Origin of the sequence: Nostoc sp. EspVER01 (genome assembly GCF_034530635.1) — a bacterium.
GTDB lineage: Bacteria > Cyanobacteriota > Cyanobacteriia > Cyanobacteriales > Nostocaceae > Nostoc.
In genome coordinates this window covers 57,672-173,014 of sequence record NZ_JAVRCS010000001.1, presented here as the reverse complement: position 1 = coordinate 173,014, position 115,343 = coordinate 57,672, and the positions used below count along the sequence as shown (strand labels likewise).

General features: G+C 40.4%; 90 protein-coding genes, 1 tRNA gene and 1 pseudogene (2 of these 92 cut by a window edge). 29 read left to right on the top strand and 63 right to left on the bottom strand.

Features of this window, described 5'->3' with window-relative positions; translation table 11 throughout:
- Positions 1-899 carry the 3' portion of a DMT family transporter gene (locus RMX69_RS00705; RefSeq protein ID WP_322636134.1) on the top strand. Its footprint begins 25 nt before the window's first position, so the window shows 899 of its 924 coding nt (coding positions 26-924); its start codon lies off the left edge, out of view; the stop codon is at positions 897-899.
- 508 nt (positions 900-1,407) lie between these two features.
- The gene (locus RMX69_RS00700) at positions 1,408-3,111 is read left to right on the top strand and encodes an alpha/beta hydrolase (protein WP_322636133.1); all 1,704 of its coding nucleotides are present in this window, start codon (positions 1,408-1,410) and stop codon (positions 3,109-3,111) included.
- A 133-nt stretch (positions 3,112-3,244) separates the two neighbouring features.
- Here RMX69_RS00700 and RMX69_RS00695 read toward each other — a convergent pair whose 3' ends face one another.
- Both RMX69_RS00695 and RMX69_RS00690 read right to left on the bottom strand, forming a co-directional pair.
- Positions 3,245-3,553, bottom strand: a complete 309-nt coding sequence (locus RMX69_RS00695) for a type II toxin-antitoxin system RelE/ParE family toxin (RefSeq protein ID WP_289794744.1) — start codon at positions 3,551-3,553, stop codon at positions 3,245-3,247.
- Entirely contained in the window at positions 3,550-3,816 is a 267-nt protein-coding gene (locus RMX69_RS00690; protein ID WP_289794745.1) for a type II toxin-antitoxin system ParD family antitoxin, read from the bottom strand. Before RMX69_RS00690 ends, RMX69_RS00695 begins: the two co-directional genes overlap by 4 nt.
- 215 nt (positions 3,817-4,031) lie before the next feature.
- On the opposite strand from RMX69_RS00690, the gene RMX69_RS00685 reads away from it, so the two are divergent.
- From RMX69_RS00685 to RMX69_RS00675, 3 genes are all read left to right on the top strand, one after another.
- Entirely contained in the window at positions 4,032-6,383 is a 2,352-nt protein-coding gene (locus RMX69_RS00685; protein WP_322636131.1) for an ATP-binding protein, read from the top strand.
- 52 nt (positions 6,384-6,435) lie between these two features.
- Positions 6,436-6,909 carry a response regulator gene (locus RMX69_RS00680; RefSeq protein WP_289794747.1) on the top strand — a complete coding sequence of 158 codons (474 nt, stop codon included), beginning with the start codon at positions 6,436-6,438 and terminating at the stop codon, positions 6,907-6,909.
- A gap of 279 nt (positions 6,910-7,188) precedes the next feature.
- Positions 7,189-9,009: an ATP-binding protein gene (locus tag RMX69_RS00675; RefSeq protein ID WP_322636130.1), complete on the top strand. Its 1,821-nt coding sequence runs from the start codon at positions 7,189-7,191 to the stop codon at positions 9,007-9,009.
- Between the two features lie 29 nt (positions 9,010-9,038).
- Here RMX69_RS00675 and RMX69_RS00670 read toward each other — a convergent pair whose 3' ends face one another.
- On the bottom strand, positions 9,039-9,545 hold the full coding sequence (locus RMX69_RS00670) for a hypothetical protein (protein ID WP_322636129.1): 507 nt from the start codon (positions 9,543-9,545) through the stop codon (positions 9,039-9,041).
- A gap of 440 nt (positions 9,546-9,985) precedes the next feature.
- Between RMX69_RS00670 and truB the strand changes: the two genes are divergently transcribed.
- On the top strand, positions 9,986-10,870 hold the full coding sequence (truB, locus tag RMX69_RS00665) for a tRNA pseudouridine(55) synthase TruB (RefSeq protein ID WP_289794750.1): 885 nt from the start codon (positions 9,986-9,988) through the stop codon (positions 10,868-10,870).
- Between the two features lie 126 nt (positions 10,871-10,996).
- Here the strand turns inward: truB and RMX69_RS00660 are convergent, their stop codons facing one another.
- From RMX69_RS00660 to RMX69_RS00640, 5 genes are all read right to left on the bottom strand, one after another.
- A complete protein-coding gene (locus tag RMX69_RS00660) occupies positions 10,997-11,128 on the bottom strand; it encodes a hypothetical protein (RefSeq protein WP_289794751.1) in 132 nt (43 codons plus the stop codon).
- A gap of 45 nt (positions 11,129-11,173) precedes the next feature.
- Positions 11,174-11,953 (bottom strand): hypothetical protein, encoded by a 780-nt coding sequence (locus tag RMX69_RS00655; protein ID WP_289794752.1) that lies wholly within the window; start codon positions 11,951-11,953, stop codon positions 11,174-11,176.
- Between the two features lie 201 nt (positions 11,954-12,154).
- Complete coding sequence (locus RMX69_RS00650; protein WP_289799862.1) at positions 12,155-12,991, bottom strand: CheR family methyltransferase; 837 nt, start codon at positions 12,989-12,991, stop codon at positions 12,155-12,157.
- A 40-nt stretch (positions 12,992-13,031) separates the two neighbouring features.
- Positions 13,032-13,562 (bottom strand): hypothetical protein, encoded by a 531-nt coding sequence (locus tag RMX69_RS00645; RefSeq protein ID WP_289794753.1) that lies wholly within the window; start codon positions 13,560-13,562, stop codon positions 13,032-13,034.
- Between the two features lie 184 nt (positions 13,563-13,746).
- Positions 13,747-14,313, bottom strand: a complete 567-nt coding sequence (locus tag RMX69_RS00640) for an HD domain-containing protein (protein WP_289794754.1) — start codon at positions 14,311-14,313, stop codon at positions 13,747-13,749.
- Positions 14,314-14,764: 451 nt separating this feature from the next.
- Here RMX69_RS00640 and RMX69_RS00635 point away from each other — a divergent pair, with 451 nt between their 5' ends.
- Positions 14,765-15,316, top strand: a complete 552-nt coding sequence (locus RMX69_RS00635) for a DUF2231 domain-containing protein (RefSeq protein ID WP_289794755.1) — start codon at positions 14,765-14,767, stop codon at positions 15,314-15,316.
- A 480-nt stretch (positions 15,317-15,796) separates the two neighbouring features.
- On the top strand, positions 15,797-16,210 hold the full coding sequence (locus RMX69_RS00630) for a hypothetical protein (RefSeq protein ID WP_322636128.1): 414 nt from the start codon (positions 15,797-15,799) through the stop codon (positions 16,208-16,210).
- Between the two features lie 963 nt (positions 16,211-17,173).
- Here the strand turns inward: RMX69_RS00630 and RMX69_RS00625 are convergent.
- Both RMX69_RS00625 and RMX69_RS00620 read right to left on the bottom strand, forming a co-directional pair.
- Positions 17,174-17,470, bottom strand: coding sequence for a hypothetical protein (locus tag RMX69_RS00625; protein ID WP_289794757.1), 297 nt, complete (start codon positions 17,468-17,470; stop codon positions 17,174-17,176).
- 301 nt (positions 17,471-17,771) lie between these two features.
- Positions 17,772-19,412 (bottom strand): hypothetical protein, encoded by a 1,641-nt coding sequence (locus RMX69_RS00620; RefSeq protein WP_322636127.1) that lies wholly within the window; start codon positions 19,410-19,412, stop codon positions 17,772-17,774.
- An 87-nt stretch (positions 19,413-19,499) separates the two neighbouring features.
- On the opposite strand from RMX69_RS00620, the gene RMX69_RS00615 reads away from it, so the two are divergent.
- Positions 19,500-22,784 (top strand): alpha-mannosidase, encoded by a 3,285-nt coding sequence (locus RMX69_RS00615; protein WP_322636126.1) that lies wholly within the window; start codon positions 19,500-19,502, stop codon positions 22,782-22,784.
- A gap of 358 nt (positions 22,785-23,142) precedes the next feature.
- Positions 23,143-24,063, top strand: a complete 921-nt coding sequence (locus tag RMX69_RS00610; RefSeq protein ID WP_289794760.1) for an alpha/beta hydrolase — start codon at positions 23,143-23,145, stop codon at positions 24,061-24,063.
- A gap of 18 nt (positions 24,064-24,081) precedes the next feature.
- Here the strand turns inward: RMX69_RS00610 and RMX69_RS00605 are convergent, their stop codons facing one another.
- The 8 genes from RMX69_RS00605 to RMX69_RS00570 form a co-directional block, all read right to left on the bottom strand.
- Positions 24,082-24,852, bottom strand: a complete 771-nt coding sequence (locus tag RMX69_RS00605; RefSeq protein WP_289794761.1) for an SDR family NAD(P)-dependent oxidoreductase — start codon at positions 24,850-24,852, stop codon at positions 24,082-24,084.
- On the bottom strand, positions 24,852-25,859 hold the full coding sequence (gene arsS / locus RMX69_RS00600; protein ID WP_322636125.1) for an arsenosugar biosynthesis radical SAM (seleno)protein ArsS: 1,008 nt from the start codon (positions 25,857-25,859) through the stop codon (positions 24,852-24,854). Before arsS ends, RMX69_RS00605 begins: the two co-directional genes overlap by 1 nt.
- 43 nt (positions 25,860-25,902) lie before the next feature.
- Entirely contained in the window at positions 25,903-26,868 is a 966-nt protein-coding gene (locus RMX69_RS00595; RefSeq protein WP_322636124.1) for an inorganic phosphate transporter, read from the bottom strand.
- 268 nt (positions 26,869-27,136) lie between these two features.
- A complete protein-coding gene (gene arsM / locus RMX69_RS00590; protein ID WP_289794764.1) occupies positions 27,137-28,105 on the bottom strand; it encodes an arsenosugar biosynthesis arsenite methyltransferase ArsM in 969 nt (322 codons plus the stop codon).
- A gap of 203 nt (positions 28,106-28,308) precedes the next feature.
- A complete protein-coding gene (locus tag RMX69_RS00585; RefSeq protein ID WP_289794765.1) occupies positions 28,309-28,983 on the bottom strand; it encodes a response regulator transcription factor in 675 nt (224 codons plus the stop codon).
- 169 nt (positions 28,984-29,152) lie between these two features.
- Entirely contained in the window at positions 29,153-29,440 is a 288-nt protein-coding gene (locus RMX69_RS00580) for a Mo-dependent nitrogenase C-terminal domain-containing protein (protein WP_289794766.1), read from the bottom strand.
- A gap of 386 nt (positions 29,441-29,826) precedes the next feature.
- A complete protein-coding gene (locus RMX69_RS00575) occupies positions 29,827-30,330 on the bottom strand; it encodes an N-acetyltransferase family protein (protein WP_322636122.1) in 504 nt (167 codons plus the stop codon).
- Positions 30,331-30,513: 183 nt separating this feature from the next.
- Positions 30,514-32,184, bottom strand: coding sequence for an ABC transporter ATP-binding protein (locus RMX69_RS00570; RefSeq protein WP_322636121.1), 1,671 nt, complete (start codon positions 32,182-32,184; stop codon positions 30,514-30,516).
- Positions 32,185-32,364: 180 nt separating this feature from the next.
- Between RMX69_RS00570 and RMX69_RS00565 the strand changes: the two genes are divergently transcribed.
- Positions 32,365-32,733, top strand: coding sequence for a hypothetical protein (locus RMX69_RS00565; protein ID WP_322636120.1), 369 nt, complete (start codon positions 32,365-32,367; stop codon positions 32,731-32,733).
- Positions 32,734-32,747: 14 nt separating this feature from the next.
- On the opposite strand, the gene RMX69_RS00560 is transcribed toward RMX69_RS00565, so the two are convergent.
- Together RMX69_RS00560 and RMX69_RS00555 are read right to left on the bottom strand one after the other, a co-directional pair.
- Positions 32,748-33,530 carry an RNA methyltransferase gene (locus RMX69_RS00560; RefSeq protein WP_322636119.1) on the bottom strand — a complete coding sequence of 261 codons (783 nt, stop codon included), beginning with the start codon at positions 33,528-33,530 and terminating at the stop codon, positions 32,748-32,750.
- A gap of 86 nt (positions 33,531-33,616) precedes the next feature.
- Positions 33,617-33,697 (bottom strand) — tRNA-Leu (locus tag RMX69_RS00555).
- A 407-nt stretch (positions 33,698-34,104) separates the two neighbouring features.
- Between RMX69_RS00555 and murA the strand changes: the two genes are divergently transcribed.
- The gene (gene murA / locus RMX69_RS00550; protein ID WP_289799864.1) at positions 34,105-35,472 is read left to right on the top strand and encodes a UDP-N-acetylglucosamine 1-carboxyvinyltransferase; all 1,368 of its coding nucleotides are present in this window, start codon (positions 34,105-34,107) and stop codon (positions 35,470-35,472) included.
- Between the two features lie 427 nt (positions 35,473-35,899).
- Here the strand turns inward: murA and RMX69_RS00545 are convergent, their stop codons facing one another.
- The 6 genes from RMX69_RS00545 to RMX69_RS00520 form a co-directional block, all read right to left on the bottom strand.
- The gene (locus RMX69_RS00545; RefSeq protein ID WP_322636118.1) at positions 35,900-36,058 is read right to left on the bottom strand and encodes a hypothetical protein; all 159 of its coding nucleotides are present in this window, start codon (positions 36,056-36,058) and stop codon (positions 35,900-35,902) included.
- A 155-nt stretch (positions 36,059-36,213) separates the two neighbouring features.
- A complete protein-coding gene (locus RMX69_RS00540) occupies positions 36,214-36,411 on the bottom strand; it encodes a hypothetical protein (protein WP_289794772.1) in 198 nt (65 codons plus the stop codon).
- 252 nt (positions 36,412-36,663) lie between these two features.
- Positions 36,664-37,113 carry a hypothetical protein gene (locus RMX69_RS00535; RefSeq protein WP_322636117.1) on the bottom strand — a complete coding sequence of 150 codons (450 nt, stop codon included), beginning with the start codon at positions 37,111-37,113 and terminating at the stop codon, positions 36,664-36,666.
- Between the two features lie 176 nt (positions 37,114-37,289).
- A complete protein-coding gene (locus tag RMX69_RS00530; RefSeq protein WP_322636115.1) occupies positions 37,290-37,625 on the bottom strand; it encodes a XisI protein in 336 nt (111 codons plus the stop codon).
- The gene (locus tag RMX69_RS00525; RefSeq protein ID WP_322636114.1) at positions 37,613-38,032 is read right to left on the bottom strand and encodes a XisH family protein; all 420 of its coding nucleotides are present in this window, start codon (positions 38,030-38,032) and stop codon (positions 37,613-37,615) included. The genes RMX69_RS00530 and RMX69_RS00525 overlap by 13 nt, the downstream gene beginning before the upstream one ends.
- Positions 38,033-38,146: 114 nt before the next feature.
- Entirely contained in the window at positions 38,147-42,133 is a 3,987-nt protein-coding gene (locus RMX69_RS00520; protein ID WP_322636113.1) for a magnesium chelatase subunit H, read from the bottom strand.
- Between the two features lie 647 nt (positions 42,134-42,780).
- Between RMX69_RS00520 and RMX69_RS00515 the strand changes: the two genes are divergently transcribed.
- Positions 42,781-42,978 carry a DUF2283 domain-containing protein gene (locus RMX69_RS00515; RefSeq protein ID WP_322636112.1) on the top strand — a complete coding sequence of 66 codons (198 nt, stop codon included), beginning with the start codon at positions 42,781-42,783 and terminating at the stop codon, positions 42,976-42,978.
- A 91-nt stretch (positions 42,979-43,069) separates the two neighbouring features.
- Here RMX69_RS00515 and RMX69_RS00510 read toward each other — a convergent pair whose 3' ends face one another.
- The 3 genes from RMX69_RS00510 to RMX69_RS00500 all read right to left on the bottom strand — a co-directional run bounded on the left by RMX69_RS00510 (position 43,070) and on the right by RMX69_RS00500 (position 47,100).
- The gene (locus RMX69_RS00510) at positions 43,070-43,195 is read right to left on the bottom strand and encodes a hypothetical protein (protein WP_322636348.1); all 126 of its coding nucleotides are present in this window, start codon (positions 43,193-43,195) and stop codon (positions 43,070-43,072) included.
- Between the two features lie 66 nt (positions 43,196-43,261).
- The gene (locus tag RMX69_RS00505) at positions 43,262-44,563 is read right to left on the bottom strand and encodes a sensor histidine kinase (protein WP_322636111.1); all 1,302 of its coding nucleotides are present in this window, start codon (positions 44,561-44,563) and stop codon (positions 43,262-43,264) included.
- Between the two features lie 110 nt (positions 44,564-44,673).
- The gene (locus RMX69_RS00500; protein ID WP_322636109.1) at positions 44,674-47,100 is read right to left on the bottom strand and encodes a hybrid sensor histidine kinase/response regulator; all 2,427 of its coding nucleotides are present in this window, start codon (positions 47,098-47,100) and stop codon (positions 44,674-44,676) included.
- A 511-nt stretch (positions 47,101-47,611) separates the two neighbouring features.
- Here RMX69_RS00500 and RMX69_RS00495 point away from each other — a divergent pair.
- Positions 47,612-48,907 carry a lipid-A-disaccharide synthase gene (locus RMX69_RS00495; RefSeq protein WP_322636108.1) on the top strand — a complete coding sequence of 432 codons (1,296 nt, stop codon included), beginning with the start codon at positions 47,612-47,614 and terminating at the stop codon, positions 48,905-48,907.
- 34 nt (positions 48,908-48,941) lie between these two features.
- Here the strand turns inward: RMX69_RS00495 and RMX69_RS00490 are convergent, their stop codons facing one another.
- Positions 48,942-49,328: a hypothetical protein gene (locus tag RMX69_RS00490; protein ID WP_289794783.1), complete on the bottom strand. Its 387-nt coding sequence runs from the start codon at positions 49,326-49,328 to the stop codon at positions 48,942-48,944.
- A 402-nt stretch (positions 49,329-49,730) separates the two neighbouring features.
- Between RMX69_RS00490 and RMX69_RS00485 the strand changes: the two genes are divergently transcribed.
- On the top strand, positions 49,731-50,000 hold the full coding sequence (locus RMX69_RS00485; protein WP_322636106.1) for a transposase: 270 nt from the start codon (positions 49,731-49,733) through the stop codon (positions 49,998-50,000).
- A gap of 753 nt (positions 50,001-50,753) precedes the next feature.
- On the opposite strand, the gene nifJ is transcribed toward RMX69_RS00485, so the two are convergent.
- From nifJ to RMX69_RS00450, 7 genes are all read right to left on the bottom strand, one after another.
- Positions 50,754-54,365 carry a pyruvate:ferredoxin (flavodoxin) oxidoreductase gene (gene nifJ / locus RMX69_RS00480; protein WP_322636105.1) on the bottom strand — a complete coding sequence of 1,204 codons (3,612 nt, stop codon included), beginning with the start codon at positions 54,363-54,365 and terminating at the stop codon, positions 50,754-50,756.
- 316 nt (positions 54,366-54,681) lie between these two features.
- Positions 54,682-55,539, bottom strand: coding sequence for a nucleotidyltransferase domain-containing protein (locus RMX69_RS00475; protein ID WP_322636104.1), 858 nt, complete (start codon positions 55,537-55,539; stop codon positions 54,682-54,684).
- Positions 55,540-55,565: 26 nt separating this feature from the next.
- Complete coding sequence (locus tag RMX69_RS00470) at positions 55,566-56,318, bottom strand: DevA family ABC transporter ATP-binding protein (protein ID WP_289794787.1); 753 nt, start codon at positions 56,316-56,318, stop codon at positions 55,566-55,568.
- A gap of 62 nt (positions 56,319-56,380) precedes the next feature.
- Positions 56,381-57,547 carry an ABC transporter permease DevC gene (gene devC / locus RMX69_RS00465; protein ID WP_289794788.1) on the bottom strand — a complete coding sequence of 389 codons (1,167 nt, stop codon included), beginning with the start codon at positions 57,545-57,547 and terminating at the stop codon, positions 56,381-56,383.
- A 14-nt stretch (positions 57,548-57,561) separates the two neighbouring features.
- On the bottom strand, positions 57,562-57,897 hold the full coding sequence (locus tag RMX69_RS00460; protein ID WP_289794789.1) for a DUF2834 domain-containing protein: 336 nt from the start codon (positions 57,895-57,897) through the stop codon (positions 57,562-57,564).
- A gap of 47 nt (positions 57,898-57,944) precedes the next feature.
- Positions 57,945-59,234, bottom strand: a complete 1,290-nt coding sequence (locus tag RMX69_RS00455) for an ABC exporter membrane fusion protein (protein WP_289794790.1) — start codon at positions 59,232-59,234, stop codon at positions 57,945-57,947.
- Positions 59,235-59,388: 154 nt separating this feature from the next.
- Positions 59,389-59,970 carry a TetR/AcrR family transcriptional regulator gene (locus RMX69_RS00450; RefSeq protein ID WP_322636102.1) on the bottom strand — a complete coding sequence of 194 codons (582 nt, stop codon included), beginning with the start codon at positions 59,968-59,970 and terminating at the stop codon, positions 59,389-59,391.
- Positions 59,971-60,257: 287 nt separating this feature from the next.
- Between RMX69_RS00450 and RMX69_RS00445 the strand changes: the two genes are divergently transcribed.
- Complete coding sequence (locus RMX69_RS00445) at positions 60,258-61,409, top strand: endo-1,4-beta-xylanase (protein WP_322636101.1); 1,152 nt, start codon at positions 60,258-60,260, stop codon at positions 61,407-61,409.
- Between the two features lie 264 nt (positions 61,410-61,673).
- On the opposite strand, the gene RMX69_RS00440 is transcribed toward RMX69_RS00445, so the two are convergent.
- From RMX69_RS00440 to RMX69_RS00395, 10 genes are all read right to left on the bottom strand, one after another.
- The gene (locus RMX69_RS00440) at positions 61,674-62,498 is read right to left on the bottom strand and encodes a WecB/TagA/CpsF family glycosyltransferase (RefSeq protein WP_289794793.1); all 825 of its coding nucleotides are present in this window, start codon (positions 62,496-62,498) and stop codon (positions 61,674-61,676) included.
- A 144-nt stretch (positions 62,499-62,642) separates the two neighbouring features.
- Positions 62,643-63,794: a glycosyltransferase family 4 protein gene (locus tag RMX69_RS00435; RefSeq protein WP_322636099.1), complete on the bottom strand. Its 1,152-nt coding sequence runs from the start codon at positions 63,792-63,794 to the stop codon at positions 62,643-62,645.
- 109 nt (positions 63,795-63,903) lie between these two features.
- Positions 63,904-64,797: a glycosyltransferase family 2 protein gene (locus RMX69_RS00430; protein WP_289794795.1), complete on the bottom strand. Its 894-nt coding sequence runs from the start codon at positions 64,795-64,797 to the stop codon at positions 63,904-63,906.
- A gap of 57 nt (positions 64,798-64,854) precedes the next feature.
- Positions 64,855-65,871, bottom strand: coding sequence for a hypothetical protein (locus tag RMX69_RS00425; protein WP_289794796.1), 1,017 nt, complete (start codon positions 65,869-65,871; stop codon positions 64,855-64,857).
- Between the two features lie 24 nt (positions 65,872-65,895).
- Complete coding sequence (locus tag RMX69_RS00420) at positions 65,896-67,167, bottom strand: glycosyltransferase family 4 protein (protein ID WP_289794797.1); 1,272 nt, start codon at positions 67,165-67,167, stop codon at positions 65,896-65,898.
- Between the two features lie 48 nt (positions 67,168-67,215).
- The gene (locus RMX69_RS00415; RefSeq protein ID WP_289794798.1) at positions 67,216-68,445 is read right to left on the bottom strand and encodes an O-antigen ligase family protein; all 1,230 of its coding nucleotides are present in this window, start codon (positions 68,443-68,445) and stop codon (positions 67,216-67,218) included.
- An 18-nt stretch (positions 68,446-68,463) separates the two neighbouring features.
- Positions 68,464-69,390, bottom strand: coding sequence for a glycosyltransferase family 2 protein (locus RMX69_RS00410; RefSeq protein ID WP_289799865.1), 927 nt, complete (start codon positions 69,388-69,390; stop codon positions 68,464-68,466).
- A 24-nt stretch (positions 69,391-69,414) separates the two neighbouring features.
- Positions 69,415-70,737, bottom strand: a complete 1,323-nt coding sequence (locus tag RMX69_RS00405; protein ID WP_322636098.1) for a flippase — start codon at positions 70,735-70,737, stop codon at positions 69,415-69,417.
- A gap of 120 nt (positions 70,738-70,857) precedes the next feature.
- The gene (locus tag RMX69_RS00400; RefSeq protein ID WP_322636097.1) at positions 70,858-71,811 is read right to left on the bottom strand and encodes a glycosyltransferase family 2 protein; all 954 of its coding nucleotides are present in this window, start codon (positions 71,809-71,811) and stop codon (positions 70,858-70,860) included.
- 61 nt (positions 71,812-71,872) lie between these two features.
- Positions 71,873-74,080 carry a polysaccharide biosynthesis tyrosine autokinase gene (locus tag RMX69_RS00395; RefSeq protein WP_322636096.1) on the bottom strand — a complete coding sequence of 736 codons (2,208 nt, stop codon included), beginning with the start codon at positions 74,078-74,080 and terminating at the stop codon, positions 71,873-71,875.
- 1,118 nt (positions 74,081-75,198) lie between these two features.
- On the opposite strand from RMX69_RS00395, the gene RMX69_RS00390 reads away from it, so the two are divergent.
- The 5 genes from RMX69_RS00390 to RMX69_RS00370 all read left to right on the top strand — a co-directional run bounded on the left by RMX69_RS00390 (position 75,199) and on the right by RMX69_RS00370 (position 79,428).
- A complete protein-coding gene (locus RMX69_RS00390) occupies positions 75,199-75,582 on the top strand; it encodes a hypothetical protein (protein WP_289794802.1) in 384 nt (127 codons plus the stop codon).
- Positions 75,583-76,974: 1,392 nt separating this feature from the next.
- Positions 76,975-77,994, top strand: a complete 1,020-nt coding sequence (locus tag RMX69_RS00385) for an RpoD/SigA family RNA polymerase sigma factor (protein ID WP_289794804.1) — start codon at positions 76,975-76,977, stop codon at positions 77,992-77,994.
- Between the two features lie 115 nt (positions 77,995-78,109).
- Positions 78,110-78,604, top strand: coding sequence for an ureidoglycolate lyase (locus RMX69_RS00380; protein WP_289794805.1), 495 nt, complete (start codon positions 78,110-78,112; stop codon positions 78,602-78,604).
- 176 nt (positions 78,605-78,780) lie between these two features.
- Positions 78,781-79,128, top strand: a complete 348-nt coding sequence (locus RMX69_RS00375) for a translation initiation factor (protein WP_289794806.1) — start codon at positions 78,781-78,783, stop codon at positions 79,126-79,128.
- 141 nt (positions 79,129-79,269) lie between these two features.
- Positions 79,270-79,428 carry a YqaE/Pmp3 family membrane protein gene (locus RMX69_RS00370; protein ID WP_289794807.1) on the top strand — a complete coding sequence of 53 codons (159 nt, stop codon included), beginning with the start codon at positions 79,270-79,272 and terminating at the stop codon, positions 79,426-79,428.
- 275 nt (positions 79,429-79,703) lie between these two features.
- Here RMX69_RS00370 and RMX69_RS00365 read toward each other — a convergent pair whose 3' ends face one another.
- The 4 genes from RMX69_RS00365 to lpdA all read right to left on the bottom strand — a co-directional run bounded on the left by RMX69_RS00365 (position 79,704) and on the right by lpdA (position 83,394).
- Positions 79,704-80,366: a carbonic anhydrase gene (locus RMX69_RS00365; RefSeq protein ID WP_289794808.1), complete on the bottom strand. Its 663-nt coding sequence runs from the start codon at positions 80,364-80,366 to the stop codon at positions 79,704-79,706.
- A 117-nt stretch (positions 80,367-80,483) separates the two neighbouring features.
- Positions 80,484-80,735 carry a DUF5340 domain-containing protein gene (locus RMX69_RS00360; RefSeq protein ID WP_094349807.1) on the bottom strand — a complete coding sequence of 84 codons (252 nt, stop codon included), beginning with the start codon at positions 80,733-80,735 and terminating at the stop codon, positions 80,484-80,486.
- Positions 80,736-80,975: 240 nt separating this feature from the next.
- On the bottom strand, positions 80,976-81,866 hold the full coding sequence (gene trpC, locus RMX69_RS00355) for an indole-3-glycerol phosphate synthase TrpC (RefSeq protein ID WP_322636094.1): 891 nt from the start codon (positions 81,864-81,866) through the stop codon (positions 80,976-80,978).
- Positions 81,867-81,963: 97 nt separating this feature from the next.
- Positions 81,964-83,394 (bottom strand): dihydrolipoyl dehydrogenase, encoded by a 1,431-nt coding sequence (lpdA, locus tag RMX69_RS00350; RefSeq protein ID WP_289794810.1) that lies wholly within the window; start codon positions 83,392-83,394, stop codon positions 81,964-81,966.
- A 428-nt stretch (positions 83,395-83,822) separates the two neighbouring features.
- Here lpdA and RMX69_RS00345 point away from each other — a divergent pair, with 428 nt between their 5' ends.
- Together RMX69_RS00345 and RMX69_RS00340 are read left to right on the top strand one after the other, a co-directional pair.
- Entirely contained in the window at positions 83,823-85,598 is a 1,776-nt protein-coding gene (locus tag RMX69_RS00345) for an SWIM zinc finger family protein (protein ID WP_322636342.1), read from the top strand.
- Positions 85,599-86,184: 586 nt separating this feature from the next.
- On the top strand, positions 86,185-87,930 hold the full coding sequence (locus RMX69_RS00340) for a ShlB/FhaC/HecB family hemolysin secretion/activation protein (RefSeq protein WP_416211615.1): 1,746 nt from the start codon (positions 86,185-86,187) through the stop codon (positions 87,928-87,930).
- A gap of 434 nt (positions 87,931-88,364) precedes the next feature.
- On the opposite strand, the gene RMX69_RS00335 is transcribed toward RMX69_RS00340, so the two are convergent.
- Complete coding sequence (locus RMX69_RS00335) at positions 88,365-89,489, bottom strand: hybrid sensor histidine kinase/response regulator (RefSeq protein WP_289794812.1); 1,125 nt, start codon at positions 89,487-89,489, stop codon at positions 88,365-88,367.
- 16 nt (positions 89,490-89,505) lie between these two features.
- On the bottom strand, positions 89,506-90,861 hold the full coding sequence (locus tag RMX69_RS00330; protein ID WP_289794813.1) for a hybrid sensor histidine kinase/response regulator: 1,356 nt from the start codon (positions 90,859-90,861) through the stop codon (positions 89,506-89,508).
- 1,269 nt (positions 90,862-92,130) lie between these two features.
- Between RMX69_RS00330 and RMX69_RS00325 the strand changes: the two genes are divergently transcribed.
- Positions 92,131-92,853: a response regulator transcription factor gene (locus RMX69_RS00325; RefSeq protein WP_289794814.1), complete on the top strand. Its 723-nt coding sequence runs from the start codon at positions 92,131-92,133 to the stop codon at positions 92,851-92,853.
- A gap of 79 nt (positions 92,854-92,932) precedes the next feature.
- Here the strand turns inward: RMX69_RS00325 and RMX69_RS00320 are convergent, their stop codons facing one another.
- Positions 92,933-94,297, bottom strand: a complete 1,365-nt coding sequence (locus tag RMX69_RS00320) for a lipid-A-disaccharide synthase-related protein (protein WP_322636093.1) — start codon at positions 94,295-94,297, stop codon at positions 92,933-92,935.
- A gap of 139 nt (positions 94,298-94,436) precedes the next feature.
- Here RMX69_RS00320 and RMX69_RS00315 point away from each other — a divergent pair, with 139 nt between their 5' ends.
- From RMX69_RS00315 to RMX69_RS00305, 3 genes are all read left to right on the top strand, one after another.
- A complete protein-coding gene (locus RMX69_RS00315; protein ID WP_322636092.1) occupies positions 94,437-96,512 on the top strand; it encodes an outer membrane protein assembly factor in 2,076 nt (691 codons plus the stop codon).
- Positions 96,513-97,038: 526 nt separating this feature from the next.
- Positions 97,039-99,273: a hypothetical protein gene (locus RMX69_RS00310; RefSeq protein WP_322636091.1), complete on the top strand. Its 2,235-nt coding sequence runs from the start codon at positions 97,039-97,041 to the stop codon at positions 99,271-99,273.
- 13 nt (positions 99,274-99,286) lie between these two features.
- The gene (locus RMX69_RS00305) at positions 99,287-101,593 is read left to right on the top strand and encodes a hypothetical protein (RefSeq protein ID WP_322636090.1); all 2,307 of its coding nucleotides are present in this window, start codon (positions 99,287-99,289) and stop codon (positions 101,591-101,593) included.
- 43 nt (positions 101,594-101,636) lie between these two features.
- Here RMX69_RS00305 and RMX69_RS00300 read toward each other — a convergent pair whose 3' ends face one another.
- The 5 genes from RMX69_RS00300 to RMX69_RS00280 all read right to left on the bottom strand — a co-directional run bounded on the left by RMX69_RS00300 (position 101,637) and on the right by RMX69_RS00280 (position 106,888).
- A complete protein-coding gene (locus RMX69_RS00300; RefSeq protein ID WP_289794818.1) occupies positions 101,637-102,839 on the bottom strand; it encodes an FtsW/RodA/SpoVE family cell cycle protein in 1,203 nt (400 codons plus the stop codon).
- 241 nt (positions 102,840-103,080) lie between these two features.
- Positions 103,081-104,529, bottom strand: a complete 1,449-nt coding sequence (locus tag RMX69_RS00295) for a sensor histidine kinase (RefSeq protein WP_289794819.1) — start codon at positions 104,527-104,529, stop codon at positions 103,081-103,083.
- Between the two features lie 10 nt (positions 104,530-104,539).
- Positions 104,540-105,091: a heme NO-binding domain-containing protein gene (locus RMX69_RS00290; RefSeq protein WP_289799867.1), complete on the bottom strand. Its 552-nt coding sequence runs from the start codon at positions 105,089-105,091 to the stop codon at positions 104,540-104,542.
- 295 nt (positions 105,092-105,386) lie between these two features.
- On the bottom strand, positions 105,387-106,121 hold the full coding sequence (locus tag RMX69_RS00285) for a TenA family transcriptional regulator (protein WP_289794820.1): 735 nt from the start codon (positions 106,119-106,121) through the stop codon (positions 105,387-105,389).
- Positions 106,118-106,888: a class I SAM-dependent methyltransferase gene (locus RMX69_RS00280; RefSeq protein WP_322636089.1), complete on the bottom strand. Its 771-nt coding sequence runs from the start codon at positions 106,886-106,888 to the stop codon at positions 106,118-106,120. The genes RMX69_RS00285 and RMX69_RS00280 overlap by 4 nt, the downstream gene beginning before the upstream one ends.
- A 489-nt stretch (positions 106,889-107,377) precedes the next feature.
- On the opposite strand from RMX69_RS00280, the gene RMX69_RS00275 reads away from it, so the two are divergent.
- Complete coding sequence (locus RMX69_RS00275) at positions 107,378-108,382, top strand: hypothetical protein (protein WP_322636088.1); 1,005 nt, start codon at positions 107,378-107,380, stop codon at positions 108,380-108,382.
- Positions 108,383-108,462: 80 nt separating this feature from the next.
- On the opposite strand, the gene RMX69_RS00270 is transcribed toward RMX69_RS00275, so the two are convergent.
- The 4 genes and pseudogenes from RMX69_RS00270 to RMX69_RS00255 all read right to left on the bottom strand — a co-directional run.
- Positions 108,463-108,669, bottom strand: a complete 207-nt coding sequence (locus RMX69_RS00270; RefSeq protein ID WP_094349821.1) for a phycobilisome linker polypeptide — start codon at positions 108,667-108,669, stop codon at positions 108,463-108,465.
- Between the two features lie 222 nt (positions 108,670-108,891).
- Positions 108,892-109,380 (bottom strand): allophycocyanin subunit beta, encoded by a 489-nt coding sequence (apcB, locus tag RMX69_RS00265; protein WP_069068902.1) that lies wholly within the window; start codon positions 109,378-109,380, stop codon positions 108,892-108,894.
- A gap of 65 nt (positions 109,381-109,445) precedes the next feature.
- The gene (gene apcA, locus RMX69_RS00260; protein WP_099100538.1) at positions 109,446-109,934 is read right to left on the bottom strand and encodes an allophycocyanin subunit alpha; all 489 of its coding nucleotides are present in this window, start codon (positions 109,932-109,934) and stop codon (positions 109,446-109,448) included.
- A gap of 398 nt (positions 109,935-110,332) precedes the next feature.
- Positions 110,333-113,629 (bottom strand): annotated as a pseudogene (locus RMX69_RS00255) (phycobilisome rod-core linker polypeptide); the annotation flags it as partial.
- A gap of 1,103 nt (positions 113,630-114,732) precedes the next feature.
- On the opposite strand from RMX69_RS00255, the gene RMX69_RS00250 reads away from it, so the two are divergent.
- A protein-coding gene (locus tag RMX69_RS00250) for a glycoside hydrolase family 2 TIM barrel-domain containing protein (protein WP_322636086.1) crosses the window boundary here: on the top strand, positions 114,733-115,343 show its 5' portion. It continues 517 nt past the right edge of the window; only the first 611 of its 1,128 coding nucleotides appear in the window; its start codon is at positions 114,733-114,735; its stop codon lies off the right edge, out of view.

Below are 115,343 nucleotides of genomic sequence, written 5' to 3'. Positions count from 1 at the left end.
GGTGGCGCTTAGGGCTAACATTATCACTATTGACAGTCTTGTTATGGGGAATTTTACCTATTGCCCTTGCAGTAATTCTACAAGTACTTGATGTCTATACCGTTATTTGGTTTCGTTTTTTAGTATCATTTGTATTGCTTGCTGTGTATTTAGGGATACGCGGCAAATTACCAAAACTAGAACAATTGCGCTCTGCTTCTGGAAAATTATTAGCGATCGCAACAATATTTTTAGGGATTAATTACTTTTCATTTACCCAAGGTTTAGCATTAACATCGCCTGCTAACGCTGAAGTTCTCATTCAATTATCTAGCCTTTTATTAGGTTTTGGCGGGTTAGTAATTTTTAAAGAACGTTATCGGCTATCTCAATGGATTGGCGTTAGTGTGATGATTTGTGGTTATCTTTTATTTTTTCGCGAACAACTAACGAATTTAATTACAGCACATGGCACATATATACTAGGTAGTGTTTTAATTGCGCTAGGAGCAATGGCTTGGGCTATTTATGCTTTGGCACAAAAGCAGTTATTACAATCTTTATCTTCCAGCAGCATCATGTTGATTATTTATGGAGGCTGTGCTTTATTATTCACTCCTCTAGCTAAAGTTAAATCACTTTTTATACTTAATAGTTTCCATTTGGGAATGTTGGTTTTTTGTGCCTTGAATACTTTAATCGCTTACGGTGCTTTTTCTGAATCATTACAACATTGGGAAGCATCACGAGTAAGTGCAGTAATAGCTTTAGCTCCCATTGTGACATTAATAGCAGTCACGGTTGTATCAGTGATTGCACCTGATTGGATACCACCAGAACACTTCACCCTCATAGCAATATTTGGAGCGGGTTTAGTAGTTACAGGTTCAGTAGCGATCGCTTTGGGAAAAGCTAATTAATTGCAATGTTTTTCAGGATTTTTACTGGCTTTTTCAGCTAGTGATTTTGTGCAATATTCAAAGCTACAACATAAATACTGAGGCAGACTATTTTTTATTTGTTATGATTTAATAGTGAAGGCAAACTACTGAAGTCAGATGGATACTGTAGCAATCTGCGTGACTTTGTAGGATTTGATTGTTGACTTTATAGCCGAAATATCATTGGAAAAGAATTCAAAAATCAGAATTCAGGAGTCAGAATAAATTACTAGGTAATTGGGAATCACTACTTTATTTGACTACTAAATCTCAGATTTGGTGGAAATTTTAAACCCATTTATACCCATTATTTTGAGCAAGCTACATTTGCAAGTCATACATTAATTCATCGTGAATTATAACTACTGACTCCTAAATTCTGTTTTGATAAAATTGAGGCTAGTAACTTTAAGTAAACCAAGCAGGGCGCCCGAATAACTACCAAAGCCAACACCTGATAAAACCAGACCACCGAAATAGTTGAGCGATGAATAGTTTGTTTGGTAATTGGGCCAGCACCCTCAGAAAAAATTCTTTATTGCTGGTTCTTTCAATGGTGCTGCCAACATTTGGAATTAGTAATTCTGTCTTGGCAGCAGAGCGGATTTATGCATCTTATTCAGCTTTGGAGCTTTCCATTTCAGTCAAAACTTTAGAGAACTACGCCAAAACAGGTGTAATTAACGAAGACTTAGCAGCCTATCAGCAATATCTGCCTCTAGAACAGCTTCAAGAATTGCGGCGGATTTTGCTTAATCGTGTGAAAGTTAGTCCAGTAGTAGTTTCGCAACTTCTCTACACACCACAAGGAGAATTTTTACTGCGTCGGTTGGCACAAGTCATTAAAAGCAGTCAACCAGGATTTGGTAATTTGCGTTCGGCGCTAATTTTAGCCTCTGCTGAATCGGGAGGCTTGACACTTTTGAATGTGTTGCGTAAATATCCCAAAAGTAGCATTCACCTTGATGTCGCAGAGACTTTGGAAATAGCTACGGAATTGGAGAAACTTGTTAATCAAACCCATAGTGCGATCGCAGCTGTTTCCGAAAAGTCTAAAATAGAAGCTGAGAGCATTTCTCAACCAAATTTCTCGCAATTGCCCGATTTAAAGGTTCCGGGAAAATTTAACTCGCAAAAATACATCCTGAAGTTTTTCGACTCAACCCGCAATCGGCTTTTATTGACTGATGTTTACATTCCCAATGTCCAGAAGACTGCACCGATAATTGTCATTTCTCACGGCTTGGGTTTAGACAGCAGTAACTTTCAATATTTAGCCACTCATCTAGCTTCTTACGGATTTGCTGTCGTTGTTCCCAATCACCCTGGTAGTGATGCGAAACAATTGCGTTCTCTGCTAAATGGACGCGCTATTGAAGTAGCAGAACCAAGTGAATTTCAAGACCGACCAATGGACATAACATATATACTGAATCAATTGCAAAAAGGTAATCAATCTGATTCACGATTTAAAGGTCGCTTAAATCTGCAACAAGTCGGAGTATTTGGCCAATCTTTGGGAGGCTACACAGCTTTGGCCCTAGCAGGCGCTAAAATCAACTTTGAGCAGCTAAAACAAGACTGTCAACCAGCAGCACTACAAAATACCTGGAATATGTCTTTACTGCTCCAGTGTCGCGCTTTAGAATTGAGCATTAGTAAGTCTGGCAAAGATTATAACCTGCGGGATGAGAGAGTAAAAGCTGCGATCGCAGTTAATCCCATTACTAGTTCGATTTTCGGCAAAGCTGGCTTAAGTCAAATTAAAACTCCAGTGATGATTGTCAGCAGTAGTGATGATACAGTTGCACCAGCTTTATCCGAGCAAATTTTACCTTTCTCCTGGTTGGCAAATTCCCAAAAGTATCTCGTCATGCTTGTTGGTGGCACACACTTCTCCACCATTGGCAATGCAAACCCTGCAAATCAACAAGTAGCATTACCTGCTGATATGATTGGCGATGCTTCTCAAGCACGTCGTTACATGAATGTTTTAAGTTTACCTTTTTTCCAAACATACATTGCAGGCAAGCCGCAATACACACCATATCTGAACGCTGCTTACACTCAAAGCATTTCTAGTAAGTCTCTTGGTTTGAGTCTCGTCAAGTCATTGAATACAACCGAATTAGCACAATTATTGGATATAAAAGGAGGCAAACTCGTAAAAAAAAAGTTCCCAACACCATAGTCAGCTTCGGATTTTGGATGTTGGATATTGGTGTTGCATTGCTGCATGTAATGATTTTTATTTGATTTGTACAGACGTATTTGAGTGGGAACCGCTATAAGGCTTCCATAACGTACCGAAAACCATCTTCTAATTATTCTCCGGCCAGTTCCCGCGCAATATCCATGTTTGCTGCCAGTACACGCACGATTTCAACGGGGTTTTCACCTCTGTATATCAGGAAATATCGGGGCTGCACCAACCAGAAACGGACGGGAAGCGGAGTCAAGTCGTAACGGTACTGTCCGATTCTGGGGTTGTCTGTCAGTAATTCACAGGCACAAAGTAGCTTATCCAGCACCTGTTCGGCAGCATCAGAATTATCTCGCGCAATATAGGCATAAATTCTCGCGAGGTCGTTTTCTGCTTGCGGGGAGAGAATATAAAGTTTTGGGTTCGTCACAAAGATTTTTTGATCAATTGTTGTGCCTTGTTGCGGATGCGGTCTCGCGCACCTTCTTTGGGAAGACCTTGTGCATTATCAAGCTCCGAAAGACCGATAGCAATTTGCTCATTGAGCCACAATTTATATTCCTCGGAATGGTCGTTAAAGCGTTTCAAAAGACGCAACCCCTCCCGAATCACCTCGCTTTGAGAATGGTACAAGCCGGACTCAACCTGCATTTGGACGAAGGCTTCCAACTCAGGAGTAAGGGAAATATTCATATATTTATCTCTTTATAACAAGAATAGACATTATAATAACAGTTTTTGTTATTGCTTGCTAGTGAAAACTTTCACAAAGAGCTGCGCCTATTACTGTAAAACCGTAATAGGCGCAGATGATATGCGATCGCACTCACAACTTCTCAGCATATAATTTAAAGAAATATGACATTTAATTACGCTATTGTAAAAACCAGCTTTACATAAGTTCAGTTATGAGCCAGCCGGAATATACTACAGCCCAAGCTACTGCCCTGACTAACCACGATCGCAAACCTATTCACATACCTGGCTCTATTCAACCTCATGGCATTCTCCTGGCACTCAGTAATCAGCTAGAGATACTGCAAGTTAGCAATAATACCCAAGTGTATTTGTGCAAAGCTCCAGAAGATTTGCTCGGTAAACCTTTGAGCTATTTACTTGAACCTCAGACAGTGGAAATTGTCAAGCAGTGCTTAGTAAAAAAGGTTGGCAGCGCTAATGCGTTTAAAGTATTAATAAATACTTTATATGGAGAAATATACTTTGATGCGATCGCTCATCGTACAGAAGAAGCTGTGATTCTGGAGCTAGAACCAACTGACTCGGAATTTGAGGTGAGTTTCTTAAACTTTCATAGTTTTGCGAGTGAAGCGATCGCTAAAATGCAAAGCATATCGAATCTGGTAGAATTTTTGCATTTAGTGGCTGAAGAAGTCCAAAAAATCATCGGTTTCGATCGGGTGATGGTCTATCAATTTGACGAATCAGAAGCGGGTTCTGTTGTTGCAGAAGTTAAACGAGAAGATTTATCACCTTATTTAGGACTCCACTATCCAGCTACAGATATTCCAGCACAGGCTAGGGAGTTATACACGCGTTGCTTTCTGAGATTTCTCCCCGATTTGACTGCCGAACCTGTCAAACTAGTTCCAACGGAAAATCCGACAACACATCAGCATCTTGACTTAAGCTACTGTCTGCTACGGAGTTTTGATTGGTGTTGTACTGAGTATCATCAAAATATGGGAGTGAAGGCTCTTTTGGTGATTTCAATTATTCAAGAACAAAAGCTTTGGGGATTAATATCCTGCCACCATCAAACACCAAAGTATATTTCTTACGAAGTCCGCAAGATGTGCGAATTTTTGGCACAGATTGCGTCTTCAGAGTTAGCACGCAAAATCAGTTACTCGGAATGGGATTATAAAGTAAAACTCAAATCGTTACAGTCTGAGTTTCTAGAATCTATTTCCCAAGCAGACAATTTTATCGATGCCCTAATTAAACCGGAAATCCGCTTGCTCGATCTTGTTAGTGCTTCAGGAGCAGCGGTTTGTCTGGATAATGAAATTACCCTTGTGGGAGCAACACCGAATATTAATGAAGTTCAGGCACTCATTGAATGGGCAGATACCCAAGTTAGTGATAACCTATTTTCTACTGATTCCCTGCCGAAGGTTTACCAAGAGGCGCTGATATTTAAAGATACTGCTAGTGGCTTGTTGCTACTGCGGATTTCTAAAATTCGGCGCTATTACATCCTTTGGTTTCGCCCGGAAGTTATCCAAACGGTACACTGGGCAGGAAATCCACAGGAATCCATGCAAGCACAGCCAGATGGTAGCTATACCCTGTCTCCCCGAAAATCCTTTGAACAATGGCAAGAAACGGTTAGATTAACTTCTCTACCTTGGAAACCTTGCGAACTTGACAGTGCGATCGCTCTGAATAATGCGATCGTTGGTATTGTACTCTCGAAGGCGGATGAATTAGCTAAAATCAACCTGGAGTTAGAGCGCAGCAACCAAGAACTAGCATCCTTTGCCTACGCCGCTTCCCACGACCTCAAGGAACCTTTGCGAGGCATTTATAACTTCTCAACAGTGCTGTTAGAAGACTATGCCCAAGTATTAGATGATGAGGGAATTGAGTGCTTGCAAACAGTAGTATCCTTGTCTGTACGCATGGAAACTCTGATTAATGCTCTGCTGCGGTTATCGCAGTTAGGACAAGCACAACTGCGTTTGCAAGCAACTGACCTCAACGAATTGCTCAATCAAGTAATTGACGTTTTTCGTGCTAGTCGCCAAGACTCTGGGCTTGTGGATATCCGCATTCCTCGGCCTTTACCAACAGTTTTGTGCGATCGAGTGCTGGTTAATGAAGTCTTCAGTAATCTGCTTGGTAATGCGTTCAAATATAACGATAAAGCAGAGCAATGGGTTGAGATTGGCTACTTTTCTCAAGAAGAGGTAGAGGGGCAGGGGAGCAGAGGGGCAGGGGAGCAGAGGGGCAGGGGAGCAGGGGAGCAGGGGAGCAGGGGAGTAACTCATACCCAATGCCCCATGCCCCATGTCCCATGCCCAATATTTTATATCCGAGATAACGGTATTGGAATTCCACAGCATCATCTAGAAACTATCTTTAGATTATTTAAGCGGCTCCATTCTCAGGAAAAGTACGGTGGAGGAGCAGGTGCGGGACTAGCTATTGTTAAGAAGATTGTTGAGCTTCATAACGGTCAAATTTGGGTTGAATCTACCGTAGGTGTTGGCTCGATGTTCTATTTTACGTTGGAATAGTTTAAGATAATGACTAAATATGTATTTTTGTTAAGCTCTTTTAAGACCACGAATGACAAAAAAACTTCATGAACCGCTGCTCGTTGTTGAGGACAGCAATGAAGATTTTCGGATGCTGCAACGTCTGATGCGGCGTATGTCCGTCCAGAATCCCATACACCGTTGTACTAATGGAGATGAGGTTTTAGAGTTTCTCTATCAACTGGGGAACGATGCCTACACTAAAGGCGAAGACCTACCTAACCCAAAAGTAGTATTACGACCCTCTGTAATCTTGCTCGATCTCAATTTGCCAGGTATTGATGGGCGTGACATTTTAGATCGGCTCAAGCAAGACAAGACTTTCAAGGGAATCCCCATCGTTGTTTTTACCACATCATCTAACCCCAAGGATATTGAATTGTGCTACCAGAAGGGCGCCAATGGATATCTGGTAAAACCGATGGATGCTCTGGAACTAAAAAAGACGATTCAGGCATTTGTAGACTACTGGCTTGAAGCCAATACACCGCCTGTGTTGGATTAAGTTGTTTATTTTTTGTTGATGTAGCAGTCGGGGAAAAACGATCATAAAAGAGACGGCTCAGAGGACACAAAGACATTTTCCTCTTTGAGTCACTGTGTCTGTTTGTCTCTGTTAGATTTCTTTTCCCCATTTTCCTGTTTTTGACTATTTGGTGTTTCTTTAGGATTACTAAAGAATTTAGATTTTATTTACACTTATTTTATATTATTTTTAGAATTATGCAAGAAAACACAATCTGGATAAAAGGGATCTATATGGCTCCCTGATCGTCATAACCTTATGTTGGACATACGGACGCTACTTATCATCGATGATTGTGCCGCAGATCGGAAAATCTATCGTCGATATCTTTTGAAAGATCCGCACCAGTCCTACCAGATTTTGGAGGCAGATTGCGCAGAAGAAGGACTTGCTTTGTGCCAAAAAGTACGCTGCGATGTCATTTTGCTGGATTTTTGCCTACCTGATATGAGTGGGTTAGAACTTTTCGATCGCATCCAGCAGGAGATATTTAAGACTTCTGTCCCCGTGATTATGTTAACAGGGCGCGGTGATGAAGAAATCGCTGTACAGGTAATGAAGCGGGGTGCTTTGGATTATTTAGTCAAGCACCATCTAACACAGGATGTGCTGCAACTAGCAGTCCGCAACGCCATCAAGCAGTCGTGCTTGCAAGCCCAACTGCTCAAAACTCAAGAGAGACAACGCCTAATTGCCACAACTGCTTTACGAATTCGCCAGTCTCTTAATCTAGAGCAAATTTTGAATACGGCTGTAGCTGAGGTACAGCAACTTTTGAAGTGCGATCGCGTGATGGTGTATCAGTTTTACCCAGATACAGATGGTAAGATAGTCGCCTCATCAGTTGAGTCATACCGCACTGTAGCATTGTGCGATCGCGTTGGCGCTGGGACTGGGGAGCAGGGGAGCAGCACTTCTCTACGAGAGGCTGCGCCAACGACTACGCCCTTCGACGCCGCTCAGGCTAAACTCAGTGACAGAGGAGCAGAGGAGCAGAGGAGCAGGGAAGAAGTTGCAGTAGGTTTTTCTCCTCTGCCCCTCCGCCCCTGTGCCTCTCTGCCTCTTGTGCCCAATTCCGAATCCGCAATCCCTTATATCTATGAGCTTGGCTTGTGTAATTGTGTCAGTCTAAAAGAGCAATTTAATACTAAGGCAAATCTGGTAGTTCCGATTAATCTAAGCAACAATGGGAACCCAACCCCCAAGCTTTGGGGTTTATTGATTGCTCACCATAATTCCGGGGAGCGACACTGGCAAACTGATGATGCAGAAATGCTCAATGAAGTATCAGTACAATTAGCCATCGCTATTCAACAGGCGGAATTGTTAGCCCAAACTCAAGCAGCCCTTGCCAAAGAAAAGCAACTCAATGTATTTAAATCCCAAATAATTACAACGGTTTCCCATGAGTATCGAACGCCGCTAACTTCAATTCTGGCTGCGGCATCAACTTTGGTAAAACATAGCCAGCAACTAGATGAGTCTAAACAAGAGCGATTCTTGGGAATCATTGAACAGAAAGCCAGGTATATGTCCAAACTTGTGGATAATATGCTTCTGGTTAACCAACTCGAACTGGAAAAACCCAAGTTTCAACCAATCTCAGTCGATTTACTACAATTTTTTTCTGATCTTTTAGAACAAGAGCGAGAAACAGTAGGCGATCGCCACGAATTGATTTTTAAAATTACTGGTAATCATCATGGATTTTGGGGCGATCGCGGACTTTTGCAACAAATTTTTATTAACTTAATGTCTAATGCAATTAAGTACTCTCCAGAAGGAGGTAGTGTAGAATTCCATCTGATCGGCAAAGAATCAGAAGCAATTTTTTACATCAAAGATTGGGGAATTGGCATCCCGATGGCAGATCAAGAAAATTTGTTTCAATCCTTCAGTCGTGGAAGTAACGTTGACACAATTCCTGGTACAGGCTTAGGGCTAGCGATCGCTAAAGCTTGTGTCGAGTTACATAGTGGCAATATTACTTTGTCAAGTGAAGTGGGGCAAGGAACTAAAGTTACAGTTAGCTTACCGAAGATATGCCCAACTGGTCAACTATCCCCATCATCCACTTGATTTAGATAATTTTAAAAAGCATATTGTAATTATTGCTTTTGAATTTCTATCTTACTAATTAACCATTCTTTGATTGTTTTCCCGCAAGGCTCAGAACTTTGGCAATCACTGACGTTCTCTAGAGAATAAGACATTTTTACTTTTTTGTTGACGTATTTCTCTGGTTCGCAAACCTCAAAGACTGCACCGACACCTTCATATACTTTGCCCTTTTCATCGACAATAGTAACGTAGCATTTTAAGTCTCCGTTTTGCATATCTTTGATAATACCAGAAGTTGGATTATTGTTTTTAATTTCCTTGGATTGATTGTTTTTAGGAGATGTTTTTTCAGATGATGCTGACTTAATAGTTTTTTTGCTGTTATCTAGTTTTACTTGATTTGCAGAAATAGATTCAGAATTAACTTGCGTAGCTTTTGCAGTATTTGCTGGATTAACTTTATTCTGTTGAGAAGCACTATTGCCTGAGTCGCTACAACTCACAATCAACATAGAGCAAAAAAACAATGTAGTAGTGAAGATTGATTTTTTCATTTGATTTATGTTAGTAAAAACTATTGATAGTTGTTTGGCTAAAAGCACTACAAGTAAAATCTTTGATTGACAATAAAAACTTTCATGAAGTTTTCTATAAGATTTCTTGATTATTACAATTTTATGTATCGGAAGTTATAAATGACATCGTGATATTTGCGGAGAATACTCGGCGTTATCCGCACTTTTTGGATATTATTCGGTAAAGTTCTTAGAGAATGTCTTGATACTGATAAATAATGCTTAATTGAAGAAGAATTCAAAATTCAGAATCAAGACGCTCTCTACGACTTATTATCCGCTTTTTCAGTCAGAATTAATTCTGACTCCTGAATTCTGACTCCTGAATTCTGTTTCGATAAACTTTGATTGCTAAATATTAATGTTTTGAGCATTAAATAAGTATTTAATAGAGTTTAAAAGCTGTAAGTATTGATTTTGTGTTATTTCAAGGTTTTCTCAACTTAAACAAACCATTTGACTGGACTTCCCACGACTGCGTAGCGCGGGTGCGAAAATTGTTGCGCCTCAAACGTGTAGGACACGCGGGAACCTTAGATCCAGCAGCAACAGGGGTTTTACCGATCGCACTTGGTAAAGCCACAAGATTATTGCAATATCTGCCAGAAAACAAAGCTTATAAGGCTACGATTCGTCTGGGTGTGCGGACTACAACCGATGATTTACAAGGTGAAATCATTAGTTCTCAAGCTTGTGCTGGATTGAGTTTAGCAGAGGTGAAAACTGCACTAACACAATTTGAAGGCAAGATTGAGCAAATCCCACCGAATTATAGTGCAATTCAAGTGGATGGGAAACGTCTCTACGACTTAGCCCGCCAAGGAAAAATGGTGGAAGTCCCAGTGCGGACAGTGGAAATTTTTCAGATAGATATTTTGGATTGGAGAGAAGGAGATTTTCCCGAATTGGATGTGGCGATCGCCTGTGGATCTGGTACATATATTAGAGCGATCGCTCGTGACTTAGGTGCAATCTTAGAAACTGGTGGTACTTTGGCGGCTTTGATCCGTACCCAAAGCAGTGGTTTCGATTTAACAGATAGTCTCACTTTTACCGACTTAGAAGCTAAATTGCAAGGCGGGACATTTCAACCTCTCGCCCCTGATGCAGCCTTACAACATTTGTTGTCTGTGACTTTACCAGCAACATCTGCTCAAAAATGGTGCCAAGGTCAGCGAGTTTCTCTAAACTCTGATATTACTGGGATAGTGCGAGTTTATGAAGAAGAGACTCGCTTTTTAGGTGTTGGACAATTACAAGATGAAGTGTTGATTCCGCAAATGGTTTTTGAACCGATTTCTTGAAGGAGAATTCAGGAGTGGAGGCGGAGTGTCTGCGGCTCCGGTAAGAATCAAGATGTTCACTACAAGACGCTCTGTATAGCTTGCTTTATTCGCTGCAAGGGTACGCTGACTTGCATTGGTGTCAACTTAAGCTGAAAGCCTTTGCAAATCTCGTTTCCAGCCTCTGGGCTGGAAATGCTGCTCTTGGCGCTCTGCCGCCAGCAAGGGAGGCGGAGCCTCTAGAACGGCATTCCCAGTCTCCGACTGGGAACGAGACACAATTCAATTCTGAATTCTGGCTCCTGACTCCTGAATTCTTTCTTGTTAAACCAAATAACTCGTATTAGGTACGATCGCAAAAAAGGCATACTCATACCAAGCAGTCCAGATGAAACTGCGAATCCATCGCTGACGCTTGTCGGGACTCAATTCATATTCAAACGCCCCACGAGATACATCAATGGAAGATAGATGAGAGTTGCAACCACAGCCATGCTGATAAGTAAAACCATATTTAGAAGCAATACTTTGCACCTTCATTTGAATAGCAAATACCTTACCTGCATGGAGTATGGCATCCCAAGCACGTTTGTGTTCGATATCGCGCTGATCGAATCGCAAAGCACGTTCTTCAAAAACATGATCGCGGTAAATTGGTGCTAAATGCACGTGATAAAAGCTAGCAGGTAGTTCATAACCAAATTCATTGAACAAATCTATGCCAATACGAGCCACTTTTATTTCATCAGCGTAATCGATTCCTTTGGACTCCACATCGCGGAGAATTTCTGCAAAGTTCGGATAGTTGTGTTTGAGAAAGTCTTGTCCAAAAAACTCTAAGGTTTCCCATGCCAGTTGTGCAAATAACTGAGAAAATGATGGTATTAGGTGAGCTAGTTGGGGGCGATCGCTAAATAAGTCAACATCACCACGTTCTAATTTATACAGGAACAATTGCGCCATCTCAACATAGCTTTGGGGTTGGGAAAGTCCGACACTCGTGGCTCCTCTAGCAATGTCTTGCCATATAGAAGGTAGTTGAGAAACATGAACCGCATTTTCTCCAGCAATGACTGCAACAGGAGGACATTCGAGAAGTTGCATCGACAATCTCCTTTAATACTTTAATGTGTAATTTACCTTAAACGCTCGCTAAATCTATCTTCTGAACACAATAAAAAATGTTTGACAGACTGTCTTTTGACAAGGAGCGCAATTTTCTTCATAATTTTCGAGGTATTGGCTATTAGTTATTTTAGGATAATTCATAATTCATAATTTAATTACCCATTCAAAGCATTCTCTTCAGGCACCTGCTATTTTTCTATATATTTTCTCACCCTTGATTAACTCTTCATAGTACGGCTCGTAAGAGGTAAATCTGATAGATTCTTGTTTTCCTAAACCCAAAATGCCAAAGGTGCAAAGGCTATTATAAAAAAGTTCGTGTACTCGCTTCTGAAGTACCTGATTAAAATATATGAGGACATTACGACAAAGAATCACATTAAACTCATTAAAAGAACTATCAGTTGCTAAATTATGCTGGGCAAAAACAATATTTTCTCTTAGAGATGAGCGGAAAATAGCATTGTCATAAGCTGCTGTATAATATTCTGAGAAAGATTTCTTGCCACCTGCTTTCAGATAAAGGTGAGTATATTCCTGCATCATTTTTAGCGAGAAAATCCCACTTTTGGCATTTTGTAATACCTTCTCGTTCGTATCAGTGGCATATATGCGACAACGGTGATAAAGTCCTTCTTCTTGCAATAAAATTGCCATTGAATATACTTCTTCACCAGTTGAACATCCAGCGTGCCAGATGCGAATAAATGGATAGGTTTGTAAGAAAGGAATAACCTGATTTCTGAAGGTGTTATAAAAGCTGGGATCGCGAAACATTGATGTTACATTCACCGTCAGAGCCAGCAAAAATCTTTCTAAATAGGCGCGGTTGTGGAGTAAACGCTCTTGCAATGCAGAAACATTTGCTACACCTTCTAATTGCATAAAGCCCTGAATACGGCGCTTGAGCGAGGAAAGAGCATAATTGCGAAAGTCATAACCGTAGTATTGATACACACCTTCCAAGAGCAAGTGTATTTCTATGTCCTCCAATATTGGTTTGGGTAGAGGCATAATATTCATCATTCATAATTCATCATTCATCAGTTTCAGTTTACCAAGTGGCCCTTACTACTAAAACAGCGATCGCAATTATTGAAATTCCAGCTAGCCATCTTACCTGAGAGCGCAGATTTTTAATCTCTTGGCTCAGACTTTCTCTTTGTGGTATGGAATATGGTTCCAGTTGTACAACTTCAATAGCTACTTGTTCGGGTGTCTTTTGGGGATTTTCAAAAGAGACTTGCGTGTGTAGCCAATTAGTAATCAGTTGGGGACAGTTCTTTTTAAACCAATTTAAAGCTAAGGTTCTAAAAACTGGTTTAGACATTCGGGCAATTAATTTCATCACCCTGTTTAAGGGTTTCAGGCGAAGCTTTTGATTAATCAAATTAACTGAACCAACATCATAAAGACAATCCAAAATTAATTTTACAGTGGCTTCTTCACTGTTAATCAAGTTTTGCAGTAAAAGCAGAACATCACGCATACGCTCTGCTTCCATATACTTTTCTGCCAAGTTTTCTGGAGGACTTACTGAAGGATTTACAGTTGGATTTAGAGTGTTTTGTCTTACTATCGTCATATTGGTAACATAGCAGCCATAATAATGTCAGTACACCTATCTATCGAGAGAAAGATTTTTTATCTAGAGAGAGAACCTAAAAGCCAAAATTTATTCCTGAGAAACATGACTATATCGTGTTTATAAAAAATCTATTTGTCTAGGTTTGATAAATTTTTTATCTGCTTCTGGATCAATAAAATTTTTATTTAGATGCTAACACCTCAATTTGCAAAATTACCCGTTCTAATTCCTCAATGATTACAGTGCTTTCAATCTTTTTAAAAGCCTCTAAAAGCGCCCGATAATACCAAAGAGTACCTTCTTTACGCCCATGAAAACGTTCCCAAAGTGATTCGCCCAAAATGCGATAATCTTTGAGAATAGACTGGGCGTTGTAAAGTTTATCCGCTGATGACACAAGCAGAACTGATGGGGAAGCAGTAGCAATATGAGCAATGTATGCCTCCTTACGCTGTCGCCAAGGGGGTTTTGGAGTTGTATCAGCGTCAGTACAACCATCTACAATTGCCGTTACATTGTCACCAAAGCGACGACGAATTTCTTCTCGTGTTGCAGCGCCACCTTGGTCTTCGATCGCATCGTGTAAGAGAGCTGCGATCGCTTCATCCTCATTTGCCCCGTATTCTAAAGCAATACTGGTGACACCTAATAAATGGGCAACATAAGGGATGCCTGAACCTTTACGAACTTGGTTAGCGTGTAGTTGGGTGGCGTAGGTAAGGGCTGCCGTAAAACGTTCTGAGAGCATTGTATAAAAAAATTCCAGCAGTCAGAAGAACTTAACCGAAATATTGGGTTTGTGTCAATTTTATAACAAATCGCTCCAAGTGCAGAGGTAATAAAGGATAAAAAGAGTACTAAGGGAAAATTGAAGTTTGAAATTAGATAGATAACATTTAAATCTATATTCCATCGCCAGATAGATAAAAGTCTGCTGTTAGTTTATTAGATTTACTCAAAGATGCGCTTTTCAAACTAAGACTAAAAGTTAACTTACATAATGTTCAGACAATCCTGGATTAGAAAAACAGATTTTCGATGATCAGGTGATGGAAAAGTAGCGCTAAATTCCAGCAGAAAATTAGTCAAGTCAACCCACTAAAACTAGAAGTAGGCAAACTATCCTACAAGCTGAAGCTAATGTTAAAAAAATTTCTTCAGCCGAAAAATGTAAAGTTCATAAATTCAGGATACTAATAATGGAAACTACAGAAACAACACAAACAGGTTCAACACCTTTTCCAAATATTCCACCAGTTATTGAAAGTAACGATAGTGAGTATCGTGATACTGGTGTACCCAGTACAGTTGCGATCGCCGGACATCCCCTACACCCCTTGAGTGTGATCTTTCCCATAGCATTTTTAGCTGCTGCTTTGGGAAGTGACATTGGTTATTGGTTAACTGGCGATTTCTTTTGGGCTAGGGCTTCGCTATGGTTAATCGGACTTGGATTAGGTGGAGGCATCCTTGCATCTGCGATCGGTCTTAGCGACTTTGTGAAAATTGAACGCGTCCGCAAGCGCACCGCCGGTTGGACACATCTAATACTTAACGTTTCTATACTAGTTTTATCACTCGTCAACTTTCTCCTACGTTTGGGTGACGCTGAATCCCGAATCTTACCTTGGGGACTGTTAATCTCGCTTGTTGTCGGTACGCTAACCAGTGCTTCTGGTTGGTTTGGTGCTGAACTCTCCTATCGCCACAAAATTGGTGTAGTGGGTGGAGGTAGCAGAAGATACCCTTAAAGGAGGCAGAAGATAGAAAAAACGCAGCAATTAACAAGATAGTTACTTGGAGCTAGAAACCCAGTGACAGATTATTATTTACAGCTTCCGCTAAGAATATTTAGCAGTTATCGTTTGTATTTGATACAGTTTTGATACATCTTGTGGGGTGGATATAAGTCCGAGCTAAGGTTTTAAAAAATCCAAATCCGGGAAGATATTTCCCTTACCCAGCAAGGCTTTTAAACCCATCTCACAAGAAAAAATATTGCTTATTTAATTAATAACTGTATACTTTATCTATGTAGTAAAAAGAATACATCCTGTTAAATACCAACTATTTATATACACAAACTTTTAAAAATTGCAATTATACAAAAGGGTGAAATTGCAATTTTAAATTTCATACTAAATTAAGTTTAGAAAAGTGCGCGATCGCTAATTTTCAGACTTTAAAGTGTTTTAATAAAGTTATTACCGAAAGTCTAGAGAAGCAAAAACATGGAAGGTTTCAGGAAACTATCCTCAATAGCAGTTTTGCTATTTGCCTTTGTGTCTCCGCCCTCATTAGCTGAAGCGAAAGATATTTCTCTAAGTAATACTCTGAATGAACAGAGCGTTGCGCCAGATACTAACCTGGTTGGAAATAAAACCGGAGAGCTTTTGATTGCTCAACGGCGGTCAGGACGATACCAGAGAATCCGACGACGGCAGATAATCCGACGACGGCAGCCCTACGGACGATACCAGAGAATCCAACGACGGCAGCCTTATAGACGATACCAGATTATCGAACGACGGCAGCCTTATGGACGATACCAGATTATCGAACGACGGCAGCCTTATGGACAACGCCAGATTATCGAACGACGGCAGCCTTATGGACAACGCCAGATTATCCGCCGACGCTATTAGAGATAGGAGTGAAAACTACGTAGTCATAATACCCTTCTATTAATGGAAAGGCTGCGTGTAGCTTGCTTCCAGAAAGTGCTAGGGGAAGCCTCCAGCTACATAAATTTTGCATACTAAGGATTTTGGATAAGGCAGATAATTAGTTTCTAGAGATGTCTATTGAGGAATGGTGATACAAATAAGCCAATTGTTAATAGGAATCTGATGAAAAAGAATGTAGAGATGCAGCACTATTAAATTTCTACAAGGGTTTTGAATAACACATATTTAATTTCACCAGATGTCTAATGGTTAGTGCTTGTTCTATTAATCACTAACCATTACCCCTCTTCTGTCAGTTTCCGGGATAGAGTAGGATTTTTTATTATTTCTTGGAGTAATCTAAACTTAGATACTGTTTGATTTTTTCCAAATTTAGATAAACTAAAATTGTTTATTGTTCGTGCCATAACAGAATTTGCAGGTGGCATGTAAAATTTTATCTCACAGCCTAGTTCTTCATAAGATTTTTTACTCAAACGTAGCAGATGGTGCGGTGGGTGATTTAATATATCAAACCAGTCTGATTCAACAGACAACTTCTAACCGTGGGTTGTTTAATAATATTGACCTCAAGAATTATGATCGGTTCATGAATTCAAAGAGGGTGTTATCAAAAGTTCTTCTAGCGAATCTGTTCAGCAAGACCTAGCTGATGGGGTAACTTCCGAAGTTCATACCGACTCGAAATCTAGCCATCAGCAGGAAAGTAAAACACAATCAGAAACTTTAGTACCCTTGAGTCCCGCAGCAATCAAGCGGGTAAAAGAGGGTGTAACTGCGGCTGGCGATGTCTACGATGGTCACTGAGCGCAGCCGTTCGCGCAGCGTCTCGTAGAGAAGTGCGGGCTATGCCTACGCGCTGTTCGCCAAATTCTCGAAAAAACTCTCAATCGACTGGAAACTATAAGTCAAGGAAAGAGATTATTGTTCTAAAAAGTTTGTAACTTTGAAATTTGATGTTCCCTCCCAACAGTGGTTTAAAAATGCGTTTACCTGGGCATCTGCTGCATCAACCGATTCCCTAGATGCATTAAATTGCACTGCTGTCACAATGTATTCAAAGATAATCACAAATTGCTTTTGGGGTGAAATTCTTTCGACTACAATTGTTTCACCTATCTTCGGAATTTGAGGCAGATTTACCACAAACGTCTCAATTTTCGGTTTATCTAATGGATTTTTGAAATTGAAGTATTTACAGTAAACAATAATTTTCACTTAGGCAACTACCAATAACATTATAGATAATCAAAATTATCCTTAAATTCAAAAATTGTCAGCCCCGATGAAATCTGATGAGTGTTAATTACAAATTACGTTAGCGTAGCGGTAGCGAGTATTCGTACTCTTACAGAGAAGCAAGCTACGCTTTTAGCGTCTCGTAGAGAGCGTCATTACGAATTACGAACTTGTACTGAGTTTCGACTGCGCTCAACTACCGCGTAGCCGTTGGCGTGGTAACAGAGCGTAGTCGAAGTGCAGCCTCTCGTAGAGAAGTATTACGAATTACGAATTAGTATTATTTCCCCTGCCATAGCTGCCGCAATGACTGAAAAATTCTTACAAATCTCTCTTCTAGCCAGACCATAACATAATCAAGCCATTCCAGAAGTTGCTCTAAGGGGTGCTTTTCATAGCCAGCTGAAGTTGCTGTGGTTTCTATCCAGTCTGGCTGCGCCTCAACTTGACTGCTTTGGTGAAACTGATGTTGCAAAATTTCCCCTTTACGACTCTCACTTTTAGTTTGGGAAATGCGGGTTTGAGTTTGTTTTACAGAGGCGACTTTTCCAGATGTTTTTCGACTTGAGGTAAGATTACGACTTGGTTGTTTTCTTTGTACCAAACCAGATCCGACTTTAGGTTGTTTTACACTCAAATTCTTTTGTGGAAAATGCCCTATTGATAAACTTGGGGCTAAAGCAGGATTTATCCCCCCAGAAAGTGTAACTGGCTTTTCAGCAACGGTTTCGCTGTCACCAAATAAATCATTCCACGTTAGCCAAGGATCGTTTGTTAAATCCTGATTCTCTATCAGAGAGCTTTTGGACAAAGCTTTTCTAAGGCGTGATGGAAATAGTTTACCTGGCAATCTCACATTACTGGTTGTTGTCTCAAGTGTTTTTCTATTACCAACACCAAAAAAGTAATTAAGCGCCGCCTCAATCAAAGCCTGAAAATCCTGTGAATGAGTTTCTAAACCATCAGCATTAGGCGCAATTTCTCCTTTGGCAGCTAATTGCTCTTTGCCATAAAGAAATATGTTTAACTGAGTTTGGGCAACTTGGATAACTTCCTGGCTACGTTCTTGCACTGGGAGTAAAGCATTCGATTCCAACTTAGCAATGGCTATATCTAGAAATGCTAATAATCTATCTGTATTAAGTAAATCTTTTGGTATACCCTCCGCTAAAACTGGAATTTTAGCTGGATTTACCTCAGTGAGTTTTGCTAATAAGCGGTCAATTTGTGGTAGTAGCTGCGTTTCTTTTTTAGCTACAATCAAACGCCAATACTGCCAGTAATTAGCAACTTCGTTAATAATTCGGTCTTCTAATTTTGCCTGTTGTTCAGGTGTTAAAATATCTAGAATTTCATTGTCGGCAGTAACAAGTACTAAATTTCGATTCATCAAATTTGTGGCAATTCCTCGCACTATTGGAAAACGCTGTTGAAGGGCATTGTCTAATTGTGAAGGGTTGAGACTGATAACTTGATTAGCCGTAATATTTGATGATTGAGTAATATTAGAGTTCTTTTCAAGCAATTTCAGCCGAAAAACTCCCAATAAAGCCAAGGGATTGAAATGTTTAGATGCTTTCGTAGAAGTGGAAGCGGGTTCATCTGATGACAGATACTTGACTGCCTCTAGTACATTTTGAATCGGACTATCAGCATTGGGTAGAGTTTCAGGCTGGAAATCGGTATCATTTGGTTGTAACTTTAATCTAGTTTGTGGTTCTTTAGTATGTAGCGTTTTCCCAGATGATTCAGATGACTGAAACAGTAGATACACTGGGTAAAGTAGTACCTCGACACCCCACTTAGTGGCGACTTGCAAATGCCGAAAGGTATGTTCCCACTGTTGTGTCACCCGCCGAGATTGCTGGTGGACAAAGTTAAATAGTCTGCTTTGATAACGACCAGAGGAACCAGAAGACATAGTAGTAATTTTTTAGTTCAAGTCTTGTTAAGTTGTGAGACTCGCGCCAAACAATAAAAACGACCAACACCCCATCTTAGCGAATATATGACCCCGACTGTCTCTCAATCCCAGACCAAATTTATCTCACAAGCAATTGAGCAACTGCGCTCTTTTTGTCAAGTTAATATCCAGTCTACATGGCTGTATCAGGAATCTGACCTAGTTATTACTGATGTTGTAGCTGCTGATTTGTCTCATTGGCAACTTGCCCAGTTGAATGCTAAAGAACATATTGCTTGGACGGGCGGGAAAAAAGTGCTATGGCTAGTGCAAAGATTGGTGGTTCCCCAAGATTTACACGGTTATCCCTTGGCGGGGTTGTCTTTGCGGCTGGCGCTGCTTTGGTGGGCGGATTCTGCTGAGATTTATGTAAATGGCGAGTTAGTGCTGGAGGGTGATTTATTTGATTGTTCGCCGAGAGTGCTTCTGTGTCAGGGGGTGACGCCAGGCGAAGAGTTCACTGTGGCTTTGCGGTTAGTGAGTCCGGGACATTGTGATGGTGCTTTAGTGCGATCGCTCCTAGTTTATGAGTCTTATGTTGATAATAATCCCGATCCGGGTTTTGTGGCTGATGAGTTAGCTGTGGTGCAACTTTATTTGGAAAAATTTGCGCCGGAGAGGTTGGATGTTTTGGCGGCGATGGTGGGGGAGGTTACGAACCGCAGAGGCGCAGAGGACACGGAGGAAGACAATGGAGGGTTGGTAAAGTCGTTTTTGTCTCTACGCCAAAACCTAATTCAATCCGACATCTTAGCCCCCCTTTTGAAGGGGGGTTGGGGGGATCAAAAATCTAAAATTTTCCTGTTGGGTCATGCTCACTTAGATTTAGCATGGTTATGGCCTGTAAGTGAAACTTGGAATGCGGCGCAAAATACTTTTGAGTCGGTTTTGAAGTTGCAAGCAGATTTTCCTGAGTTAATTTTCTGTCATTCAAGTCCCGCACTTTATGCTTGGATTGAAGAACATCGCCCGGATTTATTCAGGACAATTCAAGCACAGGTAGCCGCCGGACGTTGGGAAGTTGTCGGCGGAATGTGGGTGGAACCAGAACTCAACATAATTGCTGGTGAATCAATAGTCCGTCAGCTACTGTATGGTCAGCGCTACATCCAAGAGAAATTTGGCAAGTTCTCAACTGTAGAATGGGTTCCAGATTCTTTTGGTTTTTGTGCCACTTTACCGCAGTTTTTCGCTAATGCTGGAATTGAGTATTTTGTGACGCAGAAGTTGCGGTGGAATGATACTACTAAATTTGATTATGGGGCTTTTTGGTGGCGATCGCCTGACGGTAGCGAAGTCTTTAGTTTGATGTCTGCACCCATCGGTGAAGCTATAGACCCAGTTAAAATGGCAACTTATGCTCTTGAGTGGCAAACTCAAACTGGTTTATCAGAATCCCTCTGGCTTCCCGGTGTCGGCGACCACGGCGGCGGCCCCACCCGTGATATGTTAGAAACCGCCCAACGCTGGCAAAAGTCGCCTTTCTTCCCAGACTTAGAATTCACGACGGCTGAAAAGTATTTACAGCAAGTTGTAGAGACGCGATTCATCGCGTCTGTTAATAATTATGATTCTTCCCCTGCCTCCCCATCCTCCTCATTCCCTACTTGGAATGACGAACTATACTTAGAATTTCATCGCGGTTGCTACACTACCCACGCAGATCAAAAACGTTGGAATCGTCGTTGTGAAAATTTATTATATCAAGCTGAACTATTTGCTACTTTGGCAACCGTAAGCTGTGGTTTGACATATCCTAAAGCAGAAATCGAAGCAGCTTGGAAATTAGTTTTATTTCAACAGTTTCACGATATTTTACCTGGTTCTTCAATTACCCAAGTTTACACAGATGCGTTGCCTCAATGGCAGCAAGTGGAACAAGTAGGAACGAAAATATTACAGGAATCACTTTTAGCGATCGCATCTCACATTACCCTATCAGAACCACCAAAACCCGATAGTCTACCTATTTTTGTTTTCAATTCTCTCAATTGGCAACGTTCTGAAGTAATCTCTGTAGCCTTACCTACACCACCAACAACTACTCCAACAACTACTCAAGGATGGCAGATTTACGATGCTTCTGGAAACCAGCTTGTATCCCAATTATCTGAATCCTCAACCCTACTATTTCTCGCCACCAAAATTCCACCCGTAGGCTACCGCATATTTTGGCTTTCCCCTTCACTCCCCACTACAGACGAGATTAATCGCGTCTCTCCCTCATTTCCCCCACTCCTCCCAGACTGGATTTTAGAAAATGAATTCTTGCGAGTTGTTATAGATCCTGATACCGGAGATTTATCAAGTGTTTTTGACAAAACTTATCAGAGAGAAGTTTTAAGTGGCGCGGGGAATCAACTACAAGCTTTTAAAGACAGTGGGCAATATTGGGATGCTTGGAATATAGACCCCAATTATGCTCAACATCCCTTACCCTCAACAAATCTTCAATCTATTCAGTGGTTAGAACAAGGCCCAGTGCAAAGTCGTGTACGCGTGGTGCGTCAGTTGGGCGAATCGGAATTTTGCCAAGACTATATTCTGCAAGCTGGTTTACCTCTGCTGAACATCGCTACAACTGTCAATTGGCAAGAAAATCATGTATTAGTGAAAGCTGCTTTTCCTCTAAATATTGAAGCCGACTTTGCTACTTATGAAATTCCCTGTGGCGCGATTCGCCGCCCAACTAAACCGCAAACCCCCGCAGAGAAAGCAAAATGGGAAGTTCCTGCTTTGCGTTGGGCTGATTTAACAGCAGAAAACACACAGACAAATACCACAATCCCAAATCGTTATGGTGTCAGTTTGCTCAATGATTGTAAATACGGTTATGACAGCAAACCAAATCAACTCCGCCTAACACTGCTACGCAGTTCTAATTGGCCAGACTCAGAGGCTGACCGAGGTTTTCATGAGTTCAAATATACCTTGTATCCTCATGCAGGTAGTTGGCAATCAGCCCATACAGTACGGCGTGGTTATGAATTGAATATACCGTTGCAAGTGATATTCAATTGGCCACTGGCTCAACCCTCCGCTACCACTACCGACACTATTGAAGGAGTAAGTTTCCTAGATTTATCAGCTGAAAATTTAATCTTGATGGCCTTAAAGCCATCTGAAGACGATCAACAGCAGTTAATTCTGCGATGTTATGAATCTCACGGAGAAACAGCCGAGTTATCTTTGCAAAGTGATTTAGGATTGAATCTCGGAAATCCAGTAGATTTATTAGAGCGCTCTGACAGTACTGAATTTTCATCTCAGCAACAAATCTTGATGATACAACCTTGGAAAATCGCCAATTTCAAGATGATAAGTAGGTAGGCATAATTAAACATTAGGACTTACGCACACTATACGAATTCTCAGCGCTCTTCTCTACGAGAGGCTTCGCCAACGCGAAGGCGTCTTGGCGGTTCGATAAATTAAGCTTTTGAACAATTTTTGCGTAAGTCCTAAATTCAAAATATGGGTTCTTGGCAACTTTTGGTGATCTTGGTTGGGACTGCCCTCTGCCTTAAAGTGCGTAACCTTTCATCATCACCAAAATCTGACAAGAACCTATAAACTGGATACTCATTTCTGAAGCATATCATGAGTTAAAATCTCATTTTTTGTTTCAAATCACACTATCCTCAAAAATAGTATAGAAATTATTTAAATTACATAAAAAATTAACCCTATGATTGACCATAGCGATCGCATACTCTCTCATAAACAAGGTAGATTCCCAGGTGTTGGAGGACTTGAACTGTATTATCAAAGCTGGCATCCAGAGGGTAAAGTCCGGGTAATATTAGCCATTGTGCATGGACTCGGAGCACACAGCGATCGCTACAGTAATATAATTGAGCAGTTGATACCCAAGCAATATGCTGTCTACGCCTTAGACTTGCGTGGTCATGGACGCTCACCGGGTCAGCAAGGCTATATCAACGCTTGGAGTGAGTTTCGTGAAGACTTGGGAGCTTTTTTACAGTTAATTCAGACTCAGAATCCTGGATGTCCAGTTTTTCTCTTGGGTCACAGTTTAGGCGCGGTGATTGTCTTAGATTACATTCTCCGATATCCCCAACAAGCATCATTATTGCAGGGTGCGATCGCTCTTGCGCCAACTTTGGGTAAAGTAGGGGTTTCACCGATTCGGGTGCTTTTAGGAAAAATGCTCTCACGAGTGTGGCCGCGTTTCACCCTGAATACAGGCATTGACATCAGTGCTGGTTCACGAGAACCCCAGGTTTTAGCTGCCATTGCTCAGGATACAATGCAACATACCCGTGCTGCTGCCCGTCTGGCTACAGAATTCTTTGCAACAGTTGATTGGATTAATGCTCATGCAGGTGATTGGCAATTACCATTATTGATTCTCCACGGTGGCGCAGACCGAGTAGCTTTGCCAGGGGGAAGCGATATTTTTTACCAAAGGCTAAACTGCACAGATAAGCTGAGAATCGAGTATCCAGGAGCCTATCACGAACTTCAGAGTGACATAAATTACCGCGAGGTACTAGCTGATTTGGAAGACTGGTTGGAGCGACACCTACCATCTGAGGTAGTGCAGTTAGCACGGGAAAGCGCTGAGTTAGAGTTTCCTAGTTCTTAGAACCTAAATTTTAAAAAGTTACCAAGGCAATCTGCTACCATCCCATGAGAAAAAATGTCCACTATCGCCTTCTTGAAGCTGTTCGATAACAGCCAATAATTGGGTAACAGTACGTTCCACTGAAAATAATTTTTCCGCAGGGACATTTCTTTGGAAAGGACGAGAAAGGCTGGTATCAGTTGTACCAGGATGTAATGTTACTATTAATGCTTTCGGACAACTTCTTTTATACTCAATTGCCGCAGTTCGCATCAACATATTGAGTGCTGCTTTAGAAGCCCGATAGCCATACCATCCACCAAGTTGGTTATCGCCAATACTGCCCAATTTAGCAGAAATAGTGGCGAAGACGCTGCGATCGCCATGACGAAACAGAGGCAATAAATGTTTAGCCAGTAAGACAGCACCAATACTATTTATCTGAAAGTAGCGCAGCAAATTTTCTGAATTGATCTGTCTTAAGCTTTTTTCAGGTTGCAAAGTATCTTCATGTAACAGTCCTACACAGTTGACTACCAAATGCAGTTTGTCAACTTGAGTATGTATTTTTTGAACAGCTTCAATAATCTGTAACTCGTCAGTAATATCCATCTCCAAACAAATTAATCGCTCAGGACATTCGTCTGCAAGAGCTATTAACTCTAAGGCTGATTTCGGTTGACGAGAAGTTGCATAAATTTTAGCTATTCTGCGATCTTGTAGCAATTTTTTCACACAACCCAAACCAATACCTTGGCTGGCTCCCACAATCAAAGCATTGACAGGATTAATTTCATCGATAAAAGACATTAGAGCAAAGCGCCACCACAACTAGAACCACACCCAGCAGTACAACCATAGCAATAAGCAGCAGTTTGTACATCACTAATCAGGTCTAAATTGCCAGCTTCTAACAATTTGCCAACTGTCAAAGTTTCACCATTGCGAGTTTTTGCAGGCAAATTCATCATTTGGTTAAAGTCACAATCATATACATTGCCCAGATAGTCAATTGAAAGTTCATCGCGACACATTAAATGTTCAACTGTGCTGGTATTAAAATGCGACTCTAAAAACTGCAAATAGCTAGCGTATAGTTTTTTCCGCTCTAAATACATTTTGGTTCTACCAACTGGTAGGTTGGTAAAGGTGAAGAGGTTGTTAAACACAATATTAAAATGTTCTTGCAAGAACATTTTGTAATCTCGTTCTAGGTTACTCTGTTCGGGAGCTAAAGAAAATTTTTCATCGGTGGGCAACTGAGGATTAAAAACCAAGTCTAAAATTAAGTTTTGGTCTTTACCATAGCCGAGTTCGTTAAGCCACTGCAAAGCTTTGACTGAACTATCAAAAACACCAGTACCGCGCATTTTATCAACATTATCTGCTAGGTAACAGGGTAGAGAAGCCACAACTCTTACTTGGTGTTTAGCAAAGTATTCTGGTAAATCACCAAATCCATCTTCAAAATAAATGGCCAAATTAGAGCGGACAATCACTTGTTTACCAGTTGCTTTTGCTGCTTCTACCAGTGGCTTAAATCCATAATTCATTTCAGGCGCGCCACCAGTCAAATCCACAACTTTAATTTCAGGAAATTTATGGATTAGTGAAATCAATTGTTCGCAAATTTCAGGAGAAAGTTCTTCTGTACGTTTTGGGCCGGCTTCGACATGACAGTGTGTACAGGCCAGATTACAACGCTTACCTAGATTAATTTGTAAAACAGTGATTCCTTTTTTTGTCAAAGGTGAACTGAGTTTATTTTTAAAGGCTGTGACTGCTGTATCTCGTAGAATTTTTGCTTGAGTTTGCATTAGTTACTACTCCTAAAAAATTGCACAACAATATTCAACTTTTCTAACCTTGCAATAATCTGTAGGTTATTGCACTAATAATTGCAGCAGTTGGTAAAGTTAAAATCCACGATAGTAGAATCTGATAAAAAACACGCGTATTAGATTTAGATTTTTTGCTAATTAATCCTACACCAAAAATCGAACCAACTGAAACGTAAGTGGTAGAAACTGGAAGCCCAAACCGAGTAGCTGCAATCACCAGAATCCCAGTGACTATATTTGCTGATAAGCCTTGAGTATGATTCATTGAGGTAATCTTTTCACTCATGGTTATTGCAACTTTTTGGGAGTTGAGTAAACCGCCAAGTGCCATTGCGATCGCTATTGTGATCATTCCTCCCTGAATCGAGAAATACTCAATAATGAGGATGAGTGAAACAATCTTAGGAGTATCATTTAAGCCTCTAGCAAAACTGACAATTGCAGTACTGAAAAAATGACACCCATCAATCATTTTTTGGTTGACTGGTAGATGCCATTTTGAATTAATATAGCCAGATAAGCTGTAAATTCCTGCTCCCAAGGGAATAGCAATAATTGGACTGAGTAATAAAGGCAAAACAAAGGAAGTTCCTAAAGCTGCAAAATTAACTTGTAATCCGATTGCAACTAATCCAGCGCCAACCAGCGCACCTGTTAAACTGTGAGTTGTGGAAATAGGAAACCCCATAAGGGTAGCAATGAGTACAGTCAATCCAGTAGCGATCGCGACTGCGAGATGAAACTCTGGAGAATTAGCGATCGCATCAGGTAATAGTCCTTTTCCAGAGAAGTTTTTAATTAATACTCCTGCTAAAAAAGTCGCAGTTATTGCACCAGCAAAAGTTGTAAAAGTTGCCCACAAAATTGCTGTTTGATAACTGCTAGTTCGGCTACCAAACAGCGTCGCTACACCTTTAAAATTATCATTTGCTCCATTTGAATATGCTAAAAAAAGCGTAGCTAAAAATAGACTAATTAACAACATTTTGGAGTTTATAAAGAAGAAAGAATTCAGAATTCAGAATGTAATTAGTGAAATATTCAAATTGCGCATTCATTACCCAGCGATGCACTGACTTGTACTGAGCGCAGTCGAAGTAGCTTGTCGTACTCCTCCGGGGAAGCAAGCTACGCGAAGCGTCTGTCTGCAACACGCTGCGCGAACGTAGAGAAGGAAGTGTCGCACAGAACCATTCTGTTAGCGGATAGCTAAGGTTTAGCCCATTCTGACACCTGAATTCTTTCTGAATAAATCAACAGCAGCCACCACCGCTATAGTGCCAGGTTGAATCGGTAACAATTATTTCTGCTGGCTTACTAGCAGCAAGTTTAGCAGCAGTTTTATCACACACCGCAGCCGGAATACCTAACTGAAGTATATGACCTGCCAAATCGTCAAAGAAGGGTTCAGAACCAGCATAAATTGCTGTTTTTCCAGTGAATATGCAAGCACCATCTTCTGGAATGATAACTTTAAATGAGACAGAATCCAGACTTTCTAAAAGTAAGTTTTCTTCTAAATTATAAGTCTGGGAATCTAGTAGGCGATAAGGACGACGGGCACGAATTTCAACTTGACCAAAACCAGCATTTATAATCCTTTCAGTATACTCTTGATATGTGAGTGCGCCTGATAAACACATGGCTCTCAGTCGCTCATCTTCTTGAAGATGTGCTGGAATTGGACGAGTAGCAATTGGATCGCTCATCTGCAAGCGTCCACCTGGTTTTAATACCCGATATGCTTCTTTTAAAGCACGAGTTAAATCTTGTGGTTCAAAGATGTTGAAAAGGCAATTTTGTGCCACGATATCGACGCTAGCATCAGCAACAGGTAAGTTAAAAGCATCACCTTCGCAGATTTCTACAAAGCTGGTGTTAAACCAGGGGTTTTCTTGAGCAGCAATTTCCAGATTACGTGCAGCTGCTTCCCGCATGGCCCCAACCGGTTCAACGGCAATTACAGCACTTGCATAACGGGAAAAATAAGCGAATTGCAACGCTTCTAAGCCGCCACCAACACCGACGTACAGCACTGTAGGTTGGTTTCCTAGTTCGGTGGGGTGAACAGTGGTGCCACAACCATAATTCATTTCCTGCATTAACAAAGGAATTTTCAATCCTGGTAATTGCAGGGGCGTACTTTGTACACAACAAAGTCCAACTTGCGGGGTTTGGGCAACTTCGCGGTAGAACTGCGCTGCTGTTTCTAGATAGGTCATGCCACTTTGAGTTTTGGATTTTGGATGATGATAGCTTTGTGCATCCTAATATAATTAACTCTAAGTTGGATGAGTTTTTGTAGAGATTGCCAAAAACGCCAAAGTTTGCTAAACTTAAAACCTTTGCTTTTGGGCAATAGGCACTGAGGGAATAAGGAAGAATTATTGGAAAGTCTTTTGCTTGTCTTGCCCCAATCCCCAATTCAATCATGCAATGTGTAGCCAACACCAATCACAGTTTGAATGAGACATTTTTCATTATTGGCTTCAAGTTTCAGGCGCAGGTAGTTAATGTAAGGTTCAATGATGTTAGCATCGCCCATGAAGTCATAACCCCAGACTTCCTCTAAAATGCGATCGCAGCTAATTATCTGTCGCGGATGGGCCAGTAAATATTCTAGTAAATGAAATTCTTTAGCAGTTAACTCAATTAACCGCCGATCTCGATACACTTCGCGTGTGCGACGATTTAAACTCAGGTCTTCAAATTCTAAAACATCTGCGTACTCTACTTGATTGCTTCTTCGTAGGCGAGCGCCGACTCTGGCTAATAATTCATCAACGCTGAAGGGTTTAACAAGGTAATCATCAGCACCAGCGTCTAAACCTGCAATGCGATCGCTTACTTCATCTTTGACGGTTAATAAGATTATCGGCACTTTCTCAGATATGCTCCGCAAGCGGCTGCAAATTTCCCACCCCGACAACCCAGGCAACATCCAGTCTAAAATTACTAAATCCAGATGCAACTCCCTTGCTGCGGTAAGTGCAGTTAATCCATCGTAGGCAATACTGACTTGATAGCCTTCATAATTCAATTCCAATTCGACAAATCGTGCCAGTTTGACCTCATCTTCAATCAGTAAGATGTGCGTCATGATGATCTTAATAATTTCAGCAGGATACGGGAAGCAACAATAGTGCCAGCTACTTAATAGCCAAACATCTAATTAGGTGTACGTTAGCTTAGTATAAACCTGAGTAAGTAACAACCGTAAATCTGCAATTACCGATCGCTGCTCGATCTAAGAACAATCCAACTGGCTATCAGCAATAAGCTGTGATATCTTCACCACATTCATCGGCAAGATAACAGAGCGCTCTAAAACGCAAACCAACCACTTCCTCGTATAGAGGATTTAATTTACACATAGGTGGAATATGCAATAGCTTCCGACCAAACAGGGTGATGTCTCGCTCAAAGGGACACTGAGCAGGAATAGCTTTGCATAGAAAATGAGCCAATTTGGAGTTATGAATTTCTATAGTTTCCAACCACTCGCGGACTGAGTGCAGTAGGTCGTTGTGTGAGTGAACTTGCATAAAGCTTGTCATAATTTTTCACCTTGATAATTTCAAACTAGATTAAGTTTTTTGTATTTGAACCTCTATAAATAAATACAGTTCGCTTTTGTAGTTTTATGCACTTATTACTTTTTCTTTGGTTCTCTACAGAGATAAAATGAGTATTATTAACTACACATTCAAGTACTACAGTTCCCGATAATTTGTCCTGACTTTTCACCTTAATATTGAAAAATCCATCAAAACCTAACCCTCTAATCTTTCCCTAGTAAAGAAGCTCGATTTTCAGGGCAAAAATAGACCTTTTACAAAAATATATTTTTGCTAGAGAGGGAAAAGGGTGCAACTTAATATATTGCACCAGCTTTGCTCAAGCTACGATGTGAAATAAGAAGAGCGAGAAAATAGCGATCGCTTTAAACAAAAGGTTTACTAATTCGCAGTCCCATGATCACTAAGTCCCGTTCAACACTATCAAGTTCGGCAATGTTAGGTAAATGTCCCCAGCGTTCAAAACCAAACGTTTCAAAGAGTTTTAAACTGGGCTGATTGTGGGCAAATATGAAGCATACTAGGCTCTTTATACCTAAACTAGGACTTTCGTTAATTGCTTGTGCTAAGAGTTGCCGTCCCAAGCCGCACCGATGAAAGTTAGGGGCTATGTAAATACTAATTTCGGCAGTCTTACTATAGGCGGGTCGCCCATAAAAAGATTGGAAACTAAGCCATCCAGCGATTATTCCATCTATTTCAATTACCCAAAGTGGGCGTTGTGAAGGCGATCGCCCTTTAAACCAAGCAAGGCGACTTTCCACGGATACTGGTTCTAAGTCAGCCGTTGCCATGCGGCTGGGAACTGCGGCATTGTAAATTGCCACAATTACAGGTAAGTCAGTTTCAGCCGCATGGCGAATAGTCATTGCTACCGTCTCGGAAAAAATTTTCAGAAAATATTCAAAAATAATACAGTGTTAACAGTAGCAATTCTACGGCTTCTATAGCGATTCTCTATTTGAATAAGTTAGGCGGGTATAGGCACATATCTGTTCCCCTACTGAATTCTGACTCCTGAATCCTGAATTCTCTTTCGATAACTCCTAATTTTATGCACGTGCTAGTAAGGGAGCAGCAGCTAGTAAGGTTTTGGTATAAGGATGCTGAGGATTGGCGAAAATCTGTTTTGTCAGACCGAGTTCGACAATTTTACCGCCATTCATCACGGCAATACGATCGCACAAAAATCGAGCTAACCAAAGATCGTGAGTGATGAATAGATAAGTTAACTCAAACTCTTCCTTTAATTGCAACATCAAATCAAGCACCTGTGACTGCACGCTGGCGTCTAGCATACTTACTGGTTCATCGCAGATTAAAAGTTTAGGGTGAGTAATCAAAGCACGAGCGATCGCTACTCTTTGCTGTTGTCCACCAGACAAATCTGACGGATAACGCTCATAATACACTTCTGGCGGTGTTAACCCAACTTTATTTAGCATCCACAAAACCTGTTCTTTTGCCTTGGCAGGATTGGCTAAATTGTGGATAAATAAAGGATCTGCAATACTTTGTCCCACTGTCATCGCTGGATTGAGACAAGCATGAGGGTCTTGGAAAACCATTTGTATTTGTCGCCGCGAGGAACGAATTTCTTGACGCGATAGTTTAGTTAAATCCTGTCCTAAAAACTCAACTTTGCCACTAGTGGGACGAATTAGTTGCAATATTGTTCGTGATAGTGTGCTTTTACCACAACCTGATTCTCCGACTAAGCCAAGAATTTCTCCTGAATAAAGATCCAGGTTGATTCCATCTACTGCTTTAATTGTCTGCGCTTGTGTGTTAAGCAGTCGTTCGATAAAGTTAGGTTCTATAGTGTAGTGTTGCTTGAGTTCTGTAACGCTCAAAATTGGAGATTGCTGATTAATAATTGGTAATTGCTTTTCTTCGTCATTAGCAATTATCAATTCTCCACTATCAGTTACTGCTTGAATATGTAAAGCTGCTTTTAAGAGCGATCGCGTATATTCATGTTGAGGTTGCCTAAATACGGTTTCTGTAGAACCCATTTCGACCATTTTGCCGTTGTACATCACGCCAATGCGATCGCAATATTCAGCCACCATTGCTAAATCGTGAGATATCAACAACAATCCCATGTTTTCTTCACCGCACAGGCGAGTTAATTCTTGCAATATCTGCGCGGATACGGTGACATCTAAACTGGTGGTGGGTTCATCGGCAACAATAAACTTGGGGTTGAGGAGTAAAGCTAAAGCGATCGCTACCCGTTGGCGCATTCCGCCGCTAAACTCATGAGGAAACTGATTCCAACGACTAGCGGGAATATTCACCTTAGCTAAAGTAGCAAGTGCTTTTTCTTTCGCTTCCCGCGTTGATAATTCTGGTGAGTGCGCCTGAAGGGTTTCGATACAATGCTTACCAATGGTCATCAACGGATCGAGGCGTGTCATGGGATCTTGAAAAATTAAGGCGATCGCCTCTCCCCGAAATTTCCGCAACTGGTTAGGTGTCAAGTCAAACACTGATTGTCCTTGAAATGTCACCCGTCCCTCAATCCGACTAGAGGCTGGTAGTAAACGCATTACTGCCCGTCCTATAGTTGATTTACCACAACCTGACTCTCCCACCAATCCCATTCTTTCACCTGGTTTCAAGGTGAAAGATACATCATCAACCGCCCAGGTTGCTTCTTCTCCACTCCGAGCAGGATAGGCAACTCGCAAATTTTCGATACAGAATAAGGCTTCACTCATAGTTAGTAATCAGCCCTGAGCTACCAGTTTTTATAATTTCAAATTTAGGATAGTCTATCAAATTAAGTATTAGAACTGTTTTATAAAACTTACCTAAACTTAGCCAAACTTGATTTAGTGTACCCGTAGTGATCGCAATAAATCTCCCGTCTTAGCAATTGGAGACAGCTATCGATATTCTTGATAACCATTGCTAAAGTTGATACAGCACACAACTATGATGTTATAAGTGCAAAATTTAAATCTGTAGGAACTAGAATCAAAATTAAGTCAGTAAATCAGGATTTTCAAGCTAATATTATGGAGCAAAGTCAGCCAGAACAGCGCCGCGCTGCCGATCAAGTATTTCAACAATCCCTCGAACAGTTGGAGGATATCTTACAAGAAATTTCAACTGAGGAAGAAGAGATCCCTCAACTGCATACTAGTACTTTCACGGAAGTAGAACTCGACGAAGACTTGATAGATATTGATTTAGCAGCTCTTGAGGACGCAGTTGCTGATATTGAACAATATCTCGAAGAAAAAACAAAAACCCAATTGGGGTAAAAAGTTAAAATTCACTACTGACAAATCAATTGCCGTTGAGCTTCGTACAACATTAAAGCGGCTGCGATCGCCACATTCAAAGATTCCACCCCAGGACTCAAAGGAATTCTGACTTGCCGATCTGCGATCGCTGCTAAATCTGCTGACAATCCAGCACCTTCATTTCCCAGTAAAATCATACTGGGTTTTCGCCAGTCCACTTCCCAATAAGTTAAAGTCGCATTGGGTAAGGTTGCCACTACCTGCATTCCTGCTTGCTGACTTTGTTGGACTGTCGCTTTTAAATCTTCGGTTACGGCTGTTGTTAGGCGAAACCATTGCCCTGCGGAAGCACGCAGAACTTTAGGGCTATCTAAATCTACACTATCTTCACTTACCCACAAACCTGATGCTCCGGCAGCAGCAGCGGTGCGAATCATTGTACCCAGGTTGCCGGGATCTTGTACCGTTTCTAAAGCTAGCACTAAACCAGTAAATGGTAGTTGAGTTTGGCGTTGGCTTCGTTTTGCCGTTGCCACCACACCATCCGGTTGGACTGTGGTAGCGATCGCATCCAAGACTTCTTGACTGACAATTTCGGCGCGATCGCATCGGCTACAAGCTTCTTCCCATAGCGAAGGATGGGCTAATTGCCAATCTGGGGTACAACACACTGTTTCTAGTGGGTAATTGACCGCACAAGCTTCTTCTAACAAGTGCGTCCCTTCTAGTAGAAATAACTGTTGCTTGTGCCTCTCCTTAGTGGAGTGCAGCTTGCGAATTTGTTTGACTAGGGAATTCTGTAAACTGGTCAACATTAAAAAGTTAGGAGTTAGGAATTAAGAGTTAGGAGTTAATTTAGTTTTCTTAAACTCATAACTCATAACTCCTAACTTAGATAGTATGCGGAACCCGGGACTTGAACCCGGAAGCCTTGCGGCACTAGAACCTGAATCTAGCGCGTCTGCCATTCCGCCAGTTCCGCTGGCATTTGTGCTTATCGACAATTTCTTATTATTGCGTTATGTTTTACCTTTGTCAAGTAAAAGCAATAATGCCTCGTTAAAAGTCTCTAACTGGAAACGAGTTTTTCAGGCACAACGTCGAATCAAAATATTAACTGAACAGTACAGCATTGATTTTTAGAGAATACTTAAGTTATTTTACTGAGTATTTAATTTTGCTTAAAACTACTGCTTATTGATTCTTTTTTTAAATTTTTTAAAAATCTCAAAAAGCTTGCTATTGCTTGTTTACAGCCTGCATTTTCACTCAAAAAGCAATTTTTTTATACAAAACCCTGCTTTAAAACGTGGACATTTTGAATCTTTACTGTAGAATCAAAACCAACTTCAAACATATAAAATACGTATTACTTTTGGAGGTAGGCTTATTAATCCTTCTACCAGCTTACCAGATGCCAAAATTGCTCCAGAAGCAGACTCCTCAGTCTTGCAAATTTGGGGCGGGCATCCTTTGCGGGGTCATGTGAAAATTAGCGGGGCAAAAAATTCAGCACTGGTAATCATGGCTGGAGCCTTGCTGTGTCCGGGCGATTGTCGTATCCGTAATGTCCCTTTGTTAGCGGACGTAGAACGGATGGGTCAGGTGTTATCAGCTTTGGGTGTGCAATTAACCCGACAAGGTGACATTTTAGATATCAATGCCAGCGAAATTAAAACATCAAAAGCTCCCTACGAATTAGTTACCCAATTGAGAGCGAGTTTTTTCGCCATTGGAGCCATTTTGGCAAGACTGGGAGTAGCACAGATGCCCTTACCAGGCGGTTGTGCGATTGGGGCAAGACCGGTTGACTTGCATGTTCGAGGACTGCAAGCAATGGGAGCGGAAGTACAAATTGAGCATGGCATTTGTAATGCCTACGTCCCTGGCAGCAGCCGGAGATTAAAAGGTGCGAAGATTTACTTAGACATTGCCAGCGTTGGAGCGACGGAAAACTTGATGATGGCGGCTACCCTAGCAGAGGGTGAAACGATCATCGAAAATGCTGCCAGAGAACCGGAAGTAGTCGATCTAGCTAACTTCTGTAACGCGATGGGAGCGAAGATTAAGGGCGCGGGGACTAGCAGGATTATTATCGAAGGAGTCCCCAAGTTGCATTCTGTTGACTACAGCATTATTCCCGATCGCATTGAGGCTGGGACGTTTTTGCTGGCAGCAGCAATTACCCGCTCAGAACTTCTTCTCTCGCCAGTGGCTCCAGAACATCTCATTCCAGTAATTGCCAAGCTGCGAGATATTGGAGTGACAATAATTGATGAAAAGCCTGACCACTTGCACATTCTGCCAGCGGAAAGCCTTAAGGCAACGGATATTGAAACTCAATACCATCCAGGTTTCCCCACAGATATGCAAGCGCCATTCATGGCTTTGCTGGCAGTGGCAGAAGGCGACAGCGTAATTAACGAATCCGTCTTTGAAAATCGCTTGCGTCATGCCTCAGAGTTGAATCGTTTGGGGGCAGATATTCGTGTCAAAGGCAATGCTGCTTTCGTTCGGGGAGTACCAAAATTATCTGGCGCACCAGTATTAGGTACAGACTTACGAGCATCGGCAGCGTTAGTCATCGCCGGACTAGCAGCAGAAGGACAAACCACAATTCAAGGTTTACAGCACCTTGATCGCGGCTACGATCGACTTGATATGAAGTTGCAGCAATTGGGGGCTAAAATTCTCCGCGTAGGCGAAACAGCAACAGATGCAGAAATCGCTCCCAGCATTAGTAGCCTGTCAAGTTGAAATTTCTCGGTTGAGACTGACGCGAGGATAAGAAGAATAAAGCAGACAAGGTAAAATTTTCTCCCTTGTCTGCCTTTATCTCTCCCATCTATACCTTGCGATCTGCTGAATTCTCCTGATAGATAGAGGCTTTTAAGCTTTGCCCATATCTTTTTTTGATGAATATTCTGGAAAAATCTGTGTTGGCTGTTACAATATTGTTAAGAAAAGTTGCCCGTTGCATTTTGGGAACGCGTAATTGGGTTTTAACTCTCTTGAGAAGACAACGCAAAAAAAATTTTTTAGACCAGCTGTGGGAGGCTGGTCTTTTTGTTTTTAAAGTTATCACAAATTATACTTATTTCTTTAAGTATAATACTCATGCTGTTTTATTAATTACTTTGATTTCCTCCCAAGTCAGCACATTGTCTGACAAGATTTTGTCCATTCACAACCCTAACCAATACCGCAAAGATTGCTCTAACAGTTCAGCATCAGTATCAGCTAACTTGCCGATCGCTTTTACAACTAAGCTTTTATGCACTGTGTATAAACCTCTCTTGACTGCTGTAGCCACGTTTAGCCCTGCTGCTGACCATTCAGACAAGACAAACTCACCTTTCTAGCAATGCTCCAGTTTTGCTCGTCAAGGGTGTAATTAGGATATCTTGAGAAACGTGTGGCGCACTTACAACAACAGCAGGTCTAACTTTTGAACTGGACAAATCTGAAAAGGGATACTTAACCAAAATGATGTCATTTTTAGAGTAGTTGGGCATAGACATCATCCTCTGTGTTATCCCAAACTGATGAGAGTGATGTTTGACTGGTTTGAAGCCAAAATTCAGTTTCATCATCAGGAAGCAGCGTCACTAACACTCTTGTCCCTTCCGGTAATTCCTCTGACTCCAGCAATTCGATTTTTCCTTCCCGAACAGTAGCCCAAAGCGTTTTTAGCATATCTGTTTATGAATAGTCATGCTTTAATTTTATGCTTCGATAGTTGATGAGGTGCGATCGCCTTACAGAAAATCTCAAAAACTAAGCGTAGACACGTTCGCGTAGCGTCTCGTAGAGAAGCGGCTTGTCGTTAGACATCGTTTGTTGTTGAAGGGTGAGCGATCGCTCTTTTACGAAGTCTAGCTTGTACATTTCAGTGCAGGATTTGGTAGTCTAATGCTAAAAGTGCAGTATCATTGTTACGTTTATCTATCACGATCTCAAAATGAAAATTGTAAGAATAGTACCAGCTACGGCAATTGATATGTGAAGCGCCACCCAAAGATGATTGGGATGAAATTTTGTCATTAACGGGTGACGTTTTTCATGAAATTCTTTTGCTTGAATTCTGCGTTCTTCAATCTGTGCGTCAGGGTATAATTCATTCAACCTGTCACGATAAAGTTTTAAAATAGAAAGACTATAATGAACACGCTCTCGATATTTTCGAGAGCCTATAGCCCCATAAATGCCTAAAAAAATAAGAAGTAAAGATAAAGGTAAATTATTTCTGTCAAGTCCTTTTTGAGTGAAAATTCCTACTATAGCCGAGGCTATCAGAAGAATTATGTTACTAAGTGCTGATCTCTGATCCTCTGCTTGTTTGACCTCAGCCCATCTTTGCTCACAAAGTTTTAGCAAGACATCCGTTGAATCTGCCATTTTGTTTTATGCTTTGAACGACAGCTATACTCTTGAAGGTTTACATAAATTTAGTACTTATTACTTAATAATTTGATTAACCTTATTTAGCATTATCTAGCCCATCAATATCATATTAACACAGCAGTTGGGGTTAACATTCATGAAGTAGTACTTGGAGATTCTCAAAACATCTCCTAACTCACTGCATATTCTGTAAACTGTCTCATAAAAGGAGACTGAAAACCTAACACAATATCTTCCTTGGGAACTCCCGCAGCTACCAAATTAGCTGCAATATCATCTTCTGTACCATTCCACTGAAGCCAAATTTTTCCATTTTTAATGTCAATATGGATAATACAACTATGTACCCAATCTTGACCTTCCCACCCTACATGAACTATTTGATAATGATCGCGTTCTGTATCGAAAATTGTTTCAACTTCTACATTTCCGTAAGCTGGTTTTTGCTCACTATATACCTGTAATATCTGTTGTACAAGCTGGCGATATCGAGTTAATTTATCCATTGGAAAATCACCTCTTGCTCTACATCATAGATAAGCATTTTTACTTGATTTTCTGTTATCATCTCTTTAGGGAAATCAAGTTGAAAAAATGTTTTGTAAGTTGTTAAAGGTACTGCTAAATATAAAACACGCTCTGGTTGTCGCCGTCGTAATGCACCTCTATAATTAATAAATTGTCCTAATGCTGTATGAAATTCTGAAATAGCAGACGACCTCTCTAAAAAACTTTTGACTTCGACTGCAATTTTTTGTCCTTCACGTTCTGCTGCGATCAGCTTTTGGGCGGCTAAATCAATCGAAAGGTTAACTCCTCCCACACTTATTGTGAGTGGATCGTGAGTAATTTGCCAACCATCTTTGTATAAAGCTGTTTTTACAACTTCGTGAAAGACATCTTTAGCAGACATACATATCTATAATTATATATTTGATTTTCATTTAGCCGGATTCTATACAATTTGTCAAAACCGTTTTTTATGTAGGGACGTTTTATAAAACGTCCCTACATTTATGATTAGGGATTATTCTATCCCTTCAATCCGGTCTTCAACTTCTTGGTACAACTCGCGCAGACGATCTAAATTATCCTCGCTAGTCTCCCAATAACCGCGTCCATTCACTTCCAACAAAGTTGATACAATCTTGCGGAAAGAATGGGGGTTGAGGTTCAGCAACCGCTTCTGCATTTCTTCATCTTTGATGAAGGTTTCGTTTGTATCCTCATAAATCCAGTTATCCACAGCGCCGGCTGTCGCACTCCAACCTGTTGTATTCACCAACCGCTTGGAGAGTTCGCGCACACCTTCGTAACCGTGAGACAGCATCCCCTCGTACCATTTGGGATTTAACAATTTGGTACGCGCATCCAAACGCACGGTTTCTGATAATGTCCGCACTTGGGCGTTAGCTGTGGTTGTATCTGCAATATAAGATGCTGGTTTTTTACCATCACCGCGCAGACTTGCCACTAGCTTTGTGGGATCTGAATCAAAGTAATGGGAAACGTCCGTTAAGCTAATCTCGGAAGAATCCAAATTTTGGAAAGTTGCATCAGCAGTTTTCAATGTGCTTTCAAAAATCTGCCGGGATTCGTCCATAATTCCGGGGTTATCGGAATTGAAGGAGAAGGATTTCCGGTTGAGATACATTTCCTGTAACTCGGCTTCGCTATCCCAAGTGCTGTTTTCTACTGCCAAGTTGATATTTGACGAGTAGGAACCAGAAGCGTTGGAGAAAACCCGCGTCGCTGCTTGACGCAGATTAATCCCCATGTCCTCGGCTTGTTGCAAAGCATGTTTGCGAACAAAGTTCATTTCTAAGGGTTCATCCGCCTCGGCCGCCATCTTCACCCCTTGGTCTAGCAGGTTCATTTGGTTGATGAACAAGTCGCGGAATACGCCAGAACAGTTGATTACCACATCAATTCTGGGGCGTCCCAACTCTTCTAAAGATATCAATTCCAACTTGTTCACCCGTCCCAAGGCATCGGGAACTGGACGCACGCCCACCATCCACATAATTTGCGCTAGGGATTCACCGTAAGTTTTGATGTTATCGGTTCCCCAAAGGACACAGGCAATGGTTTCTGGCCATTTTCCATCGTTTTCGGCTTTGTTACGTGCTAAGAGCCGATCTACAACGATTTTGGCTGATTGAACTGCTGCTGTTGTTGGGATGGATTGCGGATCGAGTGCGTGGATATTCTTACCCGTGGGCAATACATCCGGATTGCGGATGGGATCACCACCTGGGCCAGGTAAGACGTACTCGCCTTCTAAGCCTTTGAGTAATGCTCCAAGTTCGTTGTCGGCACAAACTTGTTGCAGGCAGAATTCCAAATACTCAAATAAGGGTTTGAGTGTGGCTGTGTCAACTTTGGGATAGCCGAGTTTATGTAATGCTTCTACCCAAGGTTCCTTTTTGCCCATGTTGAAGAAATTCAACCGGGAAACCAGAGAAACTCGTCCTTCCGCGTCGATTTGCTCTTGGACAAGGGCGGTAACTGCTGCACGGGTTGCTAAAGTGATATCTTGCAATAACTGGACATCTTCTAAAATGCCTCTGTCATTATTTTGGTAAATATCGTCAATGTTACGCCCAATGCTGTTAGCGATAATTCCCGGTAAGCCTTGAAGTCCTTCTTCTTGACGATCTAGACTAGCAATATTTACCAGAGTTGCGATCGCTTCTTCTGCACTTGGAGGTTTACCAATGACGTGCAAACCACAAGGCAACAACCGCGACTCAATTTCCATCAACTTGCGGTAGACGTTGCCAACAATATTATCCCGCTCATCGGCACTCATGTCTCTGGCATCGGTTTCTGGCAGGTGAATATCCTTATCCAGATTCACGATCCGGCATTTATCCATGATGCTGTTGACAATGGAAACACCGCGTCCACTATCTTTTAAGGTTTGGTAGGAAGCAATTAACTCGCTGAGTTCCTTCAAACCTTTATACAAACCAGCATTTTCTGCCGGTGGTGTCAAGTAAGAAATTGTTTCGGCATAACTCCGGCGTTTGGCAATTGTCGCCTCACTCGGATTATTGGCTGCGTAGTAATACAGGTTGGGAATTGAACCAATTAAGTTATCTGGGTAACAATCACCAGACATTCCCATCTGTTTACCTGGCATGAATTCTAAGGAACCGTGTGTACCAAAATGCAGTACAGCATCAGCTTTCCAAACTTGCTCTAGGTAAGTGTAGTAAGCAGCAAAACCGTGGTGAGGACTAGCTGAACGGGAGAATAACAGCCGCATCGGGTCGCCTTCGTAACCAAATGTAGGTTGTACGCCGATGAAGACGTTACCGAATTGCTTACCATAAATTAGCAAGTTTTGCCCGTCACTGTTAAGATGTCCGGGAGGTGGGCCCCAGTTTTCTTCTAAGCGCTGAGAATATGGGGTTAGCGCCTCATACTCAGGAACCGACATTTTGTAAGCAACGTTCAGTTCTGGGCTGTTGTACTGCGCCTGTGCGTCATGGATGACTTCTTGCATCAACGCTTCGGCGGATTCTGGCAATTCTGGTAAGTCGTAGCCGTTATTTTTAAGGGCTTTCATCACCTCGTAGATGGAACCGAATACATCCAAGTAAGCGGCGGTTCCGACGTTGCCTTTATCTGGCGGGAAGCTGAAAACGGTGATGGCGACTTTTTTATCCAGTTTTGGCTTGCGGCGCAGATTTGCCCATTTTAAGGCGCGTTCCGCGACAGCTTCAACCCGATCGCGCAGTGCGATCGCTTTCCCTGTAGTCCCATCTCTACCAGATAAGATAATCGGCTCAATTGCTCCATCCAATTCAGGAATTGCAATTTGCAAAGCTACTTGAATTGGATGTAACCCTAAATCGCTATCCATCCACTCTTCTGTGGTTTGGAATACTAAGGGTAACGCCACCATATAAGGACGGTTTAAGCGTTTGAGTGATTCAATTGCTTTGGGATGATCTTGTCTAGCTGGGCCACCCACTAAAGCAAAACCAGTCAGCGATATCACTGCATCTACTAACTGTATTTTGGTAATTGGTTCGTAGAAGTAAGCATCCACAGGCTTGGAGAAATCCAAACCACCAGCAAACACAGGTAATACTCGTGCGCCTAGTGCTTCCAACTCCTGCACCATTGCTACATAATGGGCATCATCACCTGTAACTAGGTGAGTGCGTTGCAATACTAACCCGACACAAGGAGCTAGGGGATCTTTTAGATCACTAGAAATATCCTTACGAGCTGTGTACCAATTCAGGTATTCTCTGACATCTTCAAACATACTGGGAGCCAAAGGATGCCAAATCCCTAAATCGGGATAAACCACCGGCTGTTCGTATGTAGAAGGTTCAAAATTTTGTTTCTCTAAACCTTTAAATACATATTTATCAGCTAGCATCAGCAAGAAGTTTTCCAGATTTTCTGGAGAACCACCTAGCCAATACTGAAAACTGAGCATGAAATTTCGGGCATCCTGTGCCTTATCCATTGGTAAGAACTTCAGCACTTGCGGCAGGGTTCGCAAAAGCTTCAGCATCCCATCTTGGAATCCCGCACCGGATTTTTCTTTGCGTTTCCGCATGAATTGGGCGATCGCACTTTTTGACTGACCCAACTGTGCCAAGGAAAAGCTGCCCATTTTACTCAGGCGCATTACCTCTGGCATAGAGGGAAAGACAACGGAAACGTCCAAGCGATCGCGGTGCGGTTCTACTGCTGCTACTACTTTCTGTGCTAAGTCTTCGATGAATATGAGGGAAGCGATGAAGATATTCGCATTCTCAACTTCTCGTTTGAACTCTTCGTAGTTCTCTGGGTCGCGGAGTTCCTCAATCAAGTACCCGCTGATTTCAATCGCCAAGTTGGGATTGTTCGCGTTAATGGTGCGAACCGCTTGCGACAATGCGCTCTGGTACTGGGACTCAAGCACGACATAGACCACCTTGATTAAACTACGTCCGCGTAAGTTATCAGGCGCAATGTGTCTAATGGTGGACTTGACGTGTGTGAACATGCTTCTTCGGCTCCTTTGATGCGTGTTCTCTGAATGAAGTTCCTAGCGGCATCATTAGCCACAGGTAACTTGTGATCTTTTAGGCAATATCTGTTTTTTATCAGAAAACGCTTGCCCAGTAGGCATTTTATCGCCTATATGACACAAATCGATATAAAAAACGAAATATTTCTTCGTAATTGTTGACTTTGTATAAAAGTAATTGCTCACAAATTTGTAAATTTATTGTTACATCTTTTAATAACTAAATAGCTATTAAAAAATTATAGATCAGTTACAAAACAAAACTTGCCTATACTTACTAAAAAATATTTTTTAGTCAGCATAGGCAGCCTTCAATTATATAATTGCGGATTATACCAAACAAAAAACAACAGAAACTTGGTATCTGCTGACGAACAAGCAACTTTTATTTAGCCAAAATTGGCTTGCTATTTAAAGTATCTATAATTCCATCATGGAATTTATTCACTGAAGACAAAATTCCATTTTCATTATCATTCAGTAATGAGTCTTTTACCTCATTCAAATAATTGTTGAGGTTTTATCTTAGAATTGGTCTTTCTACTTTAACTGGATGATGTTGATCCCGCAGTTGTAATCACCGTATATAAAACTAGTAAAATCGAAAAATACTGGAGAGAACTATGAAAATTACCTATGACCCAGAAGTAGATATATTAAGAATTATATTGAGTGATGTACCCATAGAAGATAGTGATGAAGAAAAGCCAGGGGTAATTTTAGATTATGACGAACATGGAAATATTATCGCCCTAGAAATATTAGACGCTTCCAAAAGAATCGATAATCCACGTTCCCTAGAGTATTCGATTTCTACATAATAGAGGTTTGAGAGGGTTAGCGTACAGCTTTTCGTATCTTTGAAGCGATGCTGTTTTAAGCACAGACATTAATACACAAAGATCAAAATATCTAACTTTCCCGCACCATCCAAACCAACATTCCCAAAAGTATTTCCACTGGCGGAACAGTATAATCATTCAAATCAATACTCAATGTTTGCCCTTCTAATTTCAAAAATCCTGCTGACGCTACCATAAATTGTCTTAATCGGTATATTGAGTTCAGGGAAATGCGATCGCAATTAGGATTTAAGATTCTAATTTATCGGATAGGTAATTCAATCACAAACTCTGTACCCTCACCTTGTGTTGAATGGCAACTTAGCTTACCGCGATGATTACTAACTATAATTTGGTAAGCAATAGATAAACCTAGTCCTGTTCCTTGACCGATGACTTTTGTAGTGTAGAAAGCATCGAATATCTTTGTCCGGTTGGCTTCGCTGATTCCTGAACCATTGTCTGCAATTCTGATAATAACTCGCTCTCCAATTGCTTCAGTTTTAATCCAAATCATACCAATATGTTTAAAGTTTTCACCAAAATGCTGATTTTTTTGTATTTCTTCAATTGCCTCTATTGCATTACTAATCAAATTCATAAAAACTTGATTTAGTTCGCCTGGATAGCACTCAACAAGCGGCAATTCTCCATATTCTTTACTTAGTTGGATTACCGGACGATGAGCATTTGCTTTGAGTCGATGTCCAAGAATGAGTAGCGTAGTTTCTAACCCCTCATGCAGGTTAGCACGTTTCTTTCCTGCTTCTCCGTGTCGAGAGAATTTGTTCAATGATGACACAATTTCTGTAACGCGATCTGTACCCAGTTGCATGGATTGAATAACTTTGGAAAAATCATTTAACAAATAGCTGATATCTTTTGTTTTAATAGCATTTTGAATTTCAAGAGGTGGATCGGGTAGATATTTTTGATATAGTTCAAGCAAATTAACAACCTCTTGAAAATATTGTTCAATAAAATTCAAATTACCAGCAATAAAATTGATAGGGTTATTTACTTCATGGGCAATTCCTGCTGTCATTTGACCCAAGGTTGCTACCTTTTCTGCTTGAACCAGTTGGGTTTGCGCCTGTTGTAATTCGGCGTTTTTGTCCATCAAGGTTTTCGTCAAATTTCTCAGCTTAAGTTGATGCTCTACTCGCACCAAGACCTCTTCATACTGAAAAGGTTTAGTAATATAATCTACGGCTCCCAGTCTCAATCCTTTAACCTTGTCAGCAGTATCTGAGAGAGCAGTCATAAAAATGATCGGAATATCCCGAACACGAGGATTGCTTTCACTTTTTAGGTATTTACAAGTTTCAAACCCATCGATACCCGGCATCATGATATCAAGCAAGATTAAATCAGGTAAATTATCATTTTCTAATCTCTGAATGGCTTTTTCACCACTACGAGCTGCCCAAACTTCAAAGCTAGACTGATCCAAAAAGCTTGATAAAACTTGTAAGTTGGCAGGGTTATCATCAACGACTAAAATAATTCCTCTAGCAGGATCGCGATTTAGTAAATTTTTTTGATTGCCTATCGTTGCTGTCATAATGTTTCTATCCTATATTGATTCACGTTACTTTTTTGCAATACGCTAAAGTAGAACACTCTAAATTTAAAATTCACTCACTACAATCCCCATAAATAAATTTAATAAAATTAATACTTTTCTTTTTCGATCAAAAAATTAAGGATTAAATCTTCGTCAAACTGCCTTGCTAGTTGCCGCAATTGGTTAGCAAAGGGAGTAAATTTTGTGTCTGCTTCCTCTAGTTTATCTGCCCATTTTAGAATGTCATTGAAGTTACCTTTACTCGCTAAATTCATCAGTTCCCGCAATACATCAAGGGAAGGTGGAGTCAATTTATCTGATGAGCTATCAAGTGTTGTAGTGGAAGAGTTGATTTTTTGTTCTTCAGATTGATACTGCTGGTAAATCCATACCAAATTTAAGTGACACTCTAATTGATGTAGTAATTCATCTGCCTGTATGGGTTTACTCAAAAAGGTGTCACCTCCTGCTTGCAGACTGCGATGTTGGTCGGCTTCAAAGACACTAGCAGAAGAGACGATAATCTTGACATCTTGGATCTTTGGGGTATGACGCAGGTGTTTAATCAATTCAAACCCATCCATTTCTGGCATCAGCAAATCTGTAATCACCAGGTCTGGTTTCAGAGCGATCGCTTTTTCTAAACCATCTTTACCATTGATGGCTTCAACCACTTTGAAACCCAATGGTTGCAATAAGTTTGTAATTACTGTGCGATTCTCCCAGCGATCGTCCACCATCAGGATAGTGCGGGGACTACCTTCAAAGCCAATGATTTGTCCCTTGGATGCAGTCATCGCAGACTGTACCCATTCGCTGGCTTGGGCGATCGCAATTTCAAACCAGAAAGTACTACCCTGACCGATCTCACTTTTAACCTGGATCTCGCTACCCATCATCTGCACTAACTGCCGAGTAATAGCTAAACCCAGCCCTGTCCCTTCTATCTGATGCTTTTTCTCACCTACTTGTTCAAATGGCAAAAAAATGTTGTCTAATTGGGTTGGAGTTATGCCAATTCCTGTGTCTTTTACACTAAAGTGAATGCAATATTTCTCTGTCTGTCCATCAGCAGGAAGTCGCTCGATTACCTCAACCTTGAAGCTAACCTTACCCTCATCGGTAAATTTAATGGCATTTCCCAGCAGATTCAAGAGAACCTGACGTAACCTTTTGACATCGACATGAACCGCTGTGGGTAAGTTGCTTGCGGGTTCATAGACAAACAAAATGCCTTTTTGTTCTGCCCGAATCTGACAAATTTCTACAATACCCTGTAAAAAAGAGGGAAAATGAACATCTTGAGGATGCAGTTCTAGTTTTCGCGCTTCAATTTTGGAAAGATCCAAAATGTCATTAATTAAAGTCAGCAGATGAGAGCCACACTGTTCAATAATGTTTACATGATATTGCTCTGGCTCCGGCAAACCTTTAGAACGCAGCAAAATTTGAGCACAACCCAAAATACCATTCAAGGGTGTTCGCAGTTCATGGCTCATGTTGGCTAAAAATTCGCTCTTAGCACGGTTTGCGGTATCAGCCGCTACTTTAGATTTTTTCAGTTGAGCTTGTTCAAACGCTTGCACCTGCCACAAGACAGCAATCATCGTCACTGTTAATCCACCCACAATTAGGGCTATCAGATCGAGGAATTGTAGCCGAGATTCAATGTTTTGGCGCGGAATTACCAAAGCTACAGACCAATTAGCTTCTTGTAACGGCACATAAGCAACATACTTTTTAGTGCCGTCAATTTCCATCAACTGAATTCCCTGTTGTTTTTTTACCATCTGCTGCGCGATCGCATTTAAATTGCGATCTGGAATTTTCAGCAGGCTAGGTGCAGGTTTTTCTAACGTTGACATTAACATTGAGTTGGGATGGACGATCGCTTCTCCTTGGGAATTGAGGGCGAACGCATAGCTGTTATTGCCGTAGTGCAACGAGTTGACCACCTCAGCAATATGATCGACCTTAACATTGCCTTGGAAGACGCCAATCGGTGAACGACTGGTAGGAAAATTTGACCAGATTGGGGTGGCGATCGCAATTAATGGAATGCCTGTAGAACGGCTGATAAAGGGATCAGAAATATTGCTTTTTCCGGCTAGTGCTTTTTGAAAGTAGTCTCGATCCTTAATATTCTTATTTGCTCGACCAACCTTAGTATTAGAAAATGAACCATCTGGGGTAACTATTTGGAAAAAGAAAAATTCATCGATCCGCTCAACTTCTGACTTTAAATAGGGTTCTGCCACAGACCAGTCTAAGGAGCGTACAGTTGAGGTATGAGCAAGGGTTTGCACCTCTACTTTACGAATATGTAACCACTCCTCAATTTCATCAACCCCTCTCTGTACCTCTAAGAAAGCCTTTACTCTCAAGTCTTCTAGCGTTATTTTTCGAGCAGCCTGATAGCTAAAATAAGCAGAAATACTCACAATAAGAGTAGTACCGCCAAGAATAAATCGAATCAACAAATTCCGCGAGGAATACATTTTGGTGTCAGATGGGCTGGAGTTGTTTTTTATCACAGGGTTCACCCTCTAAACAATGGGTTTGGTAAGCAAAAAAAAGGGCTATATTTAGATTGCCCAAAAAATTATTAATAATCGCAGCTATGATTGTTCATAGCTGCGATTGTCAATACCCTAAACTTTGCTAACCATCCTCTAAAGACCTGTATTGTGAAGTATGTATAGGCTTATCATCAGGTAAGTTCAAAAAATACATTTTATAATAATAAAATTTATCGCTATATTTTTCTTGAGAAATTAAATAATATTACTGACATTTAAGTTTCATAAAATGGTAAAATTTTATCTAGTTAAACAGGCATTTAAAATTAAAAAATTATGGATTATTTGGCAATATCAAATAAATATAGCTGAATGCTAGTAGTCGCATTCTAGGTGATAGTGGTAGCGATTAAATAATTGCCAACTCTATACAAAATTAATGTGAAAGAGGTTATCAATCTCATTAACAAGCTACAGTATATACCTAAGTATAAGAACGAATTAGGTAATATTTGCCTTTTGACTAATGACTCAAATAGATATTCTGATCCTTTCAAATGGCCCAGGTGAAGTAGCAACCTGGGTGCGTCCAGTAGTAAAGGCGTTGCGGCAAGAACTAGGGGATGACCGTTCTTTAGCGAGGATTTCTGTGGTATTGTCGCCTTGCTCAAATGCTAGTGGTAAAGAAGCTGCGATCGCTCTTTCTTTCCCAGAAGTAGATAGAGTTCAGGGAGCAGAACATTTTTGGCAATTTTTGCTTTGGGGCAAAACATTTGAAAGTTGGGATTGGAGAAGTCGCGGTGTAGTCGTTTTTCTGGGCGGCGATCAAATTTTCCCCGTAATCATCGGCAAAAAGCTGGGATATCGCACAGTTGTTTACGCCGAATGGGAAGCTAGATGGCATAACTGGATAGATCGCTTTGGAATCATGAAACCCGAAGTTGCAGCCCGTGTTCCCCAGAAATATGCTCACAAATTCACTGTTGTCGGTGATTTGATGCTAGAAGCAGCAGAGGAAAGCCTAGATTCAAATTCTCCTTTGCCTATTACTCCATCAAAAACTGAATTGATTGGTTTACTCCCTGGTTCAAAAGCAGCAAAATTAGCCCAAGGAGTACCATTATGTTTAGCTATTGCCGAATACGTTCGTACAAAAAGACCGCAAACCAGATTTGTAATTCCTGTAGCCCCAACTTTGGATTTACAAACTTTAGCTAGTTTTGCCGATCCCCAAAAGAACTCTATTGCTGAAAGTTTTAGCTTTGGTGGTGCTTCCTTAATTATCCCAGAGGATGCTAAAGGCAAGGCATTGCTCAAAACTGCAACGAGCTTAACTGTGGAACTGTGGCAAGAAAACCCTGCATATCACTTATTATCCCAGTGCTGCATCTGCTTAACTACGGTGGGGGCAAACACTGCCGAACTTGGTGCTTTAGGAGTGCCAATGATTGTTTTACTACCAACCCAGCAACTTGATGCCATGCGTTCTTGGGACGGTTTACCCGGATTGCTAGCAAATCTGCCAGTCGTCGGTACGCTATGCGCTAAGGTGATTAATTGGTCATTTCTGAGATTTGTGAGACGCAAAGGTTTATTAGCATGGCCAAATATCTGGGCACAGGAAGAGATAGTCCCAGAACTTATGGGTAAACTTAAATCGCAAGAAGTTGGGGAAATGGTTTTAGACTTTTTGGCGAATCCAGAAAAATTGGATGATATGCGCGCTAAACTCCGTAATACTCGCGGCGAAAGCGGTGCAGCCCAGAAAATAGCACAGATTGTTGCTGAGGAAATTGGGAAGTCGCGAGAGATGAGGGAGTAATGGAAGCAACATCTCCCTCATTTTTCACTCTGGCTTAATCTGAAGATTCTCCATCCCTGCGCCCAAGTTCAAAAATGCCAGCACCCATACAGGCTAATATACCTGTACTAATTCCCCAACTCTCACCTAAACTAATTTCCAGACCCCAGTTACATAAAGCGCCGACTACCAAAAAAGGCACAATGCTAAATAGTGAGGCGTAGAAAGCATTTTGGGATTCTCTGGCTTTACGAGTCTTTTCAAACTCTGTCTGGCTGGTGTAGAGCGATCGCTCGGCAAAGTTAAACCAGCGATTGAGTTGTTCGATTACCCATTCATTAACTCTGGAAAAACCTAGATATAGTGCCAATGACCACAAACTCGCTCCGGCGATCGCGATCGTGTCTAACTCAAAACGGAAAGGTAAAATTTCAGTCAGCATTGCTTGGGATAGTCCTGCAAAGGGTCAACTTTAGCTGTGAGTAGATGCTAAATAAACCTCTTGTGCAATTTTAAGCATAAAGGCTAACAAGATTTCAACTACTTAGTAAATATCCAGCTTCTTAGCTTGTTTACACCCGCTTTACACCCATTCTCTATCTAAAGGTATCAAAAAATACTTCACATTTTAGTCTAAGGGCGTGTTTATAAATAAAAAATAAAGAGCACCATAGTAATTCCCCCAGGACAGGTATTTTAAAAGAGACAGTCATAGTATTTGAATGGGGTAAAATGGCTCGAAAAGCTTATCCTACAGACGTTTCTGATGTCGAATGGGATTTGATAAAATCAATGATTCCAGCAGAACGTCAGCCTTCATCGTGGAAAAAAGCGTGAAGTAGATATGCGGGAGGTAGTAAATGCAATCTTTTACATATTGCGTGCAGGTTGCTCGTGGCGAATGATGCCTCACGATTTACCTGCATGGCAAACGGTATATTCATATTTCCGACGCTGGGAGCGTAAAGGAGTATGGCACAAAGGACTCGAAATTATCAAACTTTGCGATCGCACCTGCTCTCTTCTAAAATTGAGCTATCTATTAATATTTCCCCGCTTACCCTCTTTGATGCCTCTCTGCTGCCACATCCCACCGATCGCAGTAATTGAATAATTTGTAATTCGTAATTCTAATTCGTAATTATAAAATTTAATCACGAATTACAAGATTACAAGAGACTTATCCGAAAATGGTAAATGTATACGGTAAAGGAATTTCAGGGATTATAAGGGAATGTGCGATGCCTGCGGCGGGCTGCGCCTACGCTGGATTAGGTATACGAAAGAATAGGAGTTTGAGCATAAACTACGGTCAAATTATCAGTTTAGAGGCAAAAATATTGGTAAAATAAATTTTATTATTTACCAAAATATTTAAATATTAATATCTAGTAAAAGTAAACAATTAAGCCGTAGCCTGACTAACCCACAAACGGTCATAATTATCTGGCTATACTTGTGCCTTGCTAGTTTGTTGACTAAAGTTTGGGTTCAACACACCTTAAACCATAGCGTTAGTAACGAAAATAACGATTTGAGTAGCTAAAATGGTGCTTTTGTAACGAAAACTCTGATGTTTGTCACGAAAATAATGAATTTAGTAACCAAAATGGTTTTTTATAACGAAAATTCTAATGTTTGTAACAAAAAAAATGGGTTTTTATAATGAAAATTGCGACTTGATATCATGTCCGCCAAATTACCCATAATAAAATAACCCCACCCCCAACACCCTCCCCGCCTGCGGGGAGGGGAGACAAAGCACAGCTTTGGCGGGGTGGGGTTCTTCGGGTTTAATAAGCAATCAAGCGGACATGATATGAGTTAGTTAAGTCGCAATTTTTATAACTAAAATTAGGGTTAATATTCAGAGAATATCGCGTTTTGCCAGATATTGGTACATCTGCCAACGTGCATCTACTTCAGCTTGGGCTTGTTCTAACAAGTGCTTGGCAACGTCGGGTTTACTCTTGGTGAGCATCTTGAAGCGATTTTCTTGATACATCGAATGTTCTACAGATTGCGTAGGCGATCGCATATCCAATTGCAATGGATTTTTACCCTGGTTAAGCAACTCTGGATTATGCCGATACAGTAACCAACGACCTGATTCTACCAGAGTTTTCTGATGATTCATCCCGGTAGTCATGTTTATGCCGTGGGCGATGCAATGGCTGTAAGCAATAATCACTGATGGGCCATCATAAGCCTCTGCTTCTAAAAATGCTTTGAGAGTATGTTCATCTCTAGCGCCAAGGGCTACACTCGCTACGTAGACATTTCCGTAGGTCATGGCAATCATCCCTAAGTCTTTTTTAGGTGCTGGCTTACCACTAGCAGCATATTTTGCAACTGCGGCTCGTGGTGTAGCTTTGGAAGACTGACCGCCTGTATTAGAATACACTTCTGTATCCATTACCAAGATGTTGACATTCCGACCACTAGCAATTACGTGATCGATGCCGCCAAAATCGATATCATAAGCCCAACCGTCACCGCCAACAATCCAGACGCTTTTTCTCACCAAGTAATTAGCGAGAGATTTGAGATTTTGGATTTGAGATTTGAGACTGGGGTCGAGAGTTACAATTTCATCTAACCTCTGCTGCAACAGTGCTATCCTTTCGCGCTGTTCCCAAATGTCAGCCTCAGATTTTTGTTCAGCTTTCAGGATTGACTGGGCAAGGTTTTCATCGATTTCACTTCCCAATCGTTGCAACAATTCCGCCGCAAACTCAGCTTGTTTGTCGAGGGAAAGGCGGAAGCCAAAACCAAATTCGGCATTATCTTCAAATAGATTATTAGACCACGCGGGGCCGCGTCCTTCGGCGTTGGTTGTCCAAGGAGTGGTGGGGAGATTACCACCATAAATTGAGGAACAACCTGTTGCATTGGCAATGACGGCGCGATCGCCAAACAATTGTGTTAATAATTTTAGATAAGGTGTTTCACCACAACCTGCACAAGCACCGGAGAATTCAAACAAAGGTTCTTGCAGTTGTTGTTGGCGAATCTGGTTTAATTTTAGCGATCGCCTGTCAGGATTAGGTAAACTCAAAAAGAAATTCCAGTTTTTCCGTTCTTGCTTTTGTAAAGGCAACTGCTGTGCCATATTAATTGCTTTCAGTGATGGCTCAGATTTATTTTTAGCAGGGCAAATGTTTACACAAATAGTGCATCCCGTGCAATCTTCTGGGGCAACTTGAATGGTAAATTTTTGATTGGCAAAGTCTTTATCTTTTGCACCAGTTGACTTGAAAGTTGGTGGTGCATTAACTAACTCATCGGCTTGATAAGCCTTAGCACGGATGGCACTGTGGGGACAAACCATGACGCACTTACCGCATTGTATGCATACATCCGGTTCCCACACAGGTATCTCTTCAGCAACGTTACGTTTTTCCCACTTAGCAGTACCTACGGGAAAGGTGCCATCAACTGGTAGTCTGCTAACAGGTAAGTCATCACCTTCCCATACCATGATTTTGCCCAGAACTTCTCGCACAAATTCGGGAGCGGAGTCCAGCAATTTTGGATTTTGGACTTCGGCTTCGCTCAGTCGAACGATTTTAGATTTTAGATTATTGATTGTCTGTGGTACATCTACTTTATGCAAGTTGTCTAAGGTGTTGTCTACAGCTTGCAAGTTCATGCGGACAACTTCTGCACCTTTTTTACCGTAGGTTTTTTCAATCGCTTGTTTGATTTTAGCGATCGCTTCTTCTTGCGGCAAGACACCCGCTAAGGCAAAGAAGCATACTTGCATAATGGTGTTAATTCTGCCACCCATGCCACTTTCACGGGCAACCTGGCTGGCATTTATCACATATAACTTCAAATGCTTGTCGATAATTTGCTGCTGCACCTTCAACGGCAGATGTTCCCAGACGGTATCTGCATTGTATGGACTGTTAAGCAGCAAAGTCGCTCCAGGAATCGCAGCCTTTAAAATATCTATGCGTTCCAGAAATCCCCAGTGATGACAACCAATAAAGTTGGCTTGGTCAATTAAATAGGTAGAGCGAATTGGCTTTTTACCGAAGCGGAGGTGAGAAACGGTTATTGAGCCAGATTTTTTGGAGTCAAAGACAAAGTAGCCTTGGGCGTAATTGTCGGTTTCTTCACCAATGATCTTGATGGAGTTTTTGTTAGCGCCAACAGTGCCATCAGCACCCAACCCATAGAACATTGCCCTGACAACATTATCCGATTCTGTAGAGAAATTAGGGTCAAAGCTGAGAGAAGTATAAGTAACGTCGTCATTAATCCCGATAGTAAAATGCTTCTTCGGCTGGCTTTGCACGAGATTATCAAAGATGCCCTTCACCATCGCCGGGGTAAATTCTTTAGAAGAAAGACCATAACGACCACCAATAATTTTAGGGTATGAGAAAGTATTTTCTCCGCCTGCCCTCTTATCTCCCCACGCTTCATGGATAGCAGCCACAACATCCAAATACAAAGGCTCACCAGCGCTACCAGCTTCTTTGGTGCGGTCGAGAACTGCGATCGCTTTTACACTAGTTGGTAATACTGCAACAAACTTTTGGACATCAAAGGGGCGGTAAAGTCGCACTTTGACTACACCAAGTTTTTCACCACGGGCGTTAAGGTAATCTACTGTTTCATGGACGGTTTCACAGCCTGAACCCATCAGAACAATAACGCGATCGGCATCCTTAGCGCCGTAATATTCATAGATTTTATAATGCCTTCCCGTGCGTTCTCCAAATTCATCCATGATGCGCTGGACAATTTCTGGACAAGTGTTGTAGTAAGGGTTAGCGCCTTCACGCCCTTGAAAGTAAACATCGGGGTTTTGGGCAGTCCCGCGCAATACTGGACGATCTGGGGTGAGGGCACGGCTGCGGTGGGCGAGTATTAGGTTATCGTGGATTAGCGATCGCAAATCATCATCTGACAGCAATTTGACTTTCTGCACTTCATGTGATGTGCGGAAGCCATCAAAGAAATGCATAAACGAGACTCGCGTCTCTAAAGTAGCAGCATGAGCAATGAGAGCAAAATCTTGACTTTCCTGCACCGAAGCGGAACACAGTAGAGCAAAACCAGTTGCACGAGCTGCCATCACATCGCTATGATCACCAAAAATTGATAACGCATGAGTAGCCAAAGAACGGGCGGCAACGTGAACCACAGCGCTAGTCAACTCACCAGCAATTTTGTAGAAGTTGGGTATCATCAACAATAATCCCTGAGATGCCGTGAAGGTGGTACTCAAGGAACCTGTTTGCAATGCTCCATGTACAGCACCAGCCGCTCCCCCTTCGCTCTGCATCTGCACGACGCTGGGAATAGTACCCCAGAGGTTAGGACGACCTTCTGCTGACCAAGCATCAGCCCATTCACCCATTGCTGAAGAGGGGGTGATGGGATAAATGGCAATCACTTCATTTAATTTGTAAGCAACACGGGCAACAGCTTCATTCCCGTCGATGGTTGCAAAGGTTTTGTTCATAATATGATTTTTGTCCCCGCCTCTAAGCTGCATTATCAGAACATGTGGATATAAGAATCAGAAATAGCCAGTACTGGAAAGTAAGTATATTATCTGCATTAAAAATTTCACGGTAGGATTTACTCCGTGTTTAAAGGATATGTTGATACTTTTAGGCTCTTAAATTAACTTTCAATCAATACTGCATCTATTAATATCTCATCCGCAATACTGCATCTATTAATATGTATTAATAATGTACTCAATGACCAAAGTCTTTGTTTTAAAAGACTTTTAGATAATATATTCTTTTTTGTGGGGTACAGGGACGGGAATATTACATTGTTAATCGCCGATTTCCATACCATTGACTCAAATCATCCTCAATCGCCTCAATAATCGCGATCGCCTCAGTTATTGATTTTGCATCGGCAGCTAAAAGTGCAAACGCTTGCTCAACCCGTTGTTGATAGTCCTGCGGGCAAATAGCAAACCTATTAGCAAGTGCGAGTGCCCCTTTTTCATTCAACAGGTAATCTTCATTGAGCGCGAATAAAACTTGATTCATACACGCGACACTGCGGAAACAACAACCTGCTGCGTAAACAACATCATTGCGTGCAATCGCCTTTTTTGCGACCAACAGCGAGAAACTTATTTCCCAGGCGAAAGTATCAATAGTTGCCTGTTTCAGCCCAACTGGATACGGTTTTGTTTTGAGCTTCAAAGCTTCTAAAACACCATTAGGGTCATAAAGTGCGTGACAAAAAGCAATTTCTCCCATATAAATCGAAGATACAAAACCATGAGGATGTCCTGGTTGATAATCAATAGTAATACGTCCGTTATGGCAATCATCAATCACACGATTTACCTTCACCAAATCGCGATAGAGAAAATCTACACCTACACCTTGAACCTTTAGCCAACCACCACCATTAATCCACTTTCCCCATTCCCCGATCGCAGTAATCAAATTTACACGATGGTTATCATCAAGCTCACAAGCAAGGCGATTTAGAGCAATTAAATCGGGCGGATTTTCTGGATTATAATATATTCCCAAATCCACATCTGACTTTAGGGTATGGTAGCCCCGTGCCCGTGAACCACCTAATGAGACGGCTGTAATTCCCTCAATTGACCGCAAACTTGAAACAATATGGTTAATGAATTGAGGCAATTCTTTATTCATAGATTTTTGCAAATTACAAATTAGTATTACTTGCTTGTTGTGATAGAATCTACACCATCTGTCTTCAACTGACCATCTTCCATATAAATGATGCGATCGGCAATATCAAGGATGCGGTTATCGTGGGTAACTAGCAAAATCGTACATCCTTGTTCTTTAGCTAGCTTCTGCATTATTTCTACGACATCACGCCCAGATTTTTTGTCGAGTGCAGCAGTGGGTTCATCTGCTAAAACAATCTTAGGATGACTAACTAAAGCACGAGCGATCGCAACCCGTTGCTTTTGCCCTCCAGATAGTTTCTCTGGGTAATAATCTATACGATCTCCTAAACCGACAGTTTCCAAAATAGCGATCGCTTTGGCATCAATATCCTGATTCAGAAAATCGTCATGCAACTCTAAGGACATCCGCACATTTTCTCTTGCTGTTAAAAAAGTCATCAAGTTATGAGCCTGGAAAATATAGCCAATTTGGCGGCGAAGTTTAGTTAATTGCAGCTTTTTAGCGCCACGAATTTCCTCTCCTAAAATTTTGAGACTACCTTCTTGAGCAGAACGCAATCCACCCATTAAGGTTAACAAGGTGGTTTTCCCCGATCCAGAGGGGCCAGTCATAATAACGATTTCCCCAGCCTTAATCTCCAAATTAATATCAAATAAGACTTGTTTTAGAAGCGCACCTTCACCAAAGTAGTGGTTGAGGTTACTAATAGAAATTACAGATTCTAAAACAGAAAGTGTTGAGTTGGAATTTTCTGGTAAAGATTTTTGCAACATTATGATTTTATAAAGTATTGGGTATAGAGAAATAATTCTTGTAGAGACACGATTCATCGCATCTAAAAAACATCGGCAGGATCAGCAGATCGTAACTTCCGCATTGCGATCGCCCCAGAAACACTACACATAATCACGGTTAAAATCCAAACCTGGATCGCCCGTTCTATTTTCATAAAAATAGGAAGCATTGTCGCAGCGTAGGTAACTTGATACAACCCAAAAGAAAGGAAGAATCCAGGCAGAAAACCTAAGATAGCCAATAACAATGCTTCTTGAATTAGAACTCCTAAAAGATAGTTATCGGTGTATCCCATTGCTTTGAGGGTGGCATATTCTGGCAAGTGGTCAGAAACATCCGAGTAAAGGATTTGGTAGACAATCACGATGCCAACAATAAACCCAACTCCTGTACCTAAACCGAAGATAAAACCAATGCCAGTACCGGCTTCCCAGTAAGTTCTCTCGACTTTGGCAAACTCTTCTGGAGTGAGGACTCTGACATCTTTAGGTAGTCCATTGACAAGTTGCGATCGCACTTTTTCTGTATCGGCATCAGATTTAAGCGTAATCAATCCAACTTCGATGCGATCGGGTTTACGTTCTGGGAATAGCTGGAGAAAAGTAGAGTCACTGGTGATCACATTCCCATCGGCAGCAAAGGAAGCACCATCAGTAAACAAGCCCTTAACAAAGACGGCTTTACTATTCAGTTCCGTGTCAAATTTGCCTGTTTTCTTAAAGATATCGCCAACTGCCCCGTATTCTGGACGACCTGCCTGGTCAAATATAACTTGATACAACTGTTTAAGGTGATCTTGATTTTGCTTAATTTCGGACGATTTGAATGGTGATTGTGCCGGATCGACACCCCAAACTAAAATGGCGCGTTCAAGACGTGTTTCAGGATTTCGCCACTGTCCGGTACTGATGTAGACAGAATTAACTGACTGAACACCTTCATAAGCTAATGTTTGATAAAGTCGCTCTCTAGAAAAGTTTTTTACAGAAAACAAAGTTTGAAATTGGGGACTAATTAAAACCAAATCTGCCTGTAAATTGCGATGAGGTTTCACAGCAGCATCAAAAAGTGCACTTTCAAATCCCAACTGGATAAACATCAGCATATCCGCAAAGGTAATACCTGCGACTGCAACAGCCAGACGGGTTTTTTCTTTCATTAACTGCCGCCATGCTAGCGGCGTTTTGCGAAATAGTTTAGAAAACATATTTAAAAAACCCTTTAATAACCCAGTGTTTCAGCTTGCTGTTCAAGCTGGCGCTCTCGCATGAAAAGAAATAAGGGAAGACCTAAAGAAACACCAACTAAAAGATTGCAGACAACGTAAACCCAGAGATTTTGCATTTTCAGACGTGTTCCTTCCCAAAATATGAATGTCCACAAAACTAGGGATGAAACAATAAGATCCATGCCAAAAAAACCAGAAATTTTGTTGGCAAAGAGTTGTTCAAAAAACAGCTTTATATCAAGACCATGCTCTAAGATGAATGGAACAAACTGGGAGTAAGGTAGAACAAAGCCAAGTATACAAAGCAGAAGATATATGACTTTAACCATGATTAAATTCACTTGATAAAGATGCTGGAATACAAGAGACAACAACTCTATATTTCAATCGCTGTCTGTATCTGTAAGTTAGTGAAACCTGCAACTCGTTTGCTGTCTTCAGGATTAAGGCGAATTTTTACCTCAACTACTCGGCTATCGAGGTTCTCCCCTGGCTGGTTGCTGAAAACGTTTTGTCTATTCACCTGCAAACCAATTTGGGCAACGGTTCCTCGCAGTTCACCGATAAATGCCTGACTGCTAATTACTGCCTGTTGTCCTAGTTTCACTTTACCGATGTCGGTTTGATAAACTTCTGCTACTGCCATCATCTGGTTTGTTTGCGCTAAGTCTGCAATGCCAGAATCACTAATTTTTTCTCCGACTCGCGTATGAATTTTGATGATTTGTCCCGCCATCGGTGCTTTGATGTAAGCAGCCGCCAACTCGGTTTGGGCATGTTTGAGTGTGGCGATCGCATTTTCAACTTCTGTCTTGGCTGCGGCGACATCTACAGGTCGGACTTCTGCAATACTGGTCAGCGTAGCTTTGGCTTCACTGACTTGCTTGCTACCAGTGGCGTTAGTGCGAGCGAGTGCTGCTTTGGCTTCGGCAAGTTGTTTGCTAGCAGTGGTGTTAATCCGGTTGAGAACTGCTTTGGCTTCGTCTACTTGCTGTTTGGCAGTTTCTACAGTCAAACCTTTGCTATCGTACAAAGAATTAGAAACTGCGCCTTGAGAATAGAGCTGCTGATAACGTTGATATTCGGCTTCGGCATTTTTGAGTTCTGCCTCTAGCTTCTTAATGGTTGCCTCTTGCGCTATTCTGTCGCCTTCCCACTGTGCCTCTATGCGGAATATGGCTTCCTGTTGCGCTGTTTTGTCTCCTTGAGATTGGGCCTGGAGACGTTCAACGCTTGCCTGCTGGGCCTGAATTTCTCCTGCTTTTGCTCCTGCTTGCACTTGAGCGAGTTTAGCTTGAGCAACTCTGACTTGTTGTTGGGCTTGTAGTACAGCAGTTTGCAAGCGATCGCGGGCGTCTAAAATTGCTACCACCTGTCCGGCTTTAACACGATCGCCTTCTTTGACTAGAATTTTGGCAATGCGATCGCCATCCAATGCTAAGGGCGCAAACAAGCTAATTACCTCTGCTTCCGGTTCTAGCCGTCCTAATGCAGCTACTTTTTGAATGTTGGGTGTGGTTTCAACTGGCTCAGATTTCTTAGCTTGACCAACTAATCCAAACTGAGAAATTCCATAAACAACAATTCCACCTGTAATAGCAGTAGCTGCAATTACTAATGTAATTAGCCCTTTTTTAGAAGTTTTTTCTGACAGCTTTTGAACCATGTATTTTACTCTCCTAAAAATTTATTTTATTTATATTAAATAAGTTAGTTTTTTCAAAAATAATCCAGGCTAATTTATTATACATATAGCAGTTTACAACAAGCATGAAATATATACCCTAACTCTAAAAACGTTATACAGTCTCCGTTTCAATTTACATTTTGGCTGTATGTTGCGGTAAATATGCTGTCAGCATTGTGCCTAACAATGCACATTGTTCAATAAAATCAATTGTTTCATTCCCCCATAACTTCTCCAGAATTAAACCATCTACAAAGCTCAAAATAAAGGAAGCCAATACCGAATCTTGAATCCCAAATAAATCGCAAATCGCCTCCTGGTAACGCTGATTATTCCGCTTAAAAATACTATTTTTTAACATTTCTTGAGAGTCTTTGTGTTGGCAAAAATCAATCCAAATGTAAGTCCATTTAATGAAGTAATCTTCATTTTTCACTAGATATCTTCCTAGTGCTTCCATTGATTCTTGTAGCGTTTGTGCTCCTTGTAATTCAGCTAATGCTGTACTTAAGTCTTGCTCACAAATCTCCTGGGCCAATTGCTCAAATAGAGCTTGCTTGCTAGGAAAATAGTGGTACAACGTACCAGTAGAAACCCCTAATCCCTCAGCAATTTGGCGCATAGTGATGGAACCATAGCCTTTTTGGGCAAATAAATCAAAGCACTTGTCGAGCAGTTCTTTACGGTATTGCTCATGGTCAACAATCTTTGGCATGACTTAAGTTATTTATATCGAACGATTGTTATATATAATTTTAGCATCTTTATTACTGAGATGTAAAAACGTAGTTGATGAATTTAAATCGAACATCCGTTATAGTTTAATCCAATTTTGCGCTAGATGTAATACTTATAAATTTTTATGTTTGCTACTTAGTATAAACCTATGATTCTTTTTGGGAAAAACACCGTATATTATAGGACAATAACTGTAAAATAATAACCAGTATCTTTTTTATACGGTAAAATAATAATTAATGTGTTTTTTCTTAAGTGTAATTTATGCCTTATCGGAGAAAATTTTTAACAAGAGCAGGATATACTACCCTTTCTGCCTTATTGACTATGGGGTTTTTACAAAAAGATAAGCAAAAAGAAAACCATAGTACGGCTTCTATTGCAGCAAATTATACAACTAACAATTCTTCTCTTCGGCAATTAGCTGCCGCCAAAGGAAAGCGTTATGGCGCAGCAATTGCTAGTGATATTTTGCTAAAAGAGAAGGATTACGCTAGCCTGATTGCTCGTGAATGTTCGATTGTGACACCGAATGGTGAATTAAAATGGGACGCCACTGAACCACAGCCAGGATTATTTACCTTTGAATCAGCAGATGCGATCGCCAATTTCTGCCAAAAGCATAATATAGACTTGCACGGGCATACCCTTTTCTGGCACATGGGAAGACCGGACTGGGCAACATACCCCCCTACACTTAAGATGATCGAACGCCATGTTAAAGGAGTTATGGGGCATTATCGCAATAGTCCCGTTTTAAAGTCTTGGGATATTGCCAATGAAATTATCGTTGATAATGAAAATGAAACTGACAACGCAACAACCGGTTTGCGTAAAGGGGTAAAACCAGAATTAATTCGAGATTTGTTTTTAATTGCCGCTTCAGTTGATAGCAGCAAGAAATTTTACCTAAACGATTTTGGCATCGAAGGCACCACATGGAAATCAGACCGTTTCTTAAAAATGGTCGAATATCTGAAGAATAGTGGCGTTAAAATTGACGGGGCAGGTATCCAATCGCATCTATGGTTTTCTACTGCCTATGGTTTTGACGAGAAAGGATTTAATTCCGTCTTAAAACGGCTTAACGATCTTGAAGTTAAACCAATAATCACAGAATTAGATATTATTATTGATACGCCATTGCCCGATAGTATTAAAAAGCTAGACCAGATGGTAGCCGACAGTTACAAGCGATATCTTGATCTGTGCTTTGCGGCTAAAGTCGATACTGTCATTACATGGGGGCTTACTGACCGTCATACCTGGATACGTCATCCCGACTGGATGCCAAGAAAAGTCTTTAGAGACAATCCAAATCTTTGGAAATTTCTGCGTCCACTTCCCTTCGATGAGAACCTGCAACCTAAACCTGCCCGCAATGCTATCGCCCAGGCTTTTCAGGAATCAACTTAATATTCCAACTAGATGTAAATATAGCGTTTCCTCACCAACTGAGGTACACCCAAATCTTCTTTACCAAGGTTCAGTAGATTTGAAAATGTACCTCACTATGCCGGAAACTACTATGGCATTTTTAAGTATTATTCTAAGTAAAATAAATTAAAATATTTTTTGTTATTCACGATTATGAAAGTTGAATAAGAATTACTGACTAATCAATCATTAAATCTTAGTACAACATTTCATAAATTCGTGACGAATTGAGCAACCTACTGGTCAAGCTACGAACTTTTGAAATTTCGTACTTAGAAATACCAGCAGGTTATTTTTTTTTCGTTTACTTGAGATACTCCAAATTTCTCGCAAAAATAATGTGCCAACAAACCAAGGCTCAACTAAGTAACGTCTCCAAAGTCTTTTTGGTTCAGATAACAAGCGATATAACCATTCCAATCCCACCTTTCCCATCCAGCGAGGAGGAGTAGGTATTGCTCCTGCTATATAGTCCATACAGGCTCCACTAGTCAAAATAGTGTTGGCATGAATATGTTCAAGATTTTCGTAAATCCAATACTCTTGGCGTGGCATACCCATCCCTACCATTAATATATGGGGTTTGTAAGCATTAATTGCAGCCACAGTGGCAAGATTTTCTTGACTATCTTTATCTATATCAATATAGCCATGAGCGCAAGCAATCTGTAAACCAGGAAATTTCTGGCATAAAATATTTGCTGCATTTTCAGCAACTCCTGGCTTTGAACCTAAATAGAATACACGCCAGCCTTTACTAGCAGCTTCTGCCATCAGAGGCCATACCCAATCAGCATAGGTTACTCTTTGTTCCCGTTTAATTGGAAAACCCAACAGCTTTCCAAGAAACACTAGAGGCATACTATCAATATGGGTATATTCTGCCTTCGCATAAAAAGCTTGCATTTTTGGATCGTTATGGAAGAGATAAAGACTATGTAAGTTGTGATTAGCAATAATCCATTTTTCATCTCGATCAATAGATTCTTCAATCAATAAATTTAAGTCAAGGATAGAGAGTGCATCCACTTGAGCACCAATAAGTTTATAAGAAAATCGCTTTTTCATATCTTATTTTTATTTTGATAAATATGAGATTTTATCTCAAGGTCAAGGTGAAGATTGTAAAATTAATTAGCAACATTTCAATACTGAAGTACCTAAATATTTAAATGCCTAATTTTTTAGCTAAAAATTATTATCTAACTATAACTAAAAAGTACTTGTTTTTATGAGGATGTCTGCGATATTTTGCGCTCTTGCATTCCAGGAATATTTTTCTGTAATTAAAGTATATGCTGTATCTACAATTGACTGATATTTATCAATATTTGAAGCAGCATCTAGTATTGTCTTAGCGATTTCTTCGCTAGAGTATCCTGTTACTAACAAGTGTTCTAAATTGCGAAATTCTTCTAAACCTCGCAAGCCTTCTGGTGTTGATACAACTAATTTTCTACTAGCAAAATAATCTAATGCTTTATTGCGAGCACCACCTGCTACTGCTTGTTTTGAAAATGGCAACAAAGCAATATCTGCATATTTCAGATGGGCTACAAAATCTTCTCTTTTAGGTAAAAAGCCTAAAAAAGAAATATTAGAGGGTATTGGTTCTGAAATATCACTACTATCTCTGCCAATAACAACAAAATGTACTTTCTCTTGATGGCTTTCAAGGGATTTCGCGACCTCGATAGCCATTGATACAGACATATCATTAGTTGGAAATTGAAATGTTTTGGGAGCAATAATAACCACTATTTTAGCTGGTCTAAATGCTTGATAGGGGTCTTTATCTGGAAAAACTTCAGTATTGAGTAAGTCTTGAGTCACTCCATTCCCGATAGAATAAATTTGCTGTGGAGTTTTTCCATACCATTGGGAAATTAGTTTAGGAATTGATTCACCTGCTGCAATAATTGGACTACCAGAGAATATTAAAATTCCCTGAGCAATATATGTCTTAATACATTGTGCAAACTCTTTGAAGGGATTGGCAACTGAAAACAAGCGCATCCAGTATTCATAAGGCGAAAATGTATGAAAATCTAAGACAAGAGAGGAACTACTGTGTTTTCTCAGCTTTAGTGAAACTAAAGCAGCCAATCCAGGTAGTGTTTCTTGAGCATACACAATGTCTGGACAAAACTCGTCGATGCACTTTTCTATAGATTGAATATATGACCTCAAGCTTCTTGAACCAATAGAAAAAGAAGGTGCATAATTAACAGATGAACAATCTAAACCTAGCTGAAAAACATCAAAATGTTTAGTAAGATATTGTCCTAAATAAAAAGGTCTAGTAAATGCACCAAATGGCTGACTAGAATCGAGGGTTGAGACAATTAGTAAGCGTTTACCCATAAAATGATTGCTGATTATTATTTTATAATTTGAAACTAGATTTGTCAAATCCTCAAGATAGTTATAATTTTATCCAAATATCATCCAATTAATGACTATCATGCAAGTCTTAAACTCCTGAGCTAGTTTGATTAATATCCTCAGAAAATGTGGGAGAGGTGCCCAAATCTTTGTAGCCAATAATTGCTCTGATATAGGGTAAGAACCAGTACAATATCCAGAATGGCCCAGAGTGTCTGCTACAAAATATAGTCCATGATTTCAATGGAAATCCTTTAATTTCTAGTACTTTTTTCAAGCGCTCTAATAGATTTAAATTGGTATCGGCCCAACTATTGCGGATAGAGTTTTTAGTACAAGTCCCAATATACCCAGGAGCTACCCATATTTTACAACCCAATTTACGCGCTCTCAGGGCATAATCTAAATCTCCTAAACTATGAACAAAAGCTGTATCAATATTGCCAACTTTGGCGGCAACACTTTTATGAATTAGCACGCAGTTACCATACATAGCATCGCATTGTTGGATAACGAAACTTGGTTCTAAAAATTCAAATTTATTAGAATACCACTTTTTAGATTTTACCGCTCCTCCATAGGTTGCTTTTCCTGTAATTAAGTCTTTAGTTGAACCAACTACAATTGAGTCTGCATAACCAAGTTCCGTCAAATTTTGATGAACCTGCAACAGTTTAGTCACAGCATTGGCTTCCAGAAATGTGTCATCATTCAACCACAGATAATAATCATATTGATATTTGATTGCCTCACCAAAAGCGAGATGCATTCCTCCCACCCAAAATAAATTGCCATTACCTTGAAGAATTTGTACTTCTGGATATTCTGCTTTAACAGCCTCTGTAGTCCCATCAGAACTCCCATCATCAGTTAAATAAACATCACAATGTTTTTTTTGCTGATATAAAGCATTTAGACAGGCAAGAGTTGTATTCCGCCTGTTATGGCAGGTCATAATTACGGCTAGATTTGCTTGCTTCATATTATTATCCTCATATAATATCTACAAAAAAATTAATCCAGATCATAAACTTACGGGTTAAAACTTAACCATTTTTTCTATCCAGCCACTGAAATTAATATCTAAATTGAAGTTCTTTAGTTTTTGTTCCATTTTTCTGGCTACCAAAATATATCGATGCCAAACTGATACACGAGGCATATTAAGTCTGATAACCTCTTGACATAACCATAGATATTTTTCTGAATTGATATTGAATCTTTTCAATCTTTTTATTTGTGCATTCCAATCATTATAAAAAAATAAGTTGAAATAATGAATGGATATCATATCATCGAAATGTTTAATTTGTAGTTCTTTTGATAAACGGTTATGTAAAGGTAATGGATAACTATAATTAGTAGGAAGGTGTTCGACGTTTTCTTCCAAGGCACATAAAGTTACAGACAAAACAGACTGCTCAACAAAATAAATACCCTGGGGAGGGGTAATATCCAAGCGCATTACTTTTTCAAAGTTCTCTTTCCAAGTTGTAAATATACCTGCACTCCTTCTTACAGCAATCAAACCAGAATTCCAGTAAGCTCTGATTCTCTTATTACCAATTGGTGTGTCAACAAATACCTCACGCTTTACTCCCAGTACTTCATATAGTTTTTGCCAATACCATTCTTGAGGATCTTGGAGGCCTGTAGAACCAATTCCTTGACCATACTCAGGACGCATCCGTACATTACAATCTACAGGCAATAAAAATTCTTTTGGCTCAGAAAAAAAGCATTTGTCACTGTCTAAAAAAACCAATATTTCTGCATCAACATTTTGTTCTGCATAGGCACAAACCAAGGGTTTATTAGCTAAATAATATTCATGAAATTCTCGATTTATCGGGATTTGTTGATGAGTCACCTGCAATGCTTCAAAGGCTTGTTGGGTTTGCTTTAAAATCGGTTCACCTACTCTAGGATGAAAACTATATATAGGTGTATTTTTCAATTCGCCGCAGAACTTACGAATACTTTCCGCAAGCATCAAAGATTGACCTTCTAAACGACCAGGTTCTGTACAAATTATAAAAGCTATAGGTATTGACATATTGTGAAGTATTGATTTACTAAGTTAATTACTCAATGAAGATTTCTTGGCTATCATCAATATTTCCTGAAACAAGGCCGAATAACGACGTGCTTGAAGTTCTAGAGTGAATTCTTGCTCGGCTTTATCACGAGCATAAAATGATAGTTTTTGCAACCTCTGTTCATTTTCAAGTACCCAGGTGATTCCTTTGGCAAAATCTTCAACTTCATAAGGTTTAGCCAAATAGCCATTCTGCTGATGATCAACAATATCTTTTAAGCCAGTAGCATTAAACGCCACAACTGGAGTACCACAAGCGAATGATTCTGAAGCTGTCTGTCCAAAAGATTCTTGAAGAGATGGTACAAGCATCACATCAGCTGCTGAGTAAACAGTTGCTAAAGATATAGCATCGTGTAAGTGTCCCAAATAGTGGGTTTTGAAACCTAAATCAGGTGGATTTTCGGGTTGAGATGCTCCAAAAATCACAACTTCCAAGTCATCCTTCCAGCCAGATTTACTCAATTCTTGTAAAGCTGGTTGCAATAAATGAAATCCTTTATTTCTATCGCTTGTTGCTTCTATCGCTCCAAAAAGTATCAACTTTTTATCTTGAGGTAGATTGAGTGCTTCTCGTGCAAAACGTTGATTAATCGGTCGATATTTTTGAGTATCTAATCCGTGGGGAATTACCTCAATTCGCAAATTCTGGAACAAAGAACTGGAACGAGCGCACTGCGCTAGCCAAGAACTTGGTGAAACCAGAGTTAAATTTAAATTTTTCCAGGCTTTTACTTTGCGCTGCCATACCCAACGGGATAGATCCCATTCATTACCACTGCTGAGTTGAGGGCAAGCCCCGCAAGATACTTTGTAGCGATCGCATTCTCCAGTAACGTGACACCCTCCAGTAAACCCCCACATATCATGGAGAGTCCAAACTAGAGGACGCTTCAGTTTAGCAAATGTTTCTATTTGCATAAAACCTCCGCTAATCCAATGTAGATTGATTATATCTGGATTAATCTGAGCAACTTTCGGAATAACTCTATCTGGCAACCATTGAGTAAAAAATGGAGTATTTTTCTTTTGGCGATAAAGCTTTAATGGTAAACTTTCAACTGTCAACTTTGCCTTAGCGATACCTTGAAATAGTCTAATTTTAGGTGCAATTACTGTTTTATCATTACTATATTTTTCCTGAACTAACATTTGTGACTGTAGTCCTATATCCTGTAAACCTGTATGTAAACGATATGCAGCCCTCGCTGCACCGCCATTAATATCATGGGTACTAATATGTAAAATTTTCATTTTTATTAACTTAATAATCACTAAAACTATTTATGACTGCCATAAAAACTAATTGACTAAAATATTTTTATGATTTCGTTGATATTCAAGAGTTAAAGATAATGACGTGGTGACATACATTAACCAGTTCCAGCTAGGAGTTAATAATCTGGCTTCTGAAAAATTAACTATAAGAATGATAATTAGTATCTGCATTGGCCAATAATCTTCCGGTTTTTTCGCGACAGAAATAATTCGAGTCAATGCCATGACAAAAAACCGGACAAACCCTGCTGCGAAAGTCAAAAAACCTAAAAAACCTAATTCTAAAAATATTTCTAAAAAACCATTGTGAGCATTACTTGCCCAATCATAAGTAGCTCTTAATTTAGATGCAGCATTACTAGTCCAAAATCCCGAAAATCCATAACCTAGCCAAGGTCTTTCCAAAATCTTAGAAATTACTAGCTCCCAGAGGTCAGAGCGCCCATTGAAGGTAAGGTCTTTACCAGATGTGCCAACTACAGTTTCGATATTGTTGAGAAGTAATATTGAAAAAATTATCATTAACATCAAAGTTGAAGTAATCATAATAACTTGTAATTTATAATTAGTTCTCTTCAGCGATCTGTAGAAAGGTAAAAGTAATACCATTGCCAATAATATCGTTAAAGATGTTGTTGAACGTGAGAGGATAATTAGACATACAGATATCCCACATAGTGCCCACATCAACCAGCGATATCGATGGCCACTAAGAGCAAGGTGTAAAAAAACTCCTGCACTCCAAGCCATCATGTAACCTAATTCATTTTTATGACCATAAATTCCACTCCACATACCTAGTAATTCAGGTGATTCGTGAATATAACCTGGTACGAATGCAGAAAATAGCATAGATAATGATGCAGCTATGCCAAATGCCCAAGCTATCAGCTTAATTTGTTCCTTAAGGGGATAACGCATTGCTAAATAGATTGCAAGAAAATATATGCGGATTAGACCTCTTAGATAAGTAAGACTAGAACTTAGGTCTTCTGACCATAAAAGAGAAAATATAACTATTGCTAGTAGAAAAAACTGTAATGGACTTCTAGTAATTACATAAAAAAAACCTTTCCAGTATAAAATTAGGAAATAAAATAGGATTAGATATGAAACTATATTGAACAAAGTATCTAGCTTATCGCCTCCAAGCGTAGACATAGAAACTTCTTGTGCGGGGTGTATTGTTAATGCCCCCACAGCAATGAGTAATAGCAAGATAGTTAATATTTTTTCTGTTAATTTTACTTTCATTTGTGATATTTAATTAATCTATTTTTTTATCAATGAGTAATTCAATCTTTTCTTCACTTCCTCTTTAAAAATGTCCAATGCAGTTGCTTTATAGACTGTTTTCTGTGTAAAATTATCTGCTTCTACATTCCTGACAATAAATGGTGGATGCTTTAATGGTAATTCCATTGCTCGCATCGGCATATTGATGAAATAAAATTCTTGATTTGAAGTAAAATGAGTTGCGTCTACACCAACACCAACATTAGAGATTAAATTGACATTGGGAATAATACTTAAGCTTCCCTGCATCCAACAAGCAAATGTCCATTGGTAATCCCAGGTTATACCTGTAGGATTGTCATAAACAGATTGAAATATTCGTTGCCAATAATTTACCGCTTTTTGGTCTACAAGAATGTCATGTAAAAGGTTTTCTGCTTGCACCTCTTTCCAGAGTTTGATAGTCAAATCATAATGTTGCCAAGCACGCCTCCAACTTGCCCAACCCCAGCAGTGGTTGTAGCGAGAAAAATAGTAACTGTAATTTGTACGTTTTTGTCCAAGTTGAACATTTTGAGCAGAGATTGTGGCGATTCTGGTATCATTTCTATATTTTTCCAGCAGTTCTTGACTAAACCTGAAAAAAGTTGGGTGAGGAATACAATCATCTTCTAAAATAATTGTCTCTTCAACATTATTAAAGACCCAATCTAAACCACTTGATACCCGTTTTGCACAACCTAAGTTGATATCAGAATAATTTTTTATTACTTCACAATCCCAATCAACTCTCTCAACAATTGCCCTAGTAGCTTCGCATTTTTCTACCTCACCTTCGCGGTCAGTGCGAGGTCCATCTGCAATTACAAAAAGTTTTGTTGGCTTGGCTTGGCGAATTGCTTCAAAAACTTTCTCTGTTGTTTGGGGGCGTTTAAAAATAATAAAAGTTACTGGTGTTTTGATCATATAAACTTTAAATAATAACGATTAGTATTTGTAAAAATGAATAAGCGATCGCACCTGAATCTGAAAGAGTTTTTGTGTTCTTGAATCAAATGCGTTGCATATAAAAGCAGCAGCAGCTTGAGATATGATTGTTGCGATCGCAGCCCCCAGTCCTGCATATTTAGGAATAAGTAATAAATTGAGAATAATGTTTAGTATGGCTCCAAATAAGGTCTTACCTAAAGAAACATGGTTCAAACCTTCAGCAATAAACCAAGGTGATGTTGCAAGACCCATAAATACAAACAAAGAAGTCCAAATATGAACTGCTAATATTGGTCCTGCTTCTGCATATCCACTTCCAAACATCACCATAATTATCTTGTCAGATAAAAAGGACATTGGAAGAGCAATTGCTAAAGATATACAAGTCATGAGACTGAGTAATTGTCCTATTCGCTGATAGTAAAGACTTTCTGATTTTTCCTTGGCGGCATAAATTGCTGGAGCAACAGAAGAAACAATAGCCCCCGGAATAAAATACCAAATTTCAGAAACACGCACAGCAGCAGAATAAATTCCAACCTCACTATCTCCGATCATTTGACCTAACATCACCTGATCTATTCTCATAAAAATCATGATGGCGAACCCCGAAAACATTAGAGGTAAACTCTCTTTCAAAAGAGTTTTAGCAGTTGCAACACTCCAACGCCATAACCATAATGAAGACCCTTTGACTTGGTAAACAACCAGTAAGCCAATAGCACTCATTGCAAATTCTGCTAATGTTACCAAAGCAAAAGCTAGCAACGGTGCTTTTGTTAAAATTAGTGCGATTTTTATGAGAGTATTTAGCAAAAATGCCGTGTTTTTAGCAATTACAGTATATTTTGACTGCACCTGTGATTGAAACCACAGTTCAATAGTATCAGATGCCCTAAAAACTCCTGCTATTCCTAAAATTGCAACTAGCCATATCTTTAGTGTTTCATGCTCACCTAAGAAAAACATCGTGCTAACTGCCAATAAAACAGAAGCAATTCCACCCAAAAATTTTAGCCAAAAAGTAGTTCCTAAAATTTCTTCTTTGTTTGATGATTGACGAACAAGATGGCGAACTACTACGTCGTCTAGTCCGAGAGTAAAAATTGGGCTGAATAAGGCAACAAAAGCTAAAGCATAATTAAATAGACCATACTGTTTTACTCCTAAATAACGTGCTACCCATACTCCTACAACCAAGCTTGCACCCATACGTAGAATGCGATCGGCAAATAACCAACCTGTATTAGCAATAATTGCACGCAGTCCAGAACGAGATTTAAATTTCGATAAGTTTTTAATTTTTAATTTGCTTAACATTATTTTTATGAATTAATCATATGCAATTATTTATATTTATCAATTTTGCTCATGCAACTTTTTCATTTTTTCAAATACAAAATAAAGTGTATTTATTCAGTAGCTTACATTTTTGAGCGCTTACAAGGTTTTTAATTTACCACTAATCAAAATTTTCAAAAAATAGCTAAGTAAGAAAATAATGCCCTTTATTTTCCAATACAAACTATGCTCAAATAAAAATATTATTTTCAAATAAGTAACAAAATCCTGATATTTTGGGCATGGTATTGTTTGTAACTCCCTGATAGATGTAAAAGCTAAGAATAATGGGCAGCTAAAATTGTTTTTTTGCAGAATGTAATTAAACAGTGAATTACGTTTCCAGAATCTTTTGTATTCATAGTTTTTGTCTACATCTAAAAAGTTCTTATTATGATACTGATTATTCTCATGTATTCTATACATCACCAAAGGTTTAGACATATAAAACTTTTTAGCCCCCACCAAAGAAGCTCCCCATACTAAACAGTCATCAGCCCTTACACGCCAATCTTCTAAATTGGGAATAGGTAAAAATTTTCGGACTATTTCTCTACGTATTGATAATGTTGAAGTTATGGAACCAATCCATTCACCATTATATAAAGTTCTAATTACTGAATAACCCAAATCTAAATCAACTTCATCGTCTTGAAATGTGCCTTCTACTGCTCCAAATTTTTTATACGCACAAAATACAAAATCACATTCACCGCGCCTATTGTAACAGTTTAGGGCGTTTTCTAAATACTGAGGTTCATAAATATCATCAGCATCTAAAAAAAATATAATGTCACCAGTAGCAGCTAAAAAACCTTCATTAAAAGATGATAATTGTCCTTGGTTTTTTTCTTTCAAGATAGATTTAACATTAGCTAATTGAGTAAATCTGTTGATAATTTCCGTGGAATTATCTGTGGATGCGTCATCAACAATGATAATTTCATCAAATTTCACTGTCTGATTTAAAGCGCTATCAATTGCTTCAGAGAGAAATTGAGCATAATTGTAATTATTAATTAAACAAGAAGTTTTGATTTTAGTTTGATCCATTATTACTACAGTCACAAAATTGGGTTTAGATGGTTGTAGCTTTCACAATTTTTAAGAGAACTTAACGCTCTTTGCGAAATTTAGTTAAGCTGCTGGAAGATACTAAATCTTGTTCAATTTGTCGTTTTTTATTGTCATAAAAATAATTATTAGGTTCATTTTTAGTATTCACACCATTGATGACTATCCCTAATACCTTCTGACCTGACTGGGTTAAAAACTCTTTAGCTGCATTTGCACTGTTCAAGTCAACCACTCCAGGACGAACGACTAATAAGATACCGTCAGTCAAGGTGCTTAAAACAGCAGCATCTGCTATTCCTGATAATGGAGGAGTATCGAAAATGACAAGATCGTAATCTCTGCTAAAGTTACTAATTAATGTTGCCATGCGTTGAGAATCTAGCATTGCCACTGGATTTGGAGGCAAAACTCCAGAAGTGAGAACTTCCAGATTAGGCATTACTTCCTGAACAACTGTATCTAAAGAAGCTTGATTAATTATGATATTACTTAGCCCAATTGTATTTGTTAGCCCCCAGATATGATGCTGTATGGGATGACGCATATCTGCATCTACCAACAACACCCTACGACCCGCTTGAGCCATAGTCACAGCTAAATTTGCAGATACGTCAGACTTTCCTTCTTTGGCAACGGAACTTGTAACTACAATGCTTTTGAGCGGTTTATCAGAACAGAGGAACTTCAAGTTTACTTGTAGTATTTGATATGCATTACCAACAGGGAAGTAAGGAATATCTCTGCCAATAATTTTGGGAATAGCTCTATCCAGTCCTGGTATCGAAGAATTATCTTTACCATTTCTACCTTGTGTAGGAATTACTCCCAAAACACTGTATCTCAAGACTTCTTTGGCTTCTTTGACGGTCTTCACCGAGCGGTCTATCAAGTCTAAAGTAAAGGCGACAATGATACCTAAGAAAAAACCAACTCCTGCTCCACCAACAATAAACAGCATTTTCCGAGGACCTTCTGCTTTATCAGGGATTAAAGCATAGGAAATAACACGAGCATTTGCAATTTTTTGGTTCTGTGCAATATCAATCTCTTGGCGTTTCTTTAAGAGTGTTTCGTAAGTCGTTTGAGCTGCTTGCAGTTTCCGTTCTAGCTCTCGTTGACTTTGTTCTAGCCTTGGCAAATTATTTGCTCGTTTGATATAGGCATTTTGCTGTTGTTTGAGTGTGGCAATTTGTCTCTCTAGACCAACCCGTTCTGCCTGGGCACGAGTAATATCTGCAATTAGGCTTTGCCGCAGTTGTCCAACCTGTAAACTTCCCTGTGTTATCTGCGCTCCACCAGCTACTTGTCCTGTCCGCTCTTTTAGCAAGTTTTTAAGAGCTACGACTTTTTCTTCTAAGTTGGTAATTGTAGGGTGTTCAGGTGCAAAACGAGTCCGCTCTACTGCTAGTTTGCTTTCTGTGTCTTGGAGTTCAGCAAGCACTTTCTGAACTCCAGGTGCTTGACTCAATTCAGATTCGATTACACCTTGCCGTGAATTTACCTGAACTTCACTGCTTAACTGTTCTAGACGACCCTTGACATCATTTAGTTGAGCTAAAGCTTGAGAAATTTGGTTTCCTAACTTAGAAATTGTATCGACTGCTGCGGCTGCTTCTTGTTCTAGGACAACAACTTTATTCGTTTCTTTAAATACCCGCAGTTTTGATTCGGCTCTTCTGACAACTTCCTCAGCTTTAGGTACTTCCGTTACAAGAACCTGTTTGGCTGTCCGCGCTTCATTCTGATTAGCCTTGATATTTAGATCGATATAACTGTCAATAACTTCATTAACGATTTTAGCAGCTAGTTTTGGATCGCCGCCTTTATAAGAAAGTTGTACAACATCAGTGCCTTTAATTCCTTCTATTTTTAGTTGTTTTGCCAAGTCAGGAATCGTGAGCAGTTTGCCTTTATTATCTTTGAGGTTGAGGGAGTTAATTGTTTTCTCCATTACTGGATTTGATCCAATAACTCTCACCTGAGTTTCCAAGGGATTGTCGTTCACATTCAAAGCTTCTAGGCGTCCTATGTCATCCGGTAAGCCCGTGAGTGAAGAAGAGCGATTTGTTTTAATCATCAAACTTCCTTCTGCTTTGTATGAAGGTTTTAGTGAAAATGCATACAAGCATCCAAGGCTAACTGATATGGCGAAAATTCCAACTAGAGGTAGCCAACGCCGTTGAAAAACTTCTAAGTATTTCTGAATATTTACTTCTTCAAAATTTGGTAAAGATTCCATCGTCATAATATGTGTAAACTTTTATAAAACAAGACTATTTACTTACAGCAGATTGTTCTCACGATTACGAATACAGTAACAATGTAGTCTACCTTGTGATATTAATATTTGGGTTGATTTTTAGCTAATACCTTATTGCTGAGGTTCTTCAATATCGGATGACAGCAAAGCCAGGATAACTCACAATTTTATCCCTGATTAAGTTGCTTTCCATTTTTGGGGCTTAATTTTTGTTAACTTAGTTTTATGTTACTACTAACGCAAGTATTGATTAGTAACCTAACAATCACTATCATATTATGTAAGAACACTGAATTTAATAACTTTACAAAAAATTTATACAAAATACTAATGTATTCACTCTCGGTTTACTGATTTTGAAAAGACAAGAGGGGTTAATTCCTTCAGGTAAGGAATAGTTCAATTGTGCCAGTCTATAAGCAATGTAAGCATTTTACAGACAGGCTTTGGACACTGAGAAGAGATACTTGTAAAGACTAAATGGATATTTACGTAAGATACTTCAAAACTTTAACTAACAATGAATTCTTGCTCTGAATAATAGTCAATGGGAATAATACAGGACTGGCAATCATAAAATTACATGATTTGAGTACCGAACCTATAAAGACTGACAATCAGTTTAATCTTTACTGCTCCCTCCTGTCTGATCGCTCGCTACCTACGACAAATTTTTGTGCTGACCGACTTAGTACAGGTAATTAAGTCGGTACAAATGATTAGAAGACAAGTAGTAAGACAAAATTAATTTACACAAAATTTAATCTTTAACCCTATCCAGCTTGAATTTAACGTAGCCTAACAAAGGAGTATCAAATGACAGCGTAGTTAAAGCAATAAATTAGTTTACATCAAACTAGTGCAAGACAGCGGAAATCCAGCTACTATCTCAATTAACTAGACAAATAGCTCAAGCAAGTTGTTCAAGGTAGGCAAACTTCAGTCATATTTTACTAGATTTCACTATATTTTTCATGAAGTTTTGCTATATTTATGATCACCTGTGTTAATCTGAAGTACTCAACCTAGCCTCCTATTTCTTTGTTTTTGGATCTAGGCAATTGTAATTATTAAACTGACATTAAATGTTGAGAGATTGAATTATGAAATCCTCTTCTATTATTTTAGCCGTTGTGATTAGCGCACTCACTCTCAGTCAGAGAGCCTATGCTAACCAAGAGAATGTTTCTATAACAATAGGCGATCGCGATCAGGCTGGAGTTTTATTGACAGAACCAGCTACGATTAACGCTACATGGAGCAATTTTATTGGACAGACTAATAACCCAAAACAAACTGCTGAATCAATTTCGCTGATGCAGGAGCGAGGATGCCAAAAAATGAACCCGCTTGAGTTCATCAATAACCCAAGCGCTTTTTTTAAGCAATGTCAAGAGCCAACCAAGACTCAAAGTACTGAACCAATTGAGTATCTCAAGGTTCCTAAACTGGATTCTGGTATTCGTGTGACAGTTACTAAATTTTGATATAGGAACTTTGTTAACATAATGAGGTGAATGTTTTCCTTAACCGATATCTACTAAAGTGATGGTTGAAGAGTTAGATTAAAACTTCAATATAGTACTATTTTCCCAAAAATCTTTGCAATAAGCCAACCATCTATGTAAATACATAACTGTGCTTTTGTGCAACTAGAAGTTGAAACTAGTAAGCGAGAAAGCTGTGAGATGTTCCTTCATTAGGAATTTTAGACTATTTCCGACTTCTCCAAAAAGTGGGATTGTTCTTGTTTAAGCTATGGTGCACAACAATTAACTAGATACCTTTACACAAAAATCTTTTCGCTTCAAGAGGATATTAGGGCGATCGTGGGTGTTGCTGTCTTGCCAAGTATCATCCTTGATGCTAGTGTTACCACTGTTAGTACTTTTAGTCCATTAAATTTCTCTAGGAGTAATCAAGTTGACAATACCGCATCCAGTGCAGATATCTGCGTTCAATTATGACACAAGTGCAATTGTCACAGATATCTGCGTCTTCTTGATCATCCTAAATCCCAGGAAAGAGATATGAGTAAGAATGAATATACAGATGTAGCAGTGCTACGTCTGTGCAAGTGTTCTGGATACCGCATAATTAATTTCACCAGATGCCTAATTACTAAGTATTTGCTCAGATTCTTCAATAAAGCTGTTATTTAATAAAGAAGGGTAGAAGGAGAAGTTCTTTCTTTCATCTTTAACGATCGCTCACTATGTAACTGGCTTGATATGCTTAGATTGTATTAAAAAAAGTAGGTTTAAAATGGATATTTTCTATTTGATGAGTTTTTATTTAATGAGATTACACCTATTGATAAGCGGACTATGAACACTTTAATAAAAGAACTTGTTGTGATATTTTAAGAGTTGCTATTAGTAATTTATTTCTTAAATAATGGAATCGTTACCCGATTTTTTTTACTTTCTCCAGAAACCGTATTGGATAACTACACTAAATTTAATTGTTAATTGTATTTTAGAATATACAAAAATAAATGATGAAAGAATGTAATTACTTCAAAGGATATGCTAATGATACTTGAGATAATTGATTTGTGACTGATGATGATGTTATTATTAAGGGGTGGGTTGATTTTGGGTTTATTATCTCCAACAATTAACTTGTAATGTATCATAGACCAGAATTCATCAGTGTTGCAAATTGATTAGACCTCTTGCATAAATTACAAATTAAGAACCCCACCCCGCCAAAGCTACGCTTTGTCTACCCTCCCCGAAAGCGGGAAGTAAATTAAGGGATGGGGTGTTAAGTACTTTTGCAAGATATCTATTGATTAGCAGTGTGAAATGGCTGTGGGTCTGAATATCTAGACTTGATACCAATAAATTGATGAGGTTACAGAGGAGCAAATAACCATGAGCAACTTAACATCTTTACATACCGAAGTTCAAAAAACGAAGAAAAAAAGTTTAGCCGCAGATAAAAAGCCTCGAGCTACAGATGATATTGTGCGTAGTTATCTGCAAGAGATCGGGCGTGTAGATTTGTTGACTCGCGAACAAGAGGTTATTTTTGCCCAACAAGTGCAGCAGATGATGAATTTATTAGCTGCTAAGGAAGAATTGGCTGTGAAATTAAACCATGAACCCACGCTGCAAGAATGGGCAGATCGGGTGGAGTTAAGTGTGGAGGTGCTAGAGCAACAGCTAAATTTAGGACAACAGTCCAAGCAGAAAATGATTCAGGCTAATCTCCGGTTAGTGGTAGCTGTGGCAAAGAAATACCAGCACCGGAACCTAGAATTTATGGATTTAATTCAAGAAGGTACTTTAGGTTTAGAACGGGGGGTAGATAAATTTGATCCCGCTCTTGGTTATAAGTTTTCTACTTATGCTTACTGGTGGATTCGTCAAGGAATCACACGGGCGATCGCTCAACAAGGACGTACAATTCGTTTACCTATCCACGTGTTTGAGAAACTGAACAAAATTAAACGGGTGCAGCGAGAATTATCTCAACAGTTAGGTCGCGTTCCCACTACGGCTGAAATTGCCACTGCCTTATCTTTGACAGCTAGCCAAGTTCGAGAGTGTTTGTACTTAGCCCGTCAACCCTTCTCTCTAGAGGCAAGAGTTGGCGAACAACAAGATACAGAATTGCAAGACATACTGGAGGATGATGGCCCTTCTCCCGAAGATTATGCTGTTGAAGAATCTCTCCACCAGGACTTACAAGACTTATTGGCAAAGCTGTCTCCCCAGCAGCGAGAAATATTAACCCTGCGCTTTGGCCTAACTGATGGGTATGAACTTTCTTTAGCACAGATTGGCGATCGCATGGGCATTAGTCGAGAACGGGTGCGTCAGATAGAACAAAAAGCTCTCAGTCTCCTCCGACGCCAAAAGGAACAAGTACGTAGTTATCTAGCGAGCTAAAGTTATTTTTTCATAATTTCAGGCATTGAAACTCAGGAAGTCACCATAATAGCTGTATAAAATTCAGTCATTCTGGGGGAAAATAAATCTAAATAATCTCTCTTAAAGATTTGATATGAGTACACCAAAGACAGTGCAACAATTGCAGGTACAATGGGTGACTTCTGAAAACTTTCGGCGTTATGGACAGGTGATTTTTGCAAGTCTTGATGGCAAAACTTACGATGAGGAAGATGCCCAGTTAAACCTGCAAAATGGGATTCCACGATTCTATATTATGCGGTTGGAGAATATAGGGCGAAAGTTCTACAAAATTACTCGCCATGTGCAATGCACTCAATGTCTGGGTTCTTTGGAAGGGAAGGATTGGTTAATTGCAGTTTGTCCTCCTTATAATGATGTGAATGAACCAGCATTAGAAGAGATTGCTGCTTTCCGCATTCCGGGGAATTGTTTTATCAAGCTACATGAGGGTACTTGGCACGCTGGCCCTCATTTTGACCATGAAGCCGTGGATTTTTATAATTTGGAACTAGCTGATACCAATATGGTGGATCATTTCACCCATGATTTTCTCAAGAGTCATCAATTAGAGTTTGAGATGGTTTAGGTAAGATTAGGTTTAATTATAGATATAGACAAGCCATTTTCCTGAATCAGTTCAAGTATTATGTCAGTTTGGTTATGATGTATGGATGTGTAATGTTAGCCTAGAAATTGTATCCCAGCAGAATGGTTGCGTAGAAGTTTCCACTGCCTTTGAAATTTTTCTTAAACATTCATTTTATGTCTTCTTCCAAGTCTCAATCTTCTGATAAAGGCTTTGTCTACCGCGAATTTGGCAATGACAACTCCGCCGCCACAGAAAGACCAATTCCAGAACTACCCCCACAACAACAAAATCTGAAAGTACAAGCTTCCCGCAAAGGACGCAAAGGCAAAACCGTCACAGTCGTTAGCGGTTTTCAAGCAAAACCAGAAACCTTAGCAGATTTGGTGAAGCAGTTGAAAACCCAGTGTGGCACAGGTGGAACACTTAAAGACAATGAAATTGAAATTCAGGGCGAACACAAACAGAAAATTGTCGAGATTTTGACCAAGCTAGGTTACAAAGCCAAAATTAGCGGTGGCTAATCTTGAGTGCGGTTTACCGTATCTTAACCGCAATCTAGATTTAGAGAGGAGATGTTATCTTTGAAAGGTACAAATATGCTTGAACAGTGGTAAATTAGTTTGCCAACAAGCTGTCTTTTCTGAGATTAATAGGAGGTTTAAATGGATTTAGTTCGGATTCTGTGTGCCATTTTCCTACCGCCTTTGGGAGTTTTTTTACAAGTAGGTTTTGGTGTAGACTTTTGGATTAATATACTTTTGACGCTGTTTGGTTACATTCCGGGAATTATTCATGCAATATGGATAATTGCTAAGAAATAATTTTTTGTAGAAGTAGGTTAAGTGTACCAATATCTGTGTTACTGATTCTTGTAGAGGCAATTTATGAATTGCCTCTATAAAAAATTTTTCATGAAATTAACTACTTTGTATTCGTAACTTTAATTAAACAAAAATCTCTAAGAATACTGCTTTAATTTTGGAAATATACATAAATACTACCCAAGAAAACCCGATATCTAAATAAAAGTTGTAAAAACAATATTTATCAAGTCTTAAATGTCAGCTTTTGTGTGGCGGTAAATACCGAATTAAGTCTAATTTTTTAACATGGCATAGAGTCTAAATTCTAGAAGCAAGGGGCAGATGTGCAATTGCCATTGCACAGTTGAAACGTTTAAATCTTTGATTAGTCCAGTGCGTATATCTAGTACCCAGCCATGAACCATAGGCGCTTTTCGCTCATGGAGTGCTTGACGCATGATGGAAGTTTGGTAAAGATTTTTCACTTGCGCCACAACATTGATTTCTGCCAAGCGATTCAGACGTTCTTCTCTTGTTGGCAAGGTATCAATTTCTTCTTGTTTCTCTAAATACAGTTCCCGAATCGGATTTACCCAGTTATCAAGAATTCCGATAGTTCTCCCTTCTAAAGCTGCCTTAATTCCTCCGCAATCGTAGTGACCACAAACGATAATGTGTTCCACTTTCAGGTGTAAAATTGCGTATTCTAAAACGGCTAAAAAGTTTATATCCGTTAGAGAAACTTGATTGGCAATATTACGATGTACAAATAACTCTCCTGGTTCTGTACGGGTAAACCTTGTTAATGCCAGACGACTATCAGAACACCCAATGTATAGAAAGGGTGGTGTTTGTCCACTAGATAATTCTTGAAAGTAAGTTGGATCTAGGGCTAGCTTTTCGGCAACCCAAGCCTGATTATTTCTGAGGAGTTCATCAATGCTGTTATATTTCATCTTTCGTCAAATTCGAGAGAGAATCTCATCAATATTTTATTTTAACTGATCTACAGTTTTATCTAAATCAAGATGAACTTTCTCAAAACTAAAATCTTATAAAGATGACAATTTTTTTCAATCGGGGGCAACAACTTTGTTATCGTTATGATGGTTGATTGACCAACGGTGATCGATAGTTACAGAGGAAAACTCGCAAATTTCTTCTAGTCGCTTTTGCTGTACAGCAGCTTTACGGAGAGTAATAATTAACTGATTCACCTGATGCCGTAAATCTGGGTTATCATTTACTGCTAACATAGTTTGTCTTTCTAAGAGTTGAAGTATAAGTTCGTAGTGAATAGGCGAAGGTAGAGGAATTTGCTCCATGAAGTTAAATTTTGATTTCATATTTGGGATTTTGTATTAGTCACAGTTTGTTTCTTGTTAATAAATTGTTACATAATGAATAACTAGTTGCTTATGGCTTTGATTTGATTAGCAATGAAGATTTGGCAAAGATATTAATGATATTTGATAGCAAATTGCTGCGTGTATACGCATAGTATGCCCAATTTCTCAACTATTATGTGCAGCCCTGCGCCTTTTAGGGCAGGTGGGGTGTTTCTTTCAAAAATTCCTTGGTAATATATGAGCGATCGCAGCACCGGGATCTGGTTGTTTTACCAAAGATTCTCCAATGAGTACAGCAGATGCACCTGCTGTCAGCACTAAACTCAAATCTTCTGTGTTGTGTAGTCCTGACTCGCTGACAACAAGGATATCTTTTTCTTGCAATTGTCTACCCCTTGCAGCCAAAAGTTGGCAAGTAGTTTGCAGATCGACAGAGAAATCTTCCAAATTGCGATTATTGATTCCTACCAAGGAGACTCCATCTAAGGCTAGCACACGGTCAAGTTCTGCCAAACTATGAACTTCAACCAAGGTTGCCATTTTCAGGTTGTTAGCAATTTTGAGGAAGTATTTCAAATCTTGATCGCTCAGGATAGCGGCAATCAATAAAATAGCATCTGCACCGTGAATCCGCGCCAAGTACATCTGGTAAGGATAGACAATAAATTCTTTGCATAATAGGGGCAAATCTACGGCAGCCCGAACCTTGGCTAAGTTTTCAAAACTACCTTGAAAAAACTTGACATCTGTCAGCACAGAAAGACAACTAGCACCACCTTGCTGATAAGACAGCGCGATCGCTACTGGGTCAAAATCTTCTCGTAAAACACCTTTACTAGGTGAAGCTTTTTTAACTTCGGCAATTAATGCTGGCTTAGTCTTACCTTGGCGCAAGGCGGCGACAAAATCACGGGTTGGCGGTGCAGTCAGTACCTGCTTTCGCAATTCTTGCAAAGGAACCTTTTCCCGCATTTGGTCATATTCTACTTCTTTCTGCCAGACAATTTCTTCCAAGATGTTGTTTGGCGCTGCATCAGGCACGACAGCCTGATAACGCAATATCGATACATCAATAGCTGGGTTAGGTGAACGACGACGGATTTGCATAATTAGTTATTGGTCATTGGTCATTGGTTATTGGTCATTTGTCAGTGGTCATTTGTCCTTGTTTATTAGCAAAGGACAAATGACAAAGAACAAATGACTAAATTGCGATCGCTCGTTTATAAGCTTCGTCCAGAACTTCCGAGAGTGTCGGGTGGGCGTGAACTAGATGTGCAAGATTGTGGACAGATTGACGGTTGGCGATCGCAGCTGACGCTTCATGAATTAAGTCTGAGGCGTGCAGTCCGAAAATGTGGACTCCTAAGACTTCTCCGGTGTCTTTGCGATATATCACCTTGGCAATACCGTCGGCTTCATTTTCTGCCAACGCTTTGGAATTTCCTTTGAAGTAACTCCTACTTGTGGCGATTTCAAATCCTTCGGCTTGTCCCAACTCCTTAGCTGCTGTTTCAGTTAAGCCTACATAGCTGACCTCTGGGTGGGTAAATGCCGCTGCGGGGATGCTGCGATAGTCTACTATTTTTTCCCTCCCAACTATATTTTCTACCGCGATGACGCCTTGAGCAGAAGCCGCATGGGCTAACATCATCTTCCCATTCGCGTCGCCAATTGCCCACAAATGCGGTACGACTTCACCTGCTGATAGTACTGCCATGCGATCATCTACTGGAATAAAATTCCGCCGATCGAGTTCCACACCCACAGACTCTAAACCGAGATTTTTGGTCGCCGGGATGCGTCCTGTAGCTACCAAGCAAGCATCTACCTCGATGACATCTACATCTTCTTTGGTTTTGAAATCTGCTAACTCAATGACTACAGGTGAACCGGGAATGACTTTTTTGGCGTATATCCCGACTTTCGTTTCAATATCGCGGGGAGTAATTAGCACCCGTTCGGCAAGTTTGGCAATATCGCGGTCAAATCCTGGCATTAACTGATCTAGGGCTTCAATCAAGGTGATTTCACAACCCAAAGCTGAGTAAATATCAGAAAATTCTAAGCCGATGTAACCACTACCAATAATTGCCACCCAGTCTGGTAATGACTCTAATTTGACACCTTGATCGCTGGTAAAGACAGTTTTGCCGTCTACTTCAATCCCTGGAGGCACAAAAGGAATTGAACCAGGTGAAAGGATAATGTCTTTGGCTGTGATGGTTTTTTCACCGCCGTCTCCGACGACAGAAACTTTTTGCGCCCCAGCGATTTTTCCCCAACCCCTGATGATATCGACCCCTAGACGTTTGAGGCTGTTGGTTAAGTCGCCTTGAATTTTCGAGACGAGATTACTAGCATGATTAGCGATCGCTTGGCGATCGAATTCTACGCTACCAATTTGAATTCCCAGTGACTTGAGGTGGTGGGCATTGCGTAACTCCCGCACACGTCCAGATGCTGCCAACAGCGCTTTAGAAGGAATACAGCCCCGATTAACACAGGTTCCTCCCATATCAGCAGCTTCAATAATTGCTGTTTTCAAACCACAACTTACGGCGTGTAAGGCTGCGCCATGTCCGCCTACACCAGCGCCGATAATTACTAAATCGTAATCATATCCTTGACTCACGTTAGTTTCCCCGTGTGCTTCGCCTATTTATTCTCAACTTGACCGACAATCAGCGCAACCCTTTTAACAGTTATCAGTTATCAGTTTTATCGCTGAACTCTAAATCCCTTACCTTACATTACCCTGACTGTTTACTGTTGACTGTTCACTGATTTCAGGTTCGGGTATTGCTAACTCAAATTATGATTCACTCACTTCTGGCGAAAATATGGATATTTTCATTATATGGGTTGGTTTTCCCAGAAAAGCGACAAGAAATTAAGTGAGTATTTGCAGGGTAATGAAGCTGATTCCCAGTTCTGAGCTAGTTAATGAATAGAAATTGCAGTTTCACTCAGAATCTCCACACCTTTCTCTTTACAGCGCGTTAGCGTAACACTAAGCTGGATTTAGGATTGATCCAGAAGATTTACGCAGGCGATCGCTCGATGTCTATTCCCCAAATTAGTGAATTTACTATCCGCCGTCATGCCAACGCCAAATCTTTCCAGCGGGGCGAGGCATATTACAACGCTGGTGCTGTTAATGCAGTTATCCAACGTGGTCATCAGCTTCAGGCAGATGTTGTAGGCACCGAAGCTAGACCTTATCATGTCAACCTAAGTTTCGATAGCAGTGGGTTAACCTCAGTAAAATGCACCTGTGCTTACAACTATGAAGGTTGGTGCAAGCACATTGTGGCGACGATGCTCGTTTGTGCGCGTAACTCAGAAAATATTGAGCAGCGCCCCACCCTTGAAGAACTACTAAATCGCCTGGATAGTATCGAAACTCAAAGGCTGCTGCAAGAGTTGGTAGCAGAATACCCCCCCCTAATTGAGGCGATTGACCGTCATGTAAGTTGGATGACGAATCCTGCTGACAACCAAACAGCCATAAAATTCGTGCGCCGCAATACTCTCGATCCGGCTCCCTTTCGGCGGCAAGTACGGCAGATTCTCAAGGATACTGTGCGCTACTTTGAGGAGGGATATGAAGAAGACCCGATTGGCGAAGATTTGTTGAGTGTAGTGCAAACTGCGGTAGATTTTAGCGAACGGGGAGAAGGTGAAAATGCGATCGCTATTTTGTCAGCGATTACCTCTACCTGTGCGGAAAATTGGGATGATGTTGCCGAATATGGCGCTGAAAATGATGAAGTTGTCGCGGAATTAAATAATGCTTGGTGTGAAGCAGTTCTAATCGCCGAACTTACTCCAGAAGAAAAAGTTGATATTCAAATAAATTTGGAAGCTTGGCAAGATGAGTGGAATGCTGATTTTGGTCTAGTCATGGAGGCTTTACGCCAAGGTTGGGATTATCTGCCGCTGGTACAAGTTCTCCAAGGTAACATTACTGAAAGGGGAGCATGGGAAGAAGACGTACCAGATTATGCAGACGATTTGGCATTAATTCGCCTAAAAATTCTCGAACGTCAAGAACGTTATCAAGAATACCTGTATTTAGCAGAAGCGGAAGGGCAAACCCAGCAATATCTGACAATGTTGGGGCGTTTAGGCAGGGTGGAAGAAGCAATTGATGCTGCTCAAACCCAGATGAACTCAATGGAAGAAGCCTTTGCCCTAGCGAAAACACTCAGTCTTCAGGGAGCGTTACAGCAAGCACTAGATATAGCCCAGAGTGGATTAAATTTACCGGGTAATTGTCAGTATGAATTGGGAATTTGGACAAGTGATTTAGCTAGTGAGTTGGGTAATAGTGAAGCTGCTTTATTAGCAATCAAGGCAGCTTTTCAAATGAAGCCGTCTTTTGTGGATTACCAAAGGATGGCAGAATTAGCTGGGGAAAACTGGGAAAGTGTCAAAACAGACCTGCTGAGAATTGTCCGTACTTGTAGTGGTTGGGGAACAGAATCAGCCAAGGTAGATATATTCTTGCATGAGGGGCTAATTGATGATGCAATTGCGATCGCTAGTGAACTAAGTTCCGATCGTTCAGAGTTAATTCACCGAGTTATGGATGCTGCTATCCCTCATAATCCTGGTTGGGTGATTGCGAATGCTCGTCGCCGTGCTGAAAAGATTATGGATGCAGGTAAAGCCGAATACTATTATTACGCAGTTGAATGGTTGAAAAAGGCGCGTAATGCCTACCTGGAATCTGGGAAGAAAGCTGACTGGTTAAGCTATCGGGACAACTTGATGCAAACTCATGCTCGTAAACGTAAATTGATGGGAATGTTTCAGCAAAGCGGTATGCAGTGAAGAAGGTAGCAGGTAGGAGGTTGCAATGAGCGGTGTAGGCTTGTCTTTCAGAGACGCACAAGAGAAAGACCTACACTAGACTTCTTGCAAAAGTAGGGAAAAGGGTAAGGGGGAAAGGGGAAAGGAACAATAAAAAACCTTTTCCCTTTAACCTTTTCCCTTTTCCCACAAGAGTGCAAAAATTACTTTTGCAAGAGGTCTACTGATTGCAGCACACTCTCATCAGAAATTTGGTATTAGATTTAACTGTAAAAAAAGCACGGAGATACTAGGCGTAGCTTGCTTCCACGTAGTGGTACGGGAAGCCTTTGACTACATAAATTTTGCCTACTAAGGATTTCGGGCAACGCATAATTAATTTAATTTCACCAGATATCTCATTAATACTTTTAAATCTGCAATCACCAGATGATTTAGCTTTTAAAGTGAGATTTGCTCAAGATATCAACTTTAGCGACAAAAGATGAAGTAAGATTCACATCTGAAGCAGTCCCCGTATAATCCCATAGTTACTGACAAAAAATAGTCCAGTGCGATGATTGATAAATACCCTCAGAATCTTATAGTGTCCTGCTTACCGCTGAGTATGCTTCTATTACTTAGCAGTACATCTTTAAGTCCACTGAAAGCTCAGGCTGTTGATACTACACAATTACCAACGAGTGATTTCACCCTATCACAACAAATTCCACCACCACAGGATATCCAACCACCCACACCCTCACCACTTCCCTCACCTGAAGTGCCACAGCCACTCCCTCCACCAGCAGAACTACTTCCACCCTCTGCCCCAACTCCCACACCTGATGCACCACTCCCTGGTAACTTTCCTCAAACTATTGTTGTTGAACGCTTTGAAGTTGTTGGTAGCACAGTTTTCAGTGCCCAAGAATTAGCCAAAGTCACTGCTGAATTTACCAAACGACCGATCTCACTGACCCAAGTGTATCAAGCACGTTCTAAAATCACTGAGTTATATGTCAAAAATGGTTACATTACTTCTGGTGCCTATATTCCACCTCAAACAATCCAATCTGGTGTTCTCAAAATTCAGGTGGTCGAAGGTAAATTAGAAGATATTCAGGTAACTGGGACTCGGCGGTTGAACCCGAATTATGTCCGTAGCCGACTAGCAATCGCGACATCACCGCCTCTGAATCGCCAGCGTTTATTAGAAGCCCTGCAACTGCTGCAACTTAATCCTTTGATTCAAAACGTGACTGCTGAACTCTCAGCAGGGTCGCGGACGGGTACGAGTCTTTTGGAAGTTAAAATCAGTGAGGCAAAAACCTTTAGTGGGCAAATAGTTCTTGATAATGGGCGATCGCCTAGTGTTGGCAGTTTTCGCCGCGGGTTAAGATTGAATGAAGCCAACTTACTTGGATTGGGGGATAGTCTGAGTGTAGGCTACACCAATACTGATGGTAGCAATTCCTTTGACGCTAGTTACACGTTGCCTCTTAATCCCCGCAACGGAACGCTTACCTTGAACTATGGCACTACGTCGAGCAATGTCATTGAGCCTCCTTTCGACTTCCTAGATATCGAATCAGCTTCTCGCTACTACGAACTGACATTCCGCCAGCCAATAATCCAAACTCCTACACAAGAATTCGCTCTGGGGTTAACAGCTTCCCGACGCGAAAGTGATATCTCGTCCTTGTTACAGAGAGAAGGGGTTCCCGCCTCTGAACTTTCGCCTGGTGCTGATGATGAGGGACGCACTAGGGTATCGGCGTTGCGATTTTTTCAAGAATGGACGAGTCGTAACAGTCGTGAAGTCATCGCCCTACGCTCTCAATTCAGTTTGGGCATAGATGTGTTGAATGCCACAGTTAATCAAGATGCTCCCGATAGCCGTTTTTTTGCTTGGCAAGGGCAAGCGCAGTGGGCGCGCCTTTTAGCTCCTGAAACTTTATTGTTATTACGTTTAAATACGCAACTAGCATCTACAAAACTTCTGCCGATAGAGCAATTTGGCATCGGTGGACAGGATAGCATTCGCGGCTACCGTCAAGATTACCTGCTGACAGATAATGGCACTTTTGTGTCTGCGGAAGTTCAAGTACCAATTCTGCGCTTACCGCAGATAAATAGCATCTTACAGGTTATCCCCTTTGTAGATTTTGGTGTTGGCTGGAATACTTCTGGTAAAGATAATCCTGATCGCAATACTTTAGCTGCTGTTGGTCTGGGGTTGCGTTTGGCACAGGGCGATCGCTTCACCGTTCGTCTTGATTGGGGTATTCCTTTGGTATCTATTAACTCAAATAATGAGAGAACATTACAAGAAAACGGTCTGTATTTTAGTTTACTCTATAATCCTTTTTAAGCCCTGTCCATGTCCACCCTATTAAGAGTTGAGGGTGGACATGGACAGTAGTCAATGATGAAAAAATGATGATTATCTAAGTTTTTATAAAAAAGACCCTGGGTTATGATTCCAGGGTGCATACACGTTTTTCAGGCATTAATAGGTTGAATAATAACTTTGTCAAATAGTTATTTCTACTATCTATAGAATGATACAAAAGTAGATTTAGTTATTTTAGTCGATCAATACATCTGCCATTGGGAGTATACAAATATTGGAAGAGACAAGTTATCTGGCAGTATTCTAGATTGGATTAACCTTCAAATGCTGCTGTAATTAATCCATATAATTTAAGCTAATTTAAGTTTTGTTAGGGACATAAAAACACATCAAAAATTAATGTAATTTATTGGGAGATATCCGCATAATAATCTGTGGTAAAGGAGAATAGCTTAAGTGTTTTTAGGTAGTTGAACAGTAAACAAACTACCTTTACCTAGTTCAGAAGCGACCTTGATAGTTCCTGCGTGCCCTTCTATAATGCGATGGGATAGATGTAGTCCTAAGCCACTACCTGAGCGTTTATTTCTGCCTTGGCGAAATCGCTCGAAAATTGTTCCTTGATCTTCTGGCGCAATCCCATATCCTGTATCTTGTACCTCAATTATGACCGAATCTGGATCTCCTAGATTAGATGATGTTTCATAAATACGGATTGTTATGCCTCCCGTATCTGTAAATTTGATGGCATTTGCAATCAGGTTGTTTAACACTCGCCGTAACTCTAAGCGATCGCCCATGATAATAGCAGCGTTTTGACTCAGTGGATCTAATTCACGGGTATCTATTTCCAGAGTCAAGCCTTTTTCATTAGTTAGAGGACTTAGTTCGCTGACTACTTCTTGAGATATCTCAGATAAATCGCATTCCTCCCAATTCAACGTTTTTTTACCTGCCTCGAAGCGATAGACTTCTAAGAGCGTGTTGACCATTTCCATCAAATTTTGGTTACTGCGAATCATAACTGCGATCGCCTGTTTCATTTCCGGCGAAATTTTACAGAATGTTTCCATTTCAAACAAATTCAACATCCGATCGGCGGCTACTAGGGGAGTTCGCAAGTCATGAGTCAGACGGGAAACAAAATCTTCCCGTTGGCGGGCCATTTTTTGTTGTTCGTCCAGACTGTGCTTGAGACGTAATAGCGATCGCACTCTTGCCAGTAGTTCATCAGTATCAAATGGTTTACGAATAAAATCATCAGCACCAGCATCCAAACCTTCGACAACGCTGGATTGGTGAAAGGCAGTAATTAACAGAATTGGAATATAAGAGATTGCAGGGTTATTCCGAATCCGACGTGTGACTTCATAGCCATCTATCCCTGGCATCATTACATCTAACAGAATCAGATCGGGTGGAGATTGCTCAATTTTGCGTAAAGCCTTGATTCCATCTGAAGCCAAATCAATTTTATACCCCTCACTTTCTAAAATTGCTTGAACCAAAATGAGATTATCTTGAGTGTCGTCAACTGCTAAGATCCGATAAATTTTATTATTTTCAACTACAGACATGATTTATAAATTTTTATCAGTTTTTTGGGAAGTAATTTTTAAATTTAGGATATTCTATTGGTGCTTTCCTGGCTTGAGAAGATGACTGGTGAGGATTTTTAGCAGGGCAAAAAAAATCGTCGCTATCGTTATCTAACTGTGAAGCTGGAGCATGGGGTGCTACAGTCGGTAATGTAATTTGACGTGGCAATTCAATTTTAAACATTGAACCCACCCCCAATTTACTCTCAAGAAATATTTTACCGCCCATCATTCGCACTAGCGAATCTATAATTGCCAAACCCAGACCTGTACCTGGATATTTGCGAGTGATAGTTTGATCGACTTGCCGAAATGCTTCAAAAATATGCTTAAAATCTCTGGGGGCTATGCCTATACCTGTATCTTGAACGATAATTACCACTCGATTTGCAGGGAGTTCCTTGACCTCAACCCAAATTTCACCAGATTCTGTGAATTTAATGGCGTTGGAAAGCAGGTTAATTAAAATCTGTTTGACACGAACCGGATCGTTAAATACCAAAGGATTTTGCAAATCGGTTTGTACTAATAATGAAAGATTTTTAGCATCAGCTAGGGAACGCATTTCACTGACAACAAGATTGATTACCTTTGATATATCAAATCTTTCTGCCTTTAAATCTAATCCTCCTCCCTCCAGTTTGGAAAAGTCGAGAACTTCATTGAGTAGCATTAGTAAATGCTTCCCATTATTCAAAATGCGCTCAACCATATCTGCTTGCTGGCGCGTTAGCTGACCGAATTTAGGACGCAGCAGTATTTGCGAAAAACCAATAATCGCATTCATCGGCGTTCTAAGTTCGTGAGATATAGTTGCCAAAAAAAGTGATTTTAGACGTGATGCCTCCAATAGCTTGAAGTTTTGTATTTGAATCTGTTGTTGTTGTCTCTCCAATTCTTGGTTCTGACAAATGAGTTGTTCATAAGTTTCTCTAAGTTGCTGATTTGCCAAATCCACCTGCATTTCCGCCCGATAAATCCGAATTACATTCCGCAAAACCTGCGACAAAGTTTCTGGAGATATTCTAGACTTAGAGAGATAGTCTGTAGCACCAGCTTTCAATAATTGGAGAGTAATTTGTTCATCTCCTTGACCAGTTAGGACTACTAAAGGAACTTTAATTTCTGAAGAACGTAGCTGTTGAATCAAAGTTAGTGCATCCCTATCTGGTAAGGAATAGTTTAGGAAAACACAATCGTAAGCAGTAATGCTTAAAACAGAGAACGCATCATTACCATTGCTTACTTCAGACAGTTGCATCTGAACACCTGCTGTAGTCAGAGCAGAACAGATTGCTATCCGGTCTACTTCGTCATCGTCTACAACCAAAATTTTCAGCGTCTCTTCCATCGGTTTTTATTTTCGCCGCCAAACATAGGTTGATGTATAACATTTCTCTTTTTCAGTTTATCCAACTAAAGAATATAAGATTTTCGGATATCTAAAACCTGTAATTTGATTGATTAAGATATTTTGCATAAGATCCACTTTAATAGCTGCTTGACACTCATCACATCAACTTCGTTATCCTCCATTAGTAGTATGTTGATCGCTCTTTCGGGACTTTCCTTGGGTTGAATTGAGTCTGTTGTATCTTCAATCTGGTTAATTTACAAGACTCTGGTAACTAAACTCCTAGCAAATGACCAATGCCCTGCAAAAAATTAGTAATTAACAAGCAGACACCGCTGATATAAAGTAAAATAAAATACTTTACCAACTTAAAACAATTGTAGATGAGTAAGCAAGCCATCGTCGTCAGTCATTGGTGAGAGTTGCATCCCATTATCGTGTACCATAAGCTTGAACAGTTTTATCTATCAGGTTAGTTAGACCAGGTAAATAAAAAAGTAATATCTATAACTCTTTGTGAATCTGAAGTAATCCTAGCTCCTGAAATTTCAACTAATTTTTTTCGCGATCGCCACATCTGTATTAGTATTTTCCCGGTTATATCAAACTTATAGATGTTCGCAAAATTACCAAACCTTAATGCCGAAAAAAGGTTCTCGACAAAAGTTAGGCAAAAATTCAAAACCTAAAAGGGGAGAGGTTTGTACATTAGCACAGAGGGTTGCTATTATCTCCTGTGAAAAGTCAGATGAACAAGTTAGTCACCAAAAATTAGGAATTACTTTGCTGTTGGTGATTCCGCCAAATTTTAACGCTGCTGATTCGCTTCCATAAGGATCTCTATTGCCTCTATCAATCGGATGAATCCAAAGGTTTGATTAAAAATCGCTCGCATCCATCGTTCACTTTCTCGCAAAGCAACTTTCACCCGCTGTAATTTTTTCATTTTCGTAAGCTTTTTTTAAAGTTTGATCCCAAATAATACTAATTAACCAATGGAACATGGCAACTCAAAGCTGAATTGTCAGCTAAGAAGGAGCAATTTGGCATTCGTTTTAATATTTCATACTTTTTATGTAAGTATCTATATATCTCCAGCTAGATTTGTCCTCTATCTAAATATAAAATTTTTGAGTATTTGTTATTTCTATCGGTGGATGCAGACAGGTTAAAATATCATCTATCTTGAGTTTGGGAAAATAATAGATAGTAGTTACAAAAGGCAAGACTTTGAAAGATGCAAACAGCGCAAGAGTGAGTGTAGCGATGAATGAAATTAGTATTATTTTAATTGAAGATCATGACTTAACGCGCATGGGGCTACGAGCAGCGTTACAGTCTCATAGTGCATTGAAAGTAATTGGGGAAGCGGCAAATGCTACCCAAGGGTTAAAACTTTTAGAAACGGCCAAGCCAGATGTAGCGGTAGTAGATATCGGCTTGCCTGACATGGATGGCATCGAACTCACTCGCAAATTTAAACGCTCCCAGGCTGAAAATGGGCAATCTACTACAAAGATTCTCATCTTGACAATGGATCATACAGAGGACGCTGTACTTGCAGCCTTTGCAGCTGGCGCTGATTCTTATTATATGAAAGAAACCAGCATCAGTAAATTAACTGAGGCAATTCAAGCAACTCACGGCGGTAACTCTTGGATCGATCCGGCAATTGCCAACGTGGTATTGCGGAAGATGCGCCAAGGTATTCCTGGAGAAAGTCAAGGTTCTGACAAGCCGAAGACTGTAAAAATTGAAGCGTTGGCATCAGAATACGAGCAAGTTTTGGAAACATACCCTCTGACTCAACGGGAACTGGAAATCCTAGAGTTGATTGTAGCCGGATGTAGCAATGGGCAAATTGCCGAGAAACTCTACATTACAGTTGGTACTGTCAAAACCCATGTTCGTAATATTCTAAATAAACTATGTGCTGATGACCGTACCCAAGCTGCTGTGAGGGCCTTACGTTCGGGCTTGGTGGCGTAAGGTATTAGGGACAAGGGAGATGAGGGGACAAGGGGACAAGGAGAATAACCTGCCACAATGCCCCATACCCACTGCCCCATTATCCCAATTTTTCCCGCAAGCAATTAGCAATACGTAGTGCTGCTCCCGGTTTGCCCATACGTCGCTTACCATTTTCAGCAATAATTTGCAAATTATCAGGGTTTTTAAATAGGGATTGTACAACCTTCGCTACTTCTGCCGGTTGATCGATTAAAATCAAAGACGATCCGAGAAGACGACTTTGAGATTCAGCAAAGCCAGGGTTATATTGTGGCCCATTACCAGGAATCGCGATCGCAGGTTTCCCTAAACCGATAAACTGTTCTGTGGCTGTACCTGCCATTGCGATCGCTATATCTCCCAAATGTAAGCAATCATTATAGGCTTGTTGGGTCAATAGCAAATAAGCATTTCTCTGTTTAAATGTCAAGACCTTTGGATCGCGAAGTTGGATAGGAGATGCTGATTCAGTACGCCAGCCTTGGGATTGTACACTTTGGGATAAAATATTAGAGTCTAAACCAGGAGCGATCGCACCTAAAAACACTACTGTGTTAGAAGTATAGAAGATTGAATCTCGCTGTTGAAAACTTGTCATTAATGCAGATACAGCAATCATAATTGTTTCCCAGTTCGTGTATGCTTCTGGCGGACGAGAACCAGGAAGAAGAGTCACTACAAAAGGTCGAACTGTCTCTTGCTGTTGGATATTCTGACTATAAAATTGTTGGCGTGAAAACGTCGGTTCTAGACCATCCATCATGGGATTACCCAAATAGAAAGCTGGAATTGGCCATTGTTTTAATGTTTCCGTCGTCAGCGCATCTCTAAGGAACACAGCCTTACAACGGCGACGACTCATTAACCAACGTTCCCAAGGATGGTAAATTGAACCAGAAAAGTTTTCCCAACCTCCGTCTTGAGATTTTCGTGGTAATAATCCAGCTTCATCTCGCACATAATATTCAGATTTTGCCGTACCGACAAAAGCATAATTAGCGCCACTCAATGTTGCAAACAACAGCGGCAAGATATCTCCCACTGCTAAAATCGCCCTTCTATTACCTAATTTTTTTTGAGAACTCACCCAACGGCGGATAGCTTTAATTTGGCTGAGGGTAAGTTGCAATAAACCACCGCGTACATCCCGCGCTAATTGGCGGCCATCCATATAAATAAAGCCGCCAGAAGGCATATTCAGAACTGAACCGATAAAGGGGATATCCAACTGTTCATAAGCACGTCCTTCACCCACCAGAGGTAAAGCAAATATCTCTGGTGGGTTTGGTTGTCGTTGGAGTTCTTGCAAAATCCGAACTGCAATCACATCTTCCCCATGACCATTACTTAATACAAGTAACCGCAAAGGAGAAGTTGCAGATTGGGAGTTAGAAGCTAGCGATGACCGAGATAGATTACTCATAGAAACAAAATATCAAAATTAACTGTCTGTTTGGGTAAGAGGTATAAATAGGGAAATCGACGAAGCAGCTGGAAGTTAGTATTATCCCTATTCGCTAGCGTCTCTACAACTAACTCCCAGTTAATTAGGTTAAATATTTATGCGAGTTTCTACTACTGCTATTTTTACTTTAGCTACTTTAGCTGCTGGCAATGTTACTGGGCAAGCAACGGCTGCACCTGCTAAAACCGTTACTCCAACTGCAAAAGCTGGTAACTTGGTGGTGCCAATAATTGAAGACACTCCCGCACGGGTAGAGACAATTGCTTCCCCAGAAACTATAGTTGCACAACAATTTTCCCAAAATCCCCTCGCCGTGCAAACAGGTGCAAACAAAAATTCCCCAGTAGTCTTAAAATCAGCAGACAAGGGAAATTCATCAGTAATACTTTCTCCCACTCCCTCTTTTTCACCTTCATCCCCCAAAACTCCTGCTAATGAAAGCAATTTAGTCGTCACAGCTACAGATGTACAGGTGGTGGGAGCCAATCAAGAATTACAGCAAATCATTCGCCAGGTAATTAAAACCCAAGCTGGTGGAGAAACCAGTCAAAGCCAGCTACAAAGAGATGTAACTGCAATTTTAAATACAGGTTTATTTAGCAATGTCAGTGTGAATAGCTTTAGCACACAGGCTGGATTGAATGTAGTTTACCAAGTCCAACCAGTGATTGTGCGATCGCTGCAACTATCTGGTGCTAAAGTACTTACCTATCAAGTCGCCCAACAACGTTTGCAATCTCAGATTGGAACCACCATTAGTCCCAGTGGACTGCAACAAGCAGTAGCAGAAATTAACAAGTGGTACGCCGACAATGGTTATAACTTGGCGCGGGTGTTATCAATTAAACCTAGTTCTCAAGGCATTCTCACTGTGAATGTCGCTGAAGGCTTGGTAAGTGATATCAAATTTCGCTTTGTCAACGATGAGGGTAAAACCGTTGATAGCAAAGGTAATCCCGTCGGAGGACGCACCAAAGCAGATTTCTTACAACAACAACTAAAGTTAAAACCCGGTCAAATTTTCCAAGAAAATATCGTTAAACAAGACATTCAACAGCTATATCGTACAGGTTTATTTGAGAGTGTGAATGTTGCCTTAGAAGGGGATGCAACAAAACTTGATTTAGTCTACCAACTTAAAGAAACTGGGGCCCGTGGTGTTAACTTGGGTGGTAGTTACAATGCTGATCAAGGATTGGTAGGTACAATCAGCTATCAAGATCAGAATGTCGGCGGTGTTAATGATACTTTAGGGGTGAATGTTGGTGTAAGTAGCCGAGACTTGCAGTTTAATACCAAATTTACCAGTCCCTATCGGATAACTAACCCCGATCGCTTCGGCTACACTGTAAATGGTTTTCGTAGTCAGGAACTTTCGGAAACCTTTGATGACAAGATTAAGCTAGCTAACGGCGACAAAGTGCGAGAAGGTCAAATTGGCGGTGGTGTTAGCTTGCAGCGACCAATTGATGATTGGAATACATCATTAGGATTAAATTATACCCGAACTAGTATTCGCGATCGCCAAGGTAATGTTACCCCAACCGACGTTCAGGGCAATCCCCTATCTGCGAGTGGAACTGGTATTGACGACCTAACTACCGTATCCTTCACCGCCACCAAAGACCAACGAGATAATCCCCTCAATCCAACTCAAGGTTCCGTTCTAAGTCTGAGTACAGAACAATCTATACCCGTCGGTCAAGGTAATATTTCCCTCAATCGCCTCAAAGCTAATTACAGCCAATATTTACCAGTGCAGTTATTTAACAGCAAACAGCCACAAGTCTTTGCGGTGAATGTCCAAGCCGGTACCGTCCTTGGGAATTTACCGCCTTACGAAAGCTTTAACTTGGGTGGTTCCAACTCAGTGCGCGGTTACGATTCTGGAGAAGTTGGCAGTGGACGCAGTTATGTGTTGGCTTCCGCAGAATATCGTTTTCCCGTTTTACCAATCGTAGGCGGTGTATTGTTTGCCGACTTCGCCTCAGATTTAGGTTCTGGTGATACTGTATTAGGAGATCCGGCAGGTGTACGAGATAAAGCAGGTTATGGTTTTGGTTATGGGGCGGGAGTGCGAGTAAATTCACCACTAGGTTTAATTCGGGCTGACTATGGCATTAACGACCAGGGAGAAAGCAAAGTGCATCTGGGAATTGGGCAACGATTTTAATTTGAGTTCAGGCGTTGCCAATACGGTTCGGTTAAAGGGGAAAGGGTAAAGGGGAAAGGGGAAAGGGGAAAGGGGAATAAAAAACCTTTAACCGCAAACCCATTCCTCTTTTCCCCAAACCCTATTCTGAGTTCAAAATACTTATCCGAACCGTATTGAGTCATATCCAAAATTAAATATGCGTTATCCAAAACCCTTGTAGAGACGTAGCACTGCTATGTCTCTACATTCTTTTTGGCTCATACAGCAGATTTCAATTTGGTGAGGTACACAAGCAAGCTAAGTCTGTTACCCAGGTATAAAGCGTGTTTTACTCCTGAATTCTGAATTTTGAATTCTGCTATATCTCTATTAGCGATCGCCTTTGAAAATGACTTTTATAAATTGTCCAATTTATTACACAATATTTAATAGTATATAAATTTCAATAATCAAAGGAAAAAAGCTATTGTCACGTTTTCACGAGACATTAATTTTTTAATAGTGCTAGTCATGCAGAATATAAAAAAATATTATAAGTAATAGCATGGAAAAAAGTGTTATTAATGCCAGCCTTTCTACTCAGAACTTAACCTTTCGTCCAGGTGATACTCCTGTATCATTTGAGGTAACTGTCAATAATGACAGCGATCGCTTCATCAATTTTCAAATAGAAATTACCGCAGCCGGAGAAATCCGCAACACAGGATATCGCTGGTATAGACTCGAACCAGAGGTAGCGGCAGCCAAGCCACCGGGCAGTAGTACCATCTTCCAAGTTTTCGTATTCAATACACCCATTCCGGGATTTGTTGGTACTGTCAACCTGATGGTAAATATTTTTTCACCGCAATTAGCACAACAGTCCAGACTTGTGCTACGCCTGAAAATCGAGCGAGACAACAGACCAACACATTTAAGTCTAGAATTACCTGTACGAGAGTTCCAAGTTTATCCCCGCAATTCTGTCGATATACCAGTACGAGTGCGAAACTTGGGGCAACAACCAACCGAGGTAATGCTACGTTTTACAGGCGTCGATCCGTCTTGGCTAGCTGGCAGTGCAGAACGCCGATTACCCTTAGATCCAGGTGGTTTAGCAGAAGCTACATTCCAATGCCAACCTCCTTCTGTAGTGCAAGCGCCCAGTCAAAATTATCCTTTTACTATTGAAGCTGTTAGCAATAATGGTTATCCAACTAATGCTGAAGGCAATATTGAAGTTTTGCCAGTGGGTTTTATAGACTTTACTACCACCGAGAAACACCTGAAAATCCCCAATAAATCGGCATGGTTGCCTGACTGGAAATCTGATACAGCTTCCTTTGAATTACTATTTAAAAACGCTAGCAATCTCAACCAGGAAATTAATGTGCAGGTGCAGGGTAGAGACTGGCGAAAATGTAGTTTTAAAAAGCTTCCGGAAACCGCCAATCTTCATCTAGGAGAGACAAGTAAAGTCCTTCTCGATGTTAAAACAAAACGCCCTTGGGTTGGAATCGGCAAAACTTTGTTGCTGGAGGCTAAATCAGAATTATCCGATCAACGTTTAGGCAGTACAGACCCAGCCACGCAGACATTAGAAGTAGAGACTCTGCCAATTATACCTTTATGGCTACAATTAGCTGCGATCGCACTTTTAGCCGCACTCCTCGCATTAATCCTGCAACCAAGAGGTGTAATGCATACTCGTTCTGTCAACTCAGTGCGTTTTAGTGGCATTGGTTTATCTGTGGTCAGCGGCTCAGATGATTGCACCTTAAGACTTTGGAGAATTGGTGCTGATAGCTTAGACCCTGATGATACAGTAAGGTATGCTGGGCAATCCCTGGCTTGCGACCAATCACAACAGCCTAAAGGATTGATGGCCATTACCGATGACGCTGTAGAAGTCTTGCGCTTCATGCCGTTACAAAATAATCGTGTTGCTGTTGGTTTAGATAATGGTGTCATTGAACTCAGAGATGTTCCTTCAGGTGCAAAGATTAGCCAACTTCAAGACCTTAAAGATCCTAAAGCAAAAGGCGATCGCGTTTTTGATTTAGCTTTCACCTCAAACTCACTTAATTTATTCAGTGGTTATGGCAGTGGTAAAGTGAGACTATGGTCAAGACCAGCGCCTAACAGCGATTTTCTACCAGAACCGCAAGTTATTGACGTACAAAGTAGATTGAAACTATCAGGTTTCCAAGTCCGGGCATTAAATCTCAGCCCAGATGCACAAACTCTAGTAATTGCTGGAAACTTTAAGCGTTTTATATTGTGGCAGTGGAATCAAACTCAATCTGATAAACAATCCCTAAGTTTATCAGTGCAAAATTTAGAAAAACTAGACCCATTAGTTGGGCCGGAAGATTATATTTGGGGATTAGCTTTTGTTCCTGACTCAACAGGAAAAATCCTTGCAACTTCTGATTCTGCGGGATTTATTACCATTTGGGATTTAAATCAGTGTCAAACTATTAAAAATCCGAATCCGCTAGAAAAAATAAATGAGCTTAATTGTTCACAACTAGACCGTTGGTCAGCATCAAAAACATCTGTGCGGACTCTAGCATTTAGTGACGATGGTAGTCTCTTAGTAAGTGGTGGCGATGATGGACGAGTCTTAGTTTGGTATTTAACTCCCGAACACAAGCTCGACAAAACAAAAGCAGCAGAAGGTAAACAAATTTACAAAAGCTCTAAAAAAATCAATAGTATCGATTTGAAAACTAATCAAGGAACCATGATTGTGAGTGGTGATGAAGATTTTCAGGTCAAATTACACCGCATCAAATAAGGGAATCAATGACATGCAAGCTAAATTCAATCCACTGCAAGTTATTATCAACCCGCCTGGAATTCAATTTGGGATGCCAGGAGATACGATTGAACTCTATATTGTTGTAATCAATCAGGGAAATCAAAGTGCGGTTATTGACTTATATTTTGTTTTTGACGAAGTATTTCAAAATTTAACCGGTTGGTCTAGTTCTCCTAGAGAAAGTTTAGCATTAGCTCCAGGGCAAAATAGCGACGAAGTAAGGTTTGAGTTTCAAGTCGCCGCCAATGCTCTCCCAGGAACCTATGACTACACACTAGTCGTAGATTCTCCTCTACATTATCCACAAGAGACTCCCATAACTTTCGCAAACCAAATTAAGGTTCTACTAAAAGAACAGACTGCAATTCGGGTGAACGACCCGACATTTTCCATCAGACCTAACACCAACCCCAACAAACCGTTAATTTTCAATCCTAGTGAGTCTCTGCAAGTAGAGGTAATAGTTGACAATCGCTCTTATCTCGTAGATAGATTCCGCTTAAGTTGCCCAGATTTAGACGATGACTGGTTCACAATTAATTATCCTGCAACTGGATTTGAGGGGCCAGGATTAGTGTCTGACGTGACTGCACTAGAACTCAATCCTGGTACTCAAGGTCAAATATTGTTGAAATTTCACCCACCTGGGGATACCCTTGCAGGAAGCTATTCACCGACAATCCGCTTATATTCAGAAAACTCTCCAGACTTAGTACTGCTGGATTTGGTGTATATCCAAATTCCGACAAATTATCGCTTAGATATACAACTTCATACCATCTTGGGACAAGTTAGCCGTAGTCTTGGCAAGTACGAATTATCACTAGCTAACCAGGGCAATATTGTCCGCGAACTGATATTGAACTTAAAAAGTAGAGACGAAGAAGAACTATATACTTACAAATTCGATCCTACTGAAGTCAGATTATTACCTAATAGAAGTGCTGTGGCTAATTTGACGGTCAAACCCAAACCTTGGTGGCGAAGACCGTGGTTTGGTGCAGGGCTAGTGGTCAACTTTCAACTCGATATCAAAGACCAACAAAATTTACCCCTACCGAACACACTGTCTCAAGGAACTTTGGTATGGAAACCCCGCCCTTGGTGGCAATTTCTTCTGTTAATTTTGGCAATTTTGGCAATTTTGGGAGGGATAGGATTTATCATTTGGCGAATTTTAAACCCCGATCCTTTGAGATTAGAAAATTTTAGTGCAAATGACTCTCAAATTACTGAAGGTGATGAGGTAGCTTTAAACTGGGAAATTCATCAATATAAACAGTTAAAAAAATTAGTTCTGACGGCTAAAGGTTCCCAACCTATTCAGCCTATTACTTATGACTTTAGCAATGGCATTCCTGAAACACTGGGTAAAGGAAGCACCAATGAAATCCCTCCTTGTCAGGTGCAAGATAAACAAGAGCTAATTTGTAGCAACGTTAAAACTGGAGTGAAAACAAAAGGGAATTATACTTTTGAGTTACAAGCCTTTTATCGCAATGGTATACAAATATTTTCTCCTAATAACAAAGTAGCTAGCCAAACCACCCAAGTAGAAATAGCTGAAAAACAAATTGCTGAAGTACTTAGTTTTCAACCAGATAAACCATTGTATACAAAAGGTCAAAATATTCTTTTAAGCTGGGCAATTGCCCGTCCATTATTGTTAGCGCAAATTCAAATCGCTGGCAGCGCAGATGATGGTACATTATATAGTGAGCCAATTACTTATAAATTTAATCAAGGTAATATTACCGACCCAAAACTTCAAAAGCTATGTACACAACAGAATCAACAACTACGATGTACAAATATTCCTTTATCAGCAACTAAAGCCGGAAATTTTGTATTTGAAATCAAAGCCTTTCCTAACAATGGAAGTCAAAAAACTAGTTTTAAAAAGACTGAATCAAAAATTGGAATATTACCAAAACCATTTAAAATTGTCTCTTTTAGAATCAACGGTAGCGAACAACCAAATCTGGTTCTCAAGGAAGGTGAATCTGCTACCCTGAGTTGGAGAGTAGAGGGAGAAAATATTCAGGTTAAACTTCTACCATACGGCAATGACGTTCCAGCAGTTGGTTCAATGAAGCTTCCAGTCAATCAAGCCTTCCCCGCTCAAATCGGACTGCTAGTCAATGATATATCTGGCAAGCAACAACCCCAACAAAGAGGGTTTGCAATCACAGTCCTCAAAAAAGTAGAGCCTATTCCTATACCTGGCATTAACCCAATTCCACCTACTCTGCTACCTAGCAATAGCCCATTTAAGACTCCTTTACCTCAGAGGTAACTTTTTGAGCAATATGAAAAGCAGAGATATATAAAATGCTAGCTCAATTCCTGGTTTTATGAAAAGCTCGGCGTCTGCGCCCATTTTCAAGCTGAGGTTTTCGCAACGGTACTACCTCAGCTTCATTACTCTCACGTGCTACCCGAATCAGCAAACCAGCAGCTATTAAGCTGGCAATCATAGAATTACCACCATAACTAAACATGGGCAAAGGTAAGCCAGTAGTCGGTAGAGAACCTGTAGCAACACCGATGTGGAGCAATGATTGTCCTACCATCAAAGTCGTCACACCGATCGCTACTAATCTATGTACTATATTTTTAGCCTTCAGCGCCACAACTAATCCGAGAGTAGCGAATGTAGCTAAAAGCACCAATAACACCATACTGCCAACAAAGCCAAACTCTTCAGCGAACACCGCAAAAATAAAATCGGTATCTTGAATTGGTAAATAAAACAGCTTTTGTTGAGAAAGCCCATATCCAACTCCCCAAGTTTTACCAGAACCCACAGCTAGTAGACTTTGCACCAACTGGTAGCCATCTCCTGTAGCATCCGCCCAAGGATTGAGGAATGACATCACCCGCTTACGCTGATACTCTTTAATACTAATACTGAGTAGTGCCAGCATTACTCCACCAATTGCTGTTCCTCCCAGGTACTTGTAAGGTAAGCCAGCGGCTAAAGCAATTAGCCAGATAGTCATGCCGCAAAGTGCCGTTGTACTCAAGTTAGGCTGGGCAAGAATTCCTAAAAGTACCAGACCAAAAACACCCAACCAAGCCAAGCGAATCCGCCAACTAATTCGTTCCCACTGACCAAAAAGCCGCGCACTTTGCAACACCAAAAAGGGTTTAATTAGTTCTGAAGGTTGAATCGGAATTGGCCCGATCGCAATCCAACGCGCTGCATCAAAAGCTTTTCTTCCCAATCCTGGGATCAGTGTGACAAAAATTAACCCCAAAAACAGCAACAAAAACCAATGGGATAATCCCAAAATTTTCTGCAACGGCGAATTAACAATAATATTGAATCCGATTAAGGAAACTAAGACCCAAAGCAGTTGACGTTTAAAGTAGTACAAACCATCATTCTGACGGGCATCAGCGACAGGATATGATGCTGAAAATAGCATTATCAAGCCGACGAACAGCCAAATCAACGTTAACCAGCGCAACAACCGCGCTTCTAATGCCCAGTTGGAGACTGAACTATCAAAAATTGGAATCAGGCGGCGTAGATTCACGATTGGTACAGGTAAAAAGTTAGAAATTAGGAGTTAAAAATAAAACTCATAAATCATAACTTATAACTCATAAGTAGGCTTTACAACCATAAATCTTAGAGTTGTTAACTTCAATACACCACTAGTTCAATATTTCTGACAAATTGCCATCTCTACTCCGCAGTGATAAAGTATTATTTGATACTAACAAATTAGGATTGCTATAGTTAAGAGCGATCGCTCGAAAATTGACTGAAAGTATTTATTTTATTAAGCTTAATGATTTGATGCAATTAAGTGCTTGTTTGTTTATAGATAGGGGAATTTCAATCCAGAACTCAGTTCCTTGTCCAGGTTCTGATATACATCTTAGTGTTCCACCATGTTTTTCAACTATAATCTGATAGCTAATTGATAAACCTAATCCTGTACCCTTACCGACTGGCTTAGTTGTGAAAAATGGATCGAACAGTCGTTCCTTAACTGCTTCTGTTATTCCTGAACCATTATCAGCAATTCGGATTACACAGTTCGTTTCAATGATTTCCGTAGTAATTGTAATTATATTAGGATTAGCATGAATTTCTGCGATCGCGCGTCTACTATCATAGTTATCGAGCGCATCGATTGCATTACTGATAATATTCATGAATACTTGATTGAGTTGGCCAGCGTAGCAATCTACTAAAGGTAAATCTCCATAATTTTTCACTACTTTGATCCCAGGATGATCGACACTATCTTTGAAGCGACTTTGTAAAATCAGCAAAGTACTATCCAGTCCCTGGTGAATATCAACTCTTTTCTTCTCCGCCTCATCCAGACGAGAGAAATTCCGCAGAGATAAGACAATTTCAGAGATCCGTTCGGCTCCTACTTCCATCGAATTTAGGATTTTGGGCAAATCATCTAGTAAAAAATCTAACTCAATTTCCTTAATGTATTCTTTAATTTCTGACACAGGATTGGTATAAAACTGCTGGTAAATATGCACAAGTTTTAGCAAACACTGCGTATAATCCTTTGCATATTTCAAATTTCCGTAAATAAAATTAACCGGGTTGTTAATTTCGTGAGCGACTCCTGCGACTAACTGCCCTAAACTGGACATTTTCTCAGCTTGGACTAATTGAGCTTGAGTTTGTTGTAGCTCCCGAAGGGATTTTTCCAATTTTTTAGACTGAGCCTCAGCAATTTCTGCCAAATTCTCCTTGATTTGTAGCGCGCTCCGTAGTTGTGCTCTTTGCTGTTTCAGTTCATTTGTTAACTTTTTAGCATCAGCTAAAGCAGTATTCTGAGATTGTAGTAGGAACAAGAAATCAACAATCGGGTCGTGAATTGCAAAGTCTTTGAGTTTTATACCCAGAGGAGCTAGGCTAGTTGTATCTGTAATCCAGGGAGAACCTAAAAAAAATATCACCTCCTCCTCTGGTTGATACATCATCTGACCCTTGAGATGCATTCCATTGTGGAGAAACTCTAATATAAACAGGGCACGAGATTGTTTACTAATCGTATCAAAATCGACCAAAATTTTTGGACGATTGATTTGGAAATGCTGCTCAATCAATTTACCAACTAATGGTTCAGGACAAATGCGCCCGTAGACATCACCAGCTTGTACAATTTCCCGATTACAGTTAAAGGCAAAGTGGAAAGGAAAAGCTTTCGCCAGCAACTCTGGCGAAAGTGTAAGGTGAGGAGGAGCCATGCTACTGCACTCAATTTGGTTTATAAATCACTAAAAATTCATCATGTTCAGCACCCTCATCTCGACTTTGGGTTTGGGTAATATGAACTTCCGTATCAAACCTGGTTCCCAATCCCTTGACTAGTCCAAGAATCATTGGCGTTAACCCTTCTCTATCAGAGCGATAATGTAAGCTCAGAGAATTTTCTTCTATATCAGTACACTCAAATGATGGGGGTTGGAGTTTAGGAAAACTAACTCCTACACGAGCATGAAGATTATCAAGGTTTTCTAAAAACTCAGGGAGTTCATCTCCACTCATATCCATCAATTCGCCATAGCCTTCTTGAGCAGTGTACTGAACCCAAAATTCCCCAAAGGCTTGCATAATCTCTGAGGAAGATAAACCCAGAACGACACTAGCAGCTTTTACCAGTTTATGGGTGATGTCATCGGGATAGCCTTCCATACTGAGGAAAACATCTACATCCACCTCTGCTTTGTGCTTGATTGTTTTCCAAGTCTCTTCGCCAAAGCGACTGCACACCATGTCTTGAATCGCCTTGTTCACTAATCCGTACATGGAAGCCTCCTCTGCACCTAATTTTGCTTTGTGAATTTGCCCAAGACTCGACAACTAAATTTCTTAAAAGGCTTAATTTAAATGACAAAATTTTCTGTGATCAAGCCTGAAAATGGTTGATTATAGCTTTGAAAACTGAAAAAATAGGGAAAACTGTTTGTATTCTAATGCTACAAATGCTTATTATTACAACCGTATTTTCACTTATTACTTCTACCCAGATGGCTGTAAGGGTTTGCAGTAAGCACTTTTAGTGTTTACTGCAAATTTGCTCACCTTAATCTTGACAGACTAACTACAGCGATTCATCAAAAGGCAGCCATGAATCAGGATACAAGCTATATTTGGAGATTTGACGCTGAATACCGTTAAAAAATTGGATACGGGCATCCATAGCTTCTGCAATAGCCAGTTTTACTTTGATATCCTCTTCATTCATAGTTATTCGAGGTTCAATCACTGCTGCTAGCTTCGCTGCATGACTATCATCCACATCAATATGGACTTCAAAAAATATTAAGGCTTCTTTGGGTAAAGGAGCAGCGCCAACAATTCCTTTGTATAGTTGTGTGTATAGCGAACTAACAATCCCTTCGGAAGCATAACAGACGGCACCAAGTGCAGCTAAATAGCCGTATTTATGTGGCATCTGCAAGTAGGTTTCAATAAGGGCACGAGTTTCAGGTGCAGTGGGTAGTGATGCCAGAGTTTCGTCGTGGATACCAAGTGCACGGGTAAATTTACGAAACAATTCTGGGTGGGACTGAGTTATGTCTCCCTGTCCCATTTCGTCAAATAGGTTTTCCAAGATGACTAACTGACTAGTTTCATCTTGGCAGCAAGACAAGATGCTAGCCAAAATACGATTAAATTCTTTGGAGAATTTGTACATCTGGACAGCTAGTACCTGTACGTCTGGTAAAAATAAATTTCCAGTCTGACAGCGCATTAGAAACTCATGATTCCATAGAGGATGATTAATCGTTATTTCACGGAAGGAATTTCTAACTAAAGAAGATGTCTGTGTCATCGTAATATTTGTAGGGCTAGATGAAGGGGTTGGTCAAGTAAGGGGCTAAAAAATGATTCATCTATTGCGATATGTTCTGGAGTTACACGCAATTCTTGTAAAATTGGCATCGTATTGAAGCCAGCAAATTTAAGAGCATTAAAGTAATCCTCAAGAGTTTTATGAATCAATTGCACATTTAGCCAAGAACCATCTCGTTTCCAAATACGACCAGGAAACTGCCGATCTCGCTTGCTGAAATAGCCTGTACCTTCAACTTGAAAATAAAACGGATATGCTGCCTCCCGCATATATGGAAAAGATGGATGGGGAACACTGAATACAAATCGACCGCCTGGACGAAGAATGCGTGCAACTTCTGCCATGCATTCTTGGGTCTGAGCAATTGTCAAATAGTTAAATAAAAATACTGCAACAACTAAGTCAATTTCGCCATCATCAAACTGCTTGAGATTGGTAGCACATCCTACTTCATAGCTAATACCCAATCCATCTTCTACTTCTTGCAAGTTTGCTGCTGCAATCATGCCTTGGGAAAGGTCTATTCCATGTACCCATGCAGCGCCACGTCGGCTTAGTTCTCGACTGCAATAACCTTCTCCACAACCTATATCAAGTACTCGCAACCCAGCAACAGGCTGACAAAGGTCTAGTACAAAAGGGCGGGCTGTAAAGTCTGATAGTGAAGTAGGTTCTCCTCTAATCCACTCTGATGCTGTGCGATTATATAAGTTTTTAGTTGAGTTGTTGTGATTCAAATTTGACATTTTTAATTATTTATTTATACTCAAGTTAGACTTGTCTTAATCAATTTAGTCTGGCAAAACTAAAATACTTGATGTATATGTTTTAACAATTAATATGTTTCTCTGAGAATGTTGATTTTACTGGTTTTATGTTTTTATTTAAAAACTATTATTTCCCAAGGAAAAATCATCCTGAAGATTATTAGCTTGTTATTTTCTTTAAATATAAGCAGTTAAATTAGATTTAACTTCATGAACTTGAATCATTACTTAGTTAATGGCAACTTTATATATAGAAATTTATTTTTTTAACTCTAACTTCATCTGGGCTTTACTAATAAAGTTAAAATTAATTATTGTAATTTAGATAATTAAGAAAAATAAAACAGTATATTTTACGAAGTATAAAGAGAAGAATATTGTTAATTTGTAATAGTCAGATTCGTTTTGAAAACGGAATGGCTTTGAAGGTATGAGTTATTTAGCCGATTTAGAATAACGTTGGAAGAAATGATGTTAGAAGAACTGTTAGCAGAATTACCAGTGCGCGATCGCTTACAATATGAGCGTGCGATCGCATTTTCTCAGCTTGGCGATCGCCTCTTTGATGAGCTTGCTGATAAAATTGCTACAAAGCGAGAGTACCGACTACTATTTGAACACACATTAAAGCCTGAGTTATTCCAACAAATCAGAATTGCTGCTGCGGGTTATATTTCAGCGTGTCTGAATAGTCCCATCATTCTTTCGGAAGCTGAAATGCTTGAACGACTGCTGGAAGCAAGAAGTACTTTGCCGAACTATACCGGCACAGGTCTTTTAATGCCCAAGCGAGAACACGTTTTGGCATTTAACCTCTTTCAAAAAAGCGTCGCAGAGGCTTTCTACCAACTAGGAGCGAATGACCTGATTGATGCAGTGGATTTACCAGTAAATCTCCGCATGGTCTACGGTAAGACTGACGCCAAGAAGTTGGGTTTGCCCTTCGCTAGCTCAAAGTGCCATAGTGATGTCTGGGCAGGTGTTGCTGCTGATGCAACTGTAGTGGTTCTACCATTATTTGGCGACATCGATAATATCACTATCGAAGCAGGTGAAATGCCCCGCGAAATGGAGCTACAGTCTATGCAGGTGATGTCAGACTTCGATGAAGGTCGGGATATTCCGATGGTTGTCTCTTACACAGAAGCACAACTACAACACGGCACAATGTACTTTAATGATGCCCGTGGATTGCATCAAACAGTAAGAAGGAAAACTGAAGGTCTAAGAATTTCAGTAGATTTCCGGTTCCGCAGGAAATTCAATGAAGCTTACCGGGCAATGGTCGCACCTAATATTGGTGGTATTGAAGAAGATATGAGTGTGCCTTATGAAGACTGGCTGAAGGTTGGGAAAGAAACGCTAATTGTGTTTGATGAAACTATTGAACAAGCTAAGAACAGACAGAATGCTGACGCTCCAGTTCCACTTTATACTCGTGGGTATCGCCTTTTAAATATGTTTAACTTTTGATTTGCAAAAATCTAAGCCACAAAAAAGAGGTCTTTCTCGACCTCTTACCAATTCCCTAAAATAATATTCTATTTACAGAATTACGACAAGCCAGTATTAGCACCTTGTTTACCAGTTGCCAGTTCCACCTTGATGATTGTGCCACCTGCTTTTTGAATACGTTGCTGTTCGCGGAACCAGTTTTCATAAGGAACTAACTTAGTGAAGTAAGTATTTTGCAGTTCGCGTTGGGTACGAATTCGGGTTTGGCTGGGAACTAGAGCAGTAATTTTAAACAAACGGGACATATTTTGAAAATCTCCTGTATACCTTGTGAAAACTTTTTTATCTCAAAATCTTGAGTGCAAATCTTTTAATCATTCAAAGGCTGGAAATCAAACATCAATACTAGACCACCAACACTCATCACTGATAATTTACCAAGATAAGCAATATAACGTTCTAGCACTCACGGCTGATTTCCAGACCTTAATAAAGCCGCACCTAAATTCTTAAGCGCAAACTAGTTCTTAGCTTAAGCCAGAGGAGATATAGTCTAAGTAAACGCCCATTTCCTTACCAGCATCAGAACCTACCAAACTGGCGGTTACTTCTTTGATTGCTTGGATAGCTTGTACGGTAGCACCGACGGGAACGCCCAAGGAGTTATAGGTTTCCTTCAAGCCATTGAGCACACGCTCATCTAGGATAGAAGGATCGCCAGCTAACATAGCGTAGGTGGCATAGCGGAGGTAATAGTCCAAATCGCGGATGCAAGCAGCATAGCGGCGAGTGGTGTACATGTTGCCACCTGGACGGGTGATGTCAGAGTATAGCAAAGATTTTGCTACAGCTTCTTTGACGATCGCAGCAGCGTTAGCGCTGATGGTGCTAGCAGCACGTACCCGTAGTTCGCCAGTAGCGAAGTAGCCTTTTAGCTTTTCCAAAGCAGAAGAGTCAAGGTATTTGCCTTGAACGTCTGCGGAGTTAATGACAGCGGTAATTGCGTCTTGAGCCATGTTGTTAATTCCTTATTTCCAACCGTATTGCAATACTTCTGTTTAAGTAGGTAAACAGCTTTACCCTATCCTAGAAGGGCACCAACTAGGTAGTCGAAGTAGCCAGCAGCTTCACTAGCGTCATCACCAGAGAGCAATGATGTAGAGCCATTCTTCAGCCCACGGATACCTTCAGCAACACCATCAATAGGAGTTCCCAAGGACTTGTACAGTTCACGGGCACCAATAACACCAATTTCTTCGATGGGGGTGACATCACCAGCAACGATACCGTAGGTAACGAGGCGGAGGTAATAATCTAGGTCACGCAGACAAGTAGCAGTCAATTCTTGACCGTAAGCGTTACCACCAGGAGATACAACATCAGGACGCTTTTGGAACAGTTGATCGCCAGCTTGCTTAACGAGCCGTTCGCGATTTTCTGACAAAACTTGAGCAATCCGCACACGGCGCTCGCCACTTGCAACAAAAGACTTGATCCGATCTAACTCACCAGGGCTGAGGTAGCGGGCTTCTGCATCAGCATTCACGATAGCTTTCGTGACAATACTCATTAATGGATTCCTCCAATACGAATGAAACCAGGATTTGATTAAACTGGTGCGACTTTGAGTTTGGTTTACTGAGTTTGTTTTTTCGTCCTTTTAGACACAACAGTTTCACAACTGCTACGGCTAAAAAATTACGAGTTTGCCTGAGTCAACATAAGTACACAAGCTTTCAAACTCAGTTACCTTCCGCAAAACATTTTCCGGCATTCTGTTGAGCATTTATGACTGCTCTTAATACTTTGTAATATTGCTTTTCAGAATTTACTGTTTTAACTGCAATCTGAGAGCGGTATTACGAAAGGTTACGAAGGGGACAGGGGACAGGTTACAGGGGATAGGGAACAGTAAATAATCTGTACCCTATTCCCTAATTCCCTAGTCCCTACTCCTTAATCAACTGCTACACTGCCGAGGTAGTTACCTACTGGTAAAGATGGGAAGCGGTTGTAAGGTACAACATCTTCACCGAAGTAGCGGTTATATTCTGGACTTTCAACTATTGCTTCTACAGCAGCTGACAAACCACTATCGACTAGCAGCTTGTTATATTGGCCAATTTCTTCCTGAGTTGCGGGTGTACGCCCCAACAGATGACGGAAGAGGAACTCAATGACCTTGGTGTGAGGATAAGGTGATAAGAAGCGCTGGCGATAGATTTGAGAACTAGCTAGTTCACGCACAAACTCCCGCACGGAAATTTCACCATTTTGGAGTTTGCTATCTAGGTCAGTGCGACGGAAATTCTCAGGCACTTCACCGCTAAATACATCCAATACTTGACGATAAATGGCGTTGATTGCCTGTTGTTTTTCGTCTTGGTTGGTGTTTTCTGTTAGACGGTAAATGCGTGCATGTTTACGCACACCCTGTTCCACTGATTGTCCGCTACCATCGTTGTAAGAACGACCCAGTTCAGCAAAGGATGGCTTACCATTTGTTTGGGCTGCGATATCTGCGATCGCTTGTACCAAAAGCGGTGTATCGTTACTAACCCCGACACGGGCTTGTACTGGTTTAAAGCTTGGTACAACCACGTCATCGTTTTGCTTGGTCAGCTGGTTGTAAAGCTTCTCTGTATTCGGGAAATTTGCCGCAGGCAGGGTCGGGAAGCGGCGGTAAGGCACCGTATCTTCACCAAACACCTGGTTATATTCCACACTATCTACCAAAGCACCAATAAAGGCACGAATACCTTGAGTAGCCAAAATCTGGTTATACTTGCGGATTTCTGCTTGATCTAGTGGCGCACGTCCCAAGAAGTGTTTGGTTCCCAACTCAATCACTTTGGTGTTGGGGTAAGGTGTGTAGAACTCTTTCAGGTAGAGGTTAGAGTAACCCAAACCTTCAATAAATTCCTTCACACTAATTTCGCCATTACCCAGCTTGCTTTCCCATTTGGTAAATTCGTTTTTGGCAATGTAGGGTGCAATATCCCGCTCAAAAATCTGGCGATAGGCAGCGCTGATCAAAGTTTTGACTGCAACCTTGTCAGTAGTATTCGCAACCAATTTGAAGATTTTGGTTTGTTCCCGTTGCTTGCTGACACCTTGGTTAATGCGGAACTGAATATCTGGTTCTGACCGCTTTTCTGTTACGGTACCCAGTGTCACAAAGCTTGGTGTTACTTCCTTCTGGACTTTTGCGGCAATATCATCACGAATGCTACCAACACGTAATTGTCGCCCTGCTACACCACCAGGAGTCAGATACCGTTCGTAAGGAATTGTATCTTCACCAAATGCTTCACTGTATTCTACGCTGTTAATAATGGCATCAACTACCGCGTAAAAACCTTGTTTTGAAGCGATATCAAAGTACTTGTTGATTTCTTGACGACCATAAGTCGGACGACCCAACAAGCGGCGGTGAATATACTCGATCGCTTTACAAACATACAGCGATGACCAGTACAGGTTGCGGAATACATCCGACTTAGCTAAAGCACGAATAAATTCCCGCACCGAGATGTCGCCATTTTCCAGCTTGATTTCTAATACCTTCGGGCGCTGACCTTCGTAGACATCGCGACCGAAAACTTGCAGGTAAGCAGCTCTAATCACTGCTTGTGTGGAGCTTTCGGAGTATCTGACGCTAGAACTTTTGGGAGCCTTTTTACCTCTAGTACCAGGCAGTTGGTCTAACTTGAACACCTTGGGCCCAAGGGTACCAGGAGCTTCACCTCGCGCTCTGGGATTACTATTTTGGTTATTAATCCCTGCTCCTTGGTGAATCAGGATGCGTTTGGTATCCTTACTAAAAGGAGCCGGACTGGTACTGGGGTTGCGAGTTTCTTTCGGGAAAATCGCCCCAAACTGAATTTCCAAGGGGTCGTTACCAGAACCGTAAGGATGTTGATCTGGTAGCGGTTGCTCATAAGCCGCAAATGTGGTGATGAACTGAGGTATCTTGCGGAAAGGCGCACTGTAGTTAAACAGGTCTTGCTGCGGCCCCCAGTTGCGACATTCTTGTGCTTCTTGACCCAGACCCCGCAGGTAGGGTACTGTTTCTTCACCAAAATAGTCGCTGTATTCAGCAGAATCTACTAAGGCATCTACTAAGGCTGGTAGACCACCGTTAGAAATAATCGAGAAGTATTTTTGTACTTCTTCGCGGCTACTTGGCCCCCGTCCTAGAATGTGACGGAAAGCTAGTTCGATGACTCGGCTGTTAATAAAAGGCTGGTAAAACTGTTTTTGGTAAAGGGGAGATTTAGCTAAACGACGGACAAACTCTTTCACAGAGATGTCGCCATTCTTCACCTTGGATTCCAGGTCAGATATGGATAAGCTATAAGCACGGGTAATGTCGCGCTCAAAGATTTGCCGATATGCAGCCTTGATTACCTCGTTTTTTTCGCTACTTGATAACCCAGTCTTCATCACAAACTTGGGACGCCGTTCTGCTGCATTAAAGTAAATTTGCGGCAGTTGTAACCCTTGCTGGTCAATAGAAGGGCGTTGGCGGACTTTGTTTGAAGGTGTGGCTGCTTTGAATTCTGTTAACAAAACATCCATGTACTGAGACACAATTTCTGTAGCCTCAGCATCATTACGGAAAAATGAAAGTGCCCCGGCTTTAATTTCCTGCAAAGCTACTAGCGTTGCTTCACCAGAACAGGCATTTTCAATGATTTCCCGCAAACCCCTTGTATTCACCGCTATGATGTTGGGGTCGCCAGCAACGATCGCATAAGTAGCGTAGCGCAAGAACCAGGATAAATCCCGTAAGCTCTTGGCCATGTTGCTTGGGCCATAACGAGCAATGTTAATTGGTCTAAAACCTGCGGGTGTTGGACCGCTGGGGGATGAGTTAAATATTGAACGTAAATTTTCTAGGAACCCACCACGACTTTCAACGTAGGTTACGGTTCCTAGTTGCATCCCTTGTTGAACGTTAGCACCACCACCACCGGCTGTTACTAATTCTGCTTCTCTGGGCTTTTCTAAAAAAGCCATTGGCGAACCACCGACAAAAATCCGGTTGGCAGCCCGAGACACAATAATCTCGGCATTGTCTGTCAACGTCTGAGAAATTTCTAGACGCTTGGCACCAGATGCAAAATAGCTTGCCAGTTCATTTAATTCACCATTTCCCAAGAAGCGGTCTTGCTGCTCTGCTTGGGTAATCGTGGATACAGTTAGGGTTTGATATAGTTGCGGACGCGCAACCGAGCTTCCACCACTCGCCTTAACACTCATCGGATTTGTAAAACTCCCATCATAAGCGTTTATATGTTAAGTCTGGATTGTTTTGAGGCTTGACACATCGGTGTGTCTATGCTTTATGAGCTTGAGAGTATTGCCTGCAAAACTGCCAGTAAATTAACCCAGTTAGCTTTTAGATTAGAACGTTTTGCGTTCTCAAGGCGGATTTATTAAGAAGTATGTAGAACCTGTATCTTAAATGTCTCCAGTCTTAAAAGTGCATACTCCAGTTTGTCTGAGATTAAGTCTAAGTTTTGTAACTAAGTAGTAGGTTGGGAACTGTCTACTGATTTCTTTTTTATTTAAACGCATAAGCGCTTCTCACGAGACGCGACGCGTAGCTTGCTTCCACGAAGTGGTACGCCTTCTGGCAGGGTAGGGGCGCAGAGCTACGCAGAGAATTAGCTACAAATTAATGAAATGTTGTACTTAGTTACTGAACAGTGTTTCTTAATCGATGTTAAGTTGTTTTTGCTACTGTTAAACTCATATTCACAACTGACACTGCGCGGTAAGTAATTCTTAATTTGTGGTGGTTTAATCTGCAAATAGTCAGTATTTACATACAGGGTAAATACTATGCACAAAAGTTTTAATTGTAACTATTTATTCAATGTTACTCTATCTGCGATCGCAATTATTTTCGCTGTCACTACGGCAAAGACTAGACCTCAAATACCAACTCTGAGATACAACAGTGAAGCCCACGACTACGAGGGCACAAAGGGAAATATATAAATTTATACTTTTATGCTGATGTCACTTCTTAAAAAGGGACAGTGACTAAAGGAAGCATAACCGTTAGTGGTAGCGATCGCCTAAAATTCACCACAAAAAATGCTAACGCAGTAAAACTGTTACAAAATATTTATAATTCTAAATCTTGCCAATAATTTCAGAGACCCAGCATATATCACCGAAGTTGGACGTGACCAGTTTTATCGCAAAGAAAAGTTTGCTTATATCGCTACTGGGGTATAAGGTGGGTCATCATTGCAGATAATGTCCTTGAATAAGTTGCAATAATTCATAGGTAATACCAAATATTGCCAAACCAATCAATGTGATGTTTAATTAAGCTTGTTCTTAAATTTAATATGATGATAAAGCGACGTAAATTTCTAGCTTTAATTCCTGGTTTTGTATTAGCTAGTAGTAGCAGCATACTTGTGAGTTTAAATCCCAAAAAATATTTAACTAATCGGAAACGAAGTCTACCATTTTTCTTAGGTTGGTATGACAATATCAACAATAAGGATGTACCAATAAAAGCATCTTCTAAAGGAATTGACTTATTAATGCCCTATGTTGAAAAAGAGAGCAAGGCAAAAATACAGGCATTTTTAGATGCTTCTCAAAAAACACCAATAAAAATTCTGCTTGAGATTCCTCGTACTTTAATTGAATCAGAAAATATTTCAGGAGTAAAAGACTTTATTCGTACTTATAAAAACCATCCCTCCGTTTATGCTTGGTATCTTTATGATGAACCAGAAATAAAAAAACCTAGACCAATTTCTCCAAATTTGTTAAAAAAGGTATACAAAGCTATTAAGGAAGAAGATAAATCAAAGCCAGTGGCATTAGTTTTTACCAAGATAGAAAAAATTGAACCTTACAGTGATGCAATGGATATACTGATGTGGGATTGTTATCCTTGCAAAGATGGAGTTGTAGAATTCCAATGGGTATCATTTTACCGAAAAGC

Coding starts and splice junctions, on each gene's coding strand:
- RMX69_RS00455 (WP_289794790.1), bottom strand. CDS start 59,234: ATGGTTCAAAAGCTGTCAGAAAAAACTTCTAAAAAAGGGCTAATTACA.
- RMX69_RS00540 (WP_289794772.1), bottom strand. CDS start 36,411: ATGCTAAAAACGCTTTGGGCTACTGTTCGGGAAGGAAAAATCGAATTG.
- RMX69_RS00525 (WP_322636114.1), bottom strand. CDS start 38,032: ATGTCTGCTAAAGATGTCTTTCACGAAGTTGTAAAAACAGCTTTATAC.
- RMX69_RS00595 (WP_322636124.1), bottom strand. CDS start 26,868: ATGTTGTTAATTAGTCTATTTTTAGCTACGCTTTTTTTAGCATATTCA.
- RMX69_RS00510 (WP_322636348.1), bottom strand. CDS start 43,195: ATGGTAGCGTCAGCAGGATTTTTGAAATTAGAAGGGCAAACATTGAGT.
- RMX69_RS00605 (WP_289794761.1), bottom strand. CDS start 24,852: ATGTCTTTTATCGATGAAATTAATCCTGTCAATGCTTTGATTGTGGGA.
- RMX69_RS00515 (WP_322636112.1), top strand. CDS start 42,781: ATGAAAATTACCTATGACCCAGAAGTAGATATATTAAGAATTATATTG.
- RMX69_RS00445 (WP_322636101.1), top strand. CDS start 60,258: ATGCCTTATCGGAGAAAATTTTTAACAAGAGCAGGATATACTACCCTT.
- RMX69_RS00640 (WP_289794754.1), bottom strand. CDS start 14,313: ATGCTCTCAGAACGTTTTACGGCAGCCCTTACCTACGCCACCCAACTA.
- RMX69_RS00375 (WP_289794806.1), top strand. CDS start 78,781: ATGTCTTCTTCCAAGTCTCAATCTTCTGATAAAGGCTTTGTCTACCGC.
- RMX69_RS00505 (WP_322636111.1), bottom strand. CDS start 44,563: ATGACAGCAACGATAGGCAATCAAAAAAATTTACTAAATCGCGATCCT.
- devC (WP_289794788.1), bottom strand. CDS start 57,547: ATGTTTTCTAAACTATTTCGCAAAACGCCGCTAGCATGGCGGCAGTTA.
- RMX69_RS00450 (WP_322636102.1), bottom strand. CDS start 59,970: ATGCCAAAGATTGTTGACCATGAGCAATACCGTAAAGAACTGCTCGAC.
- RMX69_RS00425 (WP_289794796.1), bottom strand. CDS start 65,871: ATGTCAATACCTATAGCTTTTATAATTTGTACAGAACCTGGTCGTTTA.
- RMX69_RS00620 (WP_322636127.1), bottom strand. CDS start 19,412: ATGTCTTCTGGTTCCTCTGGTCGTTATCAAAGCAGACTATTTAACTTT.
- RMX69_RS00575 (WP_322636122.1), bottom strand. CDS start 30,330: ATGACTATTCGCCATGCGGCTGAAACTGACTTACCTGTAATTGTGGCA.
- RMX69_RS00310 (WP_322636091.1), top strand. CDS start 97,039: ATGGAAAAAAGTGTTATTAATGCCAGCCTTTCTACTCAGAACTTAACC.
- RMX69_RS00280 (WP_322636089.1), bottom strand. CDS start 106,888: ATGTCAAATTTGAATCACAACAACTCAACTAAAAACTTATATAATCGC.
- RMX69_RS00530 (WP_322636115.1), bottom strand. CDS start 37,625: ATGGATAAATTAACTCGATATCGCCAGCTTGTACAACAGATATTACAG.
- RMX69_RS00685 (WP_322636131.1), top strand. CDS start 4,032: ATGAGCCAGCCGGAATATACTACAGCCCAAGCTACTGCCCTGACTAAC.
- RMX69_RS00690 (WP_289794745.1), bottom strand. CDS start 3,816: ATGAATATTTCCCTTACTCCTGAGTTGGAAGCCTTCGTCCAAATGCAG.
- RMX69_RS00470 (WP_289794787.1), bottom strand. CDS start 56,318: ATGTTGCAAAAATCTTTACCAGAAAATTCCAACTCAACACTTTCTGTT.
- RMX69_RS00570 (WP_322636121.1), bottom strand. CDS start 32,184: ATGAGTGAAGCCTTATTCTGTATCGAAAATTTGCGAGTTGCCTATCCT.
- RMX69_RS00390 (WP_289794802.1), top strand. CDS start 75,199: ATGAAATCCTCTTCTATTATTTTAGCCGTTGTGATTAGCGCACTCACT.
- RMX69_RS00485 (WP_322636106.1), top strand. CDS start 49,731: ATGCGGGAGGTAGTAAATGCAATCTTTTACATATTGCGTGCAGGTTGC.
- RMX69_RS00395 (WP_322636096.1), bottom strand. CDS start 74,080: ATGACGATGGAATCTTTACCAAATTTTGAAGAAGTAAATATTCAGAAA.
- RMX69_RS00535 (WP_322636117.1), bottom strand. CDS start 37,113: ATGGCAGATTCAACGGATGTCTTGCTAAAACTTTGTGAGCAAAGATGG.
- RMX69_RS00275 (WP_322636088.1), top strand. CDS start 107,378: ATGATGTTAGAAGAACTGTTAGCAGAATTACCAGTGCGCGATCGCTTA.
- RMX69_RS00320 (WP_322636093.1), bottom strand. CDS start 94,297: ATGAGTAATCTATCTCGGTCATCGCTAGCTTCTAACTCCCAATCTGCA.
- apcB (WP_069068902.1), bottom strand. CDS start 109,380: ATGGCTCAAGACGCAATTACCGCTGTCATTAACTCCGCAGACGTTCAA.
- RMX69_RS00580 (WP_289794766.1), bottom strand. CDS start 29,440: ATGACAAGCTTTATGCAAGTTCACTCACACAACGACCTACTGCACTCA.
- RMX69_RS00270 (WP_094349821.1), bottom strand. CDS start 108,669: ATGTCCCGTTTGTTTAAAATTACTGCTCTAGTTCCCAGCCAAACCCGA.
- RMX69_RS00325 (WP_289794814.1), top strand. CDS start 92,131: ATGAATGAAATTAGTATTATTTTAATTGAAGATCATGACTTAACGCGC.
- RMX69_RS00405 (WP_322636098.1), bottom strand. CDS start 70,737: ATGTTAAGCAAATTAAAAATTAAAAACTTATCGAAATTTAAATCTCGT.
- RMX69_RS00435 (WP_322636099.1), bottom strand. CDS start 63,794: ATGGGTAAACGCTTACTAATTGTCTCAACCCTCGATTCTAGTCAGCCA.
- apcA (WP_099100538.1), bottom strand. CDS start 109,934: ATGAGTATTGTCACGAAAGCTATCGTGAATGCTGATGCAGAAGCCCGC.
- RMX69_RS00610 (WP_289794760.1), top strand. CDS start 23,143: ATGATTGACCATAGCGATCGCATACTCTCTCATAAACAAGGTAGATTC.
- RMX69_RS00520 (WP_322636113.1), bottom strand. CDS start 42,133: ATGTTCACACACGTCAAGTCCACCATTAGACACATTGCGCCTGATAAC.
- RMX69_RS00400 (WP_322636097.1), bottom strand. CDS start 71,811: ATGGATCAAACTAAAATCAAAACTTCTTGTTTAATTAATAATTACAAT.
- RMX69_RS00460 (WP_289794789.1), bottom strand. CDS start 57,897: ATGGTTAAAGTCATATATCTTCTGCTTTGTATACTTGGCTTTGTTCTA.
- RMX69_RS00700 (WP_322636133.1), top strand. CDS start 1,408: ATGAATAGTTTGTTTGGTAATTGGGCCAGCACCCTCAGAAAAAATTCT.
- RMX69_RS00420 (WP_289794797.1), bottom strand. CDS start 67,167: ATGAAAATTTTACATATTAGTACCCATGATATTAATGGCGGTGCAGCG.
- RMX69_RS00670 (WP_322636129.1), bottom strand. CDS start 9,545: ATGAAAAAATCAATCTTCACTACTACATTGTTTTTTTGCTCTATGTTG.
- nifJ (WP_322636105.1), bottom strand. CDS start 54,365: ATGAACAAAACCTTTGCAACCATCGACGGGAATGAAGCTGTTGCCCGT.
- RMX69_RS00290 (WP_289799867.1), bottom strand. CDS start 105,091: ATGTACGGATTAGTGAACAAGGCGATTCAAGACATGGTGTGCAGTCGC.
- RMX69_RS00585 (WP_289794765.1), bottom strand. CDS start 28,983: ATGACGCACATCTTACTGATTGAAGATGAGGTCAAACTGGCACGATTT.
- RMX69_RS00495 (WP_322636108.1), top strand. CDS start 47,612: ATGACTCAAATAGATATTCTGATCCTTTCAAATGGCCCAGGTGAAGTA.
- RMX69_RS00615 (WP_322636126.1), top strand. CDS start 19,500: ATGACCCCGACTGTCTCTCAATCCCAGACCAAATTTATCTCACAAGCA.
- RMX69_RS00305 (WP_322636090.1), top strand. CDS start 99,287: ATGCAAGCTAAATTCAATCCACTGCAAGTTATTATCAACCCGCCTGGA.
- RMX69_RS00365 (WP_289794808.1), bottom strand. CDS start 80,366: ATGAAATATAACAGCATTGATGAACTCCTCAGAAATAATCAGGCTTGG.
- RMX69_RS00560 (WP_322636119.1), bottom strand. CDS start 33,530: ATGTTGACCAGTTTACAGAATTCCCTAGTCAAACAAATTCGCAAGCTG.
- RMX69_RS00345 (WP_322636342.1), top strand. CDS start 83,823: ATGTCTATTCCCCAAATTAGTGAATTTACTATCCGCCGTCATGCCAAC.
- RMX69_RS00655 (WP_289794752.1), bottom strand. CDS start 11,953: ATGCAACTTCTCGAATGTCCTCCTGTTGCAGTCATTGCTGGAGAAAAT.
- RMX69_RS00285 (WP_289794820.1), bottom strand. CDS start 106,121: ATGACACAGACATCTTCTTTAGTTAGAAATTCCTTCCGTGAAATAACG.
- RMX69_RS00295 (WP_289794819.1), bottom strand. CDS start 104,529: ATGGCTCCTCCTCACCTTACACTTTCGCCAGAGTTGCTGGCGAAAGCT.
- RMX69_RS00630 (WP_322636128.1), top strand. CDS start 15,797: ATGGAAGGTTTCAGGAAACTATCCTCAATAGCAGTTTTGCTATTTGCC.
- RMX69_RS00360 (WP_094349807.1), bottom strand. CDS start 80,735: ATGGAGCAAATTCCTCTACCTTCGCCTATTCACTACGAACTTATACTT.
- RMX69_RS00645 (WP_289794753.1), bottom strand. CDS start 13,562: ATGACGATAGTAAGACAAAACACTCTAAATCCAACTGTAAATCCTTCA.
- RMX69_RS00370 (WP_289794807.1), top strand. CDS start 79,270: ATGGATTTAGTTCGGATTCTGTGTGCCATTTTCCTACCGCCTTTGGGA.
- RMX69_RS00475 (WP_322636104.1), bottom strand. CDS start 55,539: ATGAATAAAGAATTGCCTCAATTCATTAACCATATTGTTTCAAGTTTG.
- trpC (WP_322636094.1), bottom strand. CDS start 81,866: ATGCAAATCCGTCGTCGTTCACCTAACCCAGCTATTGATGTATCGATA.
- RMX69_RS00380 (WP_289794805.1), top strand. CDS start 78,110: ATGAGTACACCAAAGACAGTGCAACAATTGCAGGTACAATGGGTGACT.
- RMX69_RS00415 (WP_289794798.1), bottom strand. CDS start 68,445: ATGAAAGTAAAATTAACAGAAAAAATATTAACTATCTTGCTATTACTC.
- RMX69_RS00680 (WP_289794747.1), top strand. CDS start 6,436: ATGACAAAAAAACTTCATGAACCGCTGCTCGTTGTTGAGGACAGCAAT.
- arsS (WP_322636125.1), bottom strand. CDS start 25,859: ATGCAAACTCAAGCAAAAATTCTACGAGATACAGCAGTCACAGCCTTT.
- RMX69_RS00440 (WP_289794793.1), bottom strand. CDS start 62,498: ATGAAAAAGCGATTTTCTTATAAACTTATTGGTGCTCAAGTGGATGCA.
- RMX69_RS00430 (WP_289794795.1), bottom strand. CDS start 64,797: ATGAAGCAAGCAAATCTAGCCGTAATTATGACCTGCCATAACAGGCGG.
- RMX69_RS00330 (WP_289794813.1), bottom strand. CDS start 90,861: ATGGAAGAGACGCTGAAAATTTTGGTTGTAGACGATGACGAAGTAGAC.
- RMX69_RS00675 (WP_322636130.1), top strand. CDS start 7,189: ATGTTGGACATACGGACGCTACTTATCATCGATGATTGTGCCGCAGAT.
- RMX69_RS00340 (WP_416211615.1), top strand. CDS start 86,185: ATGCTTCTATTACTTAGCAGTACATCTTTAAGTCCACTGAAAGCTCAG.
- RMX69_RS00315 (WP_322636092.1), top strand. CDS start 94,437: ATGCGAGTTTCTACTACTGCTATTTTTACTTTAGCTACTTTAGCTGCT.
- arsM (WP_289794764.1), bottom strand. CDS start 28,105: ATGACCTATCTAGAAACAGCAGCGCAGTTCTACCGCGAAGTTGCCCAA.
- RMX69_RS00650 (WP_289799862.1), bottom strand. CDS start 12,991: ATGCCTCTACCCAAACCAATATTGGAGGACATAGAAATACACTTGCTC.
- RMX69_RS00490 (WP_289794783.1), bottom strand. CDS start 49,328: ATGCTGACTGAAATTTTACCTTTCCGTTTTGAGTTAGACACGATCGCG.
- RMX69_RS00335 (WP_289794812.1), bottom strand. CDS start 89,489: ATGTCTGTAGTTGAAAATAATAAAATTTATCGGATCTTAGCAGTTGAC.
- RMX69_RS00635 (WP_289794755.1), top strand. CDS start 14,765: ATGGAAACTACAGAAACAACACAAACAGGTTCAACACCTTTTCCAAAT.
- RMX69_RS00385 (WP_289794804.1), top strand. CDS start 76,975: ATGAGCAACTTAACATCTTTACATACCGAAGTTCAAAAAACGAAGAAA.